The organism is Nocardioides sp. S-1144, assembly GCF_005954645.2.
Lineage (GTDB): Bacteria > Actinomycetota > Actinomycetes > Propionibacteriales > Nocardioidaceae > Nocardioides > Nocardioides dongxiaopingii.
Map to the genome: position 1 here is coordinate 3244851 of NZ_CP040695.2, position 110363 is coordinate 3355213.

A 110363-nucleotide genomic window follows, 5' to 3' on the forward strand; every position below is an offset into this window, starting at 1 on the left:
GTCGACGTCCTCGCCGGCGACCTGCGCTCCGGGATGACGTCGGCGGTCTGGCTCGAGCCGTGGCCCGAGGTGGAGGGCCGCAGCACCGTGCTCACGACCGGCCCGTCGGTGGGGTGCGGCGTGGAGATCCAGTTCTGGGAGTCCGCCCCCGACGGCGCGCTGGTGTCACCGCGCCGCAGCCCCTACACCGACCGGCTCCCCGAGCGGCCCGAGACCGTCGACGTCGAGGTCGACGGGGTCGCCGTCCGCACGCTGCCGGTGATGCTGGCACCCACCGCCACGGAGGCGACGTTCCCGGTCGACGTCGTCTACACCTGGGTGAACGGCAACGACGCCGCCTGGGACGACGCCCGGCGCGCGCGGCTGGCCGGTCTCACCGGCACCGCCCAGACCCGCGAGGCGAGCGGCCGGGCCCGCTTCGTCGACCGCGGCGAGCTGCGCTACTCCCTGCGCAGCCTGCACCTGTTCGCCCCGTGGGTGCGGCGGATCCACCTCGTCACGGCGGGCCAGGTGCCGGCCTGGCTCGACACCGGGCACCCCCGCATCAACCTGGTCGACCACCGCGACCTGCTGCCGGCCGACGCGCTGCCGACGTTCAACTCGCACGCCATCGAGACCTCCCTGCACCGCATCGACGGGCTGGCCGAGCACTTCGTCTACCTCAACGACGACATGCTGCTCGGCCGGCCGGTGCGGCCCGAGACGTTCTTCAGCCCCTCCGGCCTGACGTCGGTCTTCCTGTCCACCCTGGCGGTCGGGCTGAACGACGCGCCCGGGGCGGCGCCGTTCGCCAAGGCCGCGTGGAACAACCGTGCGCTGCTGCAGGAGGCGTTCGGGGCCGTCGTGACCCACCACCTGGCCCACGCGCCGTACGCCCACCGGGTCTCGGTGCTGGGCGAGCTCGCGGCCCGGTTCCCGGAGGCGCTGGCCGCGACCGCCCGGTCGCCGTTCCGGAGCGACACCGACGTGTCGACGCTCAGCTCCCTGGCCCAGCACTACGGGCTGCTCACCGGGACGGCGTTCGTCGGCGACGCCGAGGCGCACCCGTTGACGTTCGTGAACCTCAGCAACAGCGGGGTCGAGCGGCTCCTGCGCCAGGCCCTCGACCGGCAGCAGGACTTCCTCTGCCTCGGCGACCACCACGACCACGCGCTGGGCGCGGACTCCCTCGACCGCGCGCTGGCGGCGTTCTTCGAGCGCTACTACCCGGTCCGCGCCCCGTGGGAGCGCGAGGGCTCCTAGCGCAGCCAGCCGCGGCGCTTCGGAGCGGCCTCGAGCCGCTCGACCCGCGCCTCGAGCTCGGCGATCCGCTCGTCCTTGGCCGCGATGCGCTCCTTGAGCTTCCGGCGCGCCGCGGCCACCTGGGAGGTCGCCTCGTCGGGAGGCGATCGCCGCCGAGGTGACGTAGAGCCCGGCGTACTCCGCGGCGAGCGCGTCGAGCTCGGCGGTCGCGGCGGCGTCGTCCGGGGTGGCGACGAGGACGTTCGCGGCGGTCCAGGTCCGCTCGGCGAGCTCGCGCAGGGCGGCCGGGACCGTGAGGCCGTCCCAGGCGTCGGAGGAGCGGTTGAGCGAGGAGGTGACGAAGTCGTCGACGGCGTGCGGCGGCGTCAGGTCGCCGGGGTCGACGTCGACCTGGGCGCAGGCGCGGGTCATCGCCGCGCGCCAGTCGCCGACGAGGTCGTAGTAGGGGACGAAGGCGCGCGGGTTCTCGCGGGTGGCGCGCTCGGTGACGAAGACCGAGTTCATCCACGCCGCGACGTTGGTGGTCTCGCGCTGCAGCCGGGCCTCGTCGGACATGCCGGTGAGGTAGGCGGAGTCGCGCGAGCGCACGACCTGCGTGGGGTGGCGCAGCATCGTCAGGCTGGCCAGCTCGGCGCCGGTGGCCGCGACGACCCGCTGCCACAGCGGGTAGACCCAGTAGGCGCGGGTCTCCTTGATGACGACGACGTCGCCGTCGGGGCGCTGGGCGAGCTCGTCGGCGAGCCAGGCGCGCAGCGTCTCCTCGCGCTCCGGCGTGAGGTCGGCCATCGCGATGTCGCCGGCCTGGGGGCGGCTGTCGATGGTGCGGACCGGGATGGCGTTGAGCCAGAACTTGTGGAAGTCGGCGATCCACAGCGGCTCGTAGTAGCCGCGCGGGTTGCGCTCGTCGGCCTCGACCTCCGGCTGCGGCACGTGGAACCCGAGCCGCTTCAGGGTGCCGGCGACGCTGCTGGTGCCGCTGCGACCCGAACCGGTGACGACCAGGACCTTCTTCACGCGGGCGAGGCTACCGGTCCAGCTCAGGTCAGCAGCGAGTTGGGCTGGAAGACCGGTCGCCGGTCGACCTGCTCGGCCGTCGGGCGGACGAACTCGAAGCCGGACGTCGTCACCACCACCCACCCGCGGACGTCGGGGTCGACGTCGTCCTGGCCGAGGAGGGGGCCCGACGCGCCGGCCAACCAGCCGAGCAGGTGCTCGGCACACCCCACGTGCGACGGGGCGGCGTGGAACGCGTTGCGGCCGCGCTCGCGCTCGGTGCCCACGAACGCGACGGGGCGGCCCAGCGGCGCGCCGCAGACCCCGCAGACCCGGCTGAGGGCGCACTGGGTGACGCGGCGGCCGTCCAGGCGGCGGATCGTCGGCGCCGAGCCGTCCCGGGGACCGCCCCACTGGTCGGTGCCGCACATGAACGGCACGGGGACGCCGAGCTCGGCGTCGGTCGGGAGGTCGACGAGGTCGCGGGGGGCGGCGTCCACCTCAGGACCCGTCCCGCCCGGCGCGGGTGCGCGACCAGCGCCCGAGCTCGCGCATCCGCGAGGGCCGCTCGGCGTCGCTGCGGCGGCCGCGGGCTAGACCGGCCTCCGGCGGGGCGTCGTCGCCGGCGACGTAGGCGCGGTCCTCCCGGGTCCAGCCGTTGGGCACCGACAGCTTGACGATGGTGCGCAGCGCCTGGCCGTACTGCCGGTGCAGCGGGCCGGTGGTGTACGGGATGCCGTACTTGTCGCACAGCTCGCGCACCCGCACCGAGATCTCGGCGTACCGGTTGCTGGGCAGGTCGGGGAAGAGGTGGTGCTCGATCTGGAAGCCGAGGTTGCCCGACAGGATGTGCAGCAGCGGGCCGCCCTTGAAGTTGGCGGCGCCGAGGATCTGGCGCAGGTACCACTCGGCGCGGGTCTCGTCCTCGATCTCGTCCTCGGTGAAGTGCAGGGCGCCGTCGGGGAAGTGCCCGCAGAAGATGATCACGTAGGACCAGAGGTTGCGGGTCACGTTGGCCGTGGCGTTGGCCGCGAGCGTCTGCCGCCACCGCGGGCCCGAGAGCGCCGGGTAGACGACATAGTCCTTGAGGATCTGGTTGCGGCCCTTGCGCACGATCTGGCGCAGCTGCCGCTTCATCTCCTTCGGGTCCTTCTCCATCTTGCGGATCCGCTCGATGTCGAGGTCGTGCAGCGCCACGCCCCACTGGAACAGCGAGGCGAGCAGCGCGTTGTAGACCGGCTGCCCGAGGTTGAACGGCGACCACTTCTGCTCGCGCGCCATCCGGAGGATGCCGTAGCCGATGTCGTTGTCGTAGCCGAGCACGTTGGTGAACTGGTGGTGGATGTAGTTGTGGCTGTGCTTCCACTGCTCGGCGGGCTGGGCGGTGTCCCACTCCCAGGTCGAGGAGTGGATCTCGGGGTCGTTCATCCAGTCCCACTGGCCGTGCATGACGTTGTGGCCGATCTCCATGTTCTCGAGGATCTTGGCCAGCGCGAGCGCCGACGTGCCCGCGACCCAGGAGGCCCGGCGGGTCGCCGGGGCGTGCAACCCGAGCAGGAGGCTGATCCGGCCGGCGGCGGCGAGACCGCGCTGGACCCGGATCATCCGGTTGATGTAGGCGGCGTCGTCGTCGCCGCGGGACTCCTCGACCTCGGCGCGGATCGCGTCGAGCTCGCGGCCGAGCTGCTCGACCTCGTCGTCGGTGAGGTGCATGTACTGCTGGACGTCGGCGATGGCCACGGTTCCTCCGGCGGGTTGTCGGTGTCGGTCGGGTGGTGGGGTCGGGCGGGTGCGGTCGGGCGGGGGATCTCAGATGTCGAAGACGCAGTCGCCGGCCGGGGCCGTGACGCACGTCTGGACGGCCTCGTTGGGCTGGCCGTACTCGTCGCCGTTGCGCAGGTCGCGGACCGTGCCGGAGACGAGGGTGAGGGTGCAGGTGTGGCAGACGCCCATCCGGCAGCCGTAGGGCATCCCGACGCCGGCCTGCTCGCCGGCCTCGAGCACGGTGGTGGCGCCGTCGACGTCGATCTCCCTGCCCGAGTTCTGGAACCGGATCGTGCCGCCCTCGCCGCCCTCTCCCCCGAGGTCGAGCGAGAACCGCTCGAGGTGGAGCTGGTCGGCGAGGTCCTGCTCCTCGAAGTGGGCGGTGACGGCGTCGAGCATGGGGGCCGGGCCGCAGGCGTAGGTCTCGCGCTCGCGCCAGTCCGGGCAGACGGTGTCGAGGTCGGCGGGGTCGAGGATCCCGTCGACGTCGGTGTGCTGGGGGACGAACCGCAGCGCCTCGTGGCGCTCGTGGAGGGCCGCGAGCTCGTCGCGGAAGATCATCCGGTCCTCGGTCGGCGAGGAGTAGTGCAGGACGACGTCCGGCATCGTCCCGCGGCGGTCCAGGGTGCGGATCATCGAGATGACGGGCGTGATCCCGCTGCCGCCGACGAGGAACAGCAGCTTCTGCGGCGGGGGGTCTGGCAGCACGAAGTCGCCCTGCGGCATCGCGAGCCGGACGATCGCGCCCGGCTCCAGCCCGCGCACCAGGTGCTCGGAAAGGAACCCCTCGGGCATCGCCCGCACGGTGATCGCGAGGTGGCGGCCGTCGCGGCGCGGCGGCGAGCTGATCGAGTACGAGCGCCAGTGCCACTTGCCCCGGACCTGCAGCCCGATCCCGACGTACTGCCCGGGACGGTGCTGGTAGCGCCACCCCCAGCCCGGCCGGATGACGAGCGTCGCGGCGTCCTCGGTCTCGGGCACGACCTTCTCTACCCGCCCGCGCAGCTCGCGCGAGCTCCACAGCGGGTTGAGCAGCGTCAGGTAGTCGTCGGGCAGCAACGGCGTGGTGAGCTTGTCCGCGGCACGGCGGACCTTCTCCCAGGAGAGCCGCTGGTCCGGCGGGTTGGTGGTGCTCGTCATCGCACTGAGTGAACACCTGTCTACTGAGTTGGTCAATGCCCTCCCCGGCGTGAGGCGCCCCACACCACTCGACCACGCGCCGTCCACAGGACGTCGCGCATGAGCGTCGTCCACAGGACGCCCGACCAGGGTCGCGGCGCCGCCCGAGCCGTCCTACCGTCGCCGACATGTCCGACCCGACCGTCGCCGACCTCGCGTCCTGGGCCGCCGCCCTGGCCGGTCTCGACGCGCCCGGCGACAGCGCGACCGACATCCCGGACGCCGCGCGGATCGACCTGCTCCGCGGCCTCGAGCGGCTCAAGGGCGCCGTGGACGCCGCCCAGCACCGCCTCGCCCACGCCTTCGAGGAGTCCCAGCGCGCGGAGCAGCGGCACGCCGGCGTCCCGGAGCAGCGGGTCGGCGAGGGCGTCGCGCTCCAGGTCGCCCTCGCGCTGCGCGAGAGCCACCAGCGCGCCGCCCGCCTGCTCGGCGCAGCCCGGGTGCTGTGCACCGAGATGCCCCAGACCCTGGCGGCGCTGTCCGAGGGCCGGATCAACGAGTGGCGCGCGATGCTGCTGGTCCGCGAGACCGCGTGCCTGAGCGAGGAGCACCGGCGCACGATCGACGAGAAGATCGCGGGCGACGACGACGTCGAGCGGCTCGGCACCAAGCACCTGGTCTCCTCCGCCCACCACCTCGCCGCCCGTCTCGACTCCGCCGGCGTCGCCGAGCGCCAGCGCCTCGCCGAGCGCGACCGCCGCGTGACCATCCGACCCGCGCCCGACACGATGTCCTACGTCACCGCCCTCGTGCCCGTCGCCGACGGCGTGGCCATGTACGCCGCCCTCAAGCGGCACGCCGACGCCGCAGCCGCCGCCGGTGACGGACGCGGGCGGGGACAGGTCATGGCCGACACCGTGGTCGAGCTCGTCACCGGCCGCTCGACCGACGTGCCGCCAGCGGTCGAGCTGCAGCTGATCATGACCGACCGCGCGCTCCTCGCCGGTGACGACGAGCCCGCCCACCTGCCGGGCTACGGGGTGGTTCCCGCCGAGTGGGCGCGCGACCTGGTCGGGCGGGCGGCGTCCGCGACGACGGCCTGGCTGCGCCGTCTCTACGTGCTGCCGGGCGGACGGTCGCTGATGGCCATGGACTCCCGCCGCCGCACGGTGCCGGCCGGTCTCGCCGCGTTCATCACCGCACGCGACCTGCGGTGCCGCACGCCCTGGTGCGGCGCGCCGGTCCGCCACGTCGACCACGTCCAGCCCCACCGCGACACCGGCACGACACGGGCCCACGACCTGCAGGGCCTCTGCGAGCGGTGCAACCACGCCAAGGAGGCCCTCGGCTGGTCGTCCCGGCCGCGCGCCGGGCCGGTGCACACCACGGAGACCACCACACCGACCGGGCACAGGTACCTGTCGTTCGCCCCGCTCCTGCCCGGCGACGACGAGGCCGCCTGACGCTCCGGGCACCGCCTCGTCGAGGGGCGGCGGGTCAGGTGTCGACCCGGTTCCCGTCCTCGTCCCAGTGCCCGGCGACCTTCTTGCTGGGCTGCACGCGGGGCGGCTCGCCGGGCATCTTGGGGTAGTCCGGCGGGTAGTTGAGCTCCACCGCGCCCTGCTCCTCCCACAGGTCGAGCAGCGGCTGCAGCGAGTAGGCGGTGTCGTCGATCGCGGCCCACGGGTCGCCGTCGGCGTGCCGGTCGGGGACGGTGAACAGGTTGTGCTCACGCGGGTCGCGCAGGTCACGCAGCTCGGCCCAGGTCAACGGTGTCGACACCGGCGCGCCGGGCTGCGGCCGCAGCGAGTACGCCGAGGCGATCGTCCGGTCCCGGTTGTTCTGGTTGTAGTCGACGAAGATGCGCTCGCCGCGCTCCTCCTTCCACCAGTCGACCGTGACCCCGTCGTCGCGGCGGGCCAGCTCCCGGCCGAGGCCGATCGCGGCGTGCCGGACGTCGACGAACTCCCAGCGCGGCTCGATGCGGACGTAGATGTGCACCCCGCGGTTGCCGCTGGTCTTCGGGAACCCCACCAGCCCGAGCTCGCGCAGCAGCTCGTCGGCGACGCCGGCCACCCGGACGGCGTCGGCGAACGTCGTCCCGGGCTGCGGGTCGAGGTCGATGCGCAGCTCGTCGGGACGGTCGACGTCGCCCCGCCGGACCGGCCACGGGTGGAACGTCAGGGCGCCCATGTGCGCGCACCACACCGGCACCGCGATCTCGGTCGGACAGATCTCGTCGGCGGTCCGGCCGCTCGGGAAGGTGATCTGGACCGTCTCCAGGTAGTCGGGAGCACCCTTCGGGACCCGCTTCTGGTAGAAGGCGTCGGCGTCCTTGTCCTGCGGACCCGTCGCCAGCCTCATGCCCTCACGGAACCCCGACGTCCACCGCTCGAGGGCCGTCGGACGGTCCCGCAGGGCGCGCATCAGGCCGTCCTCGACGCCGGCGAAGTACTGCGCCACCATCAGCTTGGTGACCTCCGGGGTGCGGTCGGTCGCCTTGTAGATCACACGGTCCGGGCTCGAGACGCGCACGGCGCGGCCGCCCGCCTCGACGACTGCGGCTGGGGTCTTCGCCATGACGCGAACCCTAGACCGCCGAGCCCGTTACCCCCGGCCCGTAGGCTGGAGGCATGGCCTACGACGTGCAGAAGACTGATGAGGAGTGGCGGGCAGAGCTCTCCGAGGAGGAGTACCAGGTGCTGCGCAAGGCCGGCACCGAGCGCGCCTTCACCGGCGAGTACACCGACACCGAGACGACCGGCATCTACCGGTGCAAGGCCTGCCAGGCCAAGCTCTTCGAGTCCGACACCAAGTTCCACTCCGGGTGCGGGTGGCCGAGCTTCTACCAGCCGATCAGCGACACGATCGAGTACATCGAGGACGTCTCGCACGGCATGAAGCGCGTCGAGGTGCGCTGCGCGGGCTGCGGGTCCCACCTGGGCCACGTCTTCCCCGACGGCTACGGCACGCCCACCGGCGACCGCTACTGCATCAACTCGATCAGCCTCACGCTGGAGCCCGTCGAGCCGTCGTAGCCCGCCGCGGCGCCGCTCAGGCGTCGACCAGCGCGCTCGTCACGACCACCACGTCGGCGCCGTAGGTCCGGTCCAGGTACCCCTGCAGGGTGCCGTCGTCGTGGACGACGTCGACCAGCACGTGTCCCTCACCGTCGGCGTAGGCCCCCTGGACGCCCGGCAGCCAGGAGCCCAGGTCGGTGGCCAGCGTCTCCGCCTCCGCCTGGCTGTAGTCCCGCGACGGCTCGGGGAGCGGGGACTTCTCGTCGGGCGCCGGGTCGTACAGCGCGCCCGGCACGGCCTCGGTGACGGTGAAGGCGGTCCCGTCCCACGTGCCCGTGACGGCGTAGGTTCCCCAGCGGACGTCGCCCTGCGCCTCGAAGGTGCCGCGCTGCGTCGACCAGTCCCAGTTCGTGATCCTCGGCCCGCCGCACTGCGGTGGGTAGGACTCCGCGACCGGACCGAGGCAGAGCTTGGCCCCGCCGCCGACGTCCATGACGGTCGCCAGCGAGCGCGAGCGCACCGGCCCGTCGGACGCCGGGCTCCCGGTCGGCCGCGACGGCGCCGTCGTCGCCCCGCCGGCTGCCCCAGGGTCGGCTCGGTCGACGGCGGTGCTCGGCCCACCGTCATCACCGCAGGCGGTGAGCACCAGCACCAGGGCAGCGATCGCGACGGTCGTCCTCATGCCCCTACGACGTGCGCCCCGGCCGCCTGGTTCCCGACGTCAGGGCAGCCGGTCGAGCAGGTCCGGGACCGAGGTGAGCGACCCGGTGTAGAACGGGGTCTCCTCGCGGACGTGGCGTCGCGCCCGGCTGGCCCGCAGGTCCCGCATCAGGTCGACGATCCGGAACAGGTCGTCGGCCTCGAAGGCCAGCATCCACTCGTAGTCGCCCAGGCCGAACGACGAGACCGTGTTGGCCCGCACGTCGGGGTAGGGCCGGGCCTGCATGCCGTGCTCCTTGAGCATGTCGCGGCGCTCCTCGTCGGGCAGGAGGTACCACTCGTAGGAGCGCACGAACGGGTAGACGCACACGTGGGCCCGCACCCGCTCGTCGTCGAGGAACGCCGGCACGTGGCTCTTGTTGAACTCGGCGGGGCGGTGCAGCGCCATCTGCGACCACACCGGCGCCAGCCGGCGCCCGAACGCCGTGCGGCGCAGCCGGTGGTAGGCCGTCTGCAGGTCCTCGGAGCGGTTGGCGTGGGTCCACACCATCACGTCGGCGTCGGCCCGCAGCCCGCTGACGTCGTAGACGCCGCGGACGACGACGTCCTGCTCGGCGAGCTCGGCGAAGAGCTTCTCGACCTCGGCCGCCTCGGCCGCCCGGTCCGCACGGTCCTCGCCGTCGCCGATCACGTCGGCGAGCCGGAAGACCGACCACATCGTGTAGCGGATCGAGTCGTTGATCTCGCGCAGGCGGGCGGCGTTGGTCTGGCTGTCGCTCATGGCTCCATTGTGCCGCGTCAGCCCAGGGCGTCGGCCGCCAGGACGTCCCGCGCCGCGCGGTGGCCCGACGCGATGCACCCCGCGATGCCCACGCCGTCGTAGGCCGCGCCGCACACGGCCAGCCCCGGCACGCCGGCGACGTCGGCGCGGACCCGCTCCACCCGGGCCAGGTGCCCGACGTCGTACTGCGGCAGCCCGCCGCCCCACCGCTGCACGTGCGTGGCCAGCGGGCGCGCCGCCAGGCCGGTCGCCTCGCGCAGGTCGACGAGCGAGGCGGCGACGAGCTCGTCGTCGCTGCGCTGGAGGATGCGCTCCTCCCCCACCCGGCCGATCGACGTCCGCAGGAGGGTGACGTCGGCGTCGAGCCCCCACTTGGAGCTGGAGAACGTCGAGGCCTTGATCCGGCGCCCGTCGACCGGCGGCACGAGGAAGCCCGAGGCCTCCCGCACGACGTCCGGGACGGCGGCGGGGTCGAGGGCCAGGGTCACCACCACGACCGAGGCGTAGTCGAACGCCGCCAGCTCGGCCGCGGCGGCCGGGGCGAGGTCGCCGAGCAGCCGCGACGCCGGGGCGGCAGGGACGGCGACCACGACCCCGTCGGCGTGCTCGCCGGCCACCGTGAACCCGCCGGAGGAGCGCTCCACCGCACGGACCGTGACGCCGGTGCGGATCTCGACCTCCGCGGCGAGCCGGTCGACGAGGCCGGACATGCCGCCCCGCAGGCCGGCGAAGACGGGGGTGCCCGGGTCCGGCGGGACCGGGAGCGGTCCCTGCCGCAGCCGGAGCAGGGCGGGGGCCGCCGCGGCGGCGGAGATCCGCCGCGCGTGCCCGGCGTAGACCCCGCCGAGCATCGGCTCGACCAGCCGGTCGACCACCTCCTCGCCGTACCGTCCGCCGACGAGGTCGCCGACGGAGACGTCGCCGGACGGGTCGCCGTCCAGCTCGCCGACCTCCTGGCGCGCGCGGGCCAGCCCGCCGGCCGAGAGGATCCCGGAGGCCGCGAGCGCGTCGAGGTCGAGCGGGGCGCCGAGGAGGGTGCGGGGCAGGGGGCGCAGCGCGTCGCGGGTCCAGATCCGCGACGACGCGAGGCTCGGGTGGACGATCTCGAGGTCGAGCGCGCGGGCCAGGGTGACGCCCTCGGGACGCCGGTTGACCATCGCCTCGGCGCCGACGTCGACCGGGACGCCGGCGACGCTCTCCCGCCGGATCTTGCCGCCGGGCCGGTCGCTCGCCTCGAGGACGACGACGTCGTGCCCGTCGGCGACCAGGTCGTGCGCGGCGGTCAGCCCGGCCACCCCGGCTCCGACGACGACGATCCGCACGGACCGATCGTCTCAGATGGCGATGCTGCCGAACGCGCTGCGGTGGAAGACCAGGGGCTGGGAGGTGTCGTCGGCCTCCACCGCGTGCAGGAGCAGCAGCACGATCGTGTGGTCGCCGGCCTCCACCTCGCGGTAGATCGAGCAGTGGAACCGGGCCAGGCCCTCGTCGAGGGTGACCGCGCCGAGCGGGGTGGTGGTGGTCGGGATCCCGGCGAACCGCCGGTCGACCGGCCCGGCGAGCTGGCGGCAGACGGCGCCGTGCGCCTCGGCCAGGATGGTGACGCCGAGCCGCTCGGAGCGGCGCAGGTCGGGCCAGGTCCTCGAGGTGTTGGCGATCGAGAACTGCACCAGCGGCGGGTCGAGGCTCACCGAGGTGAACGACGACGCCGCCAGCCCCACGGGCGCCCCGTCGACCTCCGCCGCGACCGCCACGACGCCGCTGGGGAAGACGCCGAACGCCGCGCGCAGCGCCTCGGGGTCGAGGTCCTGGTTGGTCGGCATCTGCAGGGCGCTCATGGTGTGGGGGCTCCTGTCCGGGCGGCGAGCAGGGTGGAGACGACCGGTCGTGCCGCCGCCAGCCAGTCGGCGTAGGCGGCCGGGTCGTCGTGGGCGGAGTCGAGCACGTAGTGCCCACGTACCGGCACCGTAGCCCCGATCTCGGTGAGCACGGGACGCAGCGTCAGCTCCGGCGCCAGCGCGTGGACCGGCCCTCCCCCGAGCATCAGCGGGATCGCGATGCCCCGCAGCCCGGTGCCGTACGAGGGCGCGAACCGGTCGAGGAAGAGCTTGAGCAGCCCGGTGTAGGTGGCCTTGTACGTCGGGCACGCGACGACGACGAGGTCCGCGGCCGCGACCTCCGCGGCCAGGGCGGTCACGGCCGGGTCGGAGAAGTCGAGCAGGCCGGGTCCGACGGTCGCGAGGTCGACCACGAGGTCGGGCTCGGCCCCGCCGAGCTCCCGGGCGACGTAGGTCGCGGCCGACAGGGTGCGCGAGGCCGGCTTGGGGTTGCCGACGACGACGGCGGTGCGGGTGCGGGCGGACGGGGTGGTGCTCACGAGGCGGCCTTCCTGGCCGCCCGGGACGGGGCGGCGGTGGGGTGGGGGGTGGACGCCGGGGGTTGCCAGCGGCCGCGGGCGGTGAGCTCGGGCAGCACCCCTTCGCCGAAGCGGTAGGCCTCCTCCAGGTGCGGGTAGCCCGAGAGCACGAACTCGCTGACCCCGACCGCGGCGTACTCCTCGACCAGGTCGGCGACCTCGGCGTGGCTCCCGACCATCGCGGTCCCGGCACCGCCCCGCACCAGGCCGACCCCGGCCCACAGGTGCGGGTGGATCTCCAGGCCGTCCTTGCTGCCCCCGTTCAACGCCAGCATCCGGCGCTGTCCCTCCGACTCGCTGCGCCGCAGACCCGCCTGGACCCGCGCGATCTCCTCCGGCGAGATCGCGGCCAGCAACCGGTCCGCCTCGGCCCACGCCTCCTCGCTGGTGTCGCGGGCGATCGTGTGCAACCGGACGCCGAAGCGCACCTCACGGCCCTCCGCAGCCGCCAGACCCCGGATCCACTCCACCTTCTCCGCCACCGCCGCCGGCGGCTCACCCCAGGTCAGGTACACGTCGGCGTGCCGCGCCGCCACCCGGCCGGCCGCCGGGGAGGACCCGCCGAAGTAGATCTCGGGCACCGGGTCCGGCCGCTGCGCCAGCACCGCGTCCTCGACGCGGTAGTGCTCGCCCTCGAAGTCGACGGTCTCCCCGGTCCACAGGCGGCGGACGATCTCCAGGAACTCGTCGCACCGGGCGTAGCGGCCGTCCTTGTCGAGGAAGTCACCGAACATCCGCTGCTCGTGGCTCTCCCCACCAGTCACCACGTTCAGCAACAACCGGCCCCCGCTCAGGTTCTGGAACGTGCCGGCCATCTGGGCCGACAGGAACGGCGCGGTCAGCCCCGGCCGGTACGCCACCAGGAACTTCAGCCGCTCCGAGACCTGGCTCAACATCGCCGTCGACAACCACGCGTCCTCACACCACGCACCCGTCGGCGTCAACGCCGCCTCGAACCCCAGCTGCTCCGCGCTCCGGGCGATCTGGCCGAGGTAGGCCACGCTCGCCGGACGACCCGCCGCCCCCACCTCCACGCCGTGGCCACCCCCGACGACCTGGCGGCCGTCACCACCGTTGGTGGGCAGGAACCAGTGGAACTTCAAGGCACTCATGCCGACTCCTTCGCGACTGTTTATGTACAGTGACTTTATCGGTTTAGGTGAGCCGTGCAAGGCGGCCGCACTCACCGCACCGACGGAGATCGCGACAGGGTGGCAGGCGGCGCCTACCACCCGACCCCACCCGGCCCGCCGCACACCACCCAGGAGCGCCCGTGCGCATCGAGCAGCTCCAGTACCTCGCCGCGGTGACCCAGCACGGCTCGCTGCGGCGCGCGAGCGAGCGGCTGCACCTGTCCCAGCCGGCCCTGAGCGAGGCGATCAGCAAGCTCGAGCGCGAGCTCGGGGTGACCCTCCTCGACCGCCGCCGCTCCGGTGCCCGGATCAGCCGCGACGGGCGCGAGCTGCTGCAGCACATGGTCGAGGTGCTCGAGGCCGTCGACCGCCTCAAGGTCGCCGCCGGCGACCGCAGCGCCCGTTCGCGGCAGGTGCGGCTGGGCACCGTGAACGCCGCCACGACGACGCTGCTCGTCCCCGCGATCGCCCGGGTGCAGGCCGAGCACCCCGAGACCAACCTCGAGCTGCTCACCCTCCAGCAGCCAGACATCGACCAGGGGCTGCTGGAGGGCTCGCTCGACCTCGGGCTGGTCAACGTCCTGGGCGGGGACGACCCGCCGGTCGACCTGGTCGGCACCGACCTCGTGCACGGTCGCCCGGTCGTCGTCCTGCCGACGTCGCACCCGCTCGCCGCGCGCTCCCACGTCACCGTCGACGAGCTGCGCGAGGAGCGGTTCGTGGCGATGCGCGCGGGCTACCTGATGCACCGCTTCGCCCACCGCATCTTCGGCGCCTCGGTGCCGGCCGGGTGGCACAGCACCGACGGCGCGGAGATGGGCAAGACGCTGGTCGCCGAGGGCCTCGGCGTCACCCTGCTCCCCGACTACAGCGTCGTCGGGGACCCGCTGGAGCGCGCGGGCCTGATCACCACCCGGCCGATCGCCGGCGACCAGACCGTCGTCACGCTCGTCCTGCGCCAGCGCAGCGCGGCCACCGTCTCGCCGCAGGTGCGGGCGCTGCGGACCGCGCTGGTCGAGGCCGCGCGGGAGTACGCCGGGTCGCAGGCGTCCTGAGGCCCGGACCCCGGACCGCCCCGGCACAGGGCCAGAGGGTCAGAGGCTCAGAGGCGGGGGTCGACGAGCACCTTGGCGTGCCGGGTGCGCCCGGAGTCGAGCTCGTCCATCAGCGCGGCCAGGTCGGCGAGGCCGACGGTGCCGGTGTGCAGCCCCTCGACCCGCACCGACCCGTCGGCGATCGAGCGCATCGCGCCGAGGAAGTCCTCGTGGCGGTAGGCCAGCGACCCGACGACGGTCAGCTCGCGCACCTGCCAGTCGCCGTAGCTGACCCGGGAGTCGGTCATCGGGAAGCCGAGCAGCGACAGGACGCCGCCGCGGCGGACCAGCTCGGCCGACGGCTGCAGGAGGGCGGCGGCCCCCGTGCACTCGTACAGCACGTCGGCGCCGAGCCCGCCGGTGATCGCGAGGAGGTGCTCGCGGACGGCGTCGCCGGGCTCGAAGACCTCGGTGAACCCGAGCTCGGTCGCGGCATGGCGGCGCTCGGCGTTGGGCTCGATGACGACGAGCCTGCCCGCCCCGGCGTGCCGCGCGTGCTGCGCGGCGAGCAGGCCGATCGGCCCGGCGCCCTGCACGACGACGACGGCGCCGAGCGGCTGCCGGGTGCGCCGGACGGCGTGGAAGGTGACCGCGGTCGGCTCGACGAGCGCGGCCTGGACGTCGCTCAACCCGTCGAGGACCGGCATGACGCGGCGCGCGGCGACCACGAGCCCGGTCGCGAACCCGCCGTGGACGCCCGCGTCGGGCGAGACGCCGTTGGCCTCGGCGAAGGCGGTGTCGCAGTGCTCGGCGTGCCCCGCGACGCACATCGCGCAGGTGCCGCACGGCGGTCCCACGCAGGCGACGACCCGGGTGCCGGGCGCGACGGTGTCGACGTCGGCGGCGACCCGCCGGACGGTGCCGGTCCACTCGTGGCCGAAGACGGCCGGCGGGACCGCGCCGCCGGAGGTGTAGTTGTGGGTGTCGGTCGCGCAGACGCCGCAGTAGGTGACCTCGACCTCGACCGTGCCGGCCGGCAGGGTCTCGGGAGTCACCTCCTCGTCGAGCGTGACCTCGCTGGTCCCGGAGACCCGGGCGAAGGAGATAGTCACATCTTCAACTTACTCGCGGCGGTCTACAGTGACGCCGTGGCTTCCAGTGACGTCCGTCTCGCCGTCCTGATCGACGCCGACAACACCTCCGGCGCCCACGCCGCCGCGATCCTGGAGGAGCTGGCGACCTACGGCGTCCCGACGATCAAGCGCGCCTACGGCGACTGGACGACGTCCAACCTCACCGGCTGGAAGAGCGCGCTGCTCGAGCACGCGATCGCCCCGATCCAGCAGTTCGCCAATACCCGCGGCAAGAACTCCACCGACTCCGCGCTCATCATCGACGCGATGGACCTGCTCTACGGCGGCAACCTCGACGCCTTCGCGATCGTCTCCAGCGACAGCGACTTCACCCGGCTGGCCACCCGGCTGCGCGAGTCCGGCAAGCAGGTCTACGGCCTGGGCCGCCGCACGACGCCGTCGGCGCTGATCGCGGCCTGCGACAAGTTCATCTTCCTCGAGGTGCTCACCGCGGGCGGCTCCGCCGGGGCGGGCGACGAGCCGGCCGACCCCGACGAGTCCGTCGCCCCGCTGCCCGACCTCGAGACGATCCTCCGGGCCGCCGTCGAGGCCACCGCGCAGGAGGACGACTGGGCCCACCTCGGCTCGATCGGCAACCACCTGGCCAAGCGGCACGCGTCCTTCGACCCGCGCAACTACGGCTTCCCGAAGCTCATCTCGCTGGTCCGCGCGCAGACCTACCTCGACGTCGAGCAGGCCGGCGGCAACGTCACCCGTGTCCGCCTGACGCCGGCCGCGCCGGGGCAGGCCACCCCGCCGGAGCGGCAACCCGCCAAGAAGGCCTCGGGGCGCCGCCGCTCCTGACCGGCTCAGTGCAGCGTGAGGTGTCCGCAGCCCGGGCCGGCGAGCTCGCCGGTGCGCGCGAACGCCGCCCACACCCGTCGTACCGGCCGACCGGCGGCCACGACGTCGTCCCAACCGGCCCCGTCGAGCAGCGGTGAGCCGGCCCAGCCCTCGGGGTTCGGGAAGAGCAGCGCGAGGTCGACGGTGTGGGCGCCGGCCAGCGGGTTGCCGCGCGGCCCCCAGGAGAGCGTGTAGCGCCCGCCCCGGCCACCCGCCGCACGGTGGCGCCGGAGCCAGCGCACGGCGTCGCGGGTGTAGATCCGCCAGGTGAGGAGCCGCACGAGGGGCTCGACGAGCGCCCGGCCCGCGACGGGGAGCCCGCCGACCCGCGCGACGGCCGGCACCTCGGAGACGAAGAAGGAGGTCTCGCGGCTGTTGGTCCCGATGAGCACGTCGACGTCGGGCGCGGCCGCCGCCCAGGCCGCCTCGACGTCGTCCTCGGCCGGCACCGGGGAGCGCCCGTACTGGACCCCGAACGGCATCCCGCCCAACAACCCGAACGACCGGGCCCGGTCGTTGACGCGCTCGTAGTGGCCCAGCACCTCCTCCACCGGCGCGTCGGCGGGGATGGTGCCGGCCTCGGCGGCCATCGCCTCCGACATCGCCTCGCGCCCGCGGGTGATCCCGAGCGGGGCGCTCTGCACGATCGCGCGGTGGAACAGCCCGCGCGCGCCCTCGGCGACCATCAGGTGCAGGACGGCGTCCGCGCCGGCCGACTCGCCGAAGGCCGTGACGTTGCCCGGGTCGCCGCCGAAGCCGCCGACGTTGCGCCGCACCCAGCGCAGGGCCTCCACCTGGTCGAGCAGGCCGAGGTTGGCCGGGCGGTCGGCGTGACCGAGGAAGCCGAACAGGCCGAGGCGGTAGTTCACCGACACCACCACGACGCGCTCCTCGCGCACCAGCGTCGCCGGGTCGTGCATCGGGACGTCGCCGGCGCCGCTGACGTAGGAGCCGCCGTGGAGGAAGACCATCACCGGCAGGTCGTCGCCGGGGGCGGCGTCCTCCGGCACGGTGACCGAGAGCGCCTGGCAGTGCTCGTCCTGGTCGAGGTCGCCGAAGCCCGCCGGGAACATCCGCTGCAGCAGCGGCGACCCGACCTGCGGGCAGGCCGGCGACCAGGACGTCGCCAGGATCGGCCCGTCCTCGACCGGCACCGGCGGCTCGGCGACCGGCGCCGCGTGCCGCTCGGCCCGGGCGTAGCGCAGGCCGGTCGCCCGGACCACCCCGGCGTCGCGCCACCCGACGACGACCCCGGCGTCGCACTCGAAGCGGGGGGCGGCGCGGACCTGCTCGTCGGACGTCACGGCGCGAACCTACCGACCCGCGCCAGGACCGGCCGGGCCGAGGGAACCGATGCCGGGCCGACCACGTCGGACGCGTATGACCTCACGACGTGGCCGGCGCCTGGGCGCCGCGGCAGCAACCCTGGCCGTCCTCACCCTCGCGGTGGGCGCGTGCTCCTCGAGCGGCTCCGACGACGCCGGGGGCGGTGACGGCAGCAGCTCCACCGAGTTGTCCGCCGAGGCGCCCCGCGCGGCGGCCCCCGAGGCGGCGTCCTCGGCCCAGGCCTACCTCGCCGACGAGGCGGGCAGCGCGGACGTCGACAGCGCCGCCCGGTCCGCGAACGACAGCACGGCGTCGGAGCAGCCGGCCCAGGCCACCCGCCCCGACGGGGCGGCGGTGATCCGCAACGGCAACGTGGCGCTGCGCTCCGAGGACGTCGGCGCCGCCGTCTTCGGCGTCCGGAAGATCGTCGTCGAGGCGCGTGGGGAGGTCTCCGACGAGAACACCGAGGCCGACCAGGACGGCGCCGCCGAGCGCAGCATGCTGACCCTCCGGGTGCCCGAGGCGACCTTCGACGACGTGCTGGCCGACCTGAAGGCGCTCGAGGGCACCTCCCTGGTCGACGCCTCGTCCAGCTCCAAGGACGTCACCACCGAGGTGATCGACGTCGACGTGCGGGTCGAGCTGCAGAAGCGCAGCATCGAGCGGATCAGCATCCTGCTCGACCAGGCCACCAGCATCCGCGACGTCGTGAGCATCGAGCGCGAGCTGGCCCGCCGCGAGGCCGACCTCGGCTCGCTGCAGCAGCGGCAGACCTACCTGGCCGACCAGACCTCGATGTCGACGATCACCGTCTCGGTCGAGCGGCCCCGCGAGGAGGCGCCCGCGGTGGAGGAGGAGAAGGAGAAGAAGGAGGAGACCGGGTTCGTCGCCGGCCTCGAGGGCGGGTGGTCGGCGTTCACGACCGTCGCCACCGGGCTGTTCACCGCGACCGGCGCGGTGCTGCCGTTCGCGGTCGTGCTGCTGCTGGTCGGCGTCCCGGCGTGGGTGCTCCTGCGCCGCCACCGTCCCGTGACCGCCGCAACGAGCCCGGCACCGGCCGCCGCCGGTGGCGACCCGTCAGCGTGAGAGCGGGTAGGTCTGCACGAACTCGGTGAGCCGGGCCAGCTGGTCGGGGTCGGTCGAGGGGATGACGCCGTGCCCGAGGTTGAAGACGTGGCCGCGGGCGGCGCGGCCCGCCTCGATCACCTCGGCGGCGCGCGCGGTCATCACCTCGGTGGGGGCGAAGACCAGCGTCGGGTCGAGGTTGCCCTGCACCGCGCGGTCGCCGACGAGCGGGATCGCGGAGGCCAGCGGGGTGCGCCAGTCGACGCCGACGACGTCCGCGCCGGCCTCCCCCATCAGGCCGAGGAGGTTCGACGTGCCCACGCCGAAGTGGATCCGCGGGACGCCGAGCGCCCCGGCCCGCTCGAGCACGCGGGCCGAGTGCGGCATCACGTGCGTGCGGTAGTCGTCGGGGGTGAGCGCGCCGGCCCACGAGTCGAAGAGCTGGACGGCGGACGCGCCGGCGGCGACCTGGACCTCGAGGTAGGACGCCGCCATCGCGCCGATCTTGCGCATCAGCGCGTCCCACACCTCGGGCGCCCCGAACATCATCGCCTTGGTCTTCGCGTGCTCCTTGGACGGACCGCCCTCGACGAGGTAGGACGCCACGGTGAACGGCGCACCCGCGAAACCGATGAGCGGCGTCGCGCCCAGCTCGGCGACCAGCGTGCGCACGGCCTCGGTGATGAAGGGGACGTGCTCGGGGGTGAGGTCGGGGATCGCCTCGACGTCGGCGAGGGTGCGCACGGGGTGCGCGACGACCGGGCCGACCCCGGGCTTGATGTCGAGGTCGACGCCGACCGCCTTCAGCGGCAGCACGATGTCGGAGAAGAAGATGGCCGCGTCCACGTCGTAGCGCCGCACCGGCTGCAGGGTGATCTCGACGACCAGCTCGGGCGTCATGCACGACTCGAGCATCCCGACGCCCTCGCGCAGCGCGAGGTACTCCGGCAGCGAGCGGCCCGCCTGTCGCATGTACCAGACCGGGGTGTGCGGCACCGGCTCCCCGCGCACGGCCTTGAGGAAGGCGCTCTGCGCCAGCAGGTCGACGGGTCGGTCGGCCGGTCCGGGAGGGGTCGTCACCCACCAAGCCTCGCATCCCCTCCAGCGTGTCAGGCGATCGGATCCCCGGGACCGCCCTAGGGTGAGCGCATGGTGGTGCGTCAGGAGTCGAGCGTCGCGCCGGCGGAGTTCCGCGCCGCGGTCGCCGCGATGCGCGCTGCCCCGCTGCGGCCGGAGGTCTTCTGCGAGGAGATGCCGGCCCCGCAGCGGATCGCGCCGTACGCCGCCGCCCTGTCGGCCGACGTGACCGTCGACGAGACCGACGTCGGCACCGGACGGCTGATCCTGCTGCACGACCCCGACGGCAACGACGCCTGGGACGGCACCTTCCGCTGCGTCGCCTACTGCCGCGCGGAGGTCGAGCTGGAGCTGGTCGCCGACCCGATGCTCGCCCACGTCGGCTGGTCCTGGCTCACCGACGCCCTCGAGGCCCACGGCGCGGCCCACACCGCCGCCTCCGGCACCGTCACCCGGGTCGCGACCGAGAGCTTCGGCGGCATGGCCGAGGACGGCGGCACCGCCCAGGTCGAGGTCCGCGCGTCGTGGACGCCGGTCGCCGCCCCCGACGGTCCCGGCGGCCCGGCCGGGTTCGACATCACCCCGCACGTGGAGGCCTGGGGCGAGCTGCTGTGCGCGGCGTCCGGTCTCGAGCCGGTGCCCGACGGCGTCGTCGTGCTCCCGAGCCGTCGCGGCCAGCGCGGCACCCCCGGCCGATGACCACGCCCGCCGACACTCCCCTGCCCGAGGACCTCGAGGCCCCCGGGACGACCCCCGAGGACGTCGACGAGGCGCCCGCCGAGCCCGAGGCGCCGCCCGCGCCGCTGCTGCTCCTCGCCGACGGGCTGCCGCCGCTCATCGACACCGAGGCGGCGCTGGTCGAGTACTGCGCGCGGCTCGCGGCCGGCACCGGCCCGGTGGCGATCGACGCCGAGCGCGCCTCGGGCTACCGCTACTCCGGGCGCGCCTACCTGATCCAGCTGCGCCGCAACGGCAGCGGCACCGGCCTGGTCGACCCCGTGGCCTTCGACTCCCTCGCCCCGCTGGCCGAGGCGCTCGAGGGCACCGAGTGGATCCTGCACGCCGCGACCCAGGACCTGCCGTGCCTCACCGAGGTCGGCCTGTACCCCTCGGCGCTGTTCGACACCGAGCTCGCCGGCCGGCTGCTCGGCTACCCGCGGGTCGGGCTCGCGACGCTGGTCGAGACCCTCGTCGGCTTCCGGATGAAGAAGGAGCACTCGGCCGCCGACTGGTCGACGCGCCCGCTCCCGGAGTCGTGGCTCGAGTACGCCGCCCTCGACGTCGAGGTGCTGGTCGAGCTGCGCGACCTGCTGGCCGCCGAGCTCGAGGAGACCGGCAAGGCCGAGTGGGCGCGCCAGGAGTTCGACGCGCTGCGCAGCTTCACCCCGACCCCGCGGGTCGACGCGTGGCGCCGCACCTCGGGGCTGCACCGGGTCCGCGGCCGCCGCGCCCTCGCGGCGGTCAAGGCGCTGTGGGAGACCCGCGACGAGCTCGCCGAGCGCCGCGACGTCACCCCGGGACGGATCATCCCCGACGCCGCGATCGTCGCGGCCGCCGTCGCCATGCCCGCCGACCGCGCCGAGCTGCAGGGGGTCAAGGGCTTCCACGGCCGCGGCGCCGAGCGGTACGCCGCCCGCTGGGTCGACGCGCTCACCGAGGCCGCCGAGCTCGACGAGGACGACCTGCCCAGCCGGTCGCCGCGCGGCGACGGCCCGCCGGTGCCGCGCGCCTGGGCGGAGAAGGACCCGGTCGCCGCCGTCCGGCTGCAGCTGGCCCGCGAGGCCGTGCTGGCGCTGTCGGCGCAGCACTCCATCCCGGTCGAGAACCTGCTGACCCCCGACACGCTGCGGCGCACGCTCTGGTCGCCGCCCGCGACCCGCGACCCCGGTGACCTGCTCGACGCCGTCGTCGACCAGCTCACCGCGCTCGGGGCGCGGGCGTGGCAGGTGGCGCTGACCGCACCGGTCATCGTGACCGCCGTCCTGGAGGCGGACCGGTCGGCCCAGACTCCCCCGGAGACGGCACCCGAGGCACCCGAGACTCCCGCGGCCGCCGAGGCGCCCGAGGGTCAGGACGACGAGTCGGACGGCTCCGGCTCGTAGTCGGGGTCGAGCACCGAGCGGGACACCTCGTCGATCTCGGCGGTCAGGCTCGGCGGGTCGATGACGCTGCCGTTGAGCATCTCCTCGACCAGCGGCCGGACCGCCTCGTCGAGCTCGAGGCCCTCCTCGATGACGGGCAGCAGCACGATGTTCTGCGCGCTGGCGTTGAAGACCCCCGCGTGCGCGGGCAGCTCGCCGGGCTGCAGGAACGCGTCGGAGCGGGCGACGGTCAGGTTGGCCGGCACGGTGTGGCCGGCCCGCGCGACGGTCGCGACGCTGGTGTCGGAGATGGCGTGGACGAGGAAGTCGGCGGCCTGCTGGACCCGCTCGCCCGGTGCCAGGCACAGGCCGCTGATCTCGGCGATGGTGGCGGGGGCGCCGAGGGTGGGCATCGGCATCACGTCGAAGTCGAGGCCGTCGACCTCGCGCAGCTCGGGGGTGATCTCGCGGTAGCCCTCGATCATGGCGAGCTTGCCGCGCTCGAACCACTCGCGCGGGGTGGCCCGGGCCAGCTGGTCGGGGGTCAGGGTGAGCGATCCGCGCAGCAGCTCGAGCGTGGTGGTGAGGGGCTCGACGTTCTCGTCGGCCGAGAGGGCCAGCGACGTCGGGTCGGCGTCGTCGTCGAAGAGCCGTCCGCCCCCGGAGTAGAGGAACGGCGCCAGGCTGCGCAGCCGGGGCTCGACGCTGACGCCCTTGACGTTGCCGCGCGGGCGGGTGGCGTAGGCGGCGGCGGCCTCGAACTCCTCGAACGTCCAGCCCTCCAGCTCGTCGTCGGGCGCCGGCAGGCCGCGCTCGCGCATCGCCTCGAAGTCGATCAGGTCGGTGTTGTAGTAGATGACCATCGGCGAGACCGAGTAGGGCATGCACTGGAGGTCGTCGTCGGAGGAGAACGCCTCGATGCCGGTCTGGGAGTAGCCGTCGCCGTAGCTGATGTCGCGCGCCTCCAACAGGTCGAACAGCGGCGCGTTGTGGCCGGCGTCGACGATGCCCCGCAGGTCGCGGCGGGCGGTCAGGAAGATGTCGGGCGCGGCGTCGCCCGCGTCGAGCGCGGCGGCGAGCGCGGCGCTGTCGGGCCACGACTCGAGCTCGACCTCGGTGCTGACGGCCTGCGCGTTGTAGCCGTCGACCACGGCCTGGTAGGCCGCGACCTCCTCGTCGCTGCCGAACACCCCGAAGCGCAGCGTCACCGGGCCGGGCGGCGGCTCGTCGTCGGCCTGCTGGTCGCACGCGGCCAGGGACGTCACCAGGACGGCCGCCAGGGCCAGGGCGAGCCGACGGCTCAGGCGTCGTCTCATCGTGCTCCTCGGGTGCGGCGACCGTGCTGCGACACCCTACCGACCACCACCGACACCCCGGCCGACCACCACGGACGGGCAGCCTCGCCGACTCCGGGGGAGGAAGCGTCGAGCACGCCGGACCGGGAGCGCCTCACGGCGCGTGGCCGCTCGTAGCGGCTTGTGTTGGGACCCGGGGCTGCCACAGCCCGACGTGCTCGACCTGCACAACCCTACCCGCCCGGCGGCCATTCCCCAGGGCTCCTCCCCAGGCGGTCGACGCGCTGTGAGTCCGGTCTCAGGACAGCCGGCCGTCGAGCTCGAGGCCGGCGGCGACCTCGAGCTGCTCGGCGAGGCCGAGCATCCGGCGCACGTCGGGCTCGGAGGTCTCGGCGAGGATCGCGCGACCGGTGGCCACGACCCGGCCGAAGGCGGCCGCGCGCAGGAGGACGTCGGCGAAGTCGCCGCCGGCGATGCCGCGCAGGACGTCGTCGACCATCGCGCGCAGCTCGGCGGGCCCGGGCGGGTCGGCGACGCCGGCGACGACCTCGGCGACCTGGGCGCGGGACCGGCCGGCGTCGTACTCGCGGGCGACGCGCAGGGGGTCGGCGTGCACCCAGGACCGCAGCAGGTAGAGCCGCCACAGGCAGCCCGCGAGCGAGTCGGCCGGCGAGCCGGCCCAGACCTCGGCGACCGTCTCGATGCCCTCGGTGTCGGCGAGGTGGAGCAGCCGCTCGGCGACGGCGTCGTCGTCGACGTGGCGGGCGCCGCGCACGAGCAGCGTCGCCGCCCGGTCGGCCGCCTCGCTGACCAGCGCCGGGTCCGCGCCGCCCTCGAAGTCGTCGAAGTACGCCGACCAGCGGGCCAGCGGACGCTGGTGCGCGCGCTGGCGCGGACGGGGCTCGGGGGTGGGTTCGGGCACCCCACCAGGCTACGCACGGCGGGGTTCGGGGGCCCGCGACCGGGGAACGGTCGTCGCCATGCGCCGTCCCTGCGCCCCCGCCGTCGCGACCCTGCTGGCCGTCGTCCTCGCCCTGGCCGGCTGCTCCTCCGGCGAGGACGACGGCGGCGGTGGTGGCGGCGGGGCCGGCGGCGGCGCGGAGCGCGAGGCCTGGCTGGACACCGACGTGTGCGCGCTGCTGCCCGACGGGATCCTGGAGCAGGTCTTCGACGAGCCCGGCGCCGTCGCGCCGGAGCCGCTGAGCGCCGACGACATCGAGGCCGACGCCCCCGACGACGTCCCGCCCGCACTCGCGCGGGCGAACCGGACCGAGTGCAGCTGGGGCGACGAGACGACGCCGGGTGACCTCCGCGTCGCGCTGTTCGACCCGCCGCTGCCGGGCGTGTTCACCGAGACCGAGGGCGAGGACTCGATCACCGACCCCTACGAGGTCGACGGCGACGCGGCGTACGTGACGACGCTCGCCGGGGGCTCCTGCTCGCTGTACCTGCCGACCGAGCCGGCCTGGGTCACCGTCGACGTCTCGGCCCACGGCCGGGAGGCCGACACCTGCGCGATCGCCGCCGACGCCGCCGGCGGGATCGCCGACGAGCTGGGCTGGTCGGTCGCGCCCGGCTGAGCCCCTACGAGCCCAGCGCCCTGCGGATGCGCTGGTCGCTGACCGGGCCGTCGGTGCCCAGCTGCTGGGCCCACAGCGAGACGCGGTACTCCTCGAGCATCCAGCGGACCTGGCGCAGCCGGGCGTCGGCGGGGCGGCCGGGCGGCAGCGCGGCGAGGCGGTGCAGGTAGGCCTCCTGCAGCGAGGCCACCTGGTCGAGGTGCTGCCGGTCGCGGACGACGGCCGCGCCGCCCTCGTCGAGCCGGGCGCGGCGCACCTCGAGGGCCCGCAGGTAGGTCGGGTAGCGGCGCAGCCGCAGCGCGCCGGCCTCGCCGACGAAGCCCCGGACGACGAGCCGGTCCAGCTGCGCCTTCATGTCGGTGAGCGCCGGCAGCTGGGCCATGTCGGCGCGGCCCCCGAGCGCCTTGTCGGTGGTCCGCCAGTGGTCGAGCACCCCGATGACGTCGGCGACGGTCGCCCGCACCGCTGCCTCGTGCTCGACCGACGCCGCCGCGACGAGCGCGGCGAACCCGGCCTCGTCGCGCACGGGCGGGCGGGCGTCGACGACGTCGCCGAGGACGGCGGTGCGGCAGTCGGCGAGCAGGTCGGCGACCGTCGGGTAGGGCGAGCCGGCCAGGCCGAGCTTCTGGAGGTTGTCGAGCCCGCCGAGGACCCGTGCGGTCGGGTCGGGGACGACCAGGGCGAGCAGGCGGCGCACGCCGAGGCGGTGCCGGGCCTCGGCCTCCTCGAGCGACCCGACGACGGCCAGCCCGACGCTCGCGCCCTCGTCGACCAGGGCCGGGTGGGCGGTCACCTCGTGACCGGCGCGGCGCTCGGTGATCGCGGGCGGGATGGTGCCGAAGGTCCAGGTGGTCTCGCCGGTGCGGGCCAGGCCGCTCTCGTGCGCGACCTCGTCGAGGGCGGCCGCGAACTGGGGTCGCAACGGCGCCTTGAGCGCCTCGAGGTCCTTGCCGCGGGCCTGCTCGGCCCCGGCGTCGTCGACGACGCGGTAGGTCGGCCGCAGGTGCTCCGCGACGCGGCTCCAGTCCCACGCCTCCCGCGGGACGACGACCCCGGTGGTCGCGCGGACCCACCGCTCGAGCGCGTCGAGCAGCGGCTCCTCCCCGGCCGGCACCTCGCCGAGGAAGGACCGGGCCCGGTCGGGGGCGGGCACGAGCGCGACGCGCAGGTTCTTGGGCAGGCTGCGGATCAGGGAGGTGACCAGCTCCTCGCGCAGGCCGGGCACGTTCCAGGAGAAGTCGCCGTCGCTGACCTGGTTGAGCGTCGCGACGGGCACGTCGATGGTGATGCCGTCCTCGGCCGACCCCGGCTCGAAGTGGTAGCTGATCGGGAAGGTCAGGCCCTCGCGGCCACCGCCGGCCGGGCTGTCGCCGTGCCAGCTGCTCGGGAAGTCGGCCTCGCGGACGGCGTCCGCGGAGTCGTGGGTGAGCATGTCGAGGTCGAAGGTGAGCAGCTCGGGGCGGCGCTGTCGCTCGCGCTTCCACCAGGAGTCGAAGTGCGCGCCGCTGACGACGTCGGGACCGACGCGGGCGTCGTAGAAGTCGAACAGGGTGTGCTCGTCGACGACGATCCCCCGGCGCCGGGCGCGGTGCTCGAGCTCGGCGGCCTCCTCGAGCAGCTCGAGGTTGCGGGTGAAGAACTTCTGCCGCGTCGACCACTCGCCGTAGACCAGCGCGTGGCGGATGAAGAGCTCGCGCGCGAGCGCCCGGTCGATGGTGCCGAACTGCACGAGCCGGTCGGCGACGAGCGGGACGCCGTACAGGGTGACCCGCTCGTGGGCCATCACGGCCGCGCGCTTCCTCGACCAGTGCGGCTCGGAGTAGGTGCGCTTGACCAGGTGCGCGCCGAGCCGCTCGGCCCACTCGGGCTCGATCGCGGCGTTCTGGCGGGCCCAGAGCCGGCCGGTCTCGACGAGCTCGCCGGCCATGAGGAACGCCGGGGCCTTCTTCGCCAGGCCGCTGCCGGGGAAGATCACGAACCGGGCGCCGCGGGCGCCGACGTACTCGCGCATCGGACGACGCCCGCCCTGGCCGCCGGCGCCCGACCGGGCGCCGGGCTTCTCCTTCTCGCGCTCCTCGAGCAGGCCGACGTGGCTGAGCAGCCCCGACAGGAGGGCCTGGTGGATGCCGTCGGCGTCGGGGGTGTCGGCGGGCTGGCCGACGTCGATCTTCATCTCCTTGCAGACCTGGCGCAGCTGCGACTCGAAGTCCTGCCACTCCCGCACGCGCAGGTAGTTGAGGAACTCGCGCTTGCACATCCGCCGGAACGCGCTGCTGCTCAGGTCGCGCTGCTGCTGCTTGAGGTAGCGCCACAGCTCGAGCCAGGTGAGGAAGTCCGAGCCCTCCACCTTGAACCGGGCGTGCTGCTGGTCGGCCTGCGGCCGCTGCTCCGCCGGCCGCTCGCGGGGGTCCTGCAGGCTCAGCGCGGCCGCGATCACGACCACCTCGCGCACGCACCCCAGCCGCTCGGCCTCCAGGATCATCCGGGCCAGCCGGGGGTCGATCGGCAGCCGCGCGAGGCGTCGTCCGGTCTCGGTGAGCCGGGGGCCGTCCTGGCGCCCCCGCCCGGACCCCTCCTGACGGTCGCTCCCACCCCGCCGGCGACCTCGGGGCCGGTCGTCGGGGGGCGCCTCGGAGCCGGCCTGCGGCCCGGCGCCGACCACGACCGCGTTGAGCTCCTCGAGCAGCTGGACGCCGGCCTGGACGTTGCGGCGGTCGGGGGGCTCGACGAAGGGGAACCGGGCGACGTCGCCGAGGCCGAGGGAGGTCATCTGGAGGATGACGGAGGCGAGGTTGGTGCGCAGGATCTCGGGCTCGGTGAACTCGGGGCGGGACTCGAAGTCCTCCTCGGAGTAGAGACGGATCGCGATGCCGGCGGCGACGCGGCCGCAACGGCCGGAGCGCTGGTTGGCCGAGGCCTGGCTGATCGGCTCGATGGGCAGCCGCTGCACCTTGGTGCGCACCGAGTAGCGCGAGATCCGGGCGACGCCGGTGTCGACGACGTAGCGGATGCCCGGCACCGTCAGCGAGGTCTCGGCGACGTTGGTGGACAGCACCACGCGGCGTCCGCTGTGCGCGGCGAAGACGCGGTGCTGCTCGGCGGCCGAGAGCCGGGAGTACAGCGGCACGATCTCGGGCCCGCGCTCGCCGAGCGCGGTCGAGAGCGCGTCGGCGGTGTCGCGGATCTCGCGCTCGCCGGGCAGGAAGACCAGGACGTCGCCCTGTCCCTCGGCGCCGAGCTCCTTGACGGCGTCGACGATCGCCTCGGTCTGGTCGCGGACGATCGGCTCGCCCTCCTCGTCGTCCTCCATCACGTCGACGAGCGGGCGGTAGCGCACCTCGACGGGGTAGGTGCGGCCCGAGACCTCCACGACGGGGGCGCCGCCGAAGTGCCGGGCGAAGCGCTCGACGTCGATGGTCGCCGAGGTGATGATCAGCTTCAGGTCGGGACGCCGCGGCAGCAGCCGCTTGAGGTAGCCCAGCAGGAAGTCGATGTTGAGGCTGCGCTCGTGGGCCTCGTCGATGATGAGCGTGTCGTACCTGCGCAGCTGGCGGTCGCGCTGCAGCTCGGCCAGCAGGATGCCGTCGGTCATCACCTTGACCCGGCCCGCGCGCGAGGTCCGGTCGGTGAAGCGCACCTGGTAGCCCACGATGCTGTCGGGGTCACCGATCGTGGTCCCGAGCTCGGCGGCGATCCGCTCGGCGACCGAGCGGGCGGCGATCCGCCGGGGCTGGGTGTGGCCGATGAGCCCCCCGCGACCACCGGGGCCGCGGCCGAGCTCGAGGCAGATCTTCGGCAGCTGGGTGGTCTTCCCCGACCCGGTCTCGCCGGCCACGATGACGACCTGGTGGTCGCGGATCGCGGCCGCGATGTCGTCGCGCCGCTGGCTCACCGGGAGCTCGGGCGGATAGGTGATGCCGAGCTCGACGCGACGCTCGGCAGGCGGGGAGGACATGGTGCCTCCATTCTGCCCGGTGGTGTGGTGAGGGCGTCGAGTGGATAAGAGGGCAGCACCCGGACGCGGTCGACTACGGTCTCGTACCGGACGACAGCACGACCGGCGACACGACCGACGGCACGACCGACTGCACGAGAGAGGCGACAACCCCATGGGCCTGATGGATGCCATCCGCGGCGAGTTCATCGACATCATCGAGTTCCTCGACGACAGTCGCGACACCCTCGTGTGGCGCTTCCCGCGCCACGACAACGAGATCAAGAACGGCGCCCGGCTGGTCGTGCGCGAGGGCCAGCAGGCCGTGTTCGTCAACGAGGGCGAGATCGCCGACGTCTTCGGGCCGGGCACCCACTCGGTGGAGACGAAGAACCTGCCGATCCTCTCTACCCTCAAGGGCTGGAAGTACGGCTTCGACTCGCCCTTCAAGGCCGAGGTCTACTTCGTCGGCACCCGCCAGTACACCGACATGAAGTGGGGCACCCAGAACCCCGTCACGCTGCGCGACGCGGAGTTCGGGATGGTGCGGCTGCGGGCGTTCGGCACCTACGCGCTGCGGATCACCGACGGCGCGAAGCTGCTGCGCGAGCTGGTCGGCACCGACCCGCAGTTCCGCACCGAGGAGGTCTCGGAGTTCCTGCGCCAGTCGATCGTCTCCCAGCTCGGCACGGCGCTGGCCCAGGCGAACGTGCCGATGCTCGACCTCGCGGCCAACCAGCAGGGCATCGCCGACCAGCTCGCGCTCACCCTGTCCGAGCAGCTCGGCTCGATGGGCATCGAGATCCCGCGCTTCGTCATCGAGAACATCTCGCTCCCGAAGGAGGTCGAGGAGGTCCTCGACAAGCGCACGTCGATGGGCGTGCTCGGCAACCTCGACCAGTACGCCAAGTTCCAGGCCGCGACCGCCATCGGCGACGCCGCCAACAACCCCGGTGGCGCCGGCGAGGGGGTCGGCCTCGGCGTCGGTGTCGCGCTCGGCCAGCAGATGGCCGGCGCCCTCGCACCGCAGGCCCAGCCGCCCGCCCCGCCGCCGGCGGCTGCCCCGGCTGCCGCCCCGGCCGCCGCGGCCGCCGCGCCACCGCCGCTGCCGACCACGTCGTCGGCCTTCTTCGTCGCGATCGGCGGCCAGCAGGTCGGACCCCTCGACCGGTCCGAGCTGCAGGAGCGGGTCGCCGCGGGTGAGCTGACCCGCGAGACGCTCGTGTGGCGCGACGGCATGGAGGCCTGGACGCCGGCGAGCGACGTCGCGGAGATCCGGGCGCTGTTCCCGGCGACCCCGCCGCCGCTGCCGCCGAGCGCCTGAGGACGACGCGATGTCCGGCACCGGCGCCCCTCCTCCCCTGCCCTTCTCCGACCCCGAGCCACCGGAGCCGGCGCAGCCCGGGCACCCCGGCGGCGCCGACGAGACGGGTGACACCGACGGCATGCTCGACCACGAGGTCGGTGACGAGCACCTGAGCGCGGTCTGCCCCAGCTGCGGCGCCCAGACGGCGTACGCCCCGGGCACGACGTCGCTGCGGTGCGGCTCGTGCGGAGCCCAGCAGGAGATCGCGCCGTCGGAGGCGACGATCACCGAGCACTCCTTCGACGAGTGGGTCGCCCGGCACGGCGGGCTCAGCGTCGCGTCGCTGGCCGCCGTCGAGCTCGAGTGCGGCAACTGCGGCGCCCGGTCGGAGAGCACGGACCTGGCCTCGACCTGCCAGTTCTGCAGCGGCGCGCTGGTCGCCGTCACCAAGCAGGAGGGCCTCGTCGAGCCGGAGGCGGTGCTCCCGTTCCACGTCGACCGCAACGGGGCGCGGGAGAACTTCCGCACGTGGGTCGGCTCGCGCCGGTTCGCGCCGACCGCGCTCAAGCGGGTCGGCTCGACCGAGGGTCTGCGCGGCACCTACCTGCCGCACTGGACCTTCGACGCCCACACCGACACCGACTACCGCGGCCAGCGCGGCGACCACTACTACGTGACGAGGACCCGGCGGGTCTCCGACGGCAAGGGCGGGTCCCGCACCGAGACCTACCGCGAGCGGCGGACCCGCTGGCGGGGGGCCGCCGGCAGCGTCGACCGCTCCTTCGACGACGTCGTCGTGGTCGCCAGCCACCACCTCGACCGCGAGCAGCTCGAGAAGATGGGCCCCTGGACGCTCTCGGAGGCGCGGCCCTTCCAGCCCGAGTACCTCACCGGCTACTCCGCCGTCCGCTACGACGTCGACCCGCAGGCCGGCTCCGAGGAGGCCCGCGGCGCGATGCGCGAGGTGATCCGCCAGGACGTCGAGCGCGACATCGGCGGCGACGAGCAGCGGATCTCCGAGATGGACGTCACCTACTCGCGGGCGATGTTCAAGCTCGTCCTCATGCCGCTGTGGATCGCCACCTACCTCTACGGCGGCAAGACCTACCAGGTGCTGGTCAACGCCAACACCGGCAAGGTGATCGGCGACCGTCCCTACAGCGCGCTGAAGATCGCGGCCGCCGTGGTCGCGGCCCTCGCGGTGATCGCCGCCGTCGTGGCGATCGTGATGGCCACCCGGCAGTAGCCCGGACCCACCGCCTCAGGTGGTGGAGCCGCCCGTGTCACCCGACGAGTCGGGCTGGGTGTCGGGCTGGGTGTCGTCCGGGGCGGTGCCGGGCGGCGGGCCGCCGCCGGGCAGCCGGCCCTGCTCGCCGGGCTGGAGGTTCCGGCCGGGCGGGAGCTGCCCGCCCTGGCCGCCCGGGCCGCCGCCGGGCCCGCCGGGACCGTGCCGGTCGTCGTCGCCGCCGGCCAGCGCGCCGATCGCGGCGCCGCCGAGCCCACCGAGGATGAGCGCGGCCAGGGCGACGGCGACGACGCCGCGCAGGCCGAGGACCCGGTCCCGCAGCGGGGTCCGCGCCGGTGCGGCCGGCGTCTCGGTGGCCGCCGGCGGGGCGTCCGGGGAGCCGTCGGCGGCGGCAGGCTGGTCGGCGGCGAGCGGCTGGTCGGCTGCGGGCTGGTCGGCGGCGGGCACGGGAGGCTGGTGGCGGGTGTCGTCCATGGCCCCACCGTCGGTCGCGGACCTGTCAGGAGCCTGTGCGGACGACGTGCGCCGGCTGCCAGCCGGCTACCACCGCGAGGCGTCGGTGAGGCAGAACGGGTGGCCGGCGGGGTCGAGCAGCACCCGCCAGGTCTCGCCGGGCTGGGGGTCCGCGAGGGCGGCGCCGAGCCCGAGCGCCCGCTCCTCGGTCGCCGCCACGTCGTCGCAGGCGAGGTCGAGGTGGAACTGCTTGCCGCCGCCCTCGTCGGGCCAGGACGGCGGCCGGTGGTCCGGCACCTGCCCGAGGCCGAGCGCCGGCGAGGCACCGGTGGGGTCGGTCAGCATGGCGTACTCGTCCTGCACGTGGGCGACGTCCCAGCCCAGCAGGGCCGACCAGAACGCCGCCTCGGCGCGGACGTCGGCACAGTCGAGGGTGGTCATCTTGAGCACGGCGGTCGCCGGTGTCGAGGTCATGTCCCCGATCGTCCCTACGATCGTGGGGTGGCGGCTAGGAGAAATGCGACGTCGACGCGGGCCGGGATCCTGCGCCCCGAGGAGTTCGCCCGCCACGTCACCATGGAGCGCACCGAGACGCCGGCCGACCTCGCCCCCTGGGTCGAGTACCACTGGACGCTCGCCTGGGACCTCCCCGAGCACACGGCGTACCCGAGCGCGGTGATCCCCCACCCGGCCTGCAACCTCACCGTCGAGCACGGGGCCGCGCGGGCGGCGGCCGGCGGCGAGGTCGTGCTCGTCACCGGGGTCACGACCCGGCGCTTCGAGGTGGAGGTCACCGGCTCGGGCTGGGTCCACGGGGTCAAGCTGCGACCCGGCGGCCTCGTTGCCCTCACCGGCGCCGACGCGCGGGCGTGGGTCGACCGCACCGCACCGGCAGCGGAGCTGCTGCCGCGCGGGGTGCTCGACGTGCTCGCCGGCCTGGCCCCCGGCACGCCGGCGGCCGACGCGACAAAGGTCGCCGCAGCGGCCGTGCGCCCCCTGGTGCCCGAGACGGTCGACCCGGCCCACAACCGGCTGCTCCACCTCGTCGAGGCGATGCTCGGCGACCGCACCCTCCTGCGGGTCGACGACGTCGCCGAGCGACACGGGCTCTCGCGGCGCGCCCTGGAGCGGCTCTTCGCGCGCTACGTCGGCGTCGGGCCCAAGTGGGTGCTGGCCCGCTACCGGATGCACGACGTCGTCACCGTCCTCGACTCCGGCTACGACGGCTCGATGGCCGACCTCGCCGCCGCCCACGGCTGGTACGACCAGGCGCACTTCGCGCGCGACTTCACCGCGTTGGTCGGCGTCCCGCCGAGCAGCTACCGGCGCGCCTGAAGCCACCCGCTGCGCCCAGCGCGTTCACAGCCAACACACAGACAGCCGGTCCACAGTGTCGTCATGGCTGCCGCACCCGACGTCGTCCCCCGCCTCACCCGTCCCGACGGGTCGCCGGTCCGGGTGCTCGTGGTCGACGACGAGGTCAACATCGCCGAGCTGATCTCGATGGCGCTGCGCTACGAGGGCTGGCAGGTCGAGACCGCCCACACCGGCACCCGGGCCGTGGCGGCGGCGCGGGCGACCGAGCCCGACGCCGTGGTGCTCGACATGATGCTGCCGGACCTCGACGGCCTCGAGGTGCTGCGCCGGATGCGCGGCACGCACCCCGACGTCCCGGTGCTGTTCCTCACCGCGCGCGACGCCGTCGAGGACCGGATCGCCGGGCTCACCGCCGGCGGTGACGACTACGTCACCAAGCCGTTCTCGCTCGAGGAGGTCGTGGCCCGGCTGCGCGCGCTGATGCGCCGCTCCGGCGCCCAGCAGGCGGCGACGTCGTCGGTGCTCGCCGTCGGCGACCTCACCCTCGACGAGGACAGCCACGAGGTGCGGCGCGCGGGCGCGGAGATCACGCTCACCGCCACCGAGTTCGAGCTGCTGCGCTTCCTCATGCGCAACCCGAGGCGGGTGCTGAGCAAGGCCCAGATCCTCGACCGCGTCTGGAACTACGACTTCGGCGGCCAGGCCAACGTCGTCGAGCTCTACATCTCCTACCTGCGCAAGAAGGTCGACGCCGGCCGCGACCCGATGATCCACACGATGCGCGGCGCCGGGTACGTCCTGAAGCCGGCGCCGTGAGGGACCGCTTCGCCTCGCTCACCGCGCGACTGGTCGGCACCGCCGTCGCGCTCGTCGTGCTCGTCTCGGTCTTCGTCGGCGGCGCCACCGCGCTGGCGATGCGCGCCTACCTCACCCACCAGCTCGACCAGGACGTCGCCGACTCGAGCCAGCGGGCGCTCGGGCCGGGTGGCGACGGACCCGGTTTCGGCGACCCCGGCGGCCGACCCGCACCCCGGTTGGGGACCGAGGTCGGCACGGTCACCGCCGAGCTCGAGGAGGGGCGGGCCCCGCAGGCGCTGGTCCTCAGCGAGCGGTCCGGCGCGAGCTGGACCGCGGAGGTCGCCGTCGGCGACGACGTCGTGGACGTCCTGGCCGACGTGCCCGCCGACGGCCGGGTCCGTGGCGTCGACCTGCCCGGCCTCGGCGCCTACCGGGTGGTCGCGATCGACCTCGGTGACAAGGTCGTCGTGACCGGCCTGCCGGCCGACGAGGTGGGCGACGCGGTCCGGACCCTCGTCCTCGGCGAGGTCGTGCTCATCGTCGTCGGCGGGGTGCTCGCGCTGGCCGGCAGCCTGCTCCTCGTGCGGCGCCAGCTGCGTCCGCTGCGCGAGGTCGCCGAGACCGCGCACACCGTCGCGGCGCTGCCGCTGGAGTCGGGCGAGATCGGCGTCACCGAGCGGGTGCCGGCCCACCTGACCGACGAGCGCACCGAGGTCGGGCAGGTCGGCGCCGCCCTCAACACCCTGCTGGCGCACGTCGAGGGCTCGCTCGACGCGCGGCACGCGAGCGAGCAGCGGGTGCGACAGTTCGTCGCCGACGCCTCGCACGAGCTGCGCACGCCGCTCACGACGATCGCCGGATACACCGAGCTGGCCCGCCGACGACCCGACGACACCGCGGTCGCGGCGACCGCGCTGACGAAGGTCGCCGACGAGTCGAAGCGGATGACCGCCCTGGTGGAGGACCTGCTGCTGCTGGCCCGCCTCGACTCGGGCCGGCCCCTCCGACGCGACCCGGTCGACCTGACCCGGCTCCTGCTGGAGGCGGTCGCGGACGCCCGCGTCGTCGGCCCCGAGCACCACTGGCGCCTGGACCTGCCCGACGAGGCCGTCGAGGTCGAGGGTGACGCCGACCGGCTGCACCAGGTGCTGACGAACCTGCTGACCAACGCCCGCAGGTACACCCCGCCCGGCACCACCGTCACCGTCACCGCGCGCCGCGGCGGCTTCAGCGTCCACGACGACGGCCCCGGCTTCGACCCCGAGGTCCTCCCCCACGCCTTCGAGCGGTTCGCCCGCGCCGACGTCTCCCGTCACCGCGAGGGCGGCGTCGGCCTCGGCCTGGCGCTGGTGGAGGCGATCGTGACCGCGCACGGTGGGACCGTGCGGCTCACCAGTGCGCCCGGGGACACCCTGGTCGACGTCCGGCTCGACTGACGCCTGGCTCGACCGGGACCCCGGAAGACGGGGATCCCGGACGAAAGGGATCCCGGTCGTCGGGGATCCCGGACGACGGGGATCCCCGACGACGGGGCGCGCTCAGCTGACGTAGCTGCGGCGGCGCACGTCGAAGCTCAGGTCGCCGTCGGTGGTCACGGTCAGCGGGGCCAGCTGCAGCTCGTCCCACGACTCGACCCACGGCGCCTGGTCGACGAAGACGGTGTAGCCCGGGACGACGTCGGTGCGCGCCGTGGTGACCGGTCGGGTCGCCTGCCCCTGCGCCGAGATCGACACCTCGGCGTCCCCGGGAACCGATCCGACCAGCACGTAACCCGGCCCCTCGACGGTGTCGACCACGCCGGGCTCCTCGCGCATGCCGCCCCACATGACGAACCGCTCGCTGGTGTCGGCGGCCGGCGCGGTCGCGCAGAACAGGCGCAGGATCCGACCCTGGTAGCGGACGCCGAGCGAGAGGCAGGCGTCGGCGGCCCCGGGCCCGGTGGCCGCGGCGTAGAGCACCTGCTCGTAGCCGTAGTAGTCGCCGAGCTCGACCATCTCGCCCAGGATCTCGCCCTCCTCCCACTCACCGGAGAACCGGCCGCCGCCGGGGATCGGCACCCGGACCGGCTCCACCGTGCCCGGCGGCGGGGGGTCGACGTTGTCGGTGGCCCCGGCGTCCGGCGGGGTCGTGGCCGTCGTCGGGCCGGTCGTCGGGGCCGTGCTCGGGTCGGGCCGGGTGCTGGAGGGGGCAGCGGGGCCCGAGTCGGGCGCCGCCCCGTCCGGTCCGCCGACGACCGCCAGCGGCACCGCGACCGCCAGCACCACGGCCGCGGCGGCCGCGCCGACGGCGAGGCGCCGGCGTCGCACCAGGCGGCGTCCGCCGGCGCGCAGCGCGGCGAGGTCGGGCGGGGTCGGGGTGGTCGGGTCCGCCGCGACCAGGCGCGCCATCGCGTCGTCGTCGGGGAGGTCGGTCTGCTGGTTCATCGGGGGTTCCTCTCCTGGTCGGCGCGGACCCGGGCCAGGGCGCGCGAGGCGGTGCTGCGGACGGTGCCGGGGGCGACGCCGAGACGCTCGGCGACCTCCTTCTCCGGGGTGTCCAGGTAGTAGCGGTAGACGATGATCGAGCGCTCCCGCGGGGTGAGCCGGGCGAGCAGGTCGACCAGCTCGCTGCGGTCCTCGAACGTGTCGTCGTCGTCGGTGGCCCGCTCGGGCACGTGCTCGACCGGCACCGGGCGGCGTCGCCGGGTGGTGTCGATGTAGGCGTTGACCAGGGCTCGGTGCACGTAGGAGTAGGCACCCTCCTTCCGCACCGCCGACCACCGGGCGTAGCTGCGGGTCAGCGCCGTCTGGACCAGGTCCTCGGCGTCGTGGCTGTCGTGGGCGAGCAGGTAGGCCGCCCGCCTCAGCCGGGGCCAGGCGGCGAGGACGAACTCCTCGAACTCCTGGTCTCGTCTCGTCGTCATCGTTTCCTCCGCGTCACCCGCTGCGTCGTCGCACTGTCTCACCCGTCCCTACGCCGGTCCGGGCGGTGAGGTTGAGCGGATCCCGGATTCGTCCGAGCGAGAATTGTCTGACAATCTTGGGGACAGCCCCTACCGTGGGCTGAGACCCCGAGGAGAGGAGTGACCATGACCGCGTCGCTGACGGAGCAGACCGAGCACACCGAGCCGGGCGCCGCCGCCGAGTTCACCCGCGCCGAGGCCCGCACGGCCCACAACTACCACCCGCTCCCCGTCGTGGTCGCCCACGCCGAGGGCGCCTGGATGACCGACGTCGACGGCCGCCGCTACCTCGACCTCCTCGCCGGCTACTCCGCGCTGAACTTCGGCCACTCCCACCCGCGTCTCCTCGAGACCGCCCACGCCCAGCTCGACCGGCTCACCCTGACCAGCCGCGCCTTCGTGCACGACCAGTTCGCCGACTTCACCGCCAAGCTCGGCGACCTGTGCGGCAAGGAGCTCGTGCTGCCGATGAACACCGGCGCCGAGGCGGTCGAGACCGCGCTGAAGGTGATGCGCAAGTGGGGCTACGAGGTCAAGGGCGTCGCGGCCGACCAGGCCGAGATCATCGTCGCCAGCGGCAACTTCCACGGCCGCACCACGACCATCGTCGGCTTCTCCGACGACCCCGACGCCCGCGACGGCTTCGGCCCGTTCGCGCCCGGCTTCGTCACCGTGCCGTACGGCGACCTCGCGGCCCTCGAGGCCGCGATCACGCCCCGCACGGTCGGCGTGCTCGTCGAGCCGATCCAGGGCGAGGGCGGCGTGGTCATCCCGCCGGCCGGCTACCTGACCGGCATCCGCGAGGCCTGCACCCGGGAGAACGTCCTCTTCGCCGCCGACGAGATCCAGGCCGGCCTGGGCCGGACCGGCCGCACCTTCGCCTGCGACCACGAGGACGTCGTCCCCGACCTCTACGTGCTCGGCAAGGCGCTCGGCGCCGGCATCGTCCCGGTCTCGGCCGTGGTGGCCGACCGCGACGTCCTCGGCGTGCTCAAGCCCGGCCAGCACGGCTCGACCTTCGGCGGCAACGCCCTGGCCTGCGCGGTCGGCTCCGCCGTCGTCGACCTGCTCGCCACCGGTGACTTCCAGCGCCGCTCGGCCGAGCTCGGCGAGATGCTGCGCGAGCGGCTCGAGGCGATGGTCGGCCACGGTGTCGTCGGCGTCCGGGTCCGCGGTCTGTGGGCCGGCGTCGACGTCGACCCGGCGGTCGGCACCGGTCGCGAGGTCTGCGAGGCGCTGATGGCCCGCGGCGTCCTGGCCAAGGACACCCACGGCTCGACCATCCGGCTCGCTCCCCCGCTCGTGGTCTCCGAGGCCGACCTCGCCTGGGGCCTCGACCAGCTCGCCGCGGTCGTCTCCGGGGCCTGACCCTCCGCCTCCGCCCGACCCCCCGCTGACCCGTCAGTGATCACTGACGGGTCGGCGTGGACGCGGCGACGAGGGCCGGCAGCGAGGTGGCCAGCAGGTGCAGCAGCTCGTCGCGGGTGACGCCGGTGGGCGCGGCGACCCACGACAGCACGACGTCCTCGGCCATCGCCGACCAGCCGCGCACCAGCAGCCGGGTGGCCGGGGTGTCGGGCAGGAGTGCGCCGCCGTCCCCGCCCTGGTCCTCGACGAAGATCCGGTCGGTGAGGGCCGCGCGGGCCTCGTCGTAGATCGCGCGGAGCGTCTCGTTGCCGCCCTGGGCACCCTTGACCAGTGACAGGTAGCCCTCGTAGCTGGCCTCCACGTAGGCGAGGTAGGCCGCCATCGACGTCGCGAGCCGCTCGAGCGGGTCCCCCGACGACGGCGGCGCGGTCTGCGCGATGAGGTCGTCGGCCGCGCGCCGGACGACCGCCTCGTGGAAGGCGTGCTTGCTGCCGAAGTAGTGGTAGAGCAGGCCGCGGGAGATGCCGGCCTCCTCGGCGAGGACCTCGATGCTGAGCTCGTCGAGCGAGCGGTGCGCGAGCAGCGTGACGCCGAGGTCGAGCAGCTGGGAGCGGCGCTCGGCCGGCGAGAGCCGGGTCCTCGACGTCCTGCCCACCGCGGTGCGGTCCTGCGTGCCTCCGGTCACGCCCCCACTCTATTGACGATTGTTCAATAGCGCCACTACCGTCGAGGCATGAAGACCCTCCACGACAAGGTCGTCGTCATCACCGGCGCCGGCTCCGGCATCGGCCGGGCCCTCGCGCTGCACACCGCGGCCCAGGGCTCGCTGCTCGCCCTCTCGGACGTCGACGAGGCCGGTCTCGCCGAGACCGTGCGCCTGGTCGAGGCCGCCGGCGTCGCGAAGGTGCGCGGCGACCGGCTCGACGTCGCCGACCGCGACGCGTTCGCCCGCTACGCCCTCGACGTCGTCGAGGACTTCGGCCGGGTCAACGTCGTGGTCAACAACGCCGGCGTCGCGCTGGCCGGCGACCTGACCGACCTCGAGTACGGCGACATGGACTGGATCATGGGGATCAACTTCTGGGGTGTCGTGCACGGCACCAAGGAGTTCCTCCCCCACCTCATCGCCAGCGGTGACGGGCACGTCGTCAACCTGTCGTCGCTGTTCGGGCTGATCTCGATGCCCGGCCAGTCGATGTACAACGCCTCCAAGTACGCCGTGCGCGGGATGACCGAGGCACTGCGGGAGGAGATGCTGGTCGCGGGTCACCCGGTCGGCGTCACCGCCGTCCACCCCGGCGGCATCAAGACCGCGATCGCCCGCAACGCCCGGTACTCCGCGAAGGAGGACGGCGCCGCCTCGGCGCGGCTGTTCGACAAGAAGCTGGCCCGGATGACGCCGGAGAAGGCCGCGGCGATCATCGTGCGCGGCATCGAGCGGAACCAGGCGCGGGTCCTCGTCGGCATCGACGCCCACGCCCTGCACCACCTCGCCAAGCTCACCGGCTCGCGCTACCAGGACCTCGTCGCCCGCGCGTCCAAGAAGGTCGTGCCCGACAAGGCGACCATCGTCTGAGCATGCCCCTGCACCCCGGCGACGCCGTCCGCGTCGAGATGACCAAGTGGGTCGACCGGCCGCACTGGGCCTTCGACGCCCAGCACCTCGGCTCCGACGCGCACGGCGACTGGATCGGCATCCCCGCCGGCACGACGATGGCGCGCCCGGGCGCGACGTTCGTGTCCTCGACCGACCAGGTCGTGCTCGTGCCACCCGACGCCGGCTGGGTGGCCACCTTCCACGCCCCGGGCTACCGCGTCACGACCTACGTCGACATCACCACCGTCCCGCGCTGGGACGGCGCGGTGCTGCGGGCGGTCGACCTCGACCTCGACGTCGTGCGCACCGCCGAGGGCGTGACCTTCGTCGACGACGAGGACGAGTTCGCCGAGCACCAGCTCACCCACGCCTACCCGGCGGAGGTGGTCACCGCTGCGGAGGAGTCCTGCGCGTGGGTCCTGGCGCAGGTTCGTCGCGAGCACCCTCCGTTCGACGGCGCGTGCGCCGATCGATGGCTCGACCGGCTCGCCGGCCGAGCAGGCTGCTAGGACCCACCAGCCGCGGACCGACCAGGCGGTCCTCGACGCGTCGGACCTCGCGGCCCAGCGGCTGGGCCAGGTACTCGCCGAGGATCACCCCGGCCGCGATGGCCAGCGCCACGGAGGCCGCGCCGATGATGGCGACCAGGCCGAGCGAGGTGTCGCGGCGACTGCCCTCGCCGAGGAGCGAGAGGCCGCGGTAGATCGCGATGCCGGGCAGCATCGGGACCACGCACGAGACCACCACGATGAGCGGCGGCACGCGCAGGCGCTTGGCGACGGCGTACCCGACGAGCCCGACGAAGAACGCCGCCACCCCGACCGCCCAGGTGCGGCCGAGCCCGGGCTCCTCGACGGTGGCCGAGATCGTCACGGCGATCGCCGCGACCACCGCGATCGGGGCCAGCACCCGGTTGGGCGAGTAGGAGGAGAAGGCGAACGCGGCCGCGCCGATCGCGCCGCCGACCGCGGCCATGCCGATCCCCTGGATGCCGGTCGCGCCGGGCTCCACCGTCGGCAGGTCGACCCCGAACGCACTGGCGACGCTCAGGCCGCCGCTGACGCCGGCGATGATGCCGCACGTCGACAGCACCGCCTCGGTGATCCGCGCGCCGGCGGTGATGTAGAAGCCGGTCAGCGCGTCCTGGATCGCGCCCATGAAGCCGACGCCGGCCAGCAGCACGACGATGTTGGCGGTGATCACGAACGACACGTCCAGCCCGAGGTCGAAGCGCTCGTCGAGCACCCGGGCGGCGACGGCCACCAGGGCCGCGGTGCCGCCGCCGGCGACCTGGGCGTAGAAGGTGGGCAGCCGCCGGCGCGCGATGCGCAGCTGCAGCCGGTCGATGAGGAGTGCGGCCAGGGCGGCGACCACGACGACGACCGGCCCGCCGCCCAGGAGGATGGCGATGCCCGCCGACATCACGCCCCAGCCCGCCGTGACCGCCCAGCGGTGCCGGTCGTGGCCGGTGGAGGTGATCCGGTTGAGCTCGGCACGGCCCTCGCGCAGGCCGATGCGGCCCGCGACGACCCCGCGCACCAGGTGGTCGACGTTCGTGAGGTCCTGGTAGTCGGTGACGCGCTGGGCGACCTGGCGCCGCGCGATCAGCGGCGCCTCGTCGGGACTGGTCTGGTGGCTCATCGTGAGCAGGGTGAAGGTGATGTCGGCCTCGGCGTCGGCCGCGCCGAGCGCGCGGGCGACCGAGAGCATCGTCACGGTCACGTCGGCGGCCCCGGCCCCCGAGGAGAGCAGGATCTCGCCGAGCCGCAGACAGAAGTCGAGGGTGAGCGCGAGTCGGTTCGGCAGCGGGATCAGCTGCGTCGCGGGCAGCTCGGGCTCGACCATCCCTCGATGGTGGACCACGACCGACGCGGGCCCAAGCCGGCAGCCGGGCGACGTCCGTCACCCCGGCCCGGACGCGGTGTGGAACGCTGGTCGGGTGCGCATCGACTTCACCCCGTCGCCCGAGTACACGCTCGGCGTCGAGTGGGAGCTCGCCCTGGTCGACCGCCGCTCCCGCGACCTGCGCAACGACGCCTCGCACCTCTTCGCCCGGGCCCGGCCGCGGCTGCCGCACCCCGACCGGCTGCACCAGGAGCTGCTCCGCAACACCATCGAGCTGGTCACCGGCGTGTGCCGCACCACCGGCGAGGCGATGACCGACCTGCGGCGCACGCTCGCCGGCGTGCTGCCGGCCTGCGACGACCTCGACCTCGACCTGTACGGCGCGGGCACGCACCCCTTCGCGTCGTGGTCGGGCCAGCAGCTCAGCGCCGGGCACCGCTACGAGGAGCTGATCAACCGCACCCAGTGGTGGGGCCGGCAGATGCTCATCTGGGGCGTCCACGTGCACGTGGGCCTGCCGGAGCGGACGCGGGTGATGCCCGTGCTCTCCGCGCTGCTGCGCTACTACCCGCACCTGCAGGCGCTGTCGGCGTCCTCCCCGGTGTGGAGCGGCGTCGACACCGGCTACGCCTCCAACCGGGCGCTGATGTTCCAGCAGCTGCCCACCGCCGGGCTGCCCTTCCAGTTCGCCACGTGGGAGGAGTTCGAGGCCTTCGCCTCCGACCAGATGACCACCGGGGTGATCGACGACCTCTCCGAGATCCGTTGGGACCTGCGCCCTGCCCCCCACCTGGGCACCCTGGAGAACCGGGTCTGCGACGGCGTCTCCTCCCTCGACGACCTCGGTGCGCTGACCGCGCTGATGCACTGCCTGGTCGTCGACCTCGACACCCGGATGGCCGCCGGCGAGACGCTGCCGACGATGCCGCCGTGGCACGTGCAGGAGAACAAGTGGCGCGCGGCGCGCTACGGCCTCGACGCGATCGTGATCCTCGACGCCGACTGCACCGAGCGGCTCGTGACCGACGACCTCGCCGACCTGCTGGAGCGGCTCGCCCCGACCGCCGACCGGCTCGGCTGCACCGACGAGCTCGCCTCGGTCGCCGCCCTCGTGGCCGGCGGGGCGTCCTACCAGCGCCAGCGGGCGGTCGCGGCGCGCACCGGCGACGACCTCGTCGCCGTCGTCGACTCGGTGGTGCGGGAGCTGAAGGAGTCGCTGTGAGTCGCGCCGACGCCGCTCAGCGCGGGTAGCCGCCCTCCGGCTCGACCATCTCCAGCCGGACGCCGAGCAGCCGCACCGGTCGCCTCCGCTCCACCTTCGCGAGCAGCGCGACCACGGCGTCGGCCAGGACGTCGGCGTCGCTGGTCGGCTCGGGCAGCTTGCGGCTGCGGTTGACGGTCTGGAACGCGCGGTCGCGGACCTTGAGCCCGACCCGCCAGGCCGGCCGGCCCTCGGCGTCGATGTCGGCGACGACCCGGCGGGTGATCCGGCGGACCTCGGCCTCGATCTCGGCGTCGTCGTCGAGGTCGGCCTGGAAGGTCTCCTCGCGCCCGTGGGCGCGCGCCACCCACGGCGTCGGGTCGACCGCGCCGGTGTCGACGCCGCGGCCGAGGCGGTGGTACCAGGGCCCCATCGTCGGCCCGATCTCGGCGGCCAGCACCCGGACGTCGGAGGTCGCCAGCTGGGCGACGGTGTCGATCCCGAGCGCGGCGAGCCGCTTCTCGATCTTCGCGCCGACACCCCACAGCGCCCGGGTGGGCCGGTGCCCCATCTGGGCGAACCAGGTCTCGTCGGTGATCGTGTGGACCCCGCGGGGCTTGCCGAAGTCGGTGGCGATCTTGGCCTGCAGCTTGTTGTTGCCGACGCCGACCGAGCAGTGCAGACCGGTCGCGGCGAGGACCTCGGCCCGGGCGTCCTGGGCCAGGGCCTGCGGGTCGCGCGGACGCTCCGGCGCACCCGGACGGAGGCCGACGAACGCCTCGTCCCAGCCGAGCACCTCGACGTCGACCGGGTCGCCGTCCCACAGCAGGGCCCGCAGGGTCGCCATCACCACCGCCGACGCCGCCTCGTAGACCGGGAAGTCGACGGGCAGGAAGACGGCGTCGGGGATCTTGCGGTGCGCCAGCCGCAGCGGCATCCCCGACCGGACGCCGTGCTCGCGTGCCTCGTAGGAGGCGGTCGAGACGACGCCCCGCTCGGTCGGGTCGCCGCGGCCACCGACGACCACGGGCCGACCTGCGAGCTCGGGGCGGCGCAGCACCTCGACCGCGGCCAGGAACTGGTCGAGGTCGACGTGCAGCACCCAGCGGACCGGGCTGCCCGGCGTGCTGCCCGGCGTGCTGCCCGGCGCGCCCGTGGTGACCATGCGCCGATGCTGCCACGACGCGCCGACGCAGCGACGGCGTCGGCTACCCGTGCTCGCGCACCCAGGCCAACGAGCGCTGCAGGTCGCCGAGGTCGCGGTACCAGGTGCGGACCTCCGTGCGGCACCGCACCCGTTGGCGCAGCGTGTCGTACTCGCCGCACTCGGCCCTCGACTCGGAGTCGGTCGGCGGGAACGCCTGCGACCCGTCGGCGTAGGTGATCTCGAAGCCGTTGGCGGCGTCGCCGGTGACGTCGACGACGACCGGTCTGGTGCCCCTCTCGGACGACGGGCCGGCGAGCGCCAGGCCGGCGGCGCCGCCGAGCAGCGCGAGCACGAGGAGGGGCAGGACGAGCAGGTGGATGACGGAGTTCTTCACGGGTCCCCCGGTGGAGTCGGTGCCGGCGGGTCCGGCAGTGCGAGGGACGCTAGGCGGGCCGGACGACGATCCCGGGCCGTCGGGCACCGGCCTGTGGAGAACTCCGCCGGGTCCGGGCCTGTGGACGGGAAGTGGTGGCGCGAGCGGCCCCACCCGGGGTCAGCGCGCGAGCGTCACCGTCACGGTGCCGGTGCACCCGGCGGCCAGCGACGACATCGCCGACCGCTCCGCGCCGTCGACCGACAGGCCCCACCGGATCTTCACCGCGACGAACTCCTTCAGGTAGCGGCACCGCTCGCGCCCGGGCGTCCACTCGGCGACGTCCTGGTCGCTCTTGGAGCGGTTCTCCCCCGCGGTCACGCCGACGAGCGAGCGCGGGTCGCCGAGGTCGTTGGCGTAGGAGCGACGCTCGGCCGCGGTCCAGTCGGAGGCACCGGAGTCCCAGGCCTCGGCCAGCGGGACCATGTGGTCGATGTCGAGGTCGCCGGCCGCCGACTGCGAGACGCCGTCGTAGTAGGAGAACCAGCGCCCGCCGCTCAGCGCGCAGCCGCTGCCCACGGTGACCGGGTCGTCGGCCTCCGCGATGAGCACCTCGTCGCGGGTGTCGCAGCCGTCGCCGTCCTCGTCGACCCAGTGCTCGAAGGCGTCCCGGTCGTAGCCGGTGCGGTCCTCGGTGGCGACGGGGAGCGAGGCCACCGCGTCGTCGAGGGGGGCCGAGTACTCCTCGGCCGAGGCGGCCGCCGGGGCGACGAGCAGGGCGATCCACACGGCGCACGCGCCGAGTCCGGTGAGGGCGAGGCGACGAGGCATGCGGAACTCCCGAGGTGTCCGAGGCGGTGGGTGCCACTCGACCCTGGGCGCCGGCACCGGGGGGCACAAGCCCTCTGCCGCAGGTCGAGGGAGAACCCGCAGCACCGGCGGGTGCTTGTGGAGGTCGTCACAGCACGCGAGGATCGCGGCAGCAGCCGACGCACAACTCCAGAGGGGGGCCTCGCCGTGGCCACGCCGATCGATCCGACCGCCGCCGGGTTCCTGCTCGCCGAGAACCGCAACATGCCCATGCACGTGGGCGGTCTGCAGCTGTTCAAGAAGCCCGAGGGCGCCGGCCGCACCTACGTCCGCGAGATGTTCCAGGCGATGAGCAGCCCCGAGGAGGTGGCCCCGCTCTTCCTCAAGCACCCCCACCGCTCGGTGCGCACCGGGGGCCAGCTCGTCTGGAAGCCCGACGAGCAGTTCGACATCGAGCACCACGTGCGCCACAGCGCGCTGCCGGGGCCGGGCCGGGTGCGTGAGCTGCTCGAGCTCTGCTCGCGCCTGCACGGCACCCGCCTGGCGCGGGAGCGGCCGCTGTGGGAGGCCCACGTGATCGAGGGCCTGCGCGACGGCCGGGTCGCGATGTACACCAAGACCCACCACGCGCTCATCGACGGCGTCTCCGCGATGCGGCTGCTGGCCAGCGTGCTCAGCACCGACCCCGACCAGCGCGACATGCCGCCGCCGTGGGGCGCCCGCCCGGGCGGCCGCACCCCGAGGCCGGTCCTCACCGACGACGGCGGCATCTCCGAGGTCACCATGACGGCGCTGCGCTCGGCGCTGGGCATCACCGCCGAGGCCGCCGGCATGCCGGGCGCCCTGGTGAAGACGATCCGCAAGGGCCTCAGGAACGAGACGTCGGCGCTGTCGCTGTACGCGCCGCGCACCATCCTCAACCAGAGCATCACCGGCTCGCGCCGCTTCGCGGCCCAGGACTGGCCGGTCGAGCGGCTCCGCGCGATCGGCCGGTCGACGGGCACCACGATCAACGACGTCGTGATGGCGATGTGCTCGGGCGCGATGCGCACCTACCTCCTCGAGCTCGACGCCCTCCCCGACGCCCCGCTGGTGGCGATGGTGCCGGTCGGCCTGAACGCCAAGCACTCCCAGGTCGCCTCGGCCGAGGGCGGCAACGCCGTCGGCGCGGTCATGGTGCAGCTCGCCACCGACCAGGCCGACCCGGCGCGCCGGCTCGGCACGATCCACCGCTCGATGAAGGACGGCAAGGAGGCGTTGTCGTCGATGACCCCGGTGCAGATCCTTGCCATGAGCGCGATCGGCCAGGCGCCGGCCATCCTCACGCCGATGCTGCGGATGCAGGGCATCGTGCGCCCGCCGTACAACCTCATCATCAGCAACGTGCCCGGCCCGCGCTCCACGCACTACTGGAACGGCGCGCAGCTGCTCGGCTCGTACCCGCTGTCGATCCCGATCAACGGGATGGCGCTCAACATCACCTGCACCTCCTACGACGGCAACATGGCCTTCGGTCTCACCGGCTGCCGCCGCACCGTCCCGCACCTGCAGCGGCTGCTCGGCCACCTCGACGACGAGCTCAGGAACCTGGAGACTGCGGCAGGGCTGTGACGACCTCCCTGGCGCCGGTGCGCTCGGCGCCCACCCCGGCGGCGACCACGAACCCGACGCCGAGCACGGCGAGCCAGCCCGGCACCTGGTGCAGGGCCACGAACCCGATCAGCAGCGCGAACGCGGGCTCGAGGGCCATCAGGGTGCCGAACGCCGCGGTCGTGAGCCGGCGCAGCGCGAGCAGCTCGAGCGCGAACGGGACGACGGGCAGCAGCACCGCGAGCCCCAGCCCGGCCAGCACCAGCTCGGGCGTCAGGTCGACGACGACCGACGCGCCGCCGAACACCGTCGCGGTGAGCGCGGCGACCGGCATCGAGACCGCGAGCGCGGTCAGTCCCTCGACCTGGTCGCCGGCCCGCTGGGTGAGCAGGATGTAGGCCGCCCAGCAGGCGGCGGCACCGAGCGCGAACGCGACCCCGATCGGGTCGGCTCCCCCGCTCCACGGCTCGGTGAGCAGCAGCACGCCGACCCCGGCGAGCGCCGGCCAGACGATCCTGGCGCCACGCCCGCGCAGGACCGCGACCCCCAGCGGGCCGAGGAACTCCAGGGCGCTGGCGGTGCCGAGCGGGAGCCGGGCGACCGCCTCCATGAACAGCATCGTCACGCCACCGGTGGCCACGCCGAGCAGCACGCACGACCGCAGCGCCGCGGCGCTGAACTGGACCCGGCGCGGCCGCACGACCAGCAGGAGGATGACCGCCGCCCAGGTCAGCCGCAGCCACGCCGTCCCCTGGGTGCCGAGGTGGTCGATGAGGCCGACGGAGACCGCCAGCCCGAGCTGCACGCAGAGCATCGACACCAGCGCCAGCGACGTGCCGGAGCGGGCGCCGTGGGCCGGGAGTGTGGGGGCGAGGGTGGTCACGACGACCACGATGACCCGACCCGACCGTTCGCGTCCACGCGTGGATGGTGGACACACCCTTCACCATCCACGGACAATCCGGACATGGACGTCCGTCGGCTGCGGCTGCTGCTCGAGCTCTCCCGCCTCGGCTCGATGCGCGAGGTCGCGGACGAGCTCGGGCTGACGACGTCCACGGTCTCCCAGCAGATCGCCGCGCTGGCCCGGGATGCGGGCACACCGCTGCTCGAACCCGACGGTCGCCGGGTCCGGCTCACCGCGGCGGGTCGACGCCTGGCCGACCACGCGGTGGGCATCCTCGCCGCCGTCGACGCCGCCCGCCGCGACCTCGACCCCGACGCCGAGCCGGTCGGCACCGTCCGGGTCGCCGGGTTCGCCAGCGCCGTGCGCCGCTCCCTGCTGCCGGTGGTCGCCGCGATCGGCGGGACCCACCCCGACGTCCGGGTGCGCATCGACGAGTTCGAGCCACTCGAGGCCTTCGAGCTCCTGGCCCGCGACGACGTCGACCTCGCCCTCGTCTACGACTACACGCTGGCACCCGCGGCGTGGCCGGTCGACGTCGACGCCCACCAGCTCTGGACGACGTCGTGGGGGCTCGCCGTGCCGGCCGCCGACCCCCGGCCGGCGCCGGGCACGAGCGCGGTCGACGTCGTCGCCGCCTACGCCGGGCACCGGTGGATCACCAACTCGCGCAACACCGCCGACGAGGACGCCGTCCGCACGCTGGCCTCGATGGCCGGCTTCACCCCGCGGATCGAGCACCAGATCGACAGCCTCGACCTGGTCGAGGTGCTGGTCGGGGCGGGGCTGGGGGTCGGCCTGCTCCCGACGGCGTGGCCCGCGGGACCCGACGTGCGGGTGCTGCCCCTCGACGCGCCGGCGATCATCCTGCGCACCTACGCCGTGACGCGCCGCGGTCGCGACCGGTGGCCCCCGCTGCGGCTGGTGCTCGACGGGCTGCTCCCCGGCTGACTCGCCGTACAACGACGTACACGACGGCCGTCCCGGCACTGCTGGATCCGCACCAGCACGCGAGGCGCCGGCGGGTCGACCACCGTCGTGTACGTGCTTCTACGACGCACCCTCGAGGTACCCGCCGCCGACGACGTCCGCCACCGCACGCAACCGGGCCCGGGTGACGTCGGCGACGGTGGCGTGACCGGCCAGGGCGGCGTTGGAACCGGGGCGGGTGGGCTCGCCCCGGTTGACCGACAGGCAGGTGCGGGTGCCGCCGTCCTCGGCGTTCGCGAGGGCGACCGCGTGACCGGTGGTGCCGCTGCCGGCGAACGGGTCGAGCACCCGGACGTCGGGCGGCATCGTCGCCAGGACCCGGCGGACCAGCCCGGTGGGCTTCGGCGACTCGAAGAGGTGGCCGACCAGCGCCTTGAGCTCGGCCACCGCGGTGTCGGTGGAGCCGACCTCCTCGGCCAGCCAGATGGTGCGCAGCTTCTTGCGACGGCCCTCGTGCAGCCAGTCGCGCTGGAAGACGTCGACCCGCTCCCCCGACCGGCCGCGGATCGTGCGGCACACCAGGTCGTCGGGGCGCTCGTCGATGCGCGGACGGCTCCAGCGCCACACCGCCGGGGTCCCGTCGCCGAAGACCGGCAGCACCTCGACCGCGCCCGCGAACGAGGCGGTCGCGACCCGCCCCGAGACCGGGTCGCCCCACACCGGGAAGTGCAGGGTCCGCGCGGTGACGGGGTTGAACTTCTTGTTCGTGTTGCGCAGCGGGAGGTGCCGGAACCGGCGGCCGTCGCCGGCGGTGCGCGGGAAGTCGGCCGGGTCGACGGTGTCGGTGGTGGAGGCGTCGAGCACGCACCGGGCGGCGTCACGGGCGTAGACGAGCAGGTACTCGTGCGAGGTCGCGAAACCCCGCCCGAGCTGGCGGCCCTTGGGGTTGAGGTTCACCACCACCTGGGCCAGGAACTGCTCCTCGCCGAACACCTCGTCCAGCAGCAGCCTCAGGTGGGCGACCTCGTGGTCGTCGATCGACACGTAGAGCGCGCCGGTCGGGGCCAGCACCCGGCGGATCTCCACCAGGCGGGGCCGCATCATCGCGGTCCACGCGGCGTGGCGGCCCCCGCGCCGGCCGTCGCTGCCCCGGACGTCGTCGGCGTAGGCGAAGTCGTTGCCGGTGTTGTACGGCGGGTCGGTGCAGACCAGGTCGACGCTGCCGTCGGGGAGGGCGCTCAGCACGTCGAGGTTGTCGCCCTCGACGAACCGGTTCCAGACCGGTCCCCGCTCCGCTTCCTCCACCGCGCCATCATGGACGACATGACCCGCCCCCGTGAGCGTGACCGGACGATCACCGTCGTCTCGCTCGTGCTCACCCTGGTCGCGGTCGGCGCCTACGTCACCTTCGGCAACAGCCCGCTCAGCACCCAGGTGCGCTCGCTGCTCGGGGTGGAGGACCGGGTGATGCCGCCCGTCGAGGCCGGCGCCACCGGGGCCCACGCCTTTCTCAACACCCAGCCGGGCAGCAACCGGCCCGTGGGGTTCAGCCCCTGCCGCGTGATCCCGTACGTCGTCAACCCCGAGCAGGCGCCCGACGACTGGCAGCGCTACGTGGAGGAGGCGGTCGGCGAGGTCAGCCAGCGGACCGGGCTCCGCTTCGACGACCGGGGCACCACCGAGGACCGCGACTTCGACGACCGGGGCACCGGCGGGGGCGACCCCGAGCCGGTGCTCATCGGCTGGGCCGACGAGGACGAGGTCGGCGAGCTCGCCGACGACGTCGCCGGTCTCGGCGGACCGACGATGGCCCAGCTCGGCAACCACCGCGCCTACGTCACCGGCTCGGTCATCCTCGACAGCGACACCACCGACCGCCTGGAGCGGGCCCGCGACGGCGACGAGCTCCAGGTGGCGCTGCTGCTCCACGAGCTCGGCCACCTCGTGGGCCTCGACCACGTCGACGACACCGGCGAGCTGATGTACCCGAACGGCGTCACGCGGGCCGGCTACGGGCCCGGCGACGTCGAGGGACTCGCCGCACTCGGCGCGATCCCCTGCCGATGACCCGCTGACTCTCCTACCCTCGGAGCCGTGCGCTCCCCCCGCCCGAAATACCGCCCGACCGTCCGCCCGACCCCGTCCGCGACCCTGCTCGCCACGGTGCTGGCCGCCCTGCTCGCGCTCCTGGCCCCGCTCCTGGCGACCACGACGGCGACCGCGACGGCGAACGGCGCCGCTCCGGCACCGTGGGCCGCCGACCGCGACGGCGCCCGCCCTCCCCAGACGAGCGACGGCGTCGTCGGGCCGGTCGCCCGTTGGCTCCCGCCGCGGCTGCGGGCCCGCGGCCCGCTCGCCGAGCCGACGCGGGAGTGGGTCGCGCCCGGCGTCCACCTGTCGCAGTGGGAGGAGGACACCGTCCGCGGCCGGATCCGCGCCCACCTGCTGACCGTGCAGTGGCGTCGTCCCGGCGTCTCGGTCGACTACGACAACGCCGGCCGGGTGCGCGCCACCGCGACCGTGCCCGAGATCGCGGCCCGCGACCGAGGCGTCGTCGGCGCCGTCAACGGCGACTTCTTCGACATCCACGACACCGGCGCGCCGATCGGCATCGGAGTCGAGCGCGCCCGCGGGCTGCTCCACGGCCGGCGGGTCGGCTGGAACTCGGCGTTCACGATCGGACGCGACGGCACCCCCGCGATCGGACGCCGCGAGGTCGTCACCCGGATCCGGCAGCACCCCGGGATCCCGATCGCCACCCTCAACGCCCCGAACGTGCCGGTCGACAGCATCGGGGTCTACACCCGGGCCTGGGGCCGGGCGGCGGGGGCGCGGGTGACCGACGAGAGCCGGCGCGGGGTGCGCGTGGTGCGCGTCGTGCGGGGCCGCGTCGTCAGCAACAACCGGCGGCTGCCGCGCGGCGTCGACATCACCGGCACCGTGCTCGTCGGTCGCGGGCACGGCGCCCGCCGGCTGCGGGCGTTGGCGGTCGGCAGCCGCGCGAGCCTCGTCTCCCGGGTCGAGGGCCGCCCGCGGATGGCGATCACCGGCAACGCGTTCCTGGTGCGCGACGGCGTGCTCGAGGCGCTCGACGACCGCGAGCTGCACCCGCGGACCGCCATCGGCATCGACCGCGACGCCGGGACGATCCTGCTGCTCGTGGTCGACGGTCGGCAGCCGTCGAGCCGCGGCTACACGATGCTCGAGCTGGCCGACGCGATGGTCCGGCTCGGCGCCGACGAGGCCCTCAACCTCGACGGCGGCGGCTCGAGCACGCTCGTCGCGCGGCGCACGGGCCTGGGCGTCGGCATCGTGAACTCCCCCTCGGACGGCGTCGCGCGCCGGGTCGCCAACGTGGTCGAGGTCCGCTACCGCCGTCCTCGTTGAGCGGGCGGGTCAGCCCCCGACGCTCATCACGGCGACGGTCGTGACCGGGGCGAAGCACTCGACGTCCGGGCCGGGGACCTTGCCGACCACGACGACGTAGACGTCCTCGGCCGTCGCCTCCACGTCGACCGGCGGGACGTCGCAGCCGACCGCCGCCACCGCCGCGTACGCGGTGCCCGGCCCGGCCGCGACGGCGGCCGCCGCGACCCGCACCTCCTCGGCGAAGGCGTCGTCGGAGAACTGCGCGACGAAGTCGGCCAGCTGCTGCTCGTCGTCGACGCGCACGAACTGCTCGGTGGTCGAGCCGCCGGCCGCGGTGGCGTGCAGCACCTCGACGACCTCCGGCGCACCCGTCGACCCGTCGGCGGGTGCGTCGGAGGGCTCCTCGGTCGGCTCCTCCGAGGGCTCCTCGCCGGGGTCGCTGGTGGCGGTGCTGGTCGGCTGGTCGGAGGGGCCAGGGTCGGTGGTGTCGGTGCCGGCGTCCTCGCTGCCGCAGCCCGCGACGACCGGGCAGAGCAGGACGCCGAGCAGGAGGGCGGGGCCGAGACGTCGTCGCATGGTGGTCCGACGTTACTGCCGCACCGGGGGTTCCGGCAGGCTGGCCCGATGGGATTCACCCGCGCCGAGCTCGAGTCCTTCCGTGACGCCGAGGTGCCCGACCTCCTGCCCGGGCACGGGACGCCGCTGCGGCTGCTCTTCGTCGGGATCAACCCCGGCCTGTGGACCGCCGCCACCGCGACGCACTTCGCGCACCCCGGCAACCGCTTCTACCCCGCGCTGCTCCGCGGCGGCGTCGTCGAGCGGCGCATCGACCCCGCGGCCGGCATGTCCGACGCCGACCGCGACCACCTCCGCGCCCGCGGGATCGGCATCACGAACGTCGTGCGCCGGGCCACGGCCAAGGCGTCCGACCTGACCCCCGAGGAGCTGCGGGCCGGCGGCGTCGAGCTCGCGGCCCTGGTCCGCCGTGCCCACCCCGCCGTGGTGGCGATCGCCGGCATCACCGCCTACCGGACGGCGTTCGGGCTCCCGAGGGCGACGCCGGGGCGCCAGCCGGCGCCGTTCGAGGGTGCCGAGCTGTGGGTGGTGCCCAACCCGAGCGGGCTCAACGCCCACGAGACGGTCGACTCGCTCGCGCTCGCCTACGCCGCGCCGGCCCGCGCCGCCGGCCTGCTCTGAGGCGCGCGGACCGGGCGCCGGCGCTCCCGGGCAGGTGGTCGGGGCCCTAGAAGGCCTGGTCCTTGCCGAGCACGGTCAGCCCGTCCTCGACCACGAAGCCGCGGGCGGCGTCCTCCTCGGGGTCGACGCCGATCCGGGCGCCGGGCGGGACGACGACGTTCTTGTCGAGGATCGCGTTGCGGACCACGGCGCCCTCGCCCACGTGCACGCCGTTGAGCAGCACCGAGCCGTCGACCTGCGCCCCGCCGAGCACCCGGACGGCGGGTGAGAGGACCGAGCGGGTGACGGTGCCGCCGCTGACCACGACGCCGGGCGAGAGCACGGCCTCGTCGGTGCGGGCCGGGGTGCCGTCGGCGCCCTGGACGATCTTGACCGGCGGCTGCGGGCCGTAGGAGGTGTAGATCGGCCAGTCGAAGTTGTAGAGGTTGAAGACCGGCAGCGGCGAGACGACGTCCATGTGGGCGGCGTAGTAGGAGCCGAGCGTCCCGACGTCGCGCCAGTAGCCGCGGTCGCGCTCGGTGGCACCGGGGACGACGTTGTCCTGGTAGTCGTAGACGCCGGCCTGGTCGCGGCGCACGAACGCCGGCACGATGTCGCCGCCCATGTCGTGCTTCGACCCGTCGGTGGAGGCGTCGCGGGTGACGGCCTCGACCAGCGCGTCAGCGTCGAAGACGTAGTTGCCCATCGAGGCCAGCACCTCGCCGGGGCTGTCGGGCAGGCCGGCCGGGTCCTTGGGCTTCTCGAGGAACTCGCGGATGCGCGACGGGTCGTCGGGGACGACGTCGATGACGCCGAACTGGTCGGCCAGCCCGATCGGCTGCCGGATCGCGGCCACGGTGCAGGCGGCGCCGCTGTCGATGTGCTGGGCGACCATCTGGGAGAAGTCCATCCGGTACACGTGGTCGGCGCCGACGACGACCACGATGTCGGGCTTCTCGTCCTTGATCAGGTTCAGCGACTGGAAGATCGCGTCGCCGCTGCCGAGGTACCAGTGCTTGCCAACGCGCTGCTGCGCGGGCACCGGGGTGACGTAGTTGCCGAGCATCGTCGACATCCGCCAGGTCTGGGTGACGTGGCGGTCGAGGCTGTGGGACTTGTACTGCGTGAGCACCACGATCTGGAGGTAGCCGGAGTTGACGACGTTCGAGAGCGCGTAGTCGATGAGCCGGTAGATGCCGGCGAACGGGACCGCCGGCTTGGCCCGGTCGGCGGTGAGCGGCATCAGCCGCTTGCCCTCACCTCCGGCGAGGACGATCGCGAGGACCTTCTTGCGCGGGCGGGCCGGCCGGGGAATGGTGCTCATGTCGGCCACCGTAACGCCCGATACCCCTCTCGTGGAGTGTCCGTCTCGGGCACTTCGACCTCATCCCCCACGAAGGTGGTCCCGCGTGCTCCCTCACCACCGGTCGGCTCGTCGTCGTCTCGTCGCCCTCGCCTGCCTGCTCGCCCTGCTCGTCGTCCCCGGAGGGGCCCCGTCGCAGGCCGGACCGGGTGACCCGCCGGTGCCCGACGACGACACCTTCGTCGGAGCCGGGGGCTACACCTACCCCCGCCCGACGAACGCCGCGAAGGTCTTCCGCTGGGGCTCGGAGACGTGGCGCGACGAGTTCGAGGTGGGAGGCGCGCTGCGTCCGCAGTGGCGGGTGAACCGCCCCAGGCGGGTGCGCGAGCAGCAGGGCCAGATCACGATGAACGCCCAGGCGCACACCGGCACGGTGAGCGTCACCGCGACCGACACCGCCGCCGCCTACGGCCGCTGGGAGACCCGGGTGCGGGGCAAGCGGTACGACCGGGGCACGCCGTACCGCTTCTTCTGGGAGCTCGTGCCGGTGCAGCCGACCGGGTGCCCCGGCGGCAGCGACCAACGCATCGTGATCGCGTCGTGGGCCCAGGACGACGCCCGGGCCGTCGGCGGCATCGGCGTCGACGCCGACACGGCGTTCACCTTCGGCGCCGACCTCGACCTGCGCATCGGCTACTTCCACACCTACGCGATCGAGATCGCCCCCGACCACGTGTCGTGGTTCGTGGACACGAAGGTGGTGCACACCGAGCGGCGTCCCGAGGCGCTGACCGGGGTCGTCTACCGGCCCCGGCTGCGGATGCAGGCGGTGCGCGGCGCGACGATGGCGCGCTCGCGGATGCAGGCCGACTGGGTGCGCCACTACTCCCTCGACCGCCCCGGCGCCCTCCCCGTGACCGCGCCGGCGATGACCCGGACCGACCTGGCCCCTCTCTGCTGAGCACGGTGCCGCCCGCGGGCGGAGTAGGGATAGGTTCCTCGCATGCGGGTCGACGTGCTGAGCAAGGAGTACCCCCCCTCGATCTACGGCGGCGCCGGGGTCCACGTGGCCGAGCTGGTGCGGGCGCTGCGGGCGCTCCCCGGGCTCGACACGCGGGTCCACGCCTTCGACGGTCCACGCTCCGAGGAGGGCACGACCTCGCACCCCGACCTCGCCGAGCTGGCCGGTGCCAACGGCGCGCTGCGCACGCTCGGCGTCGACCTCACCCTCGCCGACGCCTGCGCCGGCTCCGACCTCGTGCACTCCCACACCTGGTACGCCAACATGGCCGGGCACCTCGCCGGGCTGCTGCACGGCGTCCCGCACGTGGTGACCGCACACTCGCTCGAGCCGCTGCGTCCGTGGAAGGCCGAGCAGCTCGGCGGCGGCTACGCCGTGTCGTCCTGGGTCGAGCGGACCGCCTACGAGGGTGCCGCGGCGGTGATCGCGGTCTCGGCCGCGATGCGCGACGACGTCCTCGCCTCCTACCCGGCCGTCGACCCGGCCCGGGTGCACGTCGTCCACAACGGCATCGACACCGAGCTGTGGCGCCCGGCCCCGGCACCGGACCGCGTGCGCGAGCTCGGCCTCGACCCCGACCGGCCGTCGGTGGTCTTCGTCGGCCGGATCACCCGGCAGAAGGGGCTGCCGCTGTTCCTGCGCGCCGCGGCCCAGCTGCCGCCCGACGTCCAGCTGGTGCTCTGCGCGGGCGCGCCCGACACCCCGGAGATCGAGGCCGAGGTGATGGGCCTGGTCGAGGACCTCTCGCGCACCCGCACCGGCGTGGTGTGGATCCGCGAGATGCTCCCGCGCGCCGACGTCGTCGCGCTGCTGACCGCCGCGACCGTCTTCGCCTGCCCGTCGATCTACGAGCCGCTCGGCATCGTCAACCTCGAGGCGATGGCGTGCGACACCGCCGTCGTCGCGACCGCGACCGGCGGCATCCCCGAGGTCGTCGTCCCCGGCGAGACCGGGCTGCTGGTGCCGATCGAGCAGGCCGACGACGGCACCGGGACCCCGCTCGACCCCGACCGCTACGTCGCCGACTTCGCCGCCGCCCTCAACGAGCTCGTCGCCGACCCCGACCGGGCCGCGACGTACGGCCGCGCCGGGCGGCAGCGGGCGATCGAGAGCTTCAGCTGGGACGCGATCGCGGAGCGGACCGTCGGGGTCTACACGTCCGTGACCTGATCCGGCACGCGTCGAGGTCCACGACCGCGGCGGCCCCCGACGCGGCCAGCGACACCTCCGGGTCGGGCAGCAGGTGCTCGGTGACCCGGTTGCGCTCGACGACGACCCTGAGGTGGCCGTCGACCTCGACGCGGCCGGCGAGCCGGTGACCGCCGCGCAGGCCGGCGTCCAGCGCGGCCTCGAGGGCCGCCGCCGAGCTCGGCGCGAGGAACGTGCGCGAGAGGAAGCGCAGCCACGGCGCGACGTCGTGCGGGGCCGCGACGGCGCGCACCGGGTCGAGGTCGAGCCGGCGTCCGCCGGGGCTGGGCCGCCACGGCGACCGCGGTGACGGCTGGCCCGGCCAGAGCCGCCGCAGCCCACCATCGGCCGCGAACCCTGCGAGGAAGGCGACCTCGTGGCGCTCGAGCGGCGGGTGGATCGTGAGGTGGGGTGGCACGTCGTTCATCCGGGCTCCGTAGGCAAGACGGGCGCTGGTGGGTGGTGGAACGACCACGGACCGGGTCCCGTGCGGACAGCCGGTTCCTGCGGTCCGCTCCCTGGAGGTACCCGCGGGCTCCGTGCCACATGCGCGCGTCTCAGCCGGTGGGCCGTGGACCGCCGACGGGTCGGTCGAGGTGGCGCCGGGTGACGCTGCCGCCCGCGGTCGCGCCGAGGTAGCCACCCTCGCCGTACTCGTTACCGGCGTAGACCCGCACCCGGGTGCCGTCGTCGGGCCCGCTGGTCGGCGGGCCGCTGATGATCACGTGACTCACCGTGGCGTCCTCGACCGCGCGGAGGGCCTGCCGGCCCATCCGGACGAAGACCGCCGGGTCGACGTCGGCCAGGTCGACCCGGTCGTGGAAGACGGAGGTGCCCGTGGCGCCGGGACCGTCGAACCGGCCGTCCCAGCTGATCCGGACCTCGCGCCGGGTGGTCGCGTCGACCGGCACCTCGAGGTGGGCGCCCGTGGCGTGCAGCGAGACCGAGAAGACCTCGGTCGAGCCGGTCCGCCGCTCCAGGGCCGCCAGCAGCGCCCGGTAGCCCCGGGCGGTGAGGACGTCGACGGGTACCGGCGCGGGCTGCGCGCCCGGTGGCGGCCGGACCGCCGGCCCGTCGACGGACCCGTCGACCGCGACGTCCGCCGGCTCACGGCCGGCACCCGCGGCGGGCGGGTCGTCCGGCTCGCCGCCGAGGAGGGCGAGACCGGCCGCCCCGGCACCGCCCAGGACGCACGCAGCGACGACGACCGCGAGCAACGGCGAGCGCCGACGGGCGACGGTGGGCTCCTCGGGCGTCCGCGGCTCGGGCGTCCGCGGCGTCGCGCCGGGCTCGTACACCGGCCACTGGTCCTCGCCCGTCATGGCGTCATCGTAGGACCGCGCCGGCCGGACGTCAGGCCCGCTCGACGTGGGCGAACGGCACCCGCAGCACGGCGCCGCCGGCGCGCAGGTGGTAGCTGGTGCGACCGAGCTTGACCACCTTGCCGACCCGGCCGTGGTGCTCGCCGGGCGCGATCACGCGGGCGCGGGTGCCCGGACGCAGCAGCTGGAGTCGGCGTCCGGCGCGCAGCCGGGCGAGCTCGGCGTCGTAGTTGGGGTGCGGCTCGGCCGGGCGCCCGTGGTGGGTCCACGTGATCAGGTGCGCGAGGTCGAAGGTGCGCGAGCACTGGGCGCACGTCATCACCCGCTCGGGACGACGGTGCCGCCCGGTGGTGTGCCCGGCCGGGCACACCCCCAGCCACGGCGGCTCGACCCGCGGCGACTCCGGCGAGACGCAGCGCTCCCCGCTGCTGCCGATCCGCCGCGCCACCGCGCGCCACGTGGCGTCGTGACCGTGCGCGGGACCGGCCAGGGCGTGGGCGATCTCGTGCAGGATCGTGTCGCGGACCTCGGCCTCGGAGTGCAGCGTCGTCAGCGGGGCGCTGAGACCGAGCACCTGCGGTCCGAACCGGCAGATGCCGGCGCGCCGCTTGGCGCCGTCGAGCTCGACGGTCCAGTCGTGGAGGCCGTGGTGCTCGAGGAGGTCCTCGGCCATCGCGAAGGCGTCCCCCAGGTCCATGCCGCCAACGCTAGACGTCGCCGCCGACAGCCCCGCCCGCCGAGGTCTCGTCGGCGGGTGCGTCCAGGAGCGTCTCGACCACGAAGTCGGACGCCGCCCGCTCGAAGACCCGGCCGTGGCGCAGCATCGCGTGCTTGCCGTCGGGCACCACCTCGAACCGGACGTCGGCGGAGCCGCTCAGCCGCTCGGCCACCGCCCGCGCCCTCCCGATCGGGGCGACCCGGTCGGCGTCGCCGTGCACGAACAGCACCCGGCGTCCCGGCAGCGGCACGCCGTCGCTCGGGTAGACCCACGGATTCAGGGCCACGACGGTGCGGACGGCGTCGTGGGCGGCCGCGAGGAGCGCGGCGCGCCCGCCCAGGGAGTGCCCGACGAGCGCGACCGGCACGTCGCCGTACCGCTCGCGCAGCTGGTCGACGGCCCAGGTGGCGTCGTCGAGGGGCGTGCGCTCGTCGTCCCAGCCGCGGTAGGAGTTGAGCAGCCGGACGACGGCCAGGCGGCGCCCACCGGCCCGCCCGATCGAGCGGGCGACCGGGATCATCCGCACCACCGACAGCTGGGTGGGGCTCACGACCGCGCGCTCGCGGCGTCGGGCTCCCCCGTGCAGCACCACCACGGCGGCGTCGGGCGATCGCGGCGTCCGGACGTCGACCAGGTGCGGACCCGCCGTCAAGGCCTGGCCCCGGACCGGTCGTCGGGACCGTCGGACTCGGCGAGCCGCTCGTGCAGCCGCTCGCGCACCTCGTCCGGCGTGACCTGCGAGCGCCGGCGCTGGTCGCGCGCGATCACCGCACCGGTCGCCGCGACCCCGGCGACGCCGGCCAGTCCCAGCCACTTCCAGAGCTTCATGCGCAAGACTTCCTCCCCATGACCACCAGCAGGTCCACCAGCCTCGGCCTCGACGAGGCCGTCGACCTCACCCGGACCGGCGATCTCTGGCTCTTCCGCGGACGCTCCGCTGCCGACCACGCTATCCGGGTGCTCACCAACGCCCCCGTCAACCACGTCGGCATGGCCGTCGTCGTCGACGACCTGCCGCCGCTGCTGTGGCACGCCGAGCTCGGCAAGGGTCTCACCGACGTGTGGACCGGCAGCAGGCACCGCGGCGTCCAGCTGCACGACCTGCGCGAGGCCGTCGTGCAGTGGTGCGGCCGCTACGAGCAGCGGGCCTGGCTCCGCCAGCTCGACACCGTCGTCACCGCCGAGCAGGAGGCGGCGGTGCTGCGCACGGTCGCCCGGCTCGACGGGACGCCGTTCCCCTCCACGGCCGCGCTGGCCGGCCGCTGGGCGCGCGGCCGGGTCCGGCGCCAGGCCGGCGTGGAGATGACCTACTGCGCGGAGGTCGTCGCGGCGACGTACCAGGCGATGGGGCTGCTCGACGACGCCCGCCCCACCAACTACTACGACCCCGGCCGGTTCTGGTCGGGCGACGACCTCGAGCTGCTCGGTGGCGCCACCCTGGGTGAGGAGATCGCCGTCCACGTGCCGTGAGACCGGCGGCGTCGGGCGGAGGCGCGCGTGGCCGGGGCTCAGGCGCAGCCCACGCAGGTGCGCGCGCTCGGCCGCACCTCGAGCCGCTCGGCCGGGATCGGCTGACCGCAGACCTCGCACCGTCCGTGCCGGCCCGCGGCCAGGCGCTCGAGGGCGGCGTCGATCTCGGCCAGCCGGTCGCGGGCCTGCCGTACCAGGGTGTCGATCTGCGAGCGCTCGAAGGCGATCGTGGCGCCCTCGGGGTCGTGCTCGTCGTCGGCGTTGGTGTCGCGCGAGGCCGCCACCACCTCGTCGAAGTCGCCGCGCAGCCGGGCCAGCCGCTCGGCGGCCCGGCGTCGTTCGGCCTCGAGGGCGGTGCGCACGTCGTCGTCCACCCGCCCTACGGTGCCACGCCCTCGTCGTCCGCTCCGGCCCGGCGAGCCGCCCGCCGGGCCTGCCGGCGCTCCTGGGTGGCCTGCGTCGCCCTCGTGCCCTGCCGGTCGGGCCTGTCGACCGGGTCGGGCACCGCCGGGAGGTCGGGCGCGACCAGGTCGTAGATCCGGTCGGAGAGCCAGTCGCGGGGAGCGGGGATCACCAGGATCCCGAACATCGCCAGGGCCAGCACACCACCCACGACCCGCGGCAGGATCCGACGCGTCGCGCCCCGCGTGCTGCTCGACGAGCCGACCGGCAGGCTCGACCGTCGCAGCCGGGTGGCCGGCACGAGGGCGGCGCTGCGCACGCGCGGGGCCGGCGCGAGCTCCGGGAGCCCTGCGGCCAGCACGAGCGGAGCGGGCTCCGGCAGCGGCGCCCGGGCGGACGCGGCCTGCTCGAGCCGCCTGCGGACGTCGTCGCGGCGGGCGTGGTCGAGCGAGGGGCCGAACGTCGACAGGGTGCGGACGACGTCCGCGGCCGAGGTGACGACCACGCCGTCCAGGACCCGGCCGCCGGTCACGCTCCCCGAGAAGCAGAGGATCGGGATCGCCGGGCTGCCGACGACCTCGCCGACCGCACGGGCGACGTCCTTGGCGGCGGTCACGGAGGCGTCGCGGCGCAGGCCGTTCTGGCGCAGCACGCCGCCGGTCGTCGACACCCGTCCGCTCCACGCCTTCGGGTCGATGACGAACACACCGGGCGGCCCGACGACGACGTGGTCGAGGCCGGCGTCGCCGCGGCCGGGCCAGGCCAGGTCGCGGTGCACCGACCACGACTCGTCGAGCTCCGCCAGCGCCGCGGCGGTCCGCTCGCCCTCGTCGCCGTGCTCCCGCGGTGCCGTCGGGCGCCCCGACCGGACCGCTCCGTCCCGGTTCCGGGTGGCCACTGCCCCCGTCGCCTCTACTGCCATGTGGTGTTGTCCCTCCCCCGCCACCCCCGGCGGGGATGGTCGCAGGAGTCATCGGCCCGGGCCCGAGGCGGGTTGAGAACCGGTGCAGACCAGCAACCCGGCGACGCCTCGTCGTATCAGGGCGGCGGCGGGGGCCTCTGTAGGGCAGACGCGGACACGAAGCCCGCACACCGACCAAGGAGTCACCATGACCACCAGCACCACCCACCCCCGCCGTCGCCGTCTCACCGCCGGTGGGATCGGACTCGTCTGCGGCGTCGCCGCCCTGAGTGTCTCGCTCGGCGTGCCGAGCGAGGCCGCCAAGCTCATCACGGGCAAGGACGTCAAGAACTCCTCGCTGACCGGCAAGGACGTCAAGAAGGACTCGCTGACCGGGAGCGACGTCAAGGAGAAGACGCTCCAGGGCGTCCTCAAGTCCGGGCAGGTCGCGGCCTTCGGCGACGCGGAGTCGGTCAGCATCGACAACTTCGTGACGGCAGCGTTCACCCCGGTCGTCTCGACGGCGGTCACGGCGCCGACGTCGGGGGTCCTCTACATCACCGGCACCCTCTCGTCGGAGGACGACATCACCATCCCGGGCTCCGGACGGCTGCAGTACGGACTCAGCCTCGACGGGAGCCAGCTCAGCGACGGGGTGCACGCCCTCGACTACGACAACGAGACGGTGGGCAACGACGACTCGGGTGCGGCGACGGCCGTGGTCCCGGTCTCCGCGGGCAGCCACACCGTGGCGCTGACGGCGAGGAACCTGGGCGGCGGCAGCTTCATCCTCGCCCGGGAGGTCTCGGTCATGTTCGTGCCGAGCGGCTCCGGCTTCACCCCGCCCGCCAAGCCCTCCGCCCCGAAGTCGCAGTAGCACCCCGGCGCACCGCCGTCAGGCGCTCCAGCCGAGGTCGAGGGCGTCCTCGCCCAGGTCGGCGTCGCCGAGGAGCGAGGACTGCACCGACCGCGGCCGCGGCGACAGCACCGTCGGCTGCTCGACGTGCCCGTCGGAGACCAGGCGCAGGGCCTGGCGCAGCGCGGTGAGGACGACGTCCGGGTCGTGCTCGCCGCAGCCCTGCTGCCCGCTGCGGAGCCGCACGATCTGCCGGATGAGCTCGAGCCGGTCGTGGCCGAAGAGCCCTGCCACGGTGGCGGCCCGTGGACGACCCAGGTGGCACAGCTCGAGGAGGCCGGCCAGCACCAGGTCGGGCTCGTGCTCGCCGGTGTGGTCGCCGGTGTGGTCGGGCGTGTGCTCGGCAGTGGGGGCCGGTGGCGGCAGCGGCTGGAGGAATCGACGTCCGCCGACCCGGGCGACGAGCTCGCCGGAGAGCCGGTCGAGGTCGTCGAGGAAGAGGTCGACCAGCACCCTCAGCTGGCTGGCGACGAAGGGCACCGCGACGACCTCGTGGACCATCACGACGGTCGCGTCGCGGTGGACGAACTTCCAGGTAGGGTGCGCGGCGTTGAGCAGGCCGGCCTCGAGCGAGAGCCGGTCGGCCTCGACGGGGTCGACGACGAGCTCGGCGTACAGCTCCACGACCGGCCGGCCGGGCAGGACCCGCACGTAGAGCGCGCTCTCCCCGTCGCGCACCGGGATGTCGCCGTCGGCGTCGTGCCGGAGGTCGGGGAAGACCACCCGCATCGCGGCGTCGACCATCGACTGCAGGTGCTCGCGGTCGCGAGGCACCTCGACGACGTCGCCGGTCGGCCCGGGGTCGGCGGGGCGGTCGGGGGCGGACGGCGTCCACGCGACGGAGCCGGGGTCGACCTCGAGCCCGCCGGCCGCGAGGAACGCGGGGTGCGGGACGCCGTGGACCTCCCGCAGGGTGCCGACCAGCAGGACGGCGACCCGGTCGGCCTCGCGCCGCTCGGCCATCTGGTGGGGGTGCTCCCCGCCGGTCTCGTCGAGGGGTGCCGGCCAGCCGAGCCGCTCCAGCAGCCGCGCCCGGACGTCGTCGGCGGTGACCCGCCGGTCGGGCCGGGCGTCGAGCACGACCTCGAGCCGCACGAGTCCGTCCGCCAGCGCCGAGACCAGCACCGCGGGGGCCGCGGCGTCGTCGTCGCCCCCGAGCGCTTCGGGCACCGCGAGGACGAGCGAGTCGTCGCCGGCCATGGCCGCCACGTGGTCGGCCAGCCGACCGCGGAACGACGTCCACGCCGCCTCGGTTGCTGCCGTCAGGTCCATGTCCGTCACCGCGCGCTCCGCTCTCTCGTCCTGGGCTGCGGACGCTAGTCGCGACCACCGACACTCCCTCGGTCACGCGGCCCGGCCGGCGTCGCGGAGCCGCAGTCGGCGAGCGGTGGGGAGCTCCCGGGTTTGACCGACGCCCGCCGGCGCCATATGTTCCACCTGGAATAATCCGCGCGGGCTGAGGAGTGAGTGTCGTCGCCCTGACTCCCCTGGCCGTCTCGGCCCTGGCCCTGCTGGCCGAGCGGCCGATGCACCCCTACGAGATGTACCAGCTGCTGCTCGAGCGGCACGAGGACCGGTTCGTCAAGATCCGGCCCGGCTCGCTCTACCACGCGGTCCAGCGGCTCGAGGCTGAGCGGCTGGTCGAGGCGACGGGCACCGACCGCGACGGCAACCGGCCCGAGCGGACGACGTACGCCATCACCGCCGGGGGCCGCGTGGCGATGACGGAGCGGATCCGCGAGATCCTCCAGCGGCCCGTGCGCGAGTACCCGCACCTGCCCCTCGCCCTCGCCGAGGCGCACAACGTGCCGGCCGAGCAGGTCGCCGCCGACCTGCGGCAGTACCTCGCCGCGCTCGACGACGACATCGCCGAGCTGGCGGACGTCCTGCGCGCCGCCCGCGGCCGGGGCAAGCCCGAGACCTACCTGGTCGGCGGCGACTACCTCCTGACCATGACCACCGCCCAGCGCGACTGGATCGCGCTCCTCATCACCCGCATCGACACCGAGGACTTCGCATGGCAACCGCACCTGGCGTGAGGGACACCCCGCCGCCCGACAAGGCACCCGACCTGCCGGCCGACTACAAGCCGTGGCCGGCGCTGCTGGCCATGGTGGTCGGCTTCTTCATGATCCTGGTCGACAACACGATCGTGTCGGTCGCGACGCCGGCGATCATGCAGGACCTCCGCACCGACTACAACGCCGTCATCTGGGTCACCAGCGCCTACCTGCTCGCCTACGCCGTGCCGCTGCTGGTCACCGGCCGCCTCGGCGACCGGTTCGGGCCGAAGAACGTCTACCTCGCCGGCCTCGTCGTGTTCACCCTCGCCTCGCTGTGGTGCGGCCTGACCGACTCCATCGAGATGCTCATCCTCGCCCGCGTCGTGCAGGGCTTTGGCGCGGCGATGATCACGCCCCAGACGATGGCGGTGATCACCCGGACCTTCCCGCCGGCCAAGCGCGGCGGGGCGATGGCCCTGTGGGGCGCCACGGCCGGCGTCGCGACGCTCGTCGGGCCGATCCTCGGCGGCGTCCTGGTCGACTCCCTCGGGTGGGAGTGGATCTTCATCGTCAACGTGCCGATCGGCGTGATCGGCTTCGTGCTGGCCTGGCGCCTGGTGCCCGTGCTGCCGACCCACACCCACTCCTTCGACTGGCTCGGCGTCGCACTGAGCGGCATCGGGGTGTTCCTGGTCGTCTTCGGCATCCAGGAGGGCGAGAAGTACGACTGGGGCCAGATCGAGGGCCTCATCAGCGTCCCGCTGCTCATCGTCGTCGGCGTGGTCGTGTTCGCGGCGTTCGTGTTCTGGCAGAGCCGGATCAAGGCCGAGCCGCTCGTGCCGCTCGGCCTCTTCCGCGACCGCAACTTCTCCCTCGGCAACGGCGGCATCGCCCTGGTCTCGCTCGGCATCACCTCGATGTCGCTGCCGTTCTTCTTCTACGCCCAGGGCGTCCGCGGCTGGAGCCCCACCGAGTCGGCGCTGCTGATGGCGCCGATGGCCGTGGTGCTGATGATCCTGTCGCCGTTCGTCGGCAAGCTCGTCGACCGCACCCACCCCCGCAACATCACCGTGGTCGGCTTCGGCACCGCGGCGGTGGCGATGTTCTGGCTCTCGCAGCTCATCGAGCCGACCACGCCGGTCTGGCAGCTCTGCCTGCCGATGGCCCTGTTCGGCGTGTCCAACGCCTGCCTCTGGGCCCCGCTGAGCGCGACCGCGACCCGCAACCTGCCGATGGCCTCGGCCGGGTCGGGCGCCGGCGTCTACAACACGACCCGCCAGGTCGGCGCCGTGCTCGGCAGCGCCGCGATCGCGGCCCTGATCCAGGGCCGGCTCACCGCCAACGGCATCGAGGGCTCCTCCCAGGACCTGCAGGCCGCCGGCGACACGATGCCGTCGTTCATCCAGGGACCCTTCTCCCAGGCGATGTCGCAGACGCTCTACCTCCCGGTCGGCGCGTTCCTCATCGGGCTGGTGCTGGTGCTGTTCCTCGCCAAGCCCTCGCACGCCGGTCACGGGCGCGCGCCGGAGGCCAAGGCGGACTCGGTCGCCACCCCCTAGCGCCGGCCCCCACCCCGGAGGTTGAGCAAGCGAGCCCCGGCGAGCGCCGACGAAACCCCGGAACCACCGGAGGTTGAGCAAGCGAGCCTCGGCGAGCGCCGACGAAACCCCGGGACGCCGACCGCCCAGGCTGTTCGCGATCAGGCGCCGGCGCGGCGCTGCTGGGCGATGATCCGCAGCACGTCGAGGGGGTTCTCCTGGCGCCAGGCCCGCAACCGGGCGCGGTCACGGCGGCGCTCGGACGACGACGCGCTGCTCCGGTGGTGGTGCCAGCGCAGCGCGTCCTCGGCGTAGGCCACCGCCGAGATCGGACGCACGGCGCGGATGGCGGCGATCGCGTCGACCGGGTCGACGCCCTGCGCGAGCAGGACGGCGTACCCCAGCGACGGCCCGCGGTTGATGCCCATGTGGCAGTGCGTGAGGACGACGGCGTCCGGGTCCTCAAGCGCCTCCAGCACCCAGGCGACACCGGCCTCGAACCAGGCCGGCGGCACGCGCTGCCCGGCGTCGTCCATGCCGTGCCAGAGGTAGGTGACGCCGGGGGCGTGGCGCTCGACGAACTCGCGGTCGTCGGCCTCGACCCGCGCGTCGATGACGTGGGTCAGCCCGGCCGCGACGAGCTCGTCGAGCTGGCGCCCGGCCAGGTGGTCGTCGCGCTGGTCGAGGTCTCCCCCGACGAGCAGGCGCTCGGTCACGAACACCGCGTTCGCGTGCTCGAGGTCGGGCCGGATGGTCACGGGGTCCACTCTGCACCTCGCTGCCGACACCGCCACACCCGCCCGAGAACAGCCTCGGTCCGCAACCACCTCCGCCGGCCCACCGCTACGTTCGTGAACCACGACGTGTCGGCAGCTGGAGGTGGGCGTGGGCACCGAACCTCCTCGTGAGCGGCCCGCCCGTGCCCTCTCCGACAAGATGTCGAGGCTGGCCCGCAGCCGGACCGCGCCCGAGATCCTGCTGCGCCGGGAGCTGCACCGCCGGGGCCTGCGGTTCCGGACCCAGGTCAAGGTGCCCGGCAACCGGCGTCGCACGATCGACATCGCCCTCACCCGCGCCAAGGTCGCGGTGTTCGTCGACGGGTGCTTCTGGCACGCCTGTCCCGACCACTTCACGCAGCCGAGGGCCAACGCCGACTGGTGGCGCTGGAAGATGGACGGCAACGTCGCCCGCGACCGCGACACCGACGAGCTGCTGCGGGCGGCGGGATGGCAGGTCGTGCGGGTCTGGGAGCACGAGGATGTCGTGATCGCCGCCGACGCCGTCCAGCGCCTGTGGCGCGAACGGACCGCGTCGACCTAGCCCTGGTCTCCCGGCGTGGCGTTCCCGGGCCGGTCGCCACGCACCGCGCGGGCGGCCAGTGCGAGGAGGTCGTCGCCGTCGCGGCCGGGCCACCCGTGCACGGCGCGGCGCCAGGCCTCCGGCACCGCGCGCGCTCCCCAGCGGGCACCGAGGAGCCCGCCGGCGATGGCGGCGACGGTGTCGGTGTCGTCGCCGATCCGGACGGCGGCGTGCAGCGCGTCCTGGAGGTGACGGTGGTCGGCGTCGGGGGTGCCGGCGACCGCGGCGACCGCGGCCTGGAGGGCGGTGACGGTGTACCCGTTCGGCGTGAAGCCCGCCGCTGGGCCGGCGAGGGCCGCATCGAGCCAGCCCGACCACGGGGCGCGACGGTCGGCGGGCAGGAGGTCGAGGCCGGCGCGGACGCCGATCCGGCCCTCGACGACGGCCACCCGGATCGCCTCCGACCACAGCACGCAGGCATCCCCGGCAAGCGGGTCGGCGTGGGTGAGCCGGGCGACGAGCCGCGCGGCGCGGGCCAGCCGGTCGCGGTCCTCGAGGTGGGCGAGCGCGACGGGGGCGGTCCGCATCAGGGCGCCGTTGCCCGCGGAGTGGGCGTGCTCGACGGCGTAGGTCGCGGCCACGGCGGCCATCACCTCGGCCGGACGACCGCCGCCCGGACCACCGGGGCGACCGAGGTTGCGGCGGGTGGCGCCCAGGACCGCGCTGGTCTGGACGCCGATGTCGGCCGGACCGTCGTCGTACCAGCGCAGGAAGCCGAGCGCGATCGCGTCGAGCGCGTCGTCGGTGGTGAGGTCGGCGCCGGTCGCGGCGACCTCCGCGATCGCGACCGCCATCGCGGTGTCGTCGCTCCACTCCCCCGGCGCGAAGCCGCCCAGCCCGCCGCCGGTCATCTCGGCGAGCTCGTCGGCCGCGGGCGGTCGGGCGAACTCGTAGGGCACGCCGAGGGCGTCCCCGGCGGCCGTCGCGAGCAGGACGCCGGCGGCGCGGTCGAGCCGGGCGGTGGTCGATGACGTCATGGTGGAACTCCGTCCGCTTTGCGTGGATGTGCGAGAACACTAGCACCATGTTGCGCAGATCTGCGCTAACTTGGTTCCGTGAGCGACCTCGGTGACTACCCGCGGCCCCACCTCGCGGTGGACCTGGTCATCCTGACCACGGGCGCGCTGCGCCCGGAGGACGACCGCGTCTCCCTCGGCGTGCTCGTCCAACGACGTGCCGACGGTCGCGCCGTGCTGCCCGGACGCTTCGTCCGCGAGCGCCACACGGTCCTGGAGACGGTGCGCGAGCTGCTCGCCGAGAAGCTCGACTTCCGGCCGCGCCGCGACGTCCACCTCGAGATGATCGACCTCTACGACGCCCCCGAGCGCGACGAGCGCGGCTGGGTCGTCTCGGTCGGCCACCTCACGACGTTGCTGCCCGACGACGTCGAGCGACTCTCCCCCGACCTCGTCGAGGTGCTGCCGATCACGGGGAACGCCGCACGGGGCCGCCGCGTGACCCGGGAGTCGCTGGCCCACGACCACGACGCGATGGTGACGACCGCCGTCCGGCGCGCGCGCCGCCGCTACGAGCGCTCCCCCGACCCGCTCCGCCTCGCACGGGCGCCGTACACGCTCAGCCAGCTGCGCCACGTGCACGAGGCGGTGCTCGGGGAGCCGCTCAAGCGCGACACCTTCAACCGGCGGATGCAGCCGTTCCTCACGGCCGCGACCGGTCCTCGCGGCGACCTCCTCGTCTCCGACACCGGCGGCCGCCCGGCCCAGCTGTTCCGGCCGACCACCGCGAGGGACCGCGACCCCGAGGCCGGCCCGTTCCCGCTGCCACGGACGGCGTCGCGATGAGCGGCCACCTGTTCGTCGCGCACGGCGACCTGACCCGGCTCGCCTGCGACGCGATCGTCGTCCCGTGCGACGGCGCCGGCAACGTCTCGGACTCCTGGGCGGCGCTGCTGCCGCCGGACCTCCCGCGAGGAGACGGCCCGGGCTGGTTGCGGGTGGGTTCCCCGGACGCCGCGGGCGCCGTCGACCTCGGCACGCACGCGGGGCGGCGCGTGGTCGCCCTCGACACCGTCAGCGGTGCGCCCTCGCCCGCCGACCTCGCCGCGCGGACCTGGGCCGCGGTGGACCGACTCGGCCCCGGCCTCACCGCCCGGGACGGGCGTCGGCAGCCGCTGGTCGCGCTCCCGCTGGTCGGCACCGGCGACGGCGGGCTGGCCGGGCGCCGCGGCGAGGTGGTCGCAGCCCTCCTCGAGCGTCGACGCGAGCGGACGCCGTCCGTCGACGTCGCGCTCGTGCTCCGCGACCGGCGCGACGTCGCCGCCGTCCAGGCGCGGCGGGTGGACGCCGACTGGGACTGCCTCCCGCCGCACCTGCGCGGCGAGGCGGACCGGCTCGGGACGTTGGCCGGCGAAGGCCGGCTCTCGCTCTTCCTCGGCGCGGGTGTCTCGATGCCCGTCGGCCTGCCGGACTGGTGGTCGCTGCTGGGGTCGATCGCGGCCGAGGAGCCGGTCGTCGACCTCGCCGGTGTCGACGACCCGCTGGACGCCGCCAGCCGGCTGGTGCGCTCGCGCGGCGCCGAGCCGTTCCTCGACGCGGTGGTGGCCCGGGTCAGCACCGACCGTCACGGCATCGGCCACGCCCTCCTCGGGGGGCTCGGCGTCCGGCAGAGCGTGACGACGAACTTCGATGCCTGCTTCGAGACCGCGTTGCACGGCGTCCGCGGCGACGACGTCGACGTGCTGACCCGCAGCGTCGCCGACGGCAGCCGCCCGTGGCTCCTGAAGCTGCACGGCGACGTCGCTGTGCCGTCGTCCCTGGTGCTGACGAGCGAGCAGTACGCCGTCCACGCCGCCGATCACCAGGCCCTCGACGGCGTCGTCCAGGCCCTCCTGCTGACCAGCCACCTGCTCTTCGTCGGCTTCAGCCTCACCGACGCCAACTTCCTGCGCCTCGCGCGCCAGGTGGACGTCGTCCGCGCCGAGAGCGCCGGTGCCCGCACCACCCCCAGCGGCACCGCCCTCGCCCTCACCACCCGCGACGTCACGGCCGCCGGCTACCAGGGCCTCACGATGCTCCCGATGAGCCCGGGCCTCGACCGGCCCGCCGCCGGCCGGGTCCTCGAGATCTTCCTCGACCGACTCGCCTGGACCGCCGCCCGGGCCCACGACCTGTCCTCGGAGTACCTGCTCGACGAGCGGTACGCCTCGGGACTGTCCGCCGCCGACCGCGTGCTCAAGCAGCACCTTCTCGCCTTGGCCGCTCGGCCCGGGGTCACCGACAGCGAGGCGTGGCCGGAGGTGCGCAGGTTGTTGCACCGACTCGGCGGCGGTGCTGACGAGCGGTAGCCGAAGACGTCGCGACCGACACCTCGGGACACGGATGCGGGGACCGACGAACGGCCGGACACCCGAAGGGTGCCCGGCCGTTCGTGTTGCCGCTGGATCAGCTGCAGCCGCTGGTGCTGCCGCAGCCCTCGCACACGTAGCAGGAGCCGGCGGGACGCATCTTGGTGCCGCAGGTCATGCAGAGCGGGGAGTCCACGGCCGTGCCGGTGAGCTGCTCGAGCAGCTCGGCGGAGGTGTGGGCCTTGGTCGTGGTGACCTTGGCGGGGACCTCGCGCTGCTCGGCCCCGTGGGTGTCCTTGGTCTCGACGACCTCGGCCTCCGCGGTCACGGGCTGGGGCGAGACGAGCTCGACGCCGGACTCGATGAGCTCGGAGGCGTTGCCGGTCTCCTCGGGCGGGAGGTCGTAGGAGCCGGTCTCGAGGTGGCGCTGACGCTCGCTGGCCGAGTAGATGCCGAGCATCGAGCGGGCGTCGAAGTCGAGGTAGTCCAGCGCGAGCCTGCGGAAGACGTAGTCCATGAGCGACTGCGCCATCCGGACGTCGGGGTCGTCGGTGAGGCCGGCGGGCTCGAAGCGCAGGTTGGTGAACTTCGAGACGTAGGTCTCGAGCGGGACGCCGTACTGCAGGCCGATCGAGACCGCGATCGAGAAGGCGTCCATCACGCCGGCCAGGGTCGAGCCCTGCTTGCCGAGCTTGAGGAAGACCTCGCCGAGCTCGCCGTCGTCGTGGGCGCCGGAGGTCATGTAGCCCTCGGCACCGCCGACGGTGAACGACGTGGTGCGCGAGACGCGGGACTTCGGGAGGCGCTTGCGGGTCGGGGCGTAGATGACCTTCTCGATCACCTTGGTGGGCGTCTCGTCGGCCTCGGCGTCCGTGGCGAGGTTGGAGTCCTTGCCCTTGTTGTCGCCCTTGCCGTCGGAGAGGGGCTGGCCGACCTTGCAGTTGTCGCGGTAGACGGCGGTGGCCTTGAGGCCCAGCTTCCACGACTGCAGGTAGACGTCCTCGATCTCCTCGACCGTGGCCGACTCGGGCAGGTTGACGGTCTTGGAGATCGCGCCGGACAGGAACGGCTGGCAGGCCGCCATCATCCGGACGTGGCCCATCGGCTTGAGCGAGCGGGCGCCCATCGCGGTGTCGAAGACCTCGTAGTGCTCCAGGCGCAGGCCGGGGGCGTCGATGACGTGACCGTTCTCGCCGATGTAGGCGACGATCGCCTCGACCTGCTCGGGCTGGTAGCCCATCTTGCGCAGCGCGCGCGGGATGGTCTGGTTGACGATCTGCATCGAGCCGCCGCCGACGAGCTTCTTGAACTTCACCAGCGAGAAGTCGGGCTCGATGCCGGTGGTGTCGCAGTCCATCATGAAGCCGATGGTGCCGGTGGGCGCGAGCACCGAGGCCTGCGCGTTGCGGAAGCCGTTGGCCTCGCCGAGCTTCTGGACCTCGGCCCAGGCCTGCGTGGCCAGCTTGTGGACGCCGCTGTCGGCGATCGCGAGGGTGCGGATCGTGTCGTTGGCCGCCTGGTGCTTGCGCATCACGCGCTTGTGGGCGTCGGCGTTGCGGGCGTAGCCGGCGTAGGGGCCGACGACGGCGGCGAGCTCGGCGGAGCGCTTGTAGGACTGGCCGGTCATCAGCGAGGTGATGGTCGCCGCCATCGCGCGGCCACCGTCGGAGTCGTAGCCCAGGCCCATGGCCATCAGCAGCGCGCCGAGGTTGGCGTAGCCGATGCCGAGCTGGCGGTAGTTGCGGGTGGTCTCGCCGATCGGCTCGGTCGGGAAGTCGGCGAAGCAGATCGAGATGTCCATCGCGGTGATGATGAACTCGACGGCCTTCGCGAACAGGGCGGCGTCGAAGGTGTCGTCGTCCTTGAGGAACTTGAGCAGGTTCAGCGAGGCCAGGTTGCACGAGGAGTTGTCGAGCGACATGTACTCCGAGCACGGGTTGGACGCCGTGATCCGGCCGGTCTCGGGGTTGGTGTGCCAGTCGTTGATCGTGTCGTCGTACTGCAGGCCCGGGTCGGCGCAGGCCCACGCGGCCTCCGAGATCTTGCGGAACAGGCCGCGGGCGTCGACGCGCTCGATCTCCTCGCCGTTCTTGCGACCGCGCAGCGCGAAGTCGGTGCCGTCCTCGACGGCGCGCATGAACTCGTCGGAGACGCGGACCGAGTTGTTGGCGTTCTGGTACTGCACGGAGGTGATGTCGGCGCCGCCGAGGTCCATGTCGAAGCCGGCGTCGCGCAGGGCGCGGATCTTGTCCTCCTCCTTGGCCTTGGTCTCGACGAACTCGACGATGTCGGGGTGGTCGACGTCGAGGACGACCATCTTGGCCGCGCGGCGCGTGGCGCCACCGGACTTGATGGTGCCGGCGGAGGCGTCGGCGCCGCGCATGAAGGAGACCGGCCCGGAGGCGGTGCCGCCGGAGGAGAGCAGCTCCTTGGAGGAGCGGATGCGCGAGAGGTTGAGGCCGGCGCCGGAGCCGCCCTTGAAGATGAACCCCTCCTCCTTGTACCAGTTGAGGATCGAGTCCATCGAGTCGTCGACGGAGAGGATGAAGCACGCCGAGACCTGCTGCGGTGAGGCGGTGCCGACGTTGAACCAGACCGGGGAGTTGAACGAGAAGTACTGGTTGACCAGGAGCCAGGTGAGCTCGTGCTCGAAGACCTCGGTGTCGGCGTCGGTGGCGAAGTAGCCGTGGTCGGCGCCGGCCTTGGTGTAGGTCTTCACGATCCGGTCGATGAGCTGGCGCAGGCTCTGCTCGCGCGCCTCGGTGCCGACGGCGCCGCGGAAGTACTTGGTCGTGACGATGGTCGAGGCGTTGACCGACCAGGTCGAGGGGTACTCGACGCCGCGCTGCTCGAAGACGGTCGCGCCGGTCTTCCAGTTGGTCTGGACGACGTCGCGACGCTCCCAGGTGACCTCGTCGTAGGGGTGGACGCCGGGCGTGCTGAACACGCGCTCGACGGTCAGTCCCTTGCCGTGCCCCTTGCCGTTCGTGGTGCCCTGGGTCGAGCTGCTGGCGCCGCTGACGGTCTCGGTCATGGGGGTGTCTCCTCTGGTCAGTACCTGGTCTAGATGCAGTGTTGCGGCCGCCACCGACACGACGTCGTCGTCGGTGGGGCTCGGCGATCGGGGGTGGAGCGGTGGAGCTCGACGGGGAGGGGTGGTGCGCCCGGCAGGTAGCTTCCCCACTACCTGCCGGGCGGTCTGGGTCAGCCGGTCGGTGCCGGCTGGGTCGCGAGCGACGGGGTCGACTCGGCGTGCATGGCCGCGATCTCCTTGATGAAGTCGTCGGCCGACTCGAAGGAGCGGTAGACGCTGGCGAAGCGGAGGTAGGCGACCTCGTCGAGGGCCCGCAACGGACCCAGGATGGCCAGGCCGACCTCGTGGGCCGGGACCTCGGCGGCACCGGTGAGGCGCAGGGTGTCCTCGACCTCCTGGCCCAGGCACGCCAGCTGCGCGTCGCTCACCGGACGGCCCTTGCACGCCTTGCGCACGCCGGCCACGGCCTTGTCGCGGGCGAAGGGCTCGCTGGCACCGGAGCGCTTGCGGATCGAGAGCTGCATGAGCTCGACGGTGGTGAAGCGACGCTCGCACGACGAGCAGGTGCGACGGCGGCGGATCGAGCCGCCGTCGTCGGCGACACGGGAGTCGAGAACCCGGGTGTCGGTGCCGCGGCAGTACGGGCAGTGCACAGTGGTCCTCCTCTCCGGCGCGCTCGAACAGACCCGTCAGGGCCTGTGGACAACTTCCGGTCTCCTGGGGAGAACACCGGCCAACCTGTGGGTCTTCCGCATCCGGCTGTGAACTAGATGTGGATAACTACACCGTTGTAAGTACTAGATGTTGTGTGAACCGTACGCGCGCGGCGCACGACGCGCAACCTGAACGGGCAACTTTCACGCGGTGGTCCGGACGGCCCCGTGAAACCGCAGGTCAGAGCGCCAGGGCGGCCAGGTCGCGCCACCAGGCCAGGCGTGTCGGGCGCCCGTCGTAGTCGTGGCGCTGGTTGGCGCCGCTGACCCCGGGGAGCACGAACACCTGGGCGCCGCCGAGGTACCAGTCGCGCGGTCCGAGCCCCGGACGGCGCACGCCGTCGGCCCGGGCAGCCTCGGCCGCGACCCCCTTCGAGGTGAACGCGATCCACTCGGGCCGCCAGGTCTCGAGCTTGGCCACCAGCGCGTCGAGCTCGACGCTGCGCGGGTCCCAGTGCCCGACGAGGTCGGTCAGCCCGAGACCGAGCTCGGCCACGAGACGGTCCTCGTCGGGTCGCAACCGGCGCGGCGAGAACCCGCTCAGGTGCAACGACTCCCAGAAGCTGTTGCCGGGCGTCTCGTAGTAGTGGTCGCGCAGCTTGGTGCTCGCGGCGCCCGCGAGACCGCAGAAGACGACCCGCGGCTCCGCGGCGACGATGTCGGGCAGCACCTCCATGCCCCCACCGTCACACACCGGGTGCCCGCGGCGTGTCGCCCGCCCAGGTGACCTGCGCGGCTCGCCGGGAGTGGTTTGGTGTCGCCATGGCCGACCTGCGCGGGGTCCTCGGACTCGCCGTCCTGCTCCTCGTCGCGTGGCTGCTCTCGAAGGACCGCCGCGGCGTCTCGTGGCGCACCGTCGGGGTCGCGCTCGCCCTCCAGGTCGGCTTCGCGGTCCTCGTGCTGCGGTGGGGACCCGGGGAGCGGGCGTTGGGCTGGGTCTCGGAGCGCGTCGAGTCCCTGATCGGCTACGCCAACGAGGGCACGGCGTTCGTCTTCGGCCCGCTCCTCGACGTCGGCGAGGAGGGCTCGACGATCTTCGCGCTGCAGGTGCTGCCGGTGATCATCTTCCTCGGGACCCTGATCGGGCTGCTGTACTACCTGCGCGTCATCCAGTGGACGACGTACCTGGTCGGCGGGGCGCTCTCGAAGCTGCTCGGCATCGGCAAGGTCGAGTCGCTCTACGCCGGCACCGTCGTCTTCCTCGGCATGAGCGAGGCCCCGTTGATGGTTCAGGGCTACCTCGGCCGGCTCCGGCAGGGACAGGTCTTCGCCATCATGACCGCCGGGTTCGCCGCCGCCGCCGGCTCCACGCTGGTCGGCTACTCCCTGCTCGGCGCGCCGCTGGAGTACCTGCTCGCCGCCACGGTGATGAACGCGCCGGCCTCGATCCTGATGGCCAAGCTGATGTGGCCCGACAGCGTCGCCGACCCCGACCCGGACCCCGACCCGGACCCCGACCCGGACGCCGACCAGGAGGCGCACGGCGACCGCGACGGCGCCGAGGAGATCGACGTGCGCGACGTCCGCGACGAGGAGTCGGCCAACGTCATCGACGCCCTCGGTCGCGGCGCGATGGCCGGCGGCAGGATCGCGGTCACGGTCGGGGCGCTGCTCATCGCCTTCGTCGCCGTGATCGCCCTCGCCAACGGCATCCTCGGCGGCGTCGGGGGCTGGTTCGGCGCGGAGGACCTCACCTTCGAGAAGATCCTGGGCTGGGCGGTCGCGCCGCTGGCCTGGCTGCTCGGCGTGCCGTGGTCCGAGGCCGCCGACGCCGGCTCGTGGATCGGGCAGAAGACCGTCCTCAACGAGTTCGTCGCCTACGCCGACTTCGGACCGCAGGTGGGCGACCTCTCCCCCGTGACCGTCGCCGTCGTGACGTTCGCGCTCGCCGGGTTCGCGAACTTCTCCTCCATCGCGATCCAGATCGGCGCCCTCGGCTCGCTGATGCCCGAGCGCCGCGCCATGGTCGCCCGGCTCGGGCTGCGGGCGCTGCTGGCCGGCAGCCTCGCCAACCTGGCGAACGCCGCCATCGCCGGCGTCGTGGTCGGCCTCTAGGACGCCGCCGGCGAGGTGCCGGCCCGGACACGCCCACCCGAGCACGGCGCCACCGCACGACGTCACGCACAATGACCCCGTGGCACACGGCAAGCGCGCAGGGGCGAGGACCAAGCGGCGTCTCCGGCCTGCCCTGCTCGGCCTCGCGCTCGGCGTGACGCTCGCCGTCGTCGCCTGGGGCTACCTGGTCTACGCCGCCATCGACTTCGGGACCTCCGCCCGGGCCGGCGACTCCACCGCGTGGTGGTTCCTCGCGCTGGCCGCCCTCGGCGCGGTCGCCTGCCTCTTCCTCGGTCTGGTGCTGGTGACGCGGATCAGCCGGGCGGTCGGCCTGACGCGCGGACCCGACCCGCGGACGCCGGCGACCCCCGCCGAGCCGGCCGGACCGACCGCAGCGCCCGGACCGGGCGGAGCACCGCCGACGCCCGGCGGGCGGCGCGCCGCCCGCTGACCCGCCGCCGATCCAGGTCCGCCCCGGTCCTCGACGCCCGGGGCTCCGTCGGCGCTCGCTGGCGCTCGCCTGCCGGCCTCCGGCGGGTGCTGACCGTCCCGGGGGGGCCGCGCCAGACCGATCCGGCCCGGCGCTTCACGGCGATCTCCCTGTCGGCCCGGCCCCGCGGCACCTACGCTGCCTCCAACGAGGAGGCCGAGGCGGAGCGGTGGCAACCAATCACGACGTGCGGGTCACGGGTGCGAGCGTCCTCGACGGGCGCTACCGCACCACGTGCGCCTGCACGTGCGGGTGGACCGGCGAGTCGGACGAGGCCCGGCAGGCCGGGGCCCTCGCCGCGGCCGCCAAGATCCGCGTCGACCACCTCCTCGAGGCACACCCGCGGCAGGCGCCGTCCTCCTTCTTCCGGCCCCGGGCCGCCGCGCGCTACCGGCACCCGCGCTCATTGAGCGCCGCGACGCAGCAGCAGCGGCGGTGGGTCCGGTACGCCGGGTGCGCCTGCGGCTGGACCCACACCGTGCACGGTCGTTCCGCCGCTGCGACGGCCCGGGTCGCACGGGCCCACCACCTCGAGCACGTGAACCTGCAGACCGGACGCGCGCCGTGGCGCGACTACGTCGTGCTCGTCGCGCTCCTGGTGCTCGGCGTCGCGGTGGTCGGCGTGCTGGCCGCGATCGCGATCAGCAGCGGCGGCGGCGACCCCCGGGACCTCGGCTCGCTCTTCGGCTGACGTGCCACCCCACGACACCCGGGCCGGCGTCGTGCGGACGCGGAACGGGGGCGAAGCCGTCTTCCCTCGGCTCCGCCCCCGGTGTTCCCCTTGATGAATCGCCCGCCGGGGTCGAAGCGGCGGACGACGTCGGTGCGGTCTCAGTCGACCGGGACCTCCAGCCGCTGACCCGCGTCGAGGGACACCTCGGCGAGGTCGTTGAGCTGGACGAGGTGGTTCATCGTGTCGCGCACGTCGTCGCCGTCACTCACGTCGGAGGCGATGCTCCACAGGGTCTCACCGGGCGCGACCACGATCGTCTCGGTGGCCTCCCGCTCCGCGGTGGCCATGGAGTTGCCGGCGAAGGCGACGCCGACGGCGGCCAGGACCAGCAGCGCCAGCACCAGCACCACGAGACGTCCGCGGCGGGTCAGCCGGTAGTCGGGCACGCGAGGAGCCGACAGGGCGGTGGGTGCGATCGTCGTGGTGCTCATGGGTGCCTCCTGGGGAAGTGGCCGTGCTGGTGGAGCCGAGGATGTTGCTGACGATTCGATGTCTAACGGGAGGCACCGACAGTCCTGCTGGTGCACCGCTCTCGATCAGACATTCGATCGAACACATGAGCGAGACTAGATCAGGTGTTCGAACGATGCAACCCCCGAGTCGAACGCGTGTTCCCACGACCCAGCTGACCTGGCCGCCCGGATCGGGCGCGACACGCCGTTCGAACACCTGTTTGAACACGGTGGCGATCGGTGGCACGCTGCAGCCATGCCCCGGACACGTACTGGCACCCCGAAGATCACCGAGCTCCCGGACGGTCCCGCCGACGCGACCGGCCTGACCCCGCGTCAGCAGCGCGTCCTGGCCACCATCAAGGACAGCATCGAGCTGCGCGGCTACCCGCCGAGCATGCGCGAGATCGGCGAGTCCGTCGGGCTCACCAGCACCTCGAGCGTGGCCCACCAGCTGCGCACGCTGGAGCAGAAGGGCTTCATCAAGCGCGACCCGAACCGTCCCCGCGCCCTCGAGGTGTTCCTGCCCGAGGTGATGGCCGCGCGGCGCTCGCTGGGCAGCAGCGACGACTCCTCGATCGACGAGACCGGCATCGGCGACACCGCCCCGCCGCCCACCAACGTCCCGCTCCTGGGCCGGATCGCGGCCGGCGGTCCGATCCTGGCCGAGCAGACCTACGACGACGTCTTCCCGCTCCCCCGCCAGCTGGTCGGCGACGGAGAGCTGTTCATGCTCGAGGTGTCCGGGGAGTCGATGATCGAGGCGGCCATCTGCAGCGGCGACTACGTCGTGGTCCGCCAGGCCCAGACCGCGGAGAACGGCGACATCGTCGCGGCGATGATCGACGGCGAGGCGACGGTCAAGACGTTCCAGCGCAAGGACGGCCAGGTATGGCTGCTGCCGCACAACCCGGCGTTCGACCCGATCGACGGCACCCACGCCTCGATCCTCGGCATCGTCACCGCGGTGCTCCGCAAGGTCTGACCCCCGGCCCGTCCGCAGGCTTCGCACGACCCCGAGACCGCCACCGGCACGACGCCGGTGGCGGTCTCGTCGTCCCTGTCCCGGCGGCTCGGCAACTGTCGGTGCGCCGGGTTAGGTTGTGGCCCCACTCACGAACGGAGCCTCCATGCGCTTGCGCACTCGTCCCCGAACCCAGGCCAGCGTCCGCGCGCTGGTCGTGCTGGGCGCCGTCGGCGCCCTGCTGATCGGCATGCTCGCGGCCCTGGCGGGTCCGTCGGTGGCCCGGGTCCCCTCGGGTGACACCGACTCCAAGCAGGCCACGGCGACCGACCCGTCGGTCCGGCAGGCCTCCCACGCGCTCCGCCGCGCCGAGAGCATCCGCGAGGACGGCGCCGCCGGCCGCGACGCCACCATGGTGCTGCGCGACCTGGCCAACACCCGCGCCGACCTCCCCGACGCCGAGCGGGCGGCCGCCGATGCGCTGATGAAGCGCCCGACGAGCTCCGGCGGCGACGGCTACCTCAACTACGGCAGCGTCGAGGAGGAGACCCCGGTCTGCACCGCGACCCTGTGCGTCCACTACGTCACCAGCGGCCAGCACGCCTCGACCCCGGAGTACGTCGCCACGGCGGTCGACACGCTCACCAGCGTCCAGCAGGCCTACCTGACCTCCGGCTACCGCGCGGTCAAGAGCGACGGCGGGCTCGGCGGCAACAGCCTGCCCGACGTCTACCTCGGCAACATCGGGGTCAACGGCCTGTACGGGTACTGCACCTCCGACGACCCGAGCAAGAGCACCCAGCGCTGGGACCGTTGGGCCTACTGCGTGCTCGACAACGACTACAGCGCCTCGGAGTTCCCGACGAACACCCCGACCGAGAACCTCCAGGTCACCGCCGCTCACGAGTACTTCCACGCCATCCAGTACGCCTACGACCGCTACGAGGACTCGTGGCTCCTCGAGGCCACGGCGGCCTGGGTCGAGGACGAGCTCTACGACGGCGTCGACGACAACCTGCAGTACCTGCGCAGCAGCCAGCTCCGCTCGCCCGGCACCCCGCTCGACACCTTCGACCCGAGCACCGGGTTCCACTACGGCACCTGGAGCTTCTTCCGCTTCCTCTCCGAGCGGTTCCCCGAGAAGAAGGGTCTGCTCCCGCGGATCGTGCTCGACGTCTTCTCCAAGGCCGACGGCGGCCCCGGCGGCCCCGACCAGTACTCCTGGAAGGCCGTCAACTCGGTCCTGAAGAAGAAGAAGACCTCCGGCGCGGCCATGCTCGGCGCCTACGCCGTCGCCAACCGTCGTCCGGGCCAGTCCTACGACGAGGGCGCGGCCAACCGCTACCCGAAGGCCCCGGCCGGCAAGGTCACGCTCGCGGCCGGCAAGGCGCGCACGGTCAAGGTCCGCCTCGACCACCTCACCAGCCGCACGACGCGACTGACCCCGAAGCGCCTGGCCACCAAGAAGGCCAAGGTGCGCCTGACCTTCGACCTGAGCCCGCGGGCGACCGGCGCCTTCGCGCTGATCACCACCACGCTGCGCTCCGGCAAGGTGCGCACGGTCAAGGTCAAGCTGAACAAGAAGGGCAACGGCGCCAAGGCCGTGCCGTTCAGCTCCAGGAAGGTCGACAACGTCGAGGTCACCCTCGTCAACGGCAGCGGCCGGTTCAAGTGCTGGCAGCAGAGCTACTTCTCCTGCCAGGGTCGCCCGCTCGACGACAACGCGGCGCAGCAGTTCACCGCGAGGGCCGTCAAGCGCTGACCTGACGCCTCGCTCGCTCGACGCCCATCCCGCTGCACCACGGCGGGGTGGGCGTCTCGCACTCCGCTGCTGTGACGCTCAGCCCGCGTCGGCGAGCCGGGCCAGGGCCTTGCGCACCACGGCGGGGTCGGAGGTGGTCCACATCGGCGGCAGGCTCGCCCTGAGGAAGCTCCCGTAGCGGGCGGTGGCCAGTCGCGGGTCGAGGACGGCGACGACGCCGCGGTCGGTGGTGGTGCGGATCAGCCGCCCGGCGCCCTGGGCCAGCAGCAGCGCGGCGTGGGTGGCCGCGACCTGCATGAACCCGTTGCCGCCGGCGCGGTCGGCAGCTCTCTGGCGCGCACTCATCAGCGGGTCGTCGGGACGCGGGAACGGGATCCGGTCGATCAGGACCAGCTGACAGGTCTCCCCGGGCACGTCGATGCCCTGCCAGAGGCTGAGCGTGCCGAACAGGCAGGTGTGCGGGTCGCCCACGAACTGGGCCGCGAGCTCGGGCAGCTGGGCGTCGCCCTGGGCCAGGGTGGTCAGGTGCGGCAGCCGGGTGCGGACCTCCTCGGCGGCCGCCTCGGCCGCCCGGCGGCTCGAGAAGAGCCCGAGGGTGCGCCCCTCGGCCGCGTCGACCAGCTCGACGATCTCGTCGAGCTGGGCCTGGACCAACCCGTCGCGACCCGGCGGCGGCAGGTGCCGGGCGACGTAGAGGATCGCCTGCCTGCCGTAGTCGAACGGCGAGCCGACGTCGAGCCCGACCCACGGCAGGACGGTGTCGCTGCGCTCGGGGGTGGCCTCGTCGTGGGCGCGCTCGCTGGGCTTGAGGCCGACGCTGGTGGCGACCGAGCCGAAGTCGCCGCCGAGCATGAGGGTGGCCGAGGTCATCACGACGGTCTTGTCGGAGAGCAGCTTGTCGCGCATCGGGCCCCACACCTGCAGCGGCGCGACACAGAGCCGCGGCGGGATCCGCTCACCCCCCTCGGTGAGCCAGAGGACGTCGCCGTCGGAGCCGGCCGCCATCCGCTCGGCGTGGGCGAAGACCTCCTGCACGGTGCCGCGCGCCTGGGTCATGCCGGCGTCGGGCTCGTCACCGCCGCCGCCCTGGGCCTTGGGGTAGGCGGAGAGACAGGCGCGCGCGGCGTCGCGCACCAGCTCGAGGGCGTCGGACAGGTCGGCCGGCACGGTCTCGAACCGGCCGGGCCGGGCCTCGGTCATGGCGTCGCGCAGCGCGTCGGCGGCGTCGGCGAGGTCGTCGGCCTCGGGCCCGTCGACGTGGCGCTGCGAACGGCGGGCGGCGCGCTCGACGTCGGGCGCGCTGAGCTCGTCGGTGGCGGCCTGGGTGACCCGGGCGACCAGCTCGTGGGCCTCGTCGATGACCGCGACGTCGTAGTCGGGGATCATCGGGACGCCCTCGATCGCGTCGATCGCGAGCAGGGAGTGGTTGGTGATGACCAGGTGGGAGCGGTGCGCCTTCTCGCGGGCCACCTCGACGAAGCACTCCTGGCCGAACGGGCACTTGCTCGCACCCAGGCAGTCGCGGTGGCCGACGCTGACCTGGCGCCACTCGCGGTCGGTGTGGCGCGGCGCGCTGTCGCGCTCGCCGGAGCCCTTGGCCTCCGCCTGCTTCTCGGCCCACGACCGCAGCTCGAGCACCTTGCCGGCCATCGAGCCCTGCGGGACGTCGACGAGCACGCCCTGGTCGTCGGGCACGCCCTCGCGGATGCGGTGCAGGCAGGCGTAGTTGGAGCGCCCCTTCAGCACGGCGTAGGACGTGTCGAGGCCCTCGACACCCCGGACGGCCTCGATCAGCCGCGGCAGGTCGCGCTCGACCAGCTGGTGCTGCAGGGCGAGGGTGGCGGTGGCCACGACGACCCGCTTGTCGTGCACCAGCGCCGGCACGAGGTAGGCCAGCGACTTGCCGGTGCCGGTGCCGGCCTGCACGAGCAGGTGCGCCTCCCCCGACAACGACGCCGAGACCGCCTCGGCCATGGCGACCTGTCCCTCGCGCTCGCTGCCGCCCAGGGCCGTGACGGCACGCTCGAGCACCTCGCGGACGGCGGGCGCAGCGGTTCTCGGCACCCGAGCACCCTAACGACGGCCGCCGACACCCGTCGGACCGCCCGGCCCACCTGTGGACGGCCGCGGAGCGCAGGCCACCACGTCGGGCGGCGATCAGCTTGATTCTCGTGAACAGGCCACCGAGAGAAGCGCGTGACCGCCAGTTCCACGTGAAGGACCGACGAGGCCACCGGCGACCTGAGCGACCTCGGCACCGGCGTCGTCGACTTCGCGCGGATCTTCCGTCGCCACCGTGTCGACGAGTCGACCACCTGACCTTCTGGTCGGGTCGTCGCCGCGCGGCCGGGTCCCCGACCGCGCGGCCACGTGGTGGCGCTGCGTGCCTCAGACGGCGTAGGGGGCGAGCTCGCCGGCGAGGTCGGCGTTCGCCCGGCCGCGCACCACGGTGCCCTCGCCGGTGTGCTCCATCGCGTCGATCTCACCGTTCTGGTGCAGCCGGTTGACGAGGTCGCCGCGCTCGTAGGGCAGCAGCACGTGGAACTCCACCCCCGGTCGGGGCAGCTCGCCCTCGATCATCGCGAGCGCCTCAGCGATGCCCTCACCGGTGCGGGCGCTGACGACGACCGAGTGCGGCTCGTGCGTGCGCAGGCGGGCCAGCACGAGCGGGTCGGCGGCGTCGGCCTTGTTGACCACGACGATCTCCCGCACGCCCGCGGCGTCGATGTCGGCCAGGACGGCGCGCACGGCGGAGAGCTGGCCCTCCGGGTCGGGGTGCGAGCCGTCGACGACGTGCACGATCAGGTCGGAGTCGGCGACCTCCTCCAGCGTCGAGCGGAACGCCTCGATCAGCTGGTGCGGCAGGTGCCGCACGAAGCCGACGGTGTCGCTCATCGTGTAGACCCGACCGTCGGCGGTCGTCGTGCGCCGCGTGGTCGGGTCGAGCGTCGCGAAGAGCGCGTCCTCCACGAGCACCCCGGCGCCGGTGAGCCGGTTCAGCAGCGAGGACTTGCCCGCGTTGGTGTAGCCGGCGATGGCGACCGAGGGGATCTGGTGGCGGTGCCGGTCGGCCCGCTTGGTGTCGCGGGTGCCCTTCATGTGCTTGAGCTCGCGGCGCAGCTTGGCGATCTTGTCGTTGATCCGCCGCCGGTCGGTCTCGATCTTGGTCTCACCGGGGCCACGACCGCCGATGCCGCCGCCGTCGGCGCCGACCCGGCCACCGGCCTGGCGCGACAGGTTGCCGCCCCAGCCGCGCAGCCGCTGCTTCATGTACTGCAGCTGGGCCAGCTCGACCTGCGCCTGGCCCTCGCGGGACTTGGCGTGCTGGGCGAAGATGTCGAGGATCAGCGCGGTCCGGTCGACGACCTTGACCTTGACGCGGTCCTCGAGGTTGCGCAGCTGGCTCGGGGCCAGGTCGCCGTCGCAGATCACGGTGTCGGCGCCGGTCGCGGCGACGATCTCGGCGAGCCCCTCGACCTTGCCGCGCCCGATGTAGGTGGCGGGGTCGGGCGTCTGTCGGCGCTGGTAGATCGCCTCGAGCACCTCGGAGCCGGCGGTCTCGGCGAGCGCGGCGAGCTCGGCCATCGAGTTCTCGGCGTCCTGGACGCTGCCGTCGGTCCAGACGCCGACGAGGACGACCCGCTCGAGCCGCAGCTGGCGGTACTCGACCTCGGTGATGTCCTCGAGCTCGGTGCGCAGCGAGGCCACGCGGCGCAGCTGGTGGCGCTCGGCGAGCTCCATCGCGCCGACGGTGGGCTCGGCCTCCTCCGGGTCGGGCTCGTCGGCGTAGCCCGACACGAAGTCGTCGGACTCGTCGGTCGCGTCGGTGTCGTTCTCGTCCCAGCCGTCGGTCTCGGAGAGCTCGGCGTCGAGGGTGAAGTCAGGTGCGTTCGTCATATGCCTCCAGGGTAGTTCCGTCTCAACGCGCTGACGAGCGGCTTTCATCCTCGCGGCCCTGGTGGAGCTCATGGCTCCTTCCTACCCGAGGCCCGCGCCTGCGCCTTCCCCCTACGGTGGGGCCATGGAGGTCCCAGCCGTCCCACCCGTGCCCGCCGTCCGGCTGCTCGGGCTGACCGGCGCACCCGGCGTCGGCAAGTCCACCCTCGCCGCGACGCTGGCCGCCGGGGCCGGCGCCGCGATCGTGCCGATGGACGGCTTCCACTACGCCGACGTGGAGCTGGCCCGCCGGGGCCTGCTCGACCGCAAGGGCGCCCCGGAGACCTTCGACGCCGAGGGGTACGCCGCCCTCCTGGCCCGGGTCGCCGCCGGCGGGCCGGACGAGCCCGACGTGGTGGCGCCGGCGTTCGACCGCGAGCTCGAGCAGCCGCTCGCCGGGGCGATCGCGGTGCCGGCGTCCGGGCCGGTCGTGACCGAGGGCAACTACCTGCTCCTCGACGAGCCGCGGTGGCGCGCGGTGCGCGAGCGGATCGACGTCGTCTGGCACCTGCACCTCGACCCCGACGTCCGCCTCGAGCGCCTGGTCGCCCGCCACGTCGCCTTCGGCAAGTCCCCCGCCGAGGCCCGCGCCTGGGTCGCCCGCGTCGACGAGCCCAACGCCCGCCTGGTCGAGGCCGCCGCCGTCCGCGCCGACCTGGTGGTCGACCTCTCGCCGCGGTAGCCCCCGGGTTCACCTCGGCCCGATGACCGACGTCGCCGCAGCAACCGCGGGTCCGCACCATGTGCGCGTCCGCAGTTTGTGCGGTACCGTGGGCGCATGAGTCCCGACCCGCACGCCCTCGACGCCGTCCGAGCCTCGCTCGACGCGGCGGTCGGGCTGGAGCCCGACGCCGCGCTGCCGCACCTGCGCGAGGCGGCCGAGCGACTGACCGGCCTCATCGACGAGACGATGGCCGAGGCGGTCGTGCGCGGCGGTTCGTCGCTGCGCTCGGCCGGGATGAGGGCGGGGCTGTCCGAGAACGCCGTGGGGCCGCGCCTGGCCCGCACGGCGGCGCTCGGCGCCTACGCCAACGACGACGGCCGGGTCACCGCCGCAGCCGTCGAGCGCGCCCGGTACGACGCCGAGACGGGCGCACCAGCACCGGCGAAGCCCCCCGCCGCACCGATGCGGTTCAAGGCCCGCCGACCGACGAAGGGAACCAGCTGATGACCGACCAGACCCTCACCCACGTGTACTTCCTGCTCGACCGGAGCGGCTCGATGCAGTCCATCAAGACCGACACCGAGGGCGGGTTCGCGGCGTTCATCGACGAGCAGCGCGCGGCGCCGGGCACCTGCCGGGTCACCCTGGCGCAGTTCGACAACGTCTACGAGGAGGTCTACCGCGACGTCGACGTCGCCGACGTCGCGCCGCTGGTGCTTGCCCCGCGCGGCAGCACCGCGCTGCTCGACGCGATCGGCCGGCTGGTCAACGACGCCGGCGCCCGTCTCACCGCGCTCCCCGAGCACGAGCGGCCGGGCACCGTGGTCGTCGCGATCATGACCGACGGCCTCGAGAACGCCAGCCGGGAGTGGACCCACCCCGCGGTCAAGGCGCTCGTGGAGCAGCAGGCGGCGCAGTACGGCTGGGACTTCATGTACATGGGCGCCGACCAGGACGCCGTCGAGGTCGGCGCCTCGATCGGGGTGTCCGCCGAGCACTCCCTCACCTACGGACGCGGTCGCAGCCGCGAGGCGATGGCCACGAAGGGCGGGAAGATCCGCGCCATGCGCTCGGCGCGGATGACCGACGCGGCCGCGCCGATGCCGTCCTACACCGCCGAGGAGCGCGCGGGCCTGGCCGACTGAGCCCCCGCCGACCCGTCAGTGATCACTGACGGGTCGATCACTTGGGGGGCATCCGGATGCCGCCGTCGAGGCGGACGGTCTCGCCGTTCATGTAGGAGTTCGTCAGGCACTCCACGACCATCGAGGCGAGCTCGTCACCGGTGCCGAGGCGCCGGGGGAACAGCACGCTCTCGCCGAGCTTGGACTTGAACGCCTCGGCGTCCTCGCCCTCGCCGTAGATCGGGGTGTCGATGAGGCCGGGGGCGACGGTGTTGAGGCGGATTCCGGACGCCGCGAGGTCGCGGGCGACCGGGAGGGTCATGCCGACGACGCCGCCCTTGGACGCCGAGTACGACGCCTGGCCGATCTGGCCGTCGAAGGCCGCGACGCTGGCGAGGTTGACGATCGCGCCGCGGCAGCCGTCGGCGTCGGGCTCGTTGCGGCTCATCACCGACGCCGCCTGGCGGACGACGTCGAAGGTCCCGACGAGGTTGATGTTCACGACCCGCTTGAACCAGTCGAGATCGTGGGCGGACTCGACCTGGCCGTCGCGGCCGATCGTGCGCTGGGCGAAACCCACGCCGGCGGAGTTCACGACGGCGCGCAGCGGCGCGATCTCGGCGGCGGCGTTGACCGCCGCGGTGATCTGCTCGGTGTTGGTGACGTCGACCTGGGCGAAGACGCCGCCGATCTCGGCGGCCAGGGCTTCGCCCTTCTCGGCCTGGAGGTCGGCCACGACGACGGTGCAGCCGAGGGCGGCGAGGCGGCGCGCGGCCGCGGCGCCGATGCCCGAGGCGCCGCCGGTGACGATGGCAGAAGATCCGGTGAGGTCCATGCTCGCGAGCATAGGCCGATGGTTGGGGGCCCGAGCGGTTGGGCCCACCTGCTGAGTCAGTCGACTCAACTCGCATCGGGGCCGGGTCGGGCCGGGGTCGGGTGCCGGGTCGGAGGCTGGGTCAGAGGGTGGTGGTGCCGCGGGCGACCACGACGGCGGGACCGGTCATCAGCACGCGGCCCTCGGCGGTCCACCGGATGGTGACCGTGCCCCCGGGCTGCTCGATCGCGAGGTCGACGTCGCGCTCGAGGCCGAGCACCTCGGTCGCCGCGACGGCCACGGCACACGCCCCGGTGCCGCAGGCCTGGGTCTCCCCCGAGCCGCGCTCGTGCACCCGCATGGCCAGGTGCGCCGGGCCGCGGCGCACGACGAACTCGACGTTGACGCCGCGCGGGTACGTCGCCGCGTCGTGCGTCGGCGCCGAGGTCAGTGCCCCGGCGTCGGCCAGGTCGTCGACGAACGCGACGGCGTGCGGGTTGCCCATGTCGACGTGCGTCGCCGACCAGGTGCGCTCATCGACCCCCACCGTCGTCGCGCCGAGGAGCCGGGGCGGACCCATGTCGACCTGCACCCGGCCGTGCTCGCCGGGGCCGTCGAGGACGACGACCCGCTTGGTGCCGGCCCGGGTGTCGATGTCGAGCGGCCGCCCGGCCTCGACCAGGCCCTCGTCGACGAGGTGCCGGGCGAAGACCCGGATCCCGTTGCCGCACATCTCGGCGACCGACCCGTCGGCGTTGCGGTAGTCCATGAACCACCGCCCGCCCTCGGACCCGGCTCGCCGGACGACGCGCAGCACCCCGTCGCCACCGATACCGCCGCGCCGGTCGCAGAGCGCACGGACCCGCTCGTCGGCCAGGTCGCCGTGCACCGTGCCGTCGTGGTCGGGCAGCAGGACGAAGTCGTTGTGCGTGCCGTGGCCCTTGAGGAACGGGTAGCCGTCGGGGGCGCGGTCATGCATACAGCCCCCGCTCGTAGTTCTCCGGCCGGTAGTACTCGTCGAGCTCCGCGACGCTCTGGCCGGTCGGCTCGACCTGCTCGGCGATGACGGCACGCCGCGGCACGACCCCCTCGGGGTCCCAGGTCTCCGGCTTCCACAGGCCCGAGCGCAGGAACGCCTTGCCGCAGTGGAAGAAGAGGTCCTCGACCTCCACGACCAGGGCGAGCACCGGGCGGTGGCCCTTGACCACCAGCGCGTCGAAGAAGGGTGCGTCGGCGACCAGGCGGGCGCGCCCGTTCACGCGCAGGGTGTCGGTACGCCCCGGGATGAAGAAGTTGAGCCCGACGTGCGGGTTGGCCAGCACGTTGCGGTAGCCGTCGACGCGACGGTTGCCGGGACGCTCGGCGAGGGCGATGGTGCGCGCGTCGAGCACGTGGACCAACGAGCCCGCGGGGTCGCCCTTGGGCGAGGCGTCGCACCGACCGTCGGCGTCGGCGGTCGCCAGCACGCAGAAGGGCGACGCCGCCAGCCAGGCCCGGTCGACGTCGAGCAGCGCCGGTCGGCTCTTGTCGCGCGCCCGCTGCGTCGGCTCGCCGAGCAGCGTCACCAAGGCCTCGACCGAGGTGATCTCGGTCCAGGCGTCAGCGCCGGCGGGGGTCTCGTCCACGCCTCCACGGTACGGCGTGCGCGCTGCCCCGCGCCGCCCGCGTCTCGGCGTGGTGGGTCGCTCAGCGGGGCGAGACGACGCCGGCAGCGCCCCCGCCGCGCCGGACCGGCTCGGCGACGACCTTGATCCGTCCCTCCGGTCCGAACTCGATCGCGGTGGCCGCCCCGATCTCGGCGGCGCTGGTGAACGCGTCGCCGGCCGGCACCAGGTCGTGGCCGAGTGCCTCGAGCACCGACTCGAACCGCTCGAGGAACAGCGGCTCGGCGCTCACCGTGGCGCTGTTGCGCGGCGAGGCGCGGGGTGCGCGCACGGCCTGGGGCAGCGTCATCCCGCGGTCGATCCGGTTGTGCAGGATCTGCAGCACGGTGGTGATGATCGTCGAGCCGCCCGGCGACCCGAGCGCCAGGAACGGCTTGCCGTCGCGGAGCAGGATCGTCGGCGCCATCGAGCTGCGCGGCCGCTTGCCGGGCTCGAGCCGGTTGGGGTCGGCGGGGTCGTAGGTGAGGCTGAAGTCGGTGAGCTCGTTGTTGAGCAGGAACCCCCGGCCGGGGACGACGATGCCGGAGCCGCCGGTCTGCTCGATCGTCAGCGTGTAGGCCACCACGTTGCCCCAGCGGTCGGAGACCGTCAGGTGCGTGGTCGAGATGTTCTCGTGGTCCTCGAGCGAGGTCGGTCGCGGCGCCGCGGTGGCGCAGTCGCCGTCGTAGTCGTCGACGTCGCCGGCCGGGACCGGCTTGGGGGCGGCCTGGGCCGGGTCGATCCCGCAGGCCCGCTCGTCGGCGAACTCCTGCGAGAGCAGGTCGTCGACCGGGACGTCGACGAAGGCACCGTCGCCGACGTAGGCGCCGCGGTCGGCGAAGGCGAGCGCGCCGGCCTCCAGGTAGTGGTGCAGGGCCTGGGCCCGGCTCATCCCGCGCAGGCGGTAGCCCTTCATGATGTTGAGCGCCTCACCGACGGTGGTGCCGCCGCTGGAGGAGGGCGCCATCCCGATCACCTGGTAGCCGCGGTACCTCGAGCGGGTCGGCGCCTGCACCTCGGCCTCGTAGCGACGGAAGTCGCCCGGGCGCAGGTAGCCCTTCGGCACGGGGAGGTCGGTGACGCGCGTCGTCGGAGGGGTGCGCACGGTCCGGGAGATCTCGCGCGGCACCGAGCCGCGGTAGAAGAGGTCGGGGTTTCGCGCGAACGCGCGGTAGGTGGCGGCGAGGTCGGGGTTGCGGAACCGCGACCCGACCTTCGGCAGCTTGCCGCCCCGCAGGAAGAGCTTGCGCGTGGTGGTGAAGGCCGCGAACCGCTCCCGGTTGTCGTCGGTCTGCGAGCGGAAGGTGGGGTCGACCACGAACCCGCGCTCGGCGAGCCGGGCACTCGGCACGAGCACCTGCGACAGCGAGCGGGTGCCCCAGCGCTCCAGCGCCGTCGTCCAGGTGGCCGGCGTGCCGGGCACGCCGACGGAGACCCCGCTGGTGACCAGGTCGGGCGTGAACGGGTAGGGCTCGCCGGTGGCCGGGTCGACGAACGCGTCGCGCGGGATCGCCCCCGGGGCGGTCTCGCGGCCGTCGATGGTCCGGGTCTTGCCTGTCCTGGCGTCGTGGAAGACGAAGAACCCGCCGCCGCCGACCCCGGCGCTGTAGGGCTCGGTGACGCCGAGCGCCGCGGCCGTCGCCACGGCGGCGTCGACGGCGTTGCCGCCGCGCCTGAGGATCCGGAGGCCGATCCGGGTGGCGTCGGGGTCGACCGAGGTGACGCCGCCCCCGCGGCCGGTGGCGGTGGCCTGCTTCGGCACCTGGGGATCGCGCTCGGCGACGGCGCTCGGTGCAGCACCGGGTGCGGCACCGGCCGCGACGCCGGGTCGCGGGGCGGCCGAGCCGGGTGCGACGACGAGCAGCGCCGGCGCGAGGGACAGGGCCACCACGGCGGCCAGCGGACGAAGGGGACGGCGCATGGATCCTCCCGAGGACGAGTGCTTGCCCCGCACCCTGCCACACCTCACCGACAGCAGCCCTCGCCCGACGAGGGGTGATGGGCTCAGGAGCGCCGACCCGTCGCTGATCAGCGACGGGTCGGCGAGGTGACGGTGGCGCGAGGGGGCCCGGTGCGTGAGGGTGGGGTGACCACTCACTCCATCTCGGGAGGTTCCACATGCGTCCACCACGAAGTCGCGCGGCCGTCGCCGCAGCGATCGCCCTCGGCGTCGTCGCCACCCTCGGCGGCGCCACCGGCACCCTCGGCACCGCGGCCGCGTCGCCGTCGGTGCTGTCCGAGCGCGACCAGCCACGACCGTCCGGGGTCAGGGACGAGGACAGCCGGCGGTTGCAGCAGGCCGTGCGCACGCGCGCGATCATGAAGCACCTGGAGCAGCTCCAGATCGTGGCCGACCGCTACGGCGACCGCGCCGCCGGGCAGCAGGGCTACGCCGCCTCGTCGCGCTACGTCGAGCACGTGCTGCGCGAGGCCGGCTACCAGCCGAAGCGGCAGTACTTCCCCTTCACCTACACGCGCGTCAACGCCAACACCCTCACCGCCGGCGGCGACGAGGTCGCCAACCACGTCCTGACCGGCTCGCCCAGCACCCCGGCCGGCGGCGTCGTCGGCGAGCTCGTCGCGCCGGCCGACCCCCTCGGGTGCACCGCGGCAGCCTGGTCGGGGATCGATGCGACCGGCAAGATCGCGCTGGTCAACCGGGGCACCTGCCCGTTCGCCGACAAGTCGCGGGTGGCCAGGGCGGCCGGCGCGCTCGGCGTCGTCATCTGGAACAACGCCCCCGGCGAGTTCACCGGCGGCACGCTCGGCGAGACCACCGACGACCTCGCGCCCACCACCGGCATCAACCAGGACGTCGGCCAGGCGCTCGTCGCCGACCTCGCGGCCGGACCGGTCCAGGCCACGCTCGACCTCGACATCCTCGTGGAGGAGCGCCAGACCTGGAACGTCGTCGCGGAGACGAGGAGGGGCCGCTCCGGCAACGTCGTCATGGCCGGCGCCCACCTCGACGGCGTCCAGGACGGGGCCGGCATCAACGACAACGGCTCCGGCAGCGCCACCCTGCTGGAGACCGCCGTCCAGCTGAAGAAGATGGAGGGCCGGCTCAGGAACAAGGTGCGCTTCGCCTGGTGGGGCGCCGAGGAGCTCGGCCTCTTGGGCTCGACGCACTACGTCAACGACCTCGTCGAGAACCGGCCCGCCGCGCTCGACGACATCGCGACCTACCTCAACTACGACATGGTCGGCTCGCCCAACTACATCGTCGGGGTCTACGACGCCGACGAGTCGAGCTTCGAGGCCAGCGCGCCCGTCCCGGCCGGGTCGATCGAGACCGAGCGCGCCTACCGTCGCTACTTCCGCGCCGTCGGTCAGCCGGTCGTCGACACCGCCTTCTCCGGACGGTCCGACTACCAGGCCTTCATCGCGAACGGCGTCGCCGCGGGCGGCCTGTTCAGCGGCGGCGACGGCGTCAAGACCCCCGAGCAGGCCCGGCTCTTCGGCGGCACGGCCGGCATCACCTACGACCCGAACTACCACACGCCGGCCGACGACCTCGCCAACGTCAACCGGCGCTCGGTGACGATCATGTCCGACGCGATCGCGCACATGACGATCAGGCTCGGCAAGAGCACCGCGGTCATCGACGTCCCGGGCGGGAGGTCGACACCGAAGCGGGTCGTCGTCCCGCGCACCGACGAGCCCCGGCGCTGACCCGCCGGCCCGGGCCCGCCGCCGTCAGTGGACGGCGGTGGGCGCGGGCGCCTCGTCGCGGCTCGGCAGCCGCGACGGCATGAGGAACGCCAGCACCAGGACGACGACCGCCAGCACCGCTCCGACACCGAAGCCCCAGCGCATCCCGCCCACGTGGGCGGCCACCGCGTCGGCGCCGCCGGCGAGCAGCGAGTCCTCGCGGGCCGAGAGGACCGCGACGACGATCGCGGAGCCCATCGCGGCCGCGACCTGCTGGAGGGTGCCGAGCATCGAGCTGCCGTGCGAGTAGAGCTGCGGCGGCAGCGCGCCGAGGCTGAGGGTGAAGACGGGGGTGAAGACCGCCGCGAGCGAGACCATCAGCAGCACGTGCACCGGGAGCAGCGCCCACACCGGGCGGGTCGCGTCGACCTGGGTGAAGAGCGCGAGCGCGACCAGGACGCCGACCGAGCCGGGGATGACCAGCGGCCGGCCGCCGTAGCGGTCGAAGGCCCTGCCGACCTGCGGGCCGAGCAGCCCCATCGCCAGTCCCCCGGGCATCACCAGGAGGCCGGTCTCGAGCTCGGAGAGCCCGCGCACGCCCTGCAGGAACAGCGGCAGCAGGATCATCGACCCGAGCATCGCCATGAAGGCGACCGACATCAGCAGCAGTCCGGTCGCGAAGGTGCGGTGCCGCAGCACGCGCAGGTCGAGCAGCGGGCTGCCCGAGCGCTGCAGCGAGAGCTGCCGGACGACGAACGCCGCGATCGCTCCCCCGCCGACGGCGAGCATCGCCCAGGGCAGGTACGCCGGGCCGCCGTCGGCACCGAGCTGCGAGAGCCCGTAGACGAGCGGGCCGAAGCCGAGGGCCGCGAACACCACGCTGGTCCAGTCGATGGCGCCGGGCCGCGGCTCCACGACGTCGGTGAGCCGGCGGAGCCCGACCAGCGCGATGACGACGGCGACCGGCAGCACCAGCCCGAACATCCAGCGCCACGAGGCGACGTGCAGGATCACGCCGGAGACGGCCGGGCCCATCGCCGGCGCCACGGACATCGCCAGCGTCACGTTGCCCATCACCCGACCCCGGTCGGACTCGGCGACGATCGTCATCAGCGTGGTCATCAGCAGCGGCATCATCACCGCGGTCCCGGCCGCCTGCACGACGCGGGCCAGCAGGAGCGCCTCGAACGTCGGCGCCAGCGCGGCGATCAGCGTCCCGGTGCAGAACACCGCCATCGCCGTGCCGAAGGCCTGGCGGGTGGTGACGCGCTGCAGGAACCAGCCGGTGATCGGGATGACGACGGCCATCGTGAGCATGAAGCCGCTGGTGAGCCACTGCGCGGCCCGCTCGTCGACCTCGAACTCGGTCATCAGCCGCGGGATGGCGTTGACCATGATCGTCTCGTTGAGGATCACGATGAAGGTGGCGGCGACCAGCCAGCGGAGCACGCCGTAGTCGGCCTGGTCGGCCTCGGCGCTCCGGGCGGTCTCGGGAGTCGTCGTCATGGCGGGATGGACTCTGTCACCGTCGAGGACTCATCGGCGACCGGATTACCGCCGACCCGTGGTCGGCGCGGGGGCGGGTCACCACTGCGTCGGCGGGCCGACGACGTCGTAGGTCGCCACGGCGAAGCCCCCGTTGCGGCCGAGGTCGGTCAGGCGCAGCGCGAACCGCCGCGGGAACAGCGGCCGCCCGGACCCGAGCGTGACCGGCGCGATCGAGACCAGGACGTCGTCGAGCATCCCCGCCTCGGCGAAGTCGGCGGCGAGCGCTCCCCCGCCGACCATCCAGACGTCCCGCGCCCCGGCGGCCTCCTCGATCGCGGCGCGGTGCTCGGCGGGGGTGCCCTGCACCAGGGTGACCTGCTCGCCGAGCGGCTCGAGGTCGCGGTGGGTGAAGACGAAGCACGGGACCTCGTAGTCCCACGCCTCCCCGCTCGTGCGCAGGTGCTCGCCGATCCAGGCGTACGTCGTCGCGCCCATCACCATCGCCCCGATCCCCGCCATGAACGCGCCGTGGGAGCCGGGGCCGTCCTCGTCGTGGTCCTGGACGAGGAGCCAGGCGAGCGAGTCGTCCTCGTCGGCGAGGAACCCGTCCAGGCTGGCGGCGGTGAAGTAGCGGTAGCGGGTCACGCGGAGGGTCCTTCCTGGTCGTGGCCACGGCGCAGCCACAGGATCGGGTCGCCGGCGGCGGGGTCGGCGCCGAGCAGGGTGCGGGCGAGCTGGCGCCGGTGGGCGGCGTAGGTGACGACGTGGGCGAGCACGCTCGCGAGCTGGAAGCTCTCCGGCGGCTCGCACAGGGCGTCGACGACCCGGTCGTCCCAGGCGCCGCGGCGGTCGACGTCGCGCCAGGTCGCGAGCCACCGCGGCGCGACGGCGTCGTGGCGCTCGAGCAGCGCGGGAGGGTCGTCCGCGCGGGCCGGTGGGACGTCGTCCCCGACGAGGGCGGCCAGCCACACCTCCTTCGACCGCACCAGGTGGTCGAGGACGGCGGCGAGCGACTCCTCGGGACCGTCCCACTCCAGCACGGTGTGGCCGGGCATCCGGGCGCGCCGGTAGTCGTCGTCGGGCAGGCGCGCCGCGGCCTCGAGCAGCGTCCGCGTGTCGTCGAGGTCGTGACCGACCAGCTGCTGGGCGAGCGGGTTCACGGCGTGCTCCTGGGAGTCGATCCACAGCGAGGTGGGAGGGTGGAAGTGGATGCCGTTCGGTGAGGGCAGCCACGACGACCGCCCGGCCTCCGACCGGGCGGCGGCGACGCTCGGCGGGTGGCCGTAGGCGCGCCCGAAGGCCCGCGCGAAGCCCTCGACCGACTCGTAGCCGGCCGCGAACGCCGTGTCGGTGACCGAGGCTCCGCCACGCAGCTGCCAGGCCGCGCGCTCGAGCACCACGCGGCGCCGCAGCGACACCGGGGGCTCGCCGGCGTCGCGGCGCACCCGGCGGTTGAGGTGGAACGGCGAGGAGAAGGCGTCACCGGCCATGTCGCCGAGCGTGGCGTTGTCCTCGTCGAGGACGGCGTCCAGCAGCTCGCGCAGGCGGTCCCGTCCGGTCTCCATGCCTCCAGTCTGGACGGCGCGCGCCGCCCGCGCCCGACCGTTCTTGCCCTCCCCGGGCCGCTCGGCGATGAGTCGGGCGCCGGCGACCGGTCGACCTCGTCATGGCCACCGTCATTGCCGACATCTCGATCTCGCTCGACGGCTACGTCACCGGCCCCGAGCCGGACGCCGGGCAGGACGCCGGGCAGGGTTTGGGCCGCGACGCCGACGTCCTGCACGCCTGGGCCTTCTCCGACGACCCGGTCGACCGGGCCGAGCTCGACCGGGCCGCCGCGGCCGGCGCGGTCGTGATGGGCCGCACGCTGTTCGACGTCGTCGACGGCCCGGACGGGTGGTCGGGCGGCCTGGGCTACGGCGCGAGCCGCGACGCCCGGCCGCCGTTCCTCGTGGTGACGAGCACCCGACCGGCGTTGGTGCGCCTCGCCGGGAGCCACGACTTCACCTTCGTGCTCGACGGCCCGGCCGCGGCGGTCGAGCGGGCCGGGGCGGTCGCCGCCGACGGTCCGGTCGTCGTGATGGGCGGCGCCGCGGTCATCCGGGGCTGCCTGGACGCCGGCGTCGTCGACCGGCTGCGGCTGCACCTCGCCCCGGTCGTGCTGGGCGGCGGGACACCGCTGTTCGGCGCCGGGCGGGTCCGGCTCGCCCGGGCCGAGGCTCGTGTGTCGTCGACCGCCACGCACCTGACCTACGACGTCGCCCGCCGAGGCGTTCCTACGATGAGGCGATGACGTACCGGCGCGTGCTGCTCTACGGCGTCACCGGGTCGGGCAAGTCGACGGCGGCGGCGCGGCTCTCCGAGGTCACCGGGATCCCCTGGCACTCGGTCGACGACCTCACCTGGCAGCCGGCGTGGGTGGCGCTGCCCGACGACGAGCAGCGCGCGGTGTTCCGCGACATCTGCGCGGGCGAGCGGTGGATCCTCGACTCGGCCTACCGCGCGTGGCTCGACGTCGCCCTCGCCCGCGCCGACCTCGTGGTCGGCCTGGACTACCCGCGCTGGCTGTCGTTCGCCCGCCTGGTGCGGCGCACGGTGCGGCGGGCCGTGCGGCAGGAGGTGGTCTGCAACGGCAACCGCGAGCGCTGGCGCGCGATCCTCTCGCGGGACTCGATCCTGGTCTGGCACGCGCGGTCCTTCGCCCGCAAGCGCGACCGGATGCGGGCCGCGCTGGGCGACGCCGACGGACCCGAGGTGCTGCTGTTCCGCCGGCCGCGGGACCTGGAGCGGTGGCTCGGGCAGCAACCGTCAACCACGTATTGACGCGGCAGATTCGTCAAGCGATGCTTGACGCATGACCCACCTCTCCCTCGACCAGCTCATCGCCCAGGTCGACGCCGCCTCCCCCGGCGAGGACCCGGTGCGGCAGTTGTCGCTGGCGGTGCTCGGGTCGGAGGAGCTGAACCGGACCGCCGACGACCTCGTGGGCCACTACGTCGAGAGGGCCCGCGCCGCCGGCACGTCCTGGGCCGACATCGGCGCCGCCATGGGCGTCACCAAGCAGGCCGCGCAGCAGGCCGACCGCCACCGCGGCGGGCGCTCGCACGACGTCGACGAGCTCGACGGCCTCGACCCGGGGGCTCGGGCCGCGCTCGAACGGGCGCGCGAGGAGGCGCGCGGGCTGCGACACCACTACGTCGGCACCGAGCACGTCCTGCTCGGCGTGCTCCGCCTCGACGACGACCTCGCCACGAGGCTCGGCGTGACGCCCGACGACGCCACGGAGACCGCACTCGCGTTGGTCGGTCGCGGCGAGGTCGAGGTGGCGCGGCCCCCGCTGCTCACCGCCCGCGCCCGCAAGACCGTCGACCTCGCCGCGGCCGAGGCGACCGCGCTCGGGCACGACCTCGTGACCTCGACCGACCTGCTGCGCGGGATCCTCCGCGAGGGGCGCGGCATCGGCGCGCGGGTGCTCGACCAGCGCGGGGGCGGCCTGGCCCGGGTGCGCGAGGTCCTGGCGGGGATCTGAGACGTTGCGACGGGGATCCCGGTCGCAACCGATCGGGATCCCCCACGTCGGCGACCGGGATCCCCGGCGCTACCGATCGGGATCCCTCACGTCAGTGATCGGGATCCCGGACGTGAACGATCGGGATCCCGGACGTCAGCGATCGGGATCCCGGACGTCAGCGATCCGGTGCGGACGCCGTCCCCACGGCCCGCACGGCGGCGAGCGCCCGCTCGACGCGGTCGTCGGCGTCGTGGGGCACCCAGACGATCCGCGGGTCCTTGCGCCACCACGACAGCTGGCGCCGCGCGAACTGGCGGGTTGCGATGACGGTCCGCTCGCGCGCCTCGGCCAGGGTCAGCTCGCCGGCGAGGTGGGCGGCGGCCTGCTGGTAGCCGATCGCCCGGGACGCCGTGCGCCCCTCGGCCAGGCCCTCGCCGAGGAGCCGGGCCACCTCGTCGACCAGGCCGTCGTCGTACATCTGGGCGACCCGCTGCTCGATCCGCGCGTCGAGCGTCGTCCGGTCGATGTCGATGCCCACCTGCACGGTCCGCGGGTCGACGTGGACGAGCTCCGGCAGGCTCGCGGTGTAGGAGCGGCCGGTGAGCTCACCCACCTCCAGCGCCCGGACGACGCGCCGCCCGTTGTCGGCGGGGATGCGGGCGGCGGCCGCGGGGTCGGTCGCGGCGAGCCGGGCGTGCAGCGCGGCCGGTCCGACGGCGTCCAGCTCGGCCTCCCAGCGGGCCCGGACGCCGAGGTCGGTGCCCGGGAACTCGAAGCGGTCGAGGATCGCGCGGGTGTAGAGCGCCGAGCCACCGACCAGGACCGGTGAGGCGCCGCGGGCGCGGATGTCGCGGATCACCGCCCGCGCCCACGCCTGGAACTGCGCGACGGTCGCCACCTCGCGCACGCCCTGGGTGTCGAGCAGGTGGTGCGGGATGCCCCGGCGCTCGGCCGGCGGCAGCTTGGCGGTGCCGATGTCCATGCCGCGGTAGACCTGCATCGCGTCGGTGTTGACGACCTCCCCGCCGAGCCGCTCGGCGAGGTCGAGCGACAGGCCCGTCTTGCCCGAGGCCGTCGGGCCGATCACCGCCACGACGGGCGGGGCGAGAGGGTCGGGCATGTCGCTAGTCTGACAACCGAGTGCCCCGACCCGGGGGCCGACCTAGCCCAGCAGGGAGCGTGTCATGGGATTCCTGGACGACGCGAAGAACAAGCTCACCCATGCCGTCGACGACCACGGCGACAAGATCGAGGCCGGCATCGACAAGGCCGCGGACCTCGCCGACAGCAAGACCGGCGGGAAGTTCCACGACAAGATCGAGACCGGCACCGGCAAGGCCAAGGACGCCCTGGACAAGCTCGACGGCAAGAACGACGACCTCCGGTGACCGCGCCCGTGCCCGAGGAGTCCAACGAGGCCTACGACGTCACCGAGCCGCCCCCGGGCGAGCACGCGAGCGAGGCGCCGGGCGGCGCCGACGGCGACCAGGCGGCCGAGGCCGTCCAGGAGGAGAACGCCGAGACCTCCCTGGACCAGCCGTCCCAGTGACCCGGGCAGCGACCGACGTCCCCGCCCACGGACGCTTCGTGGTCGTGCCCGCGTCCTACGTCTTCCTGCTGCGCGACGGTGCCACCGCCGGCGGTGCGACCGGCGGAGCGACCGAGGTGCTGCTGCAGCTGCGGCAGGGCACCGGCTACATGGACGACCACTGGGCCGCCGCGGCGGCCGGGCACGTCGAGGCCGGCGAGACCGCACCCGACGCCGCGCGGCGCGAGACCCTCGAGGAGATCGGCGTCACCGACGTCGACCTGCGCTTCGTCACCGCGATGCACCGCACCCGCCACGACCTGGCGATCGACGAGCGCATCGACTTCTTCTTCACCGCCCGCTCCTGGAGCGGCGAGCCGCGCATCGTCGAGCCGGCCAAGTGCGCGGCCCTGCGCTGGTGCCGCCTCGACGAGCTCGACGACCTGCCGCAGCCGGTCGTCCCGCACGAACGGGTGGTGCTCGCCGGTCTGCACGACGGCACGATCGAGAGCTACACGACCTTCGGGTTCTGACCTGCCGGTCCGGACCACCGCACCACCACCACCGCCAGGAGGCGTCATGACCGAGGACCTCGGACCCCAGCCGGACCCGCAGATCGAGCCCGGCGAGCCCAACCCCGGTGGCGTGGACGCCGTCTCCCACGGCGACGGCGTCGACGGCGAGGCGACCGAGGGTGACCCCGTCGCCCGCGACCTCGACCCCGACGACAACCCCGCCGTCGAGGACGTGCTGCCCGACGAGATGCGCCAGGGCGAGGACACCTCGACCGAGGCGACCCGGGGTGACGGCAGCGACGACGGGGACGGCGAGCCCACCGAGGAGTCGCCGGCATGAGCGAGGACGCCACGCCGGCCGAGAAGTACGACCCGACCGAGTCCGACCAGGACACCGCGGGCTCGATGGGCGTCAGCAGCGAGCGCGAGGGGCCCACCGGTCCCGGGCAGCACGGCACGACCGGCACCCGTGACGTCGGCCCCGCCCGGCGCGACCCGGACGACGACGTCCCGCCCGAGCAGTCCGCCGGCGGCCCCGAGACCAACCCCGACCCGCCGGTCCCGCCGGTCGCCGGCTACTCCTCCGTCGACCCGCGCAGCGACTAGGGCAGCCGTGACCGCCGAGACACCCACGATCCTGGCGACCTCGGGCGGCGTGGTCAGCGGCGTCCGGTCGCACTGGTCGGTGGGTCCCCTGACCCACCACGCCGTCGAGCTCGCCGGCGTCACCGGTCGCGCCCCGCGCGTCTGCTTCGTCGGGACCGCGTCGGGCGACGCGAGCTCGTTGACGGCCGGCTTCTACGACATGGCGATCGAGGCCGGCTTCGCGCCGTCGCACCTGCGGCTGTTCACGATGCCCAACGTGCCCGACATCCGCGAGCACCTCCTCGCCCAGGACGTCGTCTGGGTCTTCGGCGGCAGCGTCGCCGGGCTGCTCGCCATGTGGGAGCTGCACGGCGTCGGCGAGGCCATGCGGGAGGCGTGGCAGGCCGGCGTCGTCCTCACCGGCGTCTCGGCCGGCTCGCTGTGCTGGCACGTGGGCGGCACCACCGACTCCTTCGGCCCCGACCTGCGCCCGATCACGAACGGCCTGGGCTTCCTGCCCTACTCCAACGGCGTCCACTACGACTCCGAGGACCAGCGCCGCCCGCTCTACCACCGCCTGATCGCCGACCAGACCCTGCCGGCGGGCTACGCCACCGACGACGGCGTCGGGCTGCTCTACCGCGGCACCGAGATGGTCGAGGCCATCGCCGAGCGCGACCGGGCCGGTGCCTACTGGGTCGAGCGGGGCGCCGACGGCGCCGCGGTCGAGACCGCCCTCGACGTCACGCGACTGCCGGGCTGACCCGGCGCTCGCTCAGCCGCAGGTGGGGCCGGCCGCGACCGGCAGCGGCGCGGGGACGCCGACGCCCGGCATGCCGAGCGTGACGCCGGCCGGGGCGGGCGCCGCCGTGCGGGCCTCCCAGGCGTCGCCGGAGCGGGTTCGGCGCACCGCGTGGACCCGGTCGGCGACCAGGTGGTGGGGTGCGGCGTGGGTGACCTCGACGACGGCGCGGTCGCCCGGTCGCACCGGGCCGAGCGTGTCGTCCGGCGCCACGAAGTGCACGAGCCGGTTGTCGGGCCCGCGGCCCGAGAGCCGCCGGGTGGCGGCGTCCTTGCGCCCCTCGCCCTCGGAGACCATCAGCTCGACGGTGCGACCGACGAGCGCCTTGTTCTCGCTCCAGGCGACGTCGTTGACGAGCGTGACGAGCCGGTCGTAGCGGTCGCGCAGGACGTCGGCCGGCACCTGGTCGGGCATCGTGGCGGCCGGGGTGCCGGGGCGCTTGGAGTACTGGAAGGTGAAGGCGCCGGCGAAGCGGGCCTGGCCGACGACGTCCAGGGTGGCGAGGTGGTCCTCCTCGGTCTCCCCGGGGAAGCCGACGATGATGTCGGTGGTGATCGCGGCCTCGGGCATCGCGGCGCGGACCCGCTCGATGATGCCGAGGAACTTGTCGCGGCGGTAGGAGCGACGCATCATCCGCAGCAGCCGGTCGGAGCCCGACTGCAGCGGCATGTGCAGCTGCGGCATCACGTTGGGCGTCTCGGCCATCGCCTCGATGACGTCGTCGGTGAACTCCGCGGGGTGCGGGGAGGTGAAGCGCACCCGCTCGAGCCCCTCGATCGAGCCGCACGAGCGGAGCAGCTTGGAGAAGGCCTGGCGGTCGCCGAACTCGACGCCGTAGGCGTTCACGTTCTGGCCGAGCAGGGTGATCTCGGAGACGCCGTCGGCGACGAGCGCCTCGATCTCGGCGAGGACGTCGCCGGGCCGGCGGTCCTTCTCCTTGCCGCGCAGCGCCGGGACGATGCAGAACGTGCAGGTGTTGTTGCAGCCGACCGACACCGACACCCAGGCGGCGTAGGCCGAGTCGCGCTTGGTCGGCAGCGTCGAGGGGAAGACCTCGAGCGACTCGAGGATCTCGACCTGCGCCTCCTCCTGCACGCGCGCCCGCTCGAGCAGCACCGGCAGCGAGCCGATGTTGTGGGTGCCGAACACGACGTCGACGTAGGGCGCCTTCTGCGTGATCGTCGCGCGGTCCTTCTGCGCCAGGCAGCCGCCGACCGCGATCTGCATCGACGGGTTCGCTGCCTTCACCGGCGCCAGGTGCGACAGGTTGCCGTAGAGCTTGTTGTCGGCGTTCTCGCGCACCGCACAGGTGTTGAAGACGACGACGTCGGCCTGCTCGCCCGTGGGTGCCGCGGCGTAGCCCGCGTCCTCCAGCAGGCCGGTGAGCCGCTCGGAGTCGTGGACGTTCATCTGGCACCCGTAGGTGCGGACCTCATAGGTGCGCATGACGCCGTCCAGGGTACGGCGCCCGCGACCCGCGCCCGGAATCAGTGCGGTGCCGGTGGCAGCCGCGACGCGGCCCGACGCCCCCACTCCCCTGGCCCAGCCGGGTCACGGTCGGGACTCACTCAGGTGTCGCGCGTAGCCCTCCGGACCCGGGTACCACTAGGGTCCCGCCCATGACGTTGCTGGACAAGGGTGACAAGCCCACGGGGGGCGGCCGCACGGGCGAGCCCCTCGTGGTGCTCGACGGCGTGAACAAGTGGTACGGCGACCTGCACGTGCTCCAGGACATCAACCTGTCCGTGCGGGAGCGTGAGGTCGTGGTGGTCATCGGGCCGTCCGGCTCGGGCAAGTCGACGCTGTGCCGCACCATCAACCGCCTCGAGACGATCGACAGTGGTTCGATCACGCTCGACGGCCAGCTGCTGCCCCAGGAGGGCAAGGCGCTGGCCAACCTGCGGGCGGAGGTCGGCATGGTCTTCCAGAGCTTCAACCTGTTCGCCCACAAGTCGATCCTCGAGAACGTCACCCTCGGCCCGATCAAGGTGCGCGGCCAGGGGAAGGCCGAGGCCGAGACGAGGGCCAGGGAGCTCCTCGACCGCGTCGGCGTCGGGCACCAGGCCGACAAGTACCCCGCCCAGCTCTCGGGCGGCCAGCAGCAGCGCGTCGCGATCGCCCGCGCCCTGGCCATGAACCCGAAGGTGATGCTCTTCGACGAGCCCACCTCCGCGCTCGACCCCGAGATGATCAAGGAGGTGCTCGACGTCATGGTCGACCTCGCCGAGGGCGGCATGACCATGATCGTCGTCACCCACGAGATGGGCTTCGCCCGCACCGCCGCCGACCGCGTCATCTTCATGGCCGACGGCGCGATCGCCGAGGAGAACGACCCCGAGTCGTTCTTCACCAACCCGCAGAGCGACCGGGCCAAGGACTTCCTCGGCAAGATCCTCAAGCACTGATCCACCGCCACAGACCGACCCGCACCACTCGGAACAGAAGGAGAAGTACATGCGGCTCACTCAGACCATGCGCAAGGCGGGGGTCGTCGCCTCCGGCTTCGCACTCGCGATCGGCCTCGCCGCCTGCGGCGACGCCGGGAGCGACGACGAGGGCAAGAACGTCGACGCCGAGGAGGTCGAGGAGGGCAAGTTCGAGGCCGGCACCCGGATGGCCGAGCTCGCCGAGGCCGGCACGATCAACGTCGGCGTCAAGTACGACCAGCCCGGCCTGGGCTTCAAGGGCGCGGCCGACGACCTGCCGAGCGGCTTCGACATCGAGATCGCCAAGCTCCTGGTCGCCGACCTCGGCATCGACCCGCAGGACACCAGCAAGGTCAAGTACGTCGAGACGATCTCCGACAACCGGGAGCCGTTCCTGCAGGAGGGCACCGTCGACCTCGTGCTCGCCTCCTACTCGATCACCGACGAGCGCCGGCAGTCGGTCGGCCAGACCGGGCCGTACTTCGTCACCGGCCAGCAGCTCCTGGTGCCCGAGGACTCCGACGTCGAGTCGATCGAGGACCTCAAGGGCAAGGAGATCTGCTCGGTGACCGGGTCGACCTCGATCGACCGCATCAACGAGAACGGCGCCAAGGGAGTCGGCTTCGACAGCTACTCCGAGTGCGTCCAGAAGGTGCTCGACGGCAGCGTCTCGGCGATGTCGACCGACGGCACCATCCTCGCCGGCTACGCGGCCCAGAACGAGGGTCAGCTCAAGGTCGTGGGCGAGGAGTTCTCCGAGGAGAACATCGGGGTCGGCTACAGCATCGACCGTCCCGAGATGTGCGAGTGGATCAACGGCGTGCTCGAGGAGTCCTTCGACAACGGCTCGTGGGCCGAGGCCTTCGAGCGCACCCTGGGCCCGTCGGGTGTCGAGGTGCCCGACCCGCCGACGCTCGACGCCTGCCCCGCCTGATCCTCCCGGTCAGTCCTGACCACCCCCGACGGGGCGCCGCGCGGCGCCCCGTCGGCGGCCCTCTCCCGCTGGAAGGAGCGCGCTGGCAGTGAGAGCCGTCCTCGACAACTTCGACGCCTATCTCCAGGCCTTCGGCTACACCCTGTTCCTGTTCCTGGTCGCCGGCGTGCTCTCGATGCTCCTCGGCACCGTCCTGGCGGCGATGCGCGTCGGTCCGGTCGCGGTCCTGCGCGTCGTGGGCACGACCTACGTGACGCTGGTGCGCAACACGCCCCTCGTCATCGTCTTCGCGTTCTTCTCCTTCGCCGCACCCGACCTCGGGATCCGCTTCGGGTGGCTCGACGTCCACATCGGCCCGTTCGACTTCACGACGTTCTTCGGTGCCGCGGTCGTCTCGCTCTCCCTGTACACCTCCGCCTTCGTCTGCGAGGCGCTGCGCGCCGGCGTCAACGCGGTCTCCCTCGGCCAGGCCGAGGCGGCCCGGGCCCTCGGCCTGCCGTTCGCCGGGGTGATGCGCGAGGTGGTGCTGCCGCAGGCCTTCCGGGCGTCAATCCCGCCGATGGCCAGCGTGCAGATCGCCCTGATCAAGAACACCTCGGTCGCCGCGGTCTTCGGCGTCGCGGAGGCCGTGAGCCAGATGCGGTCGTTCAACAACGAGTTCGGGACGCAGCGCTACGGGATCGCGCTGGCGTTCGCCATCGGGTACGTCCTCGTCGTCGAGGTCGTCTCCTACTTCGCCAACCGCGCGGAGCGACGCTACCGGGTGGCGACATGAGCAAGACGGCCAGCATCCTCTTCGACGCCCCGGGCCCGCGCACCGTCGTCCGGCACCGGCTCTACAGCGTCGCCGCGGCGCTCGTGGTCCTCGTCCTCGTCGCGTGGGTGCTCTACCGCTTCGGCAAGGCCGGCCAGTTCGAGGGCGAGAAGTGGGAGGTCTTCACCACTCCCGAGTACCTCAGCACCCTGCTGGTCGACGGCCTGCTGAAGACCATCCAGATGGCGGCGTTCGCCGTCGCCGGTGCCGTCGTCTTCGGCTTCGTGTTCGGCATCGGCAAGATGTCGGACCACGGGTTCGTCCGGTGGCCGTGCTGGGCGGTGGTCGAGCTGTTCCGTGCCGTCCCCGTGCTGCTCATGATGGTCTTCTCGTGGTACGCCATCGGCCCGTCGACCGACAACTCGTTCCTGGCCGTCGTGGTCGCCCTGACCGTCTACAACGGAGCCGTGCTCGCCGAGGTCCTGCGGGCCGGCGTGCTGGCCGTGCCGCGCGGGCAGGCCGAGGCCGCCTACGCCCTCGGCATGCGCAAGTCGCAGGTGATGCTGCTGATCCTGATGCCGCAGGCGGTCAAGATCATGCTGCCGGCGATCATCAGCCAGTGCATCGTGGCCCTCAAGGACACCGCGCTCGGGCAGTACGTGCTGGCCCCCGGCCTGACCGCGGTCTCCAAGCAGATCTACCTCGAGTTCAACAACCGGGTGCCGACCATGCTGGTCGTCGCGCTGATGTACATCGGCGTGAACCTGCTGCTCACCGCGCTGGCCACGTGGCTCCAGCGTCGCTACGTCGGCGAGAAGAGGGTGCTCCAGGTCTCGGCCGCGGGCACCGCCGACCAGACGACGATCTGACCTGGCGCCCTGACCTAGGGCCGCGGCGTCACCCACAGCCGGATGGTGCCCTCGATGACGGTCGTGCCGTCGTCGAGGGCACCGCGGCACGTCACGGCGACCTGACGCGGGCCCTCCCCGGCCCAGTCGGCGGCGGTGGTCTCGGCGACGCAGGTGACGTCGCCGGCGGCCTTGGCGGTGTAGCGGACCTCCATGCCCTGCGGGATCCAGCGCTCGTCGTCGGCGACGGTCGCCTCCGCGAGCGCGCCCATCGCCGCCTCGAGGCCGTTGCACAGCGCGATCGCGTGGACGGTGCCGAGGTGGTTGGTCACGCGGCGCCGCCTCACGATGCGCAGCTCGGCCCGGTGCGGGCCGATCTCGGCGAACCGCGGCCGGATCGAGGCGAAGTACGGCGCCTTCCGGCTGAACGCGAGCGAGAAGACCCGCTTGCCGACGGTGCCGCCCACGACGGGGAGGCCGGTGGCGGTGCGCCACAGGGAGAGGACCTGGCTCATGCCGGGAGACCCTACCCCTCGGTAACTTGGGTGGTCGCGCTCAGGTGACGGACAGGAAGAGCCGCTCCAGCCGGTCGATCCGCTCGGGGGTGACGTCGCCGACGTCGGCCCCGGCCCGCCACTCGGCGGCGACCATCGCCAGGCCGGCACGGTCGAGGGCGCGCGAGACCGCCTTCATCTGGCCGAGCACCGCCTCGAGCTCGCGGCCCTCCTCGATCATGCGCAGCACGCCGCCGAGCTGTCCCTGGGCGCGCTTGACCCGGTTGAGCACCGCGGCGCGGTCGATGTCGTCACTCATGCCCCTCCAACGGGCGACACCCCCGGGGGTTACGCCGGCGCCAGCAGCTCGACGCGGTTCCCGTGCGGGTCGAGCACGTGGAACCGGACGTGACCGGGGAACGTGTCGCGCTGGCGGCGGTCGACCTCGCCGCCGCCGCCCTCGACGCGGACGGCGATCGCCTCCAGGTCGGCGCGGGTCGCGACGACGAGCGCCGGGTGGGCCTTGCGGGCCGGGACGAAGGGCTCCTCGACGCCGACGTGGATCTCGGCGGTGACGGCTCCCGCGTCGTCGTGGGCGCGGAACCAGGCGCCGCCGCGCGCCCGCAGCGCCTCGGGCTTGGCCACCTCGGTGAGGCCGAGGACGGTGCCGTAGAAGCGGCGGACGGCGTCCTCGCCGCCGGGCGGGCAGGCGACCTGCACGTGGTGCAGCCTCATCGCGCCCCTCCGGCGACCCGCGCCACCACGAAGACCCGCCGGAACGGCAGCACCACGGTGCCGTCGGCCCGCACCGGGTAGGCCGCGGCCAGCCGGCGCCGGAACTCGGCCTCGAAGGCCGGGCGGACGTCGTCCGGGAGCGCCTGGAGGGTCGGCCGGGCGCCCGTGGCGCTGACCCAGGTGAGGACCGGGTCGGGATCCTCGGGCGTCGCCGCGAGCACGTGGAGGTAGGTCGTCTCCCACGCGTCGACGTCGCAGCCGAGCGCGGCGAGGGCGTCGAGGTAGACGACCGGGTCGTGGCTGGAGGGCACCGCGACGCCGCCGGCCGCGGCCAGGTGCGCGGCGTACGGCTCCTCGGCGGCGAGGTCGCGGCGGGTGGTGTGGCTCGGCTCGTCGAAGTTGCCGGGCACCTGGAGGGCCAGCCAGCCGCCGGGCGCGACCGCGCCGACCAGGGCGGGCAGGAGCTCGAGGTGGTCCGGGAGCCACTGCAGGGTCGCGTTGGAGACCAGGACGTCGACCGGCTCCGCGCCGGCGACCCAGTCGCGCAGGTCGGCGACCTCGTGGACCACGCGGCCACCCAGCGCGTCGGCGGCGGCGACCATCTCCGGGCTGCTGTCGACGCCCGTGACGGCGGCGTCCGGCCAGCGCTCGGCGAGCAGGGCGGTGAGGTTGCCGGGCCCGCAGCCGAGGTCGACGACGCCCGCCGGGTCGGTCGCGCCGATGCGGGCGACCAGCTCGACGAACGGGCGGCCGCGCTCGTCGGCGTGGATGAGGTAGCGCTCGGGGTCCCACGTGTGGGCCATCACCGGATTCTCCATCTCTCTCGACGTCAAGACACTTCCACTCTGCGTGACTGATGTCTCGATGTCAAGATTCTTGACTCGTGGCTACACTGGGGCCATGCGCGACGAGGTGGACGAGCTGGTCGAGGCGTGGGCCCGGGAACGCACCGACCTCGACCTGGAGCCGGTCGCCGTCTTCTCCCGGATCTCCCGGTTGGCGCGGCACCTCGACCTGGCCCGCCGCGAGGCGTTCAGCGCCCACGACATCGAGTCGTGGGAGTTCGACGTGCTGGCGGCGCTGCGCCGCGCGGGCGACCCCTACGAGCTCTCCCCCGGTCGCCTGCTGCGCGAGACCCTGGTGACCAGCGGCACCATGACCAACCGCGTCGACCGGCTCGCCGCCCGCGGCCTCGTCGAGCGCTACCCCGACCCGGAGGACCGGCGTGGCGTCATCGTGCGGCTGACCCCGGAGGGCAAGGCCGCCGTCGACGGCGCCTTCGAGGCGCTCCTGCAGGCCGAGCGCGCGCTGCTCGCCGACCTCCCCCAGCGCGACCAGGCCCGCCTGGCCACCCTGCTGCGCACGCTACTCGCCCCGTTCGGCACCCCGCCGGGCCAGGGCGGGTAGCCGCCGGCTCGTCGGGGCCGGTCAGCCGAGGAGCTCGGCGGCCTCCAGCCACTCCAGCTCGACGTCGTCCTTCTCGGACAGCACCTGCTGGAGCTCGGCCGACAGCTCGGCGATGACCCCGTAGTCGGTGCCGGCCGCGACGATCGCGGCGTTCAGCTCGGTCTCGCGGGCGGTGAGCCGCGCCAGCTGCTTGTCGAGCCGGGCCACGGTCTTGCGGGCCGCGCGCTCGTCGGCCGAGCCGGCCCGGGCCTTCCCGCCCGGCGCGGCGTCGGCACCGGCACCGGCGTCGGCGCGCCCGGCGGCCGGACGACCGGTGGCGACCGGCGTGGTGGCCGTCGCGGCGCGCCGCTCAAGGTACTCGTCCACCCCCCGCGGGAGCATCGAGATCTGGCCGTCGCCGAGCAGCGCCCAGACCGAGTCGGTGACCCGCTCGAGGAAGTAGCGGTCGTGCGAGACGACGACCAGGGTGCCGGGCCAGCCGTCGAGGAAGTCCTCCAGGACGGTGAGGGTCTCGATGTCGAGGTCGTTGGTCGGCTCGTCGAGGAGCAGCACGTTGGGCTCGGTCAGCAGCAGCTTCAGCAGCTGGAAGCGGCGCCGCTCGCCACCGGACAGGTCGCCGAGGCGGGCGGTGAGCTTGTCGCCGGTGAAGCCGAAGCGCTCGAGCATCGAGGTCGCGGTGATCTCGCCGTCCTGGGTGACGGTGACCCGGCGGATCGACTCGACCGTCGGCAGCACGCGCCCCATCGGGTCGACGTCGTCGAGGGCCTGGGTGAGGTGCTGCAGGGCGACGGTCTTGCCCAGCTTCGCGCGGCCGGCGCTCGGTGCGAGCACCCCGGCGAGCAGCGACAGCACCGAGGTCTTGCCGGCGCCGTTGACGCCGACGATGCCGACGCGGTCACCTGGGCCGAGCCGCCACGTCGCGCCGGAGAGCAGCCGGCGCTCGCCGCGCACCAGGTCGACGTCCTCGACGTCGATGACGTCCTTGCCGAGCCGCTGGGTCGCGAACTTCTGCAGCTCGAGCCGGTCGCGCGGCGGCGGGACGTCCTCGATCAGCTGGTTGGCGGCGTCGATGCGGAACTTCGGCTTCGCCGTCCGGGCCGGCGCGCCGCGGCGCAGCCAGGCCAGCTCCTTGCGCGCCAGGTTCTGTCGGCGGGTCTCGGTGGCGTCGGCCTGGCGGGAGCGCTCGGCCTTGGCGAGCACGAAGGCGGCGTACCCGCCCTCGTAGACGTCGACGGCGCCGTCGTGGACCTCCCAGGTGTACTGGCAGACCTCGTCGAGGAACCAGCGGTCGTGGGTGACGACCACCAGCGCGGAGGTGCGCCGGCGCAGGTGCCCGGCCAGCCAGGCGACCGCCTCGACGTCGAGGTGGTTGGTCGGCTCGTCGAGGACGATCAGCTCGTGGTCGCCGATGAGCAGCGCGGCCAGCGCGCACCGCCGGCGCTCGCCGCCGGACAGCCCCAGGACGGCCCGGTCCAGCTCGACGCCGACCAGCAGCTCGGTCACCACGCCGCGCAGCGTGGCGTCGGCGGCCCACTCGTGGTCGGACCGGCCGCCGAGCACCGCCTCGCGCACGGTGTGGGTGTCGTCGAGCTCGTCGCCCTGGTGGAGGTAGCCGACCAGGAGCCCGCGGCTGCGCGAGACCCGGCCGGTGTCGGCCTCCTCGAGGCCGGTCATCACCTCGAGCAGGGTGGTCTTGCCGTCGCCGTTGCGGCCGACGATGCCGATCCGGTCGCCGGCGCCGATGCCGAGCGACACGTCGCTGAGCAGCGGGCGGACGCCATAGGACTTGGAGACGCCCTCGAGGTTGAGGAGGTTGACCACGGAAGACACCTAGACCTGACGACGACGCATGACGGCCGTACCTGACGGGTTACACATGACTGGGGACGAGGTGCGCGCCGGCGACGGCACCGTTCGCGACGAGCACGACCTCCTGCCCGGTGCGCATCAGCGCGCCGGCCAGGTCGCGGGCGTGGTCGGCGGACTCGC

General features: G+C 73.8%; 116 protein-coding genes and 1 pseudogene (2 of these 117 cut by a window edge). 56 read left to right on the top strand and 61 right to left on the bottom strand.

Going from position 1 to position 110363, the window contains the following annotated elements; all coding sequences use genetic code 11:
- A protein-coding gene (locus tag FE634_RS15135; protein WP_138876358.1) for a stealth conserved region 3 domain-containing protein crosses the window boundary here: on the top strand, positions 1-1242 show its final stretch. 1473 nt of this gene lie to the left of the window's left edge; 1242 of the gene's 2715 nt are visible here — the last part of the coding sequence; the start codon falls outside the window, past its left edge; the stop codon is at positions 1240-1242.
- Here FE634_RS15135 and FE634_RS21690 read toward each other — a convergent pair.
- A complete protein-coding gene (locus FE634_RS21690; protein ID WP_262347442.1) occupies positions 1239-1361 on the bottom strand; it encodes a hypothetical protein in 123 nt (40 codons plus the stop codon). The genes FE634_RS15135 and FE634_RS21690 overlap by 4 nt on opposite strands.
- A 575-nt stretch (positions 1362-1936) precedes the next feature.
- Here FE634_RS21690 and FE634_RS15145 point away from each other — a divergent pair.
- Complete coding sequence (locus FE634_RS15145; protein ID WP_138876359.1) at positions 1937-2125, top strand: hypothetical protein; 189 nt, start codon at positions 1937-1939, stop codon at positions 2123-2125.
- Positions 2126-2279: 154 nt separating this feature from the next.
- Here the strand turns inward: FE634_RS15145 and FE634_RS15150 are convergent, their stop codons facing one another.
- The 3 genes from FE634_RS15150 to FE634_RS15160 form a co-directional block, all read right to left on the bottom strand.
- Positions 2280-2735, bottom strand: a complete 456-nt coding sequence (locus tag FE634_RS15150; protein WP_138876360.1) for a hypothetical protein — start codon at positions 2733-2735, stop codon at positions 2280-2282.
- Position 2736: 1 nt separating this feature from the next.
- Positions 2737-3975 carry a fatty acid desaturase family protein gene (locus FE634_RS15155; RefSeq protein ID WP_138876361.1) on the bottom strand — a complete coding sequence of 413 codons (1239 nt, stop codon included), beginning with the start codon at positions 3973-3975 and terminating at the stop codon, positions 2737-2739.
- A gap of 69 nt (positions 3976-4044) precedes the next feature.
- Positions 4045-5139: a ferredoxin reductase gene (locus FE634_RS15160; RefSeq protein ID WP_138876362.1), complete on the bottom strand. Its 1095-nt coding sequence runs from the start codon at positions 5137-5139 to the stop codon at positions 4045-4047.
- 167 nt (positions 5140-5306) lie between these two features.
- Between FE634_RS15160 and FE634_RS15165 the strand changes: the two genes are divergently transcribed.
- A complete protein-coding gene (locus FE634_RS15165; RefSeq protein WP_138876363.1) occupies positions 5307-6581 on the top strand; it encodes an HNH endonuclease in 1275 nt (424 codons plus the stop codon).
- A gap of 34 nt (positions 6582-6615) precedes the next feature.
- Here FE634_RS15165 and FE634_RS15170 read toward each other — a convergent pair whose 3' ends face one another.
- Positions 6616-7698 carry a DNA polymerase domain-containing protein gene (locus tag FE634_RS15170; RefSeq protein ID WP_138876364.1) on the bottom strand — a complete coding sequence of 361 codons (1083 nt, stop codon included), beginning with the start codon at positions 7696-7698 and terminating at the stop codon, positions 6616-6618.
- Positions 7699-7751: 53 nt separating this feature from the next.
- On the opposite strand from FE634_RS15170, the gene msrB reads away from it, so the two are divergent.
- On the top strand, positions 7752-8156 hold the full coding sequence (msrB, locus tag FE634_RS15175) for a peptide-methionine (R)-S-oxide reductase MsrB (protein WP_138876365.1): 405 nt from the start codon (positions 7752-7754) through the stop codon (positions 8154-8156).
- Positions 8157-8172: 16 nt separating this feature from the next.
- On the opposite strand, the gene FE634_RS15180 is transcribed toward msrB, so the two are convergent.
- The 6 genes from FE634_RS15180 to FE634_RS15205 are packed head-to-tail and all read right to left on the bottom strand — an operon-like array spanning position 8173 to position 13107.
- A complete protein-coding gene (locus FE634_RS15180; RefSeq protein WP_138876366.1) occupies positions 8173-8820 on the bottom strand; it encodes a hypothetical protein in 648 nt (215 codons plus the stop codon).
- A 39-nt stretch (positions 8821-8859) separates the two neighbouring features.
- Positions 8860-9579 (bottom strand): hydrogen peroxide-dependent heme synthase, encoded by a 720-nt coding sequence (gene hemQ, locus FE634_RS15185; protein ID WP_138876367.1) that lies wholly within the window; start codon positions 9577-9579, stop codon positions 8860-8862.
- Positions 9580-9596: 17 nt separating this feature from the next.
- The gene (gene hemG / locus FE634_RS15190) at positions 9597-10901 is read right to left on the bottom strand and encodes a protoporphyrinogen oxidase (RefSeq protein ID WP_138876368.1); all 1305 of its coding nucleotides are present in this window, start codon (positions 10899-10901) and stop codon (positions 9597-9599) included.
- 12 nt (positions 10902-10913) lie between these two features.
- Positions 10914-11417, bottom strand: a complete 504-nt coding sequence (locus FE634_RS15195) for a flavin reductase family protein (protein WP_138876369.1) — start codon at positions 11415-11417, stop codon at positions 10914-10916.
- The gene (locus FE634_RS15200; protein WP_138876370.1) at positions 11414-11956 is read right to left on the bottom strand and encodes an NAD(P)H-dependent oxidoreductase; all 543 of its coding nucleotides are present in this window, start codon (positions 11954-11956) and stop codon (positions 11414-11416) included. Before FE634_RS15200 ends, FE634_RS15195 begins: the two co-directional genes overlap by 4 nt.
- Positions 11953-13107 carry an LLM class flavin-dependent oxidoreductase gene (locus tag FE634_RS15205; protein ID WP_148240741.1) on the bottom strand — a complete coding sequence of 385 codons (1155 nt, stop codon included), beginning with the start codon at positions 13105-13107 and terminating at the stop codon, positions 11953-11955. The genes FE634_RS15200 and FE634_RS15205 overlap by 4 nt, the downstream gene beginning before the upstream one ends.
- A gap of 161 nt (positions 13108-13268) precedes the next feature.
- Between FE634_RS15205 and FE634_RS15210 the strand changes: the two genes are divergently transcribed.
- Positions 13269-14183 carry a LysR family transcriptional regulator gene (locus FE634_RS15210; protein WP_138876371.1) on the top strand — a complete coding sequence of 305 codons (915 nt, stop codon included), beginning with the start codon at positions 13269-13271 and terminating at the stop codon, positions 14181-14183.
- 47 nt (positions 14184-14230) lie between these two features.
- Here FE634_RS15210 and FE634_RS15215 read toward each other — a convergent pair whose 3' ends face one another.
- Positions 14231-15274 carry a zinc-dependent alcohol dehydrogenase gene (locus FE634_RS15215; protein WP_137295483.1) on the bottom strand — a complete coding sequence of 348 codons (1044 nt, stop codon included), beginning with the start codon at positions 15272-15274 and terminating at the stop codon, positions 14231-14233.
- A 36-nt stretch (positions 15275-15310) separates the two neighbouring features.
- Between FE634_RS15215 and FE634_RS15220 the strand changes: the two genes are divergently transcribed.
- Positions 15311-16099, top strand: coding sequence for an NYN domain-containing protein (locus FE634_RS15220; protein ID WP_138876372.1), 789 nt, complete (start codon positions 15311-15313; stop codon positions 16097-16099).
- Between the two features lie 5 nt (positions 16100-16104).
- On the opposite strand, the gene FE634_RS15225 is transcribed toward FE634_RS15220, so the two are convergent.
- Positions 16105-17442 carry a carboxylesterase family protein gene (locus FE634_RS15225; RefSeq protein WP_138876373.1) on the bottom strand — a complete coding sequence of 446 codons (1338 nt, stop codon included), beginning with the start codon at positions 17440-17442 and terminating at the stop codon, positions 16105-16107.
- 76 nt (positions 17443-17518) lie between these two features.
- On the opposite strand from FE634_RS15225, the gene FE634_RS15230 reads away from it, so the two are divergent.
- The gene (locus FE634_RS15230; RefSeq protein ID WP_187366722.1) at positions 17519-18550 is read left to right on the top strand and encodes a DUF4349 domain-containing protein; all 1032 of its coding nucleotides are present in this window, start codon (positions 17519-17521) and stop codon (positions 18548-18550) included.
- On the opposite strand, the gene hemE is transcribed toward FE634_RS15230, so the two are convergent.
- The gene (gene hemE / locus FE634_RS15235; protein WP_262347443.1) at positions 18542-19609 is read right to left on the bottom strand and encodes a uroporphyrinogen decarboxylase; all 1068 of its coding nucleotides are present in this window, start codon (positions 19607-19609) and stop codon (positions 18542-18544) included. The two genes, FE634_RS15230 and hemE, sit on opposite strands and share 9 nt — an antisense overlap.
- A gap of 69 nt (positions 19610-19678) precedes the next feature.
- On the opposite strand from hemE, the gene FE634_RS15240 reads away from it, so the two are divergent.
- Both FE634_RS15240 and FE634_RS15245 read left to right on the top strand, forming a co-directional pair.
- Positions 19679-20305, top strand: a complete 627-nt coding sequence (locus FE634_RS15240) for a DUF3000 domain-containing protein (protein WP_137295487.1) — start codon at positions 19679-19681, stop codon at positions 20303-20305.
- The gene (locus FE634_RS15245) at positions 20302-21708 is read left to right on the top strand and encodes an HRDC domain-containing protein (protein ID WP_138876375.1); all 1407 of its coding nucleotides are present in this window, start codon (positions 20302-20304) and stop codon (positions 21706-21708) included. The genes FE634_RS15240 and FE634_RS15245 overlap by 4 nt, the downstream gene beginning before the upstream one ends.
- Here the strand turns inward: FE634_RS15245 and FE634_RS15250 are convergent.
- Together FE634_RS15250 and FE634_RS15255 are read right to left on the bottom strand one after the other, a co-directional pair.
- Entirely contained in the window at positions 21675-23003 is a 1329-nt protein-coding gene (locus tag FE634_RS15250) for an extracellular solute-binding protein (protein ID WP_137295489.1), read from the bottom strand. The two genes, FE634_RS15245 and FE634_RS15250, sit on opposite strands and share 34 nt — an antisense overlap.
- A gap of 277 nt (positions 23004-23280) precedes the next feature.
- On the bottom strand, positions 23281-23904 hold the full coding sequence (locus tag FE634_RS15255) for a hypothetical protein (protein ID WP_262347444.1): 624 nt from the start codon (positions 23902-23904) through the stop codon (positions 23281-23283).
- A gap of 58 nt (positions 23905-23962) precedes the next feature.
- On the opposite strand from FE634_RS15255, the gene FE634_RS15260 reads away from it, so the two are divergent.
- Positions 23963-24562: a hypothetical protein gene (locus FE634_RS15260; RefSeq protein ID WP_138876376.1), complete on the top strand. Its 600-nt coding sequence runs from the start codon at positions 23963-23965 to the stop codon at positions 24560-24562.
- Between the two features lie 4 nt (positions 24563-24566).
- On the opposite strand, the gene hrpA is transcribed toward FE634_RS15260, so the two are convergent.
- Positions 24567-28517, bottom strand: a complete 3951-nt coding sequence (hrpA, locus tag FE634_RS15265) for an ATP-dependent RNA helicase HrpA (protein ID WP_222847592.1) — start codon at positions 28515-28517, stop codon at positions 24567-24569.
- 154 nt (positions 28518-28671) lie between these two features.
- Here hrpA and FE634_RS15270 point away from each other — a divergent pair, with 154 nt between their 5' ends.
- Positions 28672-29820, top strand: coding sequence for an SPFH domain-containing protein (locus FE634_RS15270; RefSeq protein ID WP_138876377.1), 1149 nt, complete (start codon positions 28672-28674; stop codon positions 29818-29820).
- A gap of 10 nt (positions 29821-29830) precedes the next feature.
- Positions 29831-31048: a TFIIB-type zinc ribbon-containing protein gene (locus FE634_RS15275; RefSeq protein ID WP_222847593.1), complete on the top strand. Its 1218-nt coding sequence runs from the start codon at positions 29831-29833 to the stop codon at positions 31046-31048.
- 15 nt (positions 31049-31063) lie between these two features.
- Here the strand turns inward: FE634_RS15275 and FE634_RS15280 are convergent, their stop codons facing one another.
- Together FE634_RS15280 and FE634_RS15285 are read right to left on the bottom strand one after the other, a co-directional pair.
- Positions 31064-31522 carry a hypothetical protein gene (locus FE634_RS15280; protein ID WP_138876378.1) on the bottom strand — a complete coding sequence of 153 codons (459 nt, stop codon included), beginning with the start codon at positions 31520-31522 and terminating at the stop codon, positions 31064-31066.
- A 66-nt stretch (positions 31523-31588) separates the two neighbouring features.
- Entirely contained in the window at positions 31589-31975 is a 387-nt protein-coding gene (locus tag FE634_RS15285) for a VOC family protein (RefSeq protein WP_138876379.1), read from the bottom strand.
- Positions 31976-32002: 27 nt separating this feature from the next.
- On the opposite strand from FE634_RS15285, the gene FE634_RS15290 reads away from it, so the two are divergent.
- The 3 genes from FE634_RS15290 (at position 32003) to FE634_RS15300 (ending at position 35052) form a co-directional block, all read left to right on the top strand.
- Positions 32003-32836, top strand: a complete 834-nt coding sequence (locus tag FE634_RS15290) for a helix-turn-helix domain-containing protein (protein WP_222847594.1) — start codon at positions 32003-32005, stop codon at positions 32834-32836.
- A 63-nt stretch (positions 32837-32899) separates the two neighbouring features.
- Positions 32900-33634 carry a response regulator transcription factor gene (locus FE634_RS15295; RefSeq protein ID WP_138876380.1) on the top strand — a complete coding sequence of 245 codons (735 nt, stop codon included), beginning with the start codon at positions 32900-32902 and terminating at the stop codon, positions 33632-33634.
- The gene (locus tag FE634_RS15300; protein ID WP_262347446.1) at positions 33631-35052 is read left to right on the top strand and encodes a sensor histidine kinase; all 1422 of its coding nucleotides are present in this window, start codon (positions 33631-33633) and stop codon (positions 35050-35052) included. The genes FE634_RS15295 and FE634_RS15300 overlap by 4 nt, the downstream gene beginning before the upstream one ends.
- A 102-nt stretch (positions 35053-35154) precedes the next feature.
- Here FE634_RS15300 and FE634_RS15305 read toward each other — a convergent pair whose 3' ends face one another.
- Positions 35155-36039 carry a hypothetical protein gene (locus tag FE634_RS15305; protein ID WP_148240742.1) on the bottom strand — a complete coding sequence of 295 codons (885 nt, stop codon included), beginning with the start codon at positions 36037-36039 and terminating at the stop codon, positions 35155-35157.
- Positions 36036-36518, bottom strand: coding sequence for a SigE family RNA polymerase sigma factor (locus tag FE634_RS15310; protein WP_138876382.1), 483 nt, complete (start codon positions 36516-36518; stop codon positions 36036-36038). The genes FE634_RS15305 and FE634_RS15310 overlap by 4 nt, the downstream gene beginning before the upstream one ends.
- Positions 36519-36683: 165 nt before the next feature.
- On the opposite strand from FE634_RS15310, the gene rocD reads away from it, so the two are divergent.
- Positions 36684-37925 (top strand): ornithine--oxo-acid transaminase, encoded by a 1242-nt coding sequence (gene rocD / locus FE634_RS15315; RefSeq protein ID WP_138876383.1) that lies wholly within the window; start codon positions 36684-36686, stop codon positions 37923-37925.
- A 40-nt stretch (positions 37926-37965) separates the two neighbouring features.
- On the opposite strand, the gene FE634_RS15320 is transcribed toward rocD, so the two are convergent.
- Positions 37966-38610 carry a TetR/AcrR family transcriptional regulator gene (locus FE634_RS15320; RefSeq protein WP_262347447.1) on the bottom strand — a complete coding sequence of 215 codons (645 nt, stop codon included), beginning with the start codon at positions 38608-38610 and terminating at the stop codon, positions 37966-37968.
- A 48-nt stretch (positions 38611-38658) separates the two neighbouring features.
- On the opposite strand from FE634_RS15320, the gene FE634_RS15325 reads away from it, so the two are divergent.
- Positions 38659-39501 (top strand): SDR family NAD(P)-dependent oxidoreductase, encoded by an 843-nt coding sequence (locus FE634_RS15325; protein ID WP_138876384.1) that lies wholly within the window; start codon positions 38659-38661, stop codon positions 39499-39501.
- A gap of 137 nt (positions 39502-39638) precedes the next feature.
- A pseudogene (locus FE634_RS21695) lies at positions 39639-39809 on the top strand (hypothetical protein); the annotation flags it as partial.
- Between the two features lie 100 nt (positions 39810-39909).
- On the opposite strand, the gene FE634_RS15335 reads toward FE634_RS21695, so the two are convergent.
- Positions 39910-41367: a threonine/serine exporter family protein gene (locus FE634_RS15335; RefSeq protein WP_148240744.1), complete on the bottom strand. Its 1458-nt coding sequence runs from the start codon at positions 41365-41367 to the stop codon at positions 39910-39912.
- 94 nt (positions 41368-41461) lie between these two features.
- On the opposite strand from FE634_RS15335, the gene FE634_RS15340 reads away from it, so the two are divergent.
- Positions 41462-42589, top strand: coding sequence for a glutamate--cysteine ligase (locus tag FE634_RS15340; protein WP_137293776.1), 1128 nt, complete (start codon positions 41462-41464; stop codon positions 42587-42589).
- A gap of 16 nt (positions 42590-42605) precedes the next feature.
- On the opposite strand, the gene FE634_RS15345 is transcribed toward FE634_RS15340, so the two are convergent.
- The 3 genes from FE634_RS15345 to FE634_RS15355 all read right to left on the bottom strand — a co-directional run bounded on the left by FE634_RS15345 (position 42606) and on the right by FE634_RS15355 (position 44919).
- Positions 42606-43733 (bottom strand): DNA polymerase IV, encoded by a 1128-nt coding sequence (locus FE634_RS15345; RefSeq protein ID WP_138876386.1) that lies wholly within the window; start codon positions 43731-43733, stop codon positions 42606-42608.
- Positions 43734-43776: 43 nt separating this feature from the next.
- Positions 43777-44109 (bottom strand): hypothetical protein, encoded by a 333-nt coding sequence (locus FE634_RS21125; RefSeq protein WP_187366723.1) that lies wholly within the window; start codon positions 44107-44109, stop codon positions 43777-43779.
- 159 nt (positions 44110-44268) lie between these two features.
- Complete coding sequence (locus tag FE634_RS15355; RefSeq protein ID WP_138876387.1) at positions 44269-44919, bottom strand: HNH endonuclease family protein; 651 nt, start codon at positions 44917-44919, stop codon at positions 44269-44271.
- A 186-nt stretch (positions 44920-45105) separates the two neighbouring features.
- Here FE634_RS15355 and FE634_RS15360 point away from each other — a divergent pair, with 186 nt between their 5' ends.
- Positions 45106-46509, top strand: coding sequence for a WS/DGAT/MGAT family O-acyltransferase (locus tag FE634_RS15360; RefSeq protein ID WP_138876388.1), 1404 nt, complete (start codon positions 45106-45108; stop codon positions 46507-46509).
- Here FE634_RS15360 and FE634_RS15365 read toward each other — a convergent pair.
- Entirely contained in the window at positions 46478-47371 is an 894-nt protein-coding gene (locus FE634_RS15365; protein WP_262347448.1) for an EamA family transporter, read from the bottom strand. The two genes, FE634_RS15360 and FE634_RS15365, sit on opposite strands and share 32 nt — an antisense overlap.
- 84 nt (positions 47372-47455) lie before the next feature.
- On the opposite strand from FE634_RS15365, the gene FE634_RS15370 reads away from it, so the two are divergent.
- Positions 47456-48343, top strand: coding sequence for a LysR family transcriptional regulator (locus tag FE634_RS15370; RefSeq protein ID WP_138876389.1), 888 nt, complete (start codon positions 47456-47458; stop codon positions 48341-48343).
- Between the two features lie 99 nt (positions 48344-48442).
- Here the strand turns inward: FE634_RS15370 and FE634_RS15375 are convergent, their stop codons facing one another.
- Positions 48443-49627, bottom strand: a complete 1185-nt coding sequence (locus FE634_RS15375) for a site-specific DNA-methyltransferase (RefSeq protein WP_138876390.1) — start codon at positions 49625-49627, stop codon at positions 48443-48445.
- Positions 49628-49645: 18 nt separating this feature from the next.
- On the opposite strand from FE634_RS15375, the gene FE634_RS15380 reads away from it, so the two are divergent.
- Together FE634_RS15380 and FE634_RS15385 are read left to right on the top strand one after the other, a co-directional pair.
- Positions 49646-50389, top strand: a complete 744-nt coding sequence (locus FE634_RS15380) for a matrixin family metalloprotease (protein ID WP_187366724.1) — start codon at positions 49646-49648, stop codon at positions 50387-50389.
- A gap of 27 nt (positions 50390-50416) precedes the next feature.
- Positions 50417-51709, top strand: a complete 1293-nt coding sequence (locus tag FE634_RS15385) for a phosphodiester glycosidase family protein (RefSeq protein WP_138876392.1) — start codon at positions 50417-50419, stop codon at positions 51707-51709.
- Between the two features lie 9 nt (positions 51710-51718).
- Here FE634_RS15385 and FE634_RS15390 read toward each other — a convergent pair whose 3' ends face one another.
- Positions 51719-52267, bottom strand: a complete 549-nt coding sequence (locus tag FE634_RS15390; protein ID WP_138876393.1) for a hypothetical protein — start codon at positions 52265-52267, stop codon at positions 51719-51721.
- Positions 52268-52315: 48 nt separating this feature from the next.
- Between FE634_RS15390 and FE634_RS15395 the strand changes: the two genes are divergently transcribed.
- The gene (locus tag FE634_RS15395) at positions 52316-52888 is read left to right on the top strand and encodes a mismatch-specific DNA-glycosylase (RefSeq protein WP_137293785.1); all 573 of its coding nucleotides are present in this window, start codon (positions 52316-52318) and stop codon (positions 52886-52888) included.
- Positions 52889-52934: 46 nt separating this feature from the next.
- Here FE634_RS15395 and FE634_RS15400 read toward each other — a convergent pair whose 3' ends face one another.
- The gene (locus tag FE634_RS15400; RefSeq protein ID WP_137293786.1) at positions 52935-54191 is read right to left on the bottom strand and encodes a glucose-1-phosphate adenylyltransferase; all 1257 of its coding nucleotides are present in this window, start codon (positions 54189-54191) and stop codon (positions 52935-52937) included.
- Positions 54192-54276: 85 nt separating this feature from the next.
- Here FE634_RS15400 and FE634_RS15405 point away from each other — a divergent pair, with 85 nt between their 5' ends.
- Together FE634_RS15405 and glgA are read left to right on the top strand one after the other, a co-directional pair.
- Complete coding sequence (locus FE634_RS15405) at positions 54277-55131, top strand: family 16 glycosylhydrolase (RefSeq protein ID WP_138876394.1); 855 nt, start codon at positions 54277-54279, stop codon at positions 55129-55131.
- A gap of 42 nt (positions 55132-55173) precedes the next feature.
- Positions 55174-56361: a glycogen synthase gene (gene glgA / locus FE634_RS15410; RefSeq protein ID WP_137293788.1), complete on the top strand. Its 1188-nt coding sequence runs from the start codon at positions 55174-55176 to the stop codon at positions 56359-56361.
- Here glgA and FE634_RS15415 read toward each other — a convergent pair.
- From FE634_RS15415 to FE634_RS15435, 5 genes are all read right to left on the bottom strand, one after another.
- Positions 56306-56806 carry a hypothetical protein gene (locus FE634_RS15415; RefSeq protein ID WP_138876395.1) on the bottom strand — a complete coding sequence of 167 codons (501 nt, stop codon included), beginning with the start codon at positions 56804-56806 and terminating at the stop codon, positions 56306-56308. The genes glgA and FE634_RS15415 overlap by 56 nt on opposite strands.
- Positions 56807-56936: 130 nt before the next feature.
- Positions 56937-57701, bottom strand: a complete 765-nt coding sequence (locus FE634_RS15420) for a hypothetical protein (RefSeq protein WP_138876396.1) — start codon at positions 57699-57701, stop codon at positions 56937-56939.
- Between the two features lie 31 nt (positions 57702-57732).
- Complete coding sequence (locus tag FE634_RS15425; protein WP_138876397.1) at positions 57733-58398, bottom strand: SprT-like domain-containing protein; 666 nt, start codon at positions 58396-58398, stop codon at positions 57733-57735.
- Positions 58399-58408: 10 nt separating this feature from the next.
- Entirely contained in the window at positions 58409-59071 is a 663-nt protein-coding gene (locus FE634_RS15430; RefSeq protein WP_222847595.1) for an alpha/beta hydrolase, read from the bottom strand.
- Positions 59068-59247, bottom strand: a complete 180-nt coding sequence (locus FE634_RS15435) for a hypothetical protein (protein WP_137293793.1) — start codon at positions 59245-59247, stop codon at positions 59068-59070. Before FE634_RS15435 ends, FE634_RS15430 begins: the two co-directional genes overlap by 4 nt.
- 18 nt (positions 59248-59265) lie before the next feature.
- Between FE634_RS15435 and FE634_RS15440 the strand changes: the two genes are divergently transcribed.
- The gene (locus FE634_RS15440) at positions 59266-59889 is read left to right on the top strand and encodes a C40 family peptidase (protein ID WP_137293794.1); all 624 of its coding nucleotides are present in this window, start codon (positions 59266-59268) and stop codon (positions 59887-59889) included.
- Between the two features lie 38 nt (positions 59890-59927).
- Here the strand turns inward: FE634_RS15440 and FE634_RS15445 are convergent, their stop codons facing one another.
- A complete protein-coding gene (locus tag FE634_RS15445) occupies positions 59928-60263 on the bottom strand; it encodes a TraR/DksA family transcriptional regulator (RefSeq protein ID WP_187366725.1) in 336 nt (111 codons plus the stop codon).
- Between the two features lie 5 nt (positions 60264-60268).
- Positions 60269-61189 carry an NERD domain-containing protein gene (locus FE634_RS21375; protein ID WP_222847596.1) on the bottom strand — a complete coding sequence of 307 codons (921 nt, stop codon included), beginning with the start codon at positions 61187-61189 and terminating at the stop codon, positions 60269-60271.
- Positions 61190-61400: 211 nt separating this feature from the next.
- Here FE634_RS21375 and FE634_RS15455 point away from each other — a divergent pair, with 211 nt between their 5' ends.
- A complete protein-coding gene (locus tag FE634_RS15455) occupies positions 61401-62069 on the top strand; it encodes a hypothetical protein (protein ID WP_138876398.1) in 669 nt (222 codons plus the stop codon).
- A gap of 18 nt (positions 62070-62087) precedes the next feature.
- Here FE634_RS15455 and FE634_RS15460 read toward each other — a convergent pair whose 3' ends face one another.
- A complete protein-coding gene (locus tag FE634_RS15460) occupies positions 62088-63380 on the bottom strand; it encodes a T3SS (YopN, CesT) and YbjN peptide-binding chaperone 1 (protein ID WP_396954646.1) in 1293 nt (430 codons plus the stop codon).
- A 191-nt stretch (positions 63381-63571) separates the two neighbouring features.
- Here FE634_RS15460 and FE634_RS15465 point away from each other — a divergent pair, with 191 nt between their 5' ends.
- Together FE634_RS15465 and FE634_RS15470 are read left to right on the top strand one after the other, a co-directional pair.
- A complete protein-coding gene (locus tag FE634_RS15465; protein WP_246060684.1) occupies positions 63572-64147 on the top strand; it encodes a PadR family transcriptional regulator in 576 nt (191 codons plus the stop codon).
- Complete coding sequence (locus FE634_RS15470; protein ID WP_138876400.1) at positions 64126-65670, top strand: MFS transporter; 1545 nt, start codon at positions 64126-64128, stop codon at positions 65668-65670. Before FE634_RS15465 ends, FE634_RS15470 begins: the two co-directional genes overlap by 22 nt.
- Before the next feature lie 140 nt (positions 65671-65810).
- Here FE634_RS15470 and FE634_RS15475 read toward each other — a convergent pair whose 3' ends face one another.
- A complete protein-coding gene (locus FE634_RS15475; RefSeq protein WP_138876401.1) occupies positions 65811-66407 on the bottom strand; it encodes a protein-tyrosine phosphatase family protein in 597 nt (198 codons plus the stop codon).
- A gap of 127 nt (positions 66408-66534) precedes the next feature.
- On the opposite strand from FE634_RS15475, the gene FE634_RS15480 reads away from it, so the two are divergent.
- On the top strand, positions 66535-66969 hold the full coding sequence (locus tag FE634_RS15480; protein WP_262347449.1) for a very short patch repair endonuclease: 435 nt from the start codon (positions 66535-66537) through the stop codon (positions 66967-66969).
- Here FE634_RS15480 and FE634_RS15485 read toward each other — a convergent pair.
- Positions 66966-67985 carry an ADP-ribosylglycohydrolase family protein gene (locus FE634_RS15485; protein WP_148240745.1) on the bottom strand — a complete coding sequence of 340 codons (1020 nt, stop codon included), beginning with the start codon at positions 67983-67985 and terminating at the stop codon, positions 66966-66968. The two genes, FE634_RS15480 and FE634_RS15485, sit on opposite strands and share 4 nt — an antisense overlap.
- Positions 67986-68063: 78 nt before the next feature.
- Between FE634_RS15485 and FE634_RS15490 the strand changes: the two genes are divergently transcribed.
- Both FE634_RS15490 and FE634_RS15495 read left to right on the top strand, forming a co-directional pair.
- A complete protein-coding gene (locus FE634_RS15490) occupies positions 68064-68810 on the top strand; it encodes an NrtR DNA-binding winged helix domain-containing protein (protein ID WP_138876402.1) in 747 nt (248 codons plus the stop codon).
- Positions 68807-70312, top strand: a complete 1506-nt coding sequence (locus FE634_RS15495; protein ID WP_138876403.1) for an SIR2 family NAD-dependent protein deacylase — start codon at positions 68807-68809, stop codon at positions 70310-70312. The genes FE634_RS15490 and FE634_RS15495 overlap by 4 nt, the downstream gene beginning before the upstream one ends.
- A gap of 97 nt (positions 70313-70409) precedes the next feature.
- On the opposite strand, the gene FE634_RS15500 is transcribed toward FE634_RS15495, so the two are convergent.
- The 3 genes from FE634_RS15500 to FE634_RS15510 form a co-directional block, all read right to left on the bottom strand.
- Positions 70410-73346, bottom strand: coding sequence for a vitamin B12-dependent ribonucleotide reductase (locus FE634_RS15500; RefSeq protein ID WP_148240746.1), 2937 nt, complete (start codon positions 73344-73346; stop codon positions 70410-70412).
- A gap of 170 nt (positions 73347-73516) precedes the next feature.
- A complete protein-coding gene (gene nrdR / locus FE634_RS15505; RefSeq protein WP_137293804.1) occupies positions 73517-73999 on the bottom strand; it encodes a transcriptional regulator NrdR in 483 nt (160 codons plus the stop codon).
- Between the two features lie 241 nt (positions 74000-74240).
- Complete coding sequence (locus FE634_RS15510; RefSeq protein ID WP_138876404.1) at positions 74241-74735, bottom strand: mismatch-specific DNA-glycosylase; 495 nt, start codon at positions 74733-74735, stop codon at positions 74241-74243.
- Positions 74736-74821: 86 nt separating this feature from the next.
- On the opposite strand from FE634_RS15510, the gene FE634_RS15515 reads away from it, so the two are divergent.
- The 3 genes from FE634_RS15515 (at position 74822) to FE634_RS15525 (ending at position 77295) form a co-directional block, all read left to right on the top strand.
- Positions 74822-76114 (top strand): NupC/NupG family nucleoside CNT transporter, encoded by a 1293-nt coding sequence (locus tag FE634_RS15515; protein WP_138876405.1) that lies wholly within the window; start codon positions 74822-74824, stop codon positions 76112-76114.
- 79 nt (positions 76115-76193) lie between these two features.
- Positions 76194-76565 carry a hypothetical protein gene (locus FE634_RS15520; RefSeq protein ID WP_137293807.1) on the top strand — a complete coding sequence of 124 codons (372 nt, stop codon included), beginning with the start codon at positions 76194-76196 and terminating at the stop codon, positions 76563-76565.
- A 208-nt stretch (positions 76566-76773) separates the two neighbouring features.
- On the top strand, positions 76774-77295 hold the full coding sequence (locus tag FE634_RS15525) for a hypothetical protein (RefSeq protein WP_138876406.1): 522 nt from the start codon (positions 76774-76776) through the stop codon (positions 77293-77295).
- 140 nt (positions 77296-77435) lie between these two features.
- Here FE634_RS15525 and FE634_RS15530 read toward each other — a convergent pair whose 3' ends face one another.
- On the bottom strand, positions 77436-77768 hold the full coding sequence (locus tag FE634_RS15530; RefSeq protein ID WP_137293809.1) for a LysM peptidoglycan-binding domain-containing protein: 333 nt from the start codon (positions 77766-77768) through the stop codon (positions 77436-77438).
- Between the two features lie 277 nt (positions 77769-78045).
- On the opposite strand from FE634_RS15530, the gene lexA reads away from it, so the two are divergent.
- Both lexA and FE634_RS15540 read left to right on the top strand, forming a co-directional pair.
- Positions 78046-78774 (top strand): transcriptional repressor LexA, encoded by a 729-nt coding sequence (gene lexA, locus FE634_RS15535; RefSeq protein ID WP_148240747.1) that lies wholly within the window; start codon positions 78046-78048, stop codon positions 78772-78774.
- A gap of 145 nt (positions 78775-78919) precedes the next feature.
- Positions 78920-80515, top strand: coding sequence for an MXAN_6640 family putative metalloprotease (locus tag FE634_RS15540; RefSeq protein WP_148240748.1), 1596 nt, complete (start codon positions 78920-78922; stop codon positions 80513-80515).
- Between the two features lie 78 nt (positions 80516-80593).
- Here the strand turns inward: FE634_RS15540 and FE634_RS15545 are convergent, their stop codons facing one another.
- Entirely contained in the window at positions 80594-82579 is a 1986-nt protein-coding gene (locus tag FE634_RS15545) for an ATP-dependent DNA helicase (RefSeq protein ID WP_148240749.1), read from the bottom strand.
- A 324-nt stretch (positions 82580-82903) separates the two neighbouring features.
- Positions 82904-84412, bottom strand: coding sequence for a GTPase HflX (gene hflX / locus FE634_RS15555; protein WP_138876410.1), 1509 nt, complete (start codon positions 84410-84412; stop codon positions 82904-82906).
- Positions 84413-84536: 124 nt separating this feature from the next.
- On the opposite strand from hflX, the gene FE634_RS15560 reads away from it, so the two are divergent.
- The 3 genes from FE634_RS15560 (at position 84537) to FE634_RS15570 (ending at position 86260) form a co-directional block, all read left to right on the top strand.
- Positions 84537-85133, top strand: coding sequence for a nucleoside/nucleotide kinase family protein (locus FE634_RS15560; RefSeq protein WP_138876411.1), 597 nt, complete (start codon positions 84537-84539; stop codon positions 85131-85133).
- Between the two features lie 96 nt (positions 85134-85229).
- Positions 85230-85619, top strand: coding sequence for a hypothetical protein (locus tag FE634_RS15565; RefSeq protein ID WP_138876412.1), 390 nt, complete (start codon positions 85230-85232; stop codon positions 85617-85619).
- Positions 85619-86260, top strand: coding sequence for a vWA domain-containing protein (locus FE634_RS15570; RefSeq protein WP_138876413.1), 642 nt, complete (start codon positions 85619-85621; stop codon positions 86258-86260). Before FE634_RS15565 ends, FE634_RS15570 begins: the two co-directional genes overlap by 1 nt.
- Before the next feature lie 37 nt (positions 86261-86297).
- Here FE634_RS15570 and FE634_RS15575 read toward each other — a convergent pair whose 3' ends face one another.
- The 4 genes from FE634_RS15575 to ggt all read right to left on the bottom strand — a co-directional run bounded on the left by FE634_RS15575 (position 86298) and on the right by ggt (position 90617).
- A complete protein-coding gene (locus FE634_RS15575) occupies positions 86298-87086 on the bottom strand; it encodes an SDR family NAD(P)-dependent oxidoreductase (RefSeq protein WP_262347450.1) in 789 nt (262 codons plus the stop codon).
- A 109-nt stretch (positions 87087-87195) separates the two neighbouring features.
- The gene (dapF, locus tag FE634_RS15580; protein ID WP_138876415.1) at positions 87196-88032 is read right to left on the bottom strand and encodes a diaminopimelate epimerase; all 837 of its coding nucleotides are present in this window, start codon (positions 88030-88032) and stop codon (positions 87196-87198) included.
- Positions 88025-88678, bottom strand: a complete 654-nt coding sequence (locus FE634_RS15585) for an MSMEG_1061 family FMN-dependent PPOX-type flavoprotein (RefSeq protein ID WP_138876416.1) — start codon at positions 88676-88678, stop codon at positions 88025-88027. The genes dapF and FE634_RS15585 overlap by 8 nt, the downstream gene beginning before the upstream one ends.
- A 61-nt stretch (positions 88679-88739) precedes the next feature.
- Positions 88740-90617 carry a gamma-glutamyltransferase gene (ggt, locus tag FE634_RS15590; RefSeq protein ID WP_148240750.1) on the bottom strand — a complete coding sequence of 626 codons (1878 nt, stop codon included), beginning with the start codon at positions 90615-90617 and terminating at the stop codon, positions 88740-88742.
- A gap of 197 nt (positions 90618-90814) precedes the next feature.
- Between ggt and FE634_RS15595 the strand changes: the two genes are divergently transcribed.
- On the top strand, positions 90815-92368 hold the full coding sequence (locus FE634_RS15595; RefSeq protein WP_148240751.1) for a M20/M25/M40 family metallo-hydrolase: 1554 nt from the start codon (positions 90815-90817) through the stop codon (positions 92366-92368).
- Between the two features lie 24 nt (positions 92369-92392).
- Here the strand turns inward: FE634_RS15595 and FE634_RS15600 are convergent, their stop codons facing one another.
- The 3 genes from FE634_RS15600 to FE634_RS15610 form a co-directional block, all read right to left on the bottom strand.
- Positions 92393-93853: an MDR family MFS transporter gene (locus tag FE634_RS15600; protein WP_138876418.1), complete on the bottom strand. Its 1461-nt coding sequence runs from the start codon at positions 93851-93853 to the stop codon at positions 92393-92395.
- A 78-nt stretch (positions 93854-93931) separates the two neighbouring features.
- Positions 93932-94480, bottom strand: coding sequence for a dihydrofolate reductase family protein (locus tag FE634_RS15605; RefSeq protein WP_137293822.1), 549 nt, complete (start codon positions 94478-94480; stop codon positions 93932-93934).
- Positions 94477-95400: a helix-turn-helix domain-containing protein gene (locus FE634_RS15610; RefSeq protein WP_138876419.1), complete on the bottom strand. Its 924-nt coding sequence runs from the start codon at positions 95398-95400 to the stop codon at positions 94477-94479. Before FE634_RS15610 ends, FE634_RS15605 begins: the two co-directional genes overlap by 4 nt.
- A 101-nt stretch (positions 95401-95501) precedes the next feature.
- Here FE634_RS15610 and FE634_RS15615 point away from each other — a divergent pair, with 101 nt between their 5' ends.
- Genes FE634_RS15615 through FE634_RS15625 form a run of 3 tightly spaced genes read left to right on the top strand, consistent with a single transcriptional unit; the run spans position 95502 to position 97364 of the window.
- Positions 95502-96128, top strand: coding sequence for a dihydrofolate reductase family protein (locus FE634_RS15615; RefSeq protein WP_148240752.1), 627 nt, complete (start codon positions 95502-95504; stop codon positions 96126-96128).
- Positions 96125-96658: a P-loop NTPase family protein gene (locus FE634_RS15620; protein WP_138876420.1), complete on the top strand. Its 534-nt coding sequence runs from the start codon at positions 96125-96127 to the stop codon at positions 96656-96658. Before FE634_RS15615 ends, FE634_RS15620 begins: the two co-directional genes overlap by 4 nt.
- 31 nt (positions 96659-96689) lie before the next feature.
- Positions 96690-97364 (top strand): Clp protease N-terminal domain-containing protein, encoded by a 675-nt coding sequence (locus FE634_RS15625; RefSeq protein ID WP_137293826.1) that lies wholly within the window; start codon positions 96690-96692, stop codon positions 97362-97364.
- Positions 97365-97521: 157 nt separating this feature from the next.
- On the opposite strand, the gene miaA is transcribed toward FE634_RS15625, so the two are convergent.
- Entirely contained in the window at positions 97522-98466 is a 945-nt protein-coding gene (gene miaA / locus FE634_RS15630; protein WP_138876422.1) for a tRNA (adenosine(37)-N6)-dimethylallyltransferase MiaA, read from the bottom strand.
- Between the two features lie 64 nt (positions 98467-98530).
- On the opposite strand from miaA, the gene FE634_RS15635 reads away from it, so the two are divergent.
- The 6 genes from FE634_RS15635 to FE634_RS15655 are packed head-to-tail and all read left to right on the top strand — an operon-like array spanning position 98531 to position 100737.
- Positions 98531-98734 carry an antitoxin gene (locus tag FE634_RS15635; RefSeq protein WP_138876423.1) on the top strand — a complete coding sequence of 68 codons (204 nt, stop codon included), beginning with the start codon at positions 98531-98533 and terminating at the stop codon, positions 98732-98734.
- Positions 98731-98895 (top strand): hypothetical protein, encoded by a 165-nt coding sequence (locus FE634_RS21130; RefSeq protein WP_170981568.1) that lies wholly within the window; start codon positions 98731-98733, stop codon positions 98893-98895. The genes FE634_RS15635 and FE634_RS21130 overlap by 4 nt, the downstream gene beginning before the upstream one ends.
- Entirely contained in the window at positions 98892-99407 is a 516-nt protein-coding gene (locus FE634_RS15640; protein WP_138876424.1) for an NUDIX domain-containing protein, read from the top strand. Before FE634_RS21130 ends, FE634_RS15640 begins: the two co-directional genes overlap by 4 nt.
- A gap of 46 nt (positions 99408-99453) precedes the next feature.
- On the top strand, positions 99454-99729 hold the full coding sequence (locus FE634_RS15645; protein WP_137293830.1) for a hypothetical protein: 276 nt from the start codon (positions 99454-99456) through the stop codon (positions 99727-99729).
- The gene (locus FE634_RS15650) at positions 99726-99995 is read left to right on the top strand and encodes a hypothetical protein (RefSeq protein WP_137293831.1); all 270 of its coding nucleotides are present in this window, start codon (positions 99726-99728) and stop codon (positions 99993-99995) included. The genes FE634_RS15645 and FE634_RS15650 overlap by 4 nt, the downstream gene beginning before the upstream one ends.
- Positions 99996-100002: 7 nt before the next feature.
- On the top strand, positions 100003-100737 hold the full coding sequence (locus FE634_RS15655) for a Type 1 glutamine amidotransferase-like domain-containing protein (RefSeq protein ID WP_148240753.1): 735 nt from the start codon (positions 100003-100005) through the stop codon (positions 100735-100737).
- Positions 100738-100749: 12 nt separating this feature from the next.
- Here FE634_RS15655 and miaB read toward each other — a convergent pair whose 3' ends face one another.
- Entirely contained in the window at positions 100750-102222 is a 1473-nt protein-coding gene (gene miaB / locus FE634_RS15660) for a tRNA (N6-isopentenyl adenosine(37)-C2)-methylthiotransferase MiaB (RefSeq protein ID WP_138876425.1), read from the bottom strand.
- A 173-nt stretch (positions 102223-102395) separates the two neighbouring features.
- Here miaB and FE634_RS15665 point away from each other — a divergent pair, with 173 nt between their 5' ends.
- The 4 genes from FE634_RS15665 to FE634_RS15680 all read left to right on the top strand — a co-directional run bounded on the left by FE634_RS15665 (position 102396) and on the right by FE634_RS15680 (position 105759).
- The gene (locus FE634_RS15665; protein WP_148240754.1) at positions 102396-103181 is read left to right on the top strand and encodes an amino acid ABC transporter ATP-binding protein; all 786 of its coding nucleotides are present in this window, start codon (positions 102396-102398) and stop codon (positions 103179-103181) included.
- Positions 103182-103230: 49 nt separating this feature from the next.
- Positions 103231-104136: a glutamate ABC transporter substrate-binding protein gene (locus FE634_RS15670; RefSeq protein WP_137293835.1), complete on the top strand. Its 906-nt coding sequence runs from the start codon at positions 103231-103233 to the stop codon at positions 104134-104136.
- 88 nt (positions 104137-104224) lie between these two features.
- Complete coding sequence (locus tag FE634_RS15675; protein ID WP_137293836.1) at positions 104225-104911, top strand: amino acid ABC transporter permease; 687 nt, start codon at positions 104225-104227, stop codon at positions 104909-104911.
- Entirely contained in the window at positions 104908-105759 is an 852-nt protein-coding gene (locus FE634_RS15680; RefSeq protein WP_138876427.1) for an amino acid ABC transporter permease, read from the top strand. Before FE634_RS15675 ends, FE634_RS15680 begins: the two co-directional genes overlap by 4 nt.
- A gap of 14 nt (positions 105760-105773) precedes the next feature.
- Here the strand turns inward: FE634_RS15680 and FE634_RS15685 are convergent, their stop codons facing one another.
- The 4 genes from FE634_RS15685 to FE634_RS15700 are packed head-to-tail and all read right to left on the bottom strand — an operon-like array spanning position 105774 to position 107770.
- The gene (locus FE634_RS15685) at positions 105774-106253 is read right to left on the bottom strand and encodes a hotdog fold domain-containing protein (RefSeq protein ID WP_138876428.1); all 480 of its coding nucleotides are present in this window, start codon (positions 106251-106253) and stop codon (positions 105774-105776) included.
- 40 nt (positions 106254-106293) lie between these two features.
- Complete coding sequence (locus FE634_RS15690) at positions 106294-106551, bottom strand: metal-sensitive transcriptional regulator (protein ID WP_137293839.1); 258 nt, start codon at positions 106549-106551, stop codon at positions 106294-106296.
- Between the two features lie 29 nt (positions 106552-106580).
- Complete coding sequence (locus tag FE634_RS15695) at positions 106581-106967, bottom strand: VOC family protein (RefSeq protein ID WP_138876429.1); 387 nt, start codon at positions 106965-106967, stop codon at positions 106581-106583.
- Entirely contained in the window at positions 106964-107770 is an 807-nt protein-coding gene (locus tag FE634_RS15700) for a methyltransferase domain-containing protein (protein WP_138876430.1), read from the bottom strand. The genes FE634_RS15695 and FE634_RS15700 overlap by 4 nt, the downstream gene beginning before the upstream one ends.
- A 97-nt stretch (positions 107771-107867) precedes the next feature.
- Here FE634_RS15700 and FE634_RS15705 point away from each other — a divergent pair, with 97 nt between their 5' ends.
- Positions 107868-108374, top strand: a complete 507-nt coding sequence (locus FE634_RS15705; RefSeq protein ID WP_138876431.1) for a MarR family winged helix-turn-helix transcriptional regulator — start codon at positions 107868-107870, stop codon at positions 108372-108374.
- 21 nt (positions 108375-108395) lie between these two features.
- Here the strand turns inward: FE634_RS15705 and FE634_RS15710 are convergent, their stop codons facing one another.
- On the bottom strand, positions 108396-110195 hold the full coding sequence (locus FE634_RS15710; protein ID WP_148240755.1) for an ABC-F family ATP-binding cassette domain-containing protein: 1800 nt from the start codon (positions 110193-110195) through the stop codon (positions 108396-108398).
- A gap of 49 nt (positions 110196-110244) precedes the next feature.
- A protein-coding gene (locus tag FE634_RS15715) for a 4-(cytidine 5'-diphospho)-2-C-methyl-D-erythritol kinase (RefSeq protein ID WP_262347451.1) crosses the window boundary here: on the bottom strand, positions 110245-110363 show its end. It continues 808 nt past the right edge of the window; the window shows 119 of its 927 coding nt (coding positions 809-927); the start codon falls outside the window, past its right edge; its stop codon occupies positions 110245-110247.

Coding starts and splice junctions, on each gene's coding strand:
- FE634_RS15635 (WP_138876423.1), top strand. CDS start 98,531: ATGGGATTCCTGGACGACGCGAAGAACAAGCTCACCCATGCCGTCGAC.
- FE634_RS15595 (WP_148240751.1), top strand. CDS start 90,815: ATGCGTCCACCACGAAGTCGCGCGGCCGTCGCCGCAGCGATCGCCCTC.
- FE634_RS15495 (WP_138876403.1), top strand. CDS start 68,807: ATGAGCGGCCACCTGTTCGTCGCGCACGGCGACCTGACCCGGCTCGCC.
- FE634_RS15415 (WP_138876395.1), bottom strand. CDS start 56,806: ATGAACGACGTGCCACCCCACCTCACGATCCACCCGCCGCTCGAGCGC.
- FE634_RS15335 (WP_148240744.1), bottom strand. CDS start 41,367: ATGGTCGAGCCCGAGCTGCCCGCGACGCAGCTGATCCCGCTGCCGAAC.
- FE634_RS15145 (WP_138876359.1), top strand. CDS start 1,937: ATGACGACGACGTCGCCGTCGGGGCGCTGGGCGAGCTCGTCGGCGAGC.
- FE634_RS15485 (WP_148240745.1), bottom strand. CDS start 67,985: ATGACGTCATCGACCACCGCCCGGCTCGACCGCGCCGCCGGCGTCCTG.
- FE634_RS15170 (WP_138876364.1), bottom strand. CDS start 7,698: ATGGCGAAGACCCCAGCCGCAGTCGTCGAGGCGGGCGGCCGCGCCGTG.
- FE634_RS15600 (WP_138876418.1), bottom strand. CDS start 93,853: ATGACGACGACTCCCGAGACCGCCCGGAGCGCCGAGGCCGACCAGGCC.
- FE634_RS15370 (WP_138876389.1), top strand. CDS start 47,456: ATGGACGTCCGTCGGCTGCGGCTGCTGCTCGAGCTCTCCCGCCTCGGC.
- FE634_RS15230 (WP_187366722.1), top strand. CDS start 17,519: ATGACCTCACGACGTGGCCGGCGCCTGGGCGCCGCGGCAGCAACCCTG.
- FE634_RS15665 (WP_148240754.1), top strand. CDS start 102,396: ATGACGTTGCTGGACAAGGGTGACAAGCCCACGGGGGGCGGCCGCACG.
- FE634_RS15250 (WP_137295489.1), bottom strand. CDS start 23,003: ATGAGACGACGCCTGAGCCGTCGGCTCGCCCTGGCCCTGGCGGCCGTC.
- FE634_RS15670 (WP_137293835.1), top strand. CDS start 103,231: ATGCGGCTCACTCAGACCATGCGCAAGGCGGGGGTCGTCGCCTCCGGC.
- FE634_RS15560 (WP_138876411.1), top strand. CDS start 84,537: ATGGAGGTCCCAGCCGTCCCACCCGTGCCCGCCGTCCGGCTGCTCGGG.
- FE634_RS15310 (WP_138876382.1), bottom strand. CDS start 36,518: ATGACGACGAGACGAGACCAGGAGTTCGAGGAGTTCGTCCTCGCCGCC.
- FE634_RS15690 (WP_137293839.1), bottom strand. CDS start 106,551: ATGAGTGACGACATCGACCGCGCCGCGGTGCTCAACCGGGTCAAGCGC.
- FE634_RS15245 (WP_138876375.1), top strand. CDS start 20,302: ATGACCACGCCCGCCGACACTCCCCTGCCCGAGGACCTCGAGGCCCCC.
- FE634_RS15165 (WP_138876363.1), top strand. CDS start 5,307: ATGTCCGACCCGACCGTCGCCGACCTCGCGTCCTGGGCCGCCGCCCTG.
- FE634_RS15420 (WP_138876396.1), bottom strand. CDS start 57,701: ATGACGGGCGAGGACCAGTGGCCGGTGTACGAGCCCGGCGCGACGCCG.
- FE634_RS15440 (WP_137293794.1), top strand. CDS start 59,266: ATGACCACCAGCAGGTCCACCAGCCTCGGCCTCGACGAGGCCGTCGAC.
- FE634_RS15575 (WP_262347450.1), bottom strand. CDS start 87,086: ATGCTCGCGAGCATGGACCTCACCGGATCTTCTGCCATCGTCACCGGC.
- FE634_RS15705 (WP_138876431.1), top strand. CDS start 107,868: ATGCGCGACGAGGTGGACGAGCTGGTCGAGGCGTGGGCCCGGGAACGC.
- FE634_RS15680 (WP_138876427.1), top strand. CDS start 104,908: ATGAGCAAGACGGCCAGCATCCTCTTCGACGCCCCGGGCCCGCGCACC.
- FE634_RS15280 (WP_138876378.1), bottom strand. CDS start 31,522: ATGGACGACACCCGCCACCAGCCTCCCGTGCCCGCCGCCGACCAGCCC.
- FE634_RS15515 (WP_138876405.1), top strand. CDS start 74,822: ATGGCCGACCTGCGCGGGGTCCTCGGACTCGCCGTCCTGCTCCTCGTC.
- hrpA (WP_222847592.1), bottom strand. CDS start 28,517: ATGTCCTCCCCGCCTGCCGAGCGTCGCGTCGAGCTCGGCATCACCTAT.
- miaA (WP_138876422.1), bottom strand. CDS start 98,466: ATGCCCGACCCTCTCGCCCCGCCCGTCGTGGCGGTGATCGGCCCGACG.
- FE634_RS15390 (WP_138876393.1), bottom strand. CDS start 52,267: ATGCGACGACGTCTCGGCCCCGCCCTCCTGCTCGGCGTCCTGCTCTGC.
- FE634_RS15195 (WP_138876369.1), bottom strand. CDS start 11,417: ATGAGCGCCCTGCAGATGCCGACCAACCAGGACCTCGACCCCGAGGCG.
- FE634_RS15615 (WP_148240752.1), top strand. CDS start 95,502: ATGGCCACCGTCATTGCCGACATCTCGATCTCGCTCGACGGCTACGTC.
- FE634_RS15510 (WP_138876404.1), bottom strand. CDS start 74,735: ATGGAGGTGCTGCCCGACATCGTCGCCGCGGAGCCGCGGGTCGTCTTC.
- FE634_RS15565 (WP_138876412.1), top strand. CDS start 85,230: ATGAGTCCCGACCCGCACGCCCTCGACGCCGTCCGAGCCTCGCTCGAC.
- FE634_RS15305 (WP_148240742.1), bottom strand. CDS start 36,039: ATGAACCAGCAGACCGACCTCCCCGACGACGACGCGATGGCGCGCCTG.
- msrB (WP_138876365.1), top strand. CDS start 7,752: ATGGCCTACGACGTGCAGAAGACTGATGAGGAGTGGCGGGCAGAGCTC.
- FE634_RS15275 (WP_222847593.1), top strand. CDS start 29,831: ATGTCCGGCACCGGCGCCCCTCCTCCCCTGCCCTTCTCCGACCCCGAG.
- FE634_RS15460 (WP_396954646.1), bottom strand. CDS start 63,380: ATGGACCTGACGGCAGCAACCGAGGCGGCGTGGACGTCGTTCCGCGGT.
- hemQ (WP_138876367.1), bottom strand. CDS start 9,579: ATGAGCGACAGCCAGACCAACGCCGCCCGCCTGCGCGAGATCAACGAC.
- FE634_RS15325 (WP_138876384.1), top strand. CDS start 38,659: ATGAAGACCCTCCACGACAAGGTCGTCGTCATCACCGGCGCCGGCTCC.
- FE634_RS15240 (WP_137295487.1), top strand. CDS start 19,679: ATGGTGGTGCGTCAGGAGTCGAGCGTCGCGCCGGCGGAGTTCCGCGCC.
- rocD (WP_138876383.1), top strand. CDS start 36,684: ATGACCGCGTCGCTGACGGAGCAGACCGAGCACACCGAGCCGGGCGCC.
- FE634_RS15645 (WP_137293830.1), top strand. CDS start 99,454: ATGACCGAGGACCTCGGACCCCAGCCGGACCCGCAGATCGAGCCCGGC.
- FE634_RS15395 (WP_137293785.1), top strand. CDS start 52,316: ATGGGATTCACCCGCGCCGAGCTCGAGTCCTTCCGTGACGCCGAGGTG.
- FE634_RS15285 (WP_138876379.1), bottom strand. CDS start 31,975: ATGACCTCGACACCGGCGACCGCCGTGCTCAAGATGACCACCCTCGAC.
- FE634_RS15435 (WP_137293793.1), bottom strand. CDS start 59,247: ATGAAGCTCTGGAAGTGGCTGGGACTGGCCGGCGTCGCCGGGGTCGCG.
- FE634_RS15540 (WP_148240748.1), top strand. CDS start 78,920: ATGCGCTTGCGCACTCGTCCCCGAACCCAGGCCAGCGTCCGCGCGCTG.
- FE634_RS15470 (WP_138876400.1), top strand. CDS start 64,126: ATGGCAACCGCACCTGGCGTGAGGGACACCCCGCCGCCCGACAAGGCA.
- hflX (WP_138876410.1), bottom strand. CDS start 84,412: ATGACGAACGCACCTGACTTCACCCTCGACGCCGAGCTCTCCGAGACC.
- FE634_RS15205 (WP_148240741.1), bottom strand. CDS start 13,107: ATGAGTGCCTTGAAGTTCCACTGGTTCCTGCCCACCAACGGTGGTGAC.
- FE634_RS15695 (WP_138876429.1), bottom strand. CDS start 106,967: ATGAGGCTGCACCACGTGCAGGTCGCCTGCCCGCCCGGCGGCGAGGAC.
- FE634_RS15685 (WP_138876428.1), bottom strand. CDS start 106,253: ATGAGCCAGGTCCTCTCCCTGTGGCGCACCGCCACCGGCCTCCCCGTC.
- FE634_RS15625 (WP_137293826.1), top strand. CDS start 96,690: ATGACCCACCTCTCCCTCGACCAGCTCATCGCCCAGGTCGACGCCGCC.
- FE634_RS15620 (WP_138876420.1), top strand. CDS start 96,125: ATGACGTACCGGCGCGTGCTGCTCTACGGCGTCACCGGGTCGGGCAAG.
- FE634_RS15400 (WP_137293786.1), bottom strand. CDS start 54,191: ATGAGCACCATTCCCCGGCCGGCCCGCCCGCGCAAGAAGGTCCTCGCG.
- ggt (WP_148240750.1), bottom strand. CDS start 90,617: ATGCGCCGTCCCCTTCGTCCGCTGGCCGCCGTGGTGGCCCTGTCCCTC.
- FE634_RS15380 (WP_187366724.1), top strand. CDS start 49,646: ATGACCCGCCCCCGTGAGCGTGACCGGACGATCACCGTCGTCTCGCTC.
- dapF (WP_138876415.1), bottom strand. CDS start 88,032: ATGCATGACCGCGCCCCCGACGGCTACCCGTTCCTCAAGGGCCACGGC.
- FE634_RS15610 (WP_138876419.1), bottom strand. CDS start 95,400: ATGGAGACCGGACGGGACCGCCTGCGCGAGCTGCTGGACGCCGTCCTC.
- FE634_RS15570 (WP_138876413.1), top strand. CDS start 85,619: ATGACCGACCAGACCCTCACCCACGTGTACTTCCTGCTCGACCGGAGC.
- FE634_RS15180 (WP_138876366.1), bottom strand. CDS start 8,820: ATGAGGACGACCGTCGCGATCGCTGCCCTGGTGCTGGTGCTCACCGCC.
- FE634_RS15425 (WP_138876397.1), bottom strand. CDS start 58,398: ATGGACCTGGGGGACGCCTTCGCGATGGCCGAGGACCTCCTCGAGCAC.
- FE634_RS15345 (WP_138876386.1), bottom strand. CDS start 43,733: ATGGTCACCACGGGCGCGCCGGGCAGCACGCCGGGCAGCACGCCGGGC.
- FE634_RS15700 (WP_138876430.1), bottom strand. CDS start 107,770: ATGGCCCACACGTGGGACCCCGAGCGCTACCTCATCCACGCCGACGAG.
- FE634_RS15355 (WP_138876387.1), bottom strand. CDS start 44,919: ATGCCTCGTCGCCTCGCCCTCACCGGACTCGGCGCGTGCGCCGTGTGG.
- FE634_RS15650 (WP_137293831.1), top strand. CDS start 99,726: ATGAGCGAGGACGCCACGCCGGCCGAGAAGTACGACCCGACCGAGTCC.
- FE634_RS15270 (WP_138876377.1), top strand. CDS start 28,672: ATGGGCCTGATGGATGCCATCCGCGGCGAGTTCATCGACATCATCGAG.
- FE634_RS15295 (WP_138876380.1), top strand. CDS start 32,900: ATGGCTGCCGCACCCGACGTCGTCCCCCGCCTCACCCGTCCCGACGGG.
- FE634_RS15455 (WP_138876398.1), top strand. CDS start 61,401: ATGACCACCAGCACCACCCACCCCCGCCGTCGCCGTCTCACCGCCGGT.
- FE634_RS15530 (WP_137293809.1), bottom strand. CDS start 77,768: ATGAGCACCACGACGATCGCACCCACCGCCCTGTCGGCTCCTCGCGTG.
- lexA (WP_148240747.1), top strand. CDS start 78,046: ATGCCCCGGACACGTACTGGCACCCCGAAGATCACCGAGCTCCCGGAC.
- FE634_RS15160 (WP_138876362.1), bottom strand. CDS start 5,139: ATGACGAGCACCACCAACCCGCCGGACCAGCGGCTCTCCTGGGAGAAG.
- FE634_RS15260 (WP_138876376.1), top strand. CDS start 23,963: ATGCGCCGTCCCTGCGCCCCCGCCGTCGCGACCCTGCTGGCCGTCGTC.
- miaB (WP_138876425.1), bottom strand. CDS start 102,222: ATGCGCACCTATGAGGTCCGCACCTACGGGTGCCAGATGAACGTCCAC.
- FE634_RS15500 (WP_148240746.1), bottom strand. CDS start 73,346: ATGACCGAGACCGTCAGCGGCGCCAGCAGCTCGACCCAGGGCACCACG.
- glgA (WP_137293788.1), top strand. CDS start 55,174: ATGCGGGTCGACGTGCTGAGCAAGGAGTACCCCCCCTCGATCTACGGC.